At 43.6% G+C, this 115,343-nt stretch carries 103 protein-coding genes, 2 tRNA genes and 3 rRNA genes (2 of these 108 only partly in view); 48 read left to right on the top strand and 60 right to left on the bottom strand.

Features of this window, described 5'->3' with window-relative positions; translation table 11 throughout:
* The 4 genes in view from H1R16_RS06845 to H1R16_RS06830 are tightly spaced (at most 34 nt apart) and all read right to left on the bottom strand, a layout consistent with a single transcriptional unit that may run on beyond the window.
* Nucleotides 1–66: the beginning of an NUDIX hydrolase gene (locus H1R16_RS06845; protein ID WP_181887313.1), read on the bottom strand. The gene continues 444 nt to the left of window position 1, outside the view; 66 of the gene's 510 nt are visible here — the first part of the coding sequence; it begins with the start codon at nucleotides 64–66; the stop codon falls past the left edge of the window.
* A complete protein-coding gene (gene xerD / locus H1R16_RS06840; RefSeq protein ID WP_181887314.1) occupies nucleotides 63–968 on the bottom strand; it encodes a site-specific tyrosine recombinase XerD in 906 nt (301 codons plus the stop codon). The genes H1R16_RS06845 and xerD overlap by 4 nt, the downstream gene beginning before the upstream one ends.
* Before the next feature lie 19 nt (nucleotides 969–987).
* The gene (locus tag H1R16_RS06835) at nucleotides 988–1,419 is read right to left on the bottom strand and encodes a deoxycytidylate deaminase (RefSeq protein ID WP_181887315.1); all 432 of its coding nucleotides are present in this window, start codon (nucleotides 1,417–1,419) and stop codon (nucleotides 988–990) included.
* A 34-nt stretch (nucleotides 1,420–1,453) separates the two neighbouring features.
* Nucleotides 1,454–2,221, bottom strand: coding sequence for an enoyl-CoA hydratase-related protein (locus tag H1R16_RS06830; RefSeq protein WP_181887316.1), 768 nt, complete (start codon nucleotides 2,219–2,221; stop codon nucleotides 1,454–1,456).
* 722 nt (nucleotides 2,222–2,943) lie between these two features.
* On the opposite strand from H1R16_RS06830, the gene H1R16_RS06825 reads away from it, so the two are divergent.
* From H1R16_RS06825 to H1R16_RS06805, 5 genes are all read left to right on the top strand, one after another.
* Nucleotides 2,944–3,891 (top strand): hydrogen peroxide-inducible genes activator, encoded by a 948-nt coding sequence (locus tag H1R16_RS06825; protein WP_181887317.1) that lies wholly within the window; start codon nucleotides 2,944–2,946, stop codon nucleotides 3,889–3,891.
* A 190-nt stretch (nucleotides 3,892–4,081) separates the two neighbouring features.
* On the top strand, nucleotides 4,082–5,362 hold the full coding sequence (gene metK / locus H1R16_RS06820; RefSeq protein ID WP_181887318.1) for a methionine adenosyltransferase: 1,281 nt from the start codon (nucleotides 4,082–4,084) through the stop codon (nucleotides 5,360–5,362).
* 84 nt (nucleotides 5,363–5,446) lie between these two features.
* On the top strand, nucleotides 5,447–5,935 hold the full coding sequence (locus H1R16_RS06815) for a hypothetical protein (RefSeq protein WP_181887319.1): 489 nt from the start codon (nucleotides 5,447–5,449) through the stop codon (nucleotides 5,933–5,935).
* 171 nt (nucleotides 5,936–6,106) lie between these two features.
* On the top strand, nucleotides 6,107–6,697 hold the full coding sequence (locus H1R16_RS06810; protein WP_181887320.1) for an RNA polymerase sigma factor: 591 nt from the start codon (nucleotides 6,107–6,109) through the stop codon (nucleotides 6,695–6,697).
* A 211-nt stretch (nucleotides 6,698–6,908) separates the two neighbouring features.
* Nucleotides 6,909–7,604 (top strand): YjjG family noncanonical pyrimidine nucleotidase, encoded by a 696-nt coding sequence (locus H1R16_RS06805; RefSeq protein ID WP_181887321.1) that lies wholly within the window; start codon nucleotides 6,909–6,911, stop codon nucleotides 7,602–7,604.
* A gap of 63 nt (nucleotides 7,605–7,667) precedes the next feature.
* Here H1R16_RS06805 and H1R16_RS06800 read toward each other — a convergent pair whose 3' ends face one another.
* The 8 genes from H1R16_RS06800 to H1R16_RS06765 form a co-directional block, all read right to left on the bottom strand.
* The gene (locus tag H1R16_RS06800) at nucleotides 7,668–8,042 is read right to left on the bottom strand and encodes a hypothetical protein (protein ID WP_181887322.1); all 375 of its coding nucleotides are present in this window, start codon (nucleotides 8,040–8,042) and stop codon (nucleotides 7,668–7,670) included.
* Between the two features lie 55 nt (nucleotides 8,043–8,097).
* Entirely contained in the window at nucleotides 8,098–9,066 is a 969-nt protein-coding gene (gene trpS, locus H1R16_RS06795) for a tryptophan--tRNA ligase (protein ID WP_181887323.1), read from the bottom strand.
* A 39-nt stretch (nucleotides 9,067–9,105) separates the two neighbouring features.
* The gene (locus H1R16_RS06790; protein WP_181887324.1) at nucleotides 9,106–9,744 is read right to left on the bottom strand and encodes a lipoprotein signal peptidase; all 639 of its coding nucleotides are present in this window, start codon (nucleotides 9,742–9,744) and stop codon (nucleotides 9,106–9,108) included.
* Nucleotides 9,744–9,944 carry a DUF2683 family protein gene (locus tag H1R16_RS06785; RefSeq protein ID WP_181887325.1) on the bottom strand — a complete coding sequence of 67 codons (201 nt, stop codon included), beginning with the start codon at nucleotides 9,942–9,944 and terminating at the stop codon, nucleotides 9,744–9,746. The genes H1R16_RS06790 and H1R16_RS06785 overlap by 1 nt, the downstream gene beginning before the upstream one ends.
* A gap of 8 nt (nucleotides 9,945–9,952) precedes the next feature.
* Entirely contained in the window at nucleotides 9,953–10,195 is a 243-nt protein-coding gene (locus H1R16_RS06780; RefSeq protein ID WP_228451081.1) for a DUF6576 domain-containing protein, read from the bottom strand.
* A gap of 86 nt (nucleotides 10,196–10,281) precedes the next feature.
* On the bottom strand, nucleotides 10,282–10,662 hold the full coding sequence (locus H1R16_RS06775) for a TraR/DksA family transcriptional regulator (protein WP_181887326.1): 381 nt from the start codon (nucleotides 10,660–10,662) through the stop codon (nucleotides 10,282–10,284).
* A gap of 73 nt (nucleotides 10,663–10,735) precedes the next feature.
* On the bottom strand, nucleotides 10,736–14,221 hold the full coding sequence (gene ileS / locus H1R16_RS06770; RefSeq protein ID WP_181887327.1) for an isoleucine--tRNA ligase: 3,486 nt from the start codon (nucleotides 14,219–14,221) through the stop codon (nucleotides 10,736–10,738).
* On the bottom strand, nucleotides 14,208–14,369 hold the full coding sequence (locus H1R16_RS06765) for a hypothetical protein (protein WP_181887328.1): 162 nt from the start codon (nucleotides 14,367–14,369) through the stop codon (nucleotides 14,208–14,210). Before H1R16_RS06765 ends, ileS begins: the two co-directional genes overlap by 14 nt.
* A gap of 4 nt (nucleotides 14,370–14,373) precedes the next feature.
* Here H1R16_RS06765 and H1R16_RS06760 point away from each other — a divergent pair, with 4 nt between their 5' ends.
* Nucleotides 14,374–15,669, top strand: a complete 1,296-nt coding sequence (locus H1R16_RS06760; RefSeq protein WP_181887329.1) for a phenylacetate--CoA ligase family protein — start codon at nucleotides 14,374–14,376, stop codon at nucleotides 15,667–15,669.
* A 33-nt stretch (nucleotides 15,670–15,702) separates the two neighbouring features.
* On the opposite strand, the gene H1R16_RS06755 is transcribed toward H1R16_RS06760, so the two are convergent.
* Nucleotides 15,703–16,950, bottom strand: coding sequence for an NAD(P)/FAD-dependent oxidoreductase (locus H1R16_RS06755; protein ID WP_181887330.1), 1,248 nt, complete (start codon nucleotides 16,948–16,950; stop codon nucleotides 15,703–15,705).
* Between the two features lie 78 nt (nucleotides 16,951–17,028).
* On the opposite strand from H1R16_RS06755, the gene H1R16_RS06750 reads away from it, so the two are divergent.
* Genes H1R16_RS06750 through H1R16_RS06720 form a run of 7 tightly spaced genes read left to right on the top strand, consistent with a single transcriptional unit; the run spans nucleotide 17,029 to nucleotide 24,988 of the window.
* Nucleotides 17,029–18,546, top strand: coding sequence for an HAL/PAL/TAL family ammonia-lyase (locus H1R16_RS06750; protein ID WP_181887331.1), 1,518 nt, complete (start codon nucleotides 17,029–17,031; stop codon nucleotides 18,544–18,546).
* Between the two features lie 10 nt (nucleotides 18,547–18,556).
* On the top strand, nucleotides 18,557–19,288 hold the full coding sequence (gene fabG / locus H1R16_RS06745; RefSeq protein WP_181887332.1) for a 3-oxoacyl-ACP reductase FabG: 732 nt from the start codon (nucleotides 18,557–18,559) through the stop codon (nucleotides 19,286–19,288).
* A 50-nt stretch (nucleotides 19,289–19,338) separates the two neighbouring features.
* Nucleotides 19,339–20,562 carry a beta-ketoacyl-[acyl-carrier-protein] synthase family protein gene (locus tag H1R16_RS06740; RefSeq protein WP_181887333.1) on the top strand — a complete coding sequence of 408 codons (1,224 nt, stop codon included), beginning with the start codon at nucleotides 19,339–19,341 and terminating at the stop codon, nucleotides 20,560–20,562.
* A 12-nt stretch (nucleotides 20,563–20,574) separates the two neighbouring features.
* Nucleotides 20,575–20,835 (top strand): phosphopantetheine-binding protein, encoded by a 261-nt coding sequence (locus H1R16_RS06735; RefSeq protein ID WP_181887334.1) that lies wholly within the window; start codon nucleotides 20,575–20,577, stop codon nucleotides 20,833–20,835.
* A 42-nt stretch (nucleotides 20,836–20,877) separates the two neighbouring features.
* On the top strand, nucleotides 20,878–21,759 hold the full coding sequence (locus tag H1R16_RS06730) for an LpxL/LpxP family acyltransferase (protein WP_181887335.1): 882 nt from the start codon (nucleotides 20,878–20,880) through the stop codon (nucleotides 21,757–21,759).
* A 35-nt stretch (nucleotides 21,760–21,794) separates the two neighbouring features.
* Nucleotides 21,795–23,309 carry a phytoene desaturase family protein gene (locus H1R16_RS06725; protein WP_181887336.1) on the top strand — a complete coding sequence of 505 codons (1,515 nt, stop codon included), beginning with the start codon at nucleotides 21,795–21,797 and terminating at the stop codon, nucleotides 23,307–23,309.
* A complete protein-coding gene (locus tag H1R16_RS06720) occupies nucleotides 23,306–24,988 on the top strand; it encodes a C45 family autoproteolytic acyltransferase/hydolase (protein WP_181887337.1) in 1,683 nt (560 codons plus the stop codon). Before H1R16_RS06725 ends, H1R16_RS06720 begins: the two co-directional genes overlap by 4 nt.
* On the opposite strand, the gene H1R16_RS06715 is transcribed toward H1R16_RS06720, so the two are convergent.
* The 23 genes from H1R16_RS06715 to H1R16_RS06605 all read right to left on the bottom strand — a co-directional run bounded on the left by H1R16_RS06715 (nucleotide 24,978) and on the right by H1R16_RS06605 (nucleotide 46,871).
* A complete protein-coding gene (locus H1R16_RS06715) occupies nucleotides 24,978–26,165 on the bottom strand; it encodes a DUF2062 domain-containing protein (RefSeq protein WP_181887338.1) in 1,188 nt (395 codons plus the stop codon). The genes H1R16_RS06720 and H1R16_RS06715 overlap by 11 nt on opposite strands.
* Nucleotides 26,166–26,171: 6 nt before the next feature.
* On the bottom strand, nucleotides 26,172–26,648 hold the full coding sequence (locus tag H1R16_RS06710) for a hypothetical protein (RefSeq protein ID WP_181887339.1): 477 nt from the start codon (nucleotides 26,646–26,648) through the stop codon (nucleotides 26,172–26,174).
* Between the two features lie 3 nt (nucleotides 26,649–26,651).
* A complete protein-coding gene (locus H1R16_RS06705) occupies nucleotides 26,652–27,017 on the bottom strand; it encodes a 3-hydroxyacyl-ACP dehydratase (RefSeq protein ID WP_375139305.1) in 366 nt (121 codons plus the stop codon).
* Nucleotides 27,018–27,041: 24 nt separating this feature from the next.
* Nucleotides 27,042–27,680, bottom strand: coding sequence for a hypothetical protein (locus tag H1R16_RS06700; protein WP_181887341.1), 639 nt, complete (start codon nucleotides 27,678–27,680; stop codon nucleotides 27,042–27,044).
* Complete coding sequence (locus tag H1R16_RS06695; RefSeq protein WP_228451082.1) at nucleotides 27,646–28,269, bottom strand: LolA family protein; 624 nt, start codon at nucleotides 28,267–28,269, stop codon at nucleotides 27,646–27,648. Before H1R16_RS06695 ends, H1R16_RS06700 begins: the two co-directional genes overlap by 35 nt.
* A complete protein-coding gene (locus tag H1R16_RS06690; RefSeq protein ID WP_228451083.1) occupies nucleotides 28,266–29,018 on the bottom strand; it encodes a polysaccharide deacetylase family protein in 753 nt (250 codons plus the stop codon). Before H1R16_RS06690 ends, H1R16_RS06695 begins: the two co-directional genes overlap by 4 nt.
* A gap of 55 nt (nucleotides 29,019–29,073) precedes the next feature.
* A complete protein-coding gene (locus tag H1R16_RS06685) occupies nucleotides 29,074–30,138 on the bottom strand; it encodes a beta-ketoacyl synthase N-terminal-like domain-containing protein (protein WP_181887342.1) in 1,065 nt (354 codons plus the stop codon).
* Nucleotides 30,138–31,334, bottom strand: coding sequence for a beta-ketoacyl-[acyl-carrier-protein] synthase family protein (locus H1R16_RS06680; RefSeq protein WP_181887343.1), 1,197 nt, complete (start codon nucleotides 31,332–31,334; stop codon nucleotides 30,138–30,140). The genes H1R16_RS06685 and H1R16_RS06680 overlap by 1 nt, the downstream gene beginning before the upstream one ends.
* A 3-nt stretch (nucleotides 31,335–31,337) precedes the next feature.
* Nucleotides 31,338–31,595, bottom strand: a complete 258-nt coding sequence (locus H1R16_RS06675; RefSeq protein WP_181887388.1) for a phosphopantetheine-binding protein — start codon at nucleotides 31,593–31,595, stop codon at nucleotides 31,338–31,340.
* Nucleotides 31,596–31,600: 5 nt separating this feature from the next.
* Nucleotides 31,601–32,140: a 3-oxoacyl-ACP synthase gene (locus H1R16_RS06670; RefSeq protein WP_396652403.1), complete on the bottom strand. Its 540-nt coding sequence runs from the start codon at nucleotides 32,138–32,140 to the stop codon at nucleotides 31,601–31,603.
* A complete protein-coding gene (locus tag H1R16_RS06665) occupies nucleotides 32,137–33,276 on the bottom strand; it encodes a beta-ketoacyl synthase N-terminal-like domain-containing protein (RefSeq protein ID WP_181887344.1) in 1,140 nt (379 codons plus the stop codon). The genes H1R16_RS06670 and H1R16_RS06665 overlap by 4 nt, the downstream gene beginning before the upstream one ends.
* The gene (locus H1R16_RS06660; protein WP_181887345.1) at nucleotides 33,276–33,713 is read right to left on the bottom strand and encodes an acyl-CoA thioesterase; all 438 of its coding nucleotides are present in this window, start codon (nucleotides 33,711–33,713) and stop codon (nucleotides 33,276–33,278) included. Before H1R16_RS06660 ends, H1R16_RS06665 begins: the two co-directional genes overlap by 1 nt.
* The gene (locus H1R16_RS06655) at nucleotides 33,688–34,956 is read right to left on the bottom strand and encodes an ABC transporter permease (protein ID WP_181887346.1); all 1,269 of its coding nucleotides are present in this window, start codon (nucleotides 34,954–34,956) and stop codon (nucleotides 33,688–33,690) included. Before H1R16_RS06655 ends, H1R16_RS06660 begins: the two co-directional genes overlap by 26 nt.
* Entirely contained in the window at nucleotides 34,946–35,701 is a 756-nt protein-coding gene (locus H1R16_RS06650; protein WP_187350452.1) for an ABC transporter ATP-binding protein, read from the bottom strand. The genes H1R16_RS06655 and H1R16_RS06650 overlap by 11 nt, the downstream gene beginning before the upstream one ends.
* A gap of 176 nt (nucleotides 35,702–35,877) precedes the next feature.
* Entirely contained in the window at nucleotides 35,878–36,501 is a 624-nt protein-coding gene (locus H1R16_RS06645; RefSeq protein WP_181887347.1) for a hypothetical protein, read from the bottom strand.
* A 291-nt stretch (nucleotides 36,502–36,792) separates the two neighbouring features.
* Nucleotides 36,793–37,176 carry a hypothetical protein gene (locus H1R16_RS06640; protein WP_181887348.1) on the bottom strand — a complete coding sequence of 128 codons (384 nt, stop codon included), beginning with the start codon at nucleotides 37,174–37,176 and terminating at the stop codon, nucleotides 36,793–36,795.
* Between the two features lie 1,629 nt (nucleotides 37,177–38,805).
* Entirely contained in the window at nucleotides 38,806–39,816 is a 1,011-nt protein-coding gene (locus H1R16_RS06635) for a BtrH N-terminal domain-containing protein (RefSeq protein WP_181887349.1), read from the bottom strand.
* The gene (locus H1R16_RS06630; protein ID WP_181887350.1) at nucleotides 39,817–40,221 is read right to left on the bottom strand and encodes a hypothetical protein; all 405 of its coding nucleotides are present in this window, start codon (nucleotides 40,219–40,221) and stop codon (nucleotides 39,817–39,819) included.
* Between the two features lie 42 nt (nucleotides 40,222–40,263).
* Complete coding sequence (locus H1R16_RS06625; RefSeq protein ID WP_228451084.1) at nucleotides 40,264–40,707, bottom strand: ABC transporter permease; 444 nt, start codon at nucleotides 40,705–40,707, stop codon at nucleotides 40,264–40,266.
* Nucleotides 40,708–40,709: 2 nt separating this feature from the next.
* Nucleotides 40,710–41,141, bottom strand: a complete 432-nt coding sequence (locus H1R16_RS06620) for a hypothetical protein (protein WP_181887351.1) — start codon at nucleotides 41,139–41,141, stop codon at nucleotides 40,710–40,712.
* Nucleotides 41,141–42,280, bottom strand: a complete 1,140-nt coding sequence (locus H1R16_RS06615; RefSeq protein ID WP_181887352.1) for a beta-ketoacyl-ACP synthase III — start codon at nucleotides 42,278–42,280, stop codon at nucleotides 41,141–41,143. The genes H1R16_RS06620 and H1R16_RS06615 overlap by 1 nt, the downstream gene beginning before the upstream one ends.
* A gap of 21 nt (nucleotides 42,281–42,301) precedes the next feature.
* Nucleotides 42,302–43,204: a dialkylrecorsinol condensing enzyme DarA gene (locus tag H1R16_RS06610; RefSeq protein ID WP_181887353.1), complete on the bottom strand. Its 903-nt coding sequence runs from the start codon at nucleotides 43,202–43,204 to the stop codon at nucleotides 42,302–42,304.
* Nucleotides 43,205–43,238: 34 nt separating this feature from the next.
* Nucleotides 43,239–46,871 carry an MMPL family transporter gene (locus tag H1R16_RS06605; RefSeq protein WP_181887354.1) on the bottom strand — a complete coding sequence of 1,211 codons (3,633 nt, stop codon included), beginning with the start codon at nucleotides 46,869–46,871 and terminating at the stop codon, nucleotides 43,239–43,241.
* A gap of 244 nt (nucleotides 46,872–47,115) precedes the next feature.
* Between H1R16_RS06605 and topA the strand changes: the two genes are divergently transcribed.
* From topA to rrf, 15 genes are all read left to right on the top strand, one after another.
* The gene (gene topA / locus H1R16_RS06600) at nucleotides 47,116–49,689 is read left to right on the top strand and encodes a type I DNA topoisomerase (protein ID WP_181887355.1); all 2,574 of its coding nucleotides are present in this window, start codon (nucleotides 47,116–47,118) and stop codon (nucleotides 49,687–49,689) included.
* Nucleotides 49,690–49,792: 103 nt separating this feature from the next.
* Nucleotides 49,793–50,875, top strand: a complete 1,083-nt coding sequence (locus H1R16_RS06595) for an arginase family protein (protein WP_181887356.1) — start codon at nucleotides 49,793–49,795, stop codon at nucleotides 50,873–50,875.
* A gap of 205 nt (nucleotides 50,876–51,080) precedes the next feature.
* On the top strand, nucleotides 51,081–51,971 hold the full coding sequence (locus H1R16_RS06590; RefSeq protein ID WP_181887357.1) for a DUF6089 family protein: 891 nt from the start codon (nucleotides 51,081–51,083) through the stop codon (nucleotides 51,969–51,971).
* 1 nt (nucleotide 51,972) lies between these two features.
* Nucleotides 51,973–52,722, top strand: coding sequence for a polyprenyl diphosphate synthase (gene uppS / locus H1R16_RS06585; RefSeq protein ID WP_181887392.1), 750 nt, complete (start codon nucleotides 51,973–51,975; stop codon nucleotides 52,720–52,722).
* A gap of 24 nt (nucleotides 52,723–52,746) precedes the next feature.
* A complete protein-coding gene (gene bamA / locus H1R16_RS06580) occupies nucleotides 52,747–55,284 on the top strand; it encodes an outer membrane protein assembly factor BamA (RefSeq protein WP_181887358.1) in 2,538 nt (845 codons plus the stop codon).
* An 8-nt stretch (nucleotides 55,285–55,292) separates the two neighbouring features.
* Nucleotides 55,293–55,832 carry an OmpH family outer membrane protein gene (locus H1R16_RS06575; RefSeq protein ID WP_181887359.1) on the top strand — a complete coding sequence of 180 codons (540 nt, stop codon included), beginning with the start codon at nucleotides 55,293–55,295 and terminating at the stop codon, nucleotides 55,830–55,832.
* Between the two features lie 59 nt (nucleotides 55,833–55,891).
* Nucleotides 55,892–56,386 (top strand): OmpH family outer membrane protein, encoded by a 495-nt coding sequence (locus H1R16_RS06570; RefSeq protein WP_181887360.1) that lies wholly within the window; start codon nucleotides 55,892–55,894, stop codon nucleotides 56,384–56,386.
* 62 nt (nucleotides 56,387–56,448) lie between these two features.
* Nucleotides 56,449–56,931, top strand: coding sequence for an acyl-CoA thioesterase (locus H1R16_RS06565; RefSeq protein WP_181887361.1), 483 nt, complete (start codon nucleotides 56,449–56,451; stop codon nucleotides 56,929–56,931).
* A 10-nt stretch (nucleotides 56,932–56,941) separates the two neighbouring features.
* Nucleotides 56,942–57,808, top strand: coding sequence for a dTDP-4-dehydrorhamnose reductase (gene rfbD / locus H1R16_RS06560; protein ID WP_181887362.1), 867 nt, complete (start codon nucleotides 56,942–56,944; stop codon nucleotides 57,806–57,808).
* Nucleotides 57,805–58,482, top strand: coding sequence for a hypothetical protein (locus H1R16_RS06555; RefSeq protein ID WP_181887363.1), 678 nt, complete (start codon nucleotides 57,805–57,807; stop codon nucleotides 58,480–58,482). The genes rfbD and H1R16_RS06555 overlap by 4 nt, the downstream gene beginning before the upstream one ends.
* 628 nt (nucleotides 58,483–59,110) lie before the next feature.
* Nucleotides 59,111–60,627, top strand: a 16S ribosomal RNA gene (locus H1R16_RS06550).
* A 232-nt stretch (nucleotides 60,628–60,859) separates the two neighbouring features.
* Nucleotides 60,860–60,933 (top strand) — tRNA-Ile (locus H1R16_RS06545).
* An 89-nt stretch (nucleotides 60,934–61,022) separates the two neighbouring features.
* A tRNA-Ala gene (locus H1R16_RS06540) sits at nucleotides 61,023–61,096 on the top strand.
* A 208-nt stretch (nucleotides 61,097–61,304) separates the two neighbouring features.
* Nucleotides 61,305–64,072, top strand: a 23S ribosomal RNA gene (locus tag H1R16_RS06535).
* 183 nt (nucleotides 64,073–64,255) lie between these two features.
* Nucleotides 64,256–64,363 (top strand): 5S ribosomal RNA (gene rrf, locus H1R16_RS06530).
* Together the 16S, 23S and 5S rRNA genes with 2 tRNA genes alongside form the textbook arrangement of a ribosomal RNA operon.
* Nucleotides 64,364–64,797: 434 nt before the next feature.
* Here rrf and H1R16_RS06525 read toward each other — a convergent pair.
* From H1R16_RS06525 to H1R16_RS06490, 8 genes are all read right to left on the bottom strand, one after another.
* Nucleotides 64,798–68,670 (bottom strand): hypothetical protein, encoded by a 3,873-nt coding sequence (locus H1R16_RS06525; RefSeq protein ID WP_181887917.1) that lies wholly within the window; start codon nucleotides 68,668–68,670, stop codon nucleotides 64,798–64,800.
* Nucleotides 68,671–68,687: 17 nt separating this feature from the next.
* Nucleotides 68,688–73,562 carry a hypothetical protein gene (locus H1R16_RS06520; protein ID WP_181887916.1) on the bottom strand — a complete coding sequence of 1,625 codons (4,875 nt, stop codon included), beginning with the start codon at nucleotides 73,560–73,562 and terminating at the stop codon, nucleotides 68,688–68,690.
* Between the two features lie 470 nt (nucleotides 73,563–74,032).
* A complete protein-coding gene (locus H1R16_RS06515; RefSeq protein ID WP_228451376.1) occupies nucleotides 74,033–75,535 on the bottom strand; it encodes a BamA/TamA family outer membrane protein in 1,503 nt (500 codons plus the stop codon).
* Between the two features lie 159 nt (nucleotides 75,536–75,694).
* Nucleotides 75,695–76,495, bottom strand: a complete 801-nt coding sequence (locus H1R16_RS06510) for an SDR family NAD(P)-dependent oxidoreductase (RefSeq protein WP_181887914.1) — start codon at nucleotides 76,493–76,495, stop codon at nucleotides 75,695–75,697.
* Complete coding sequence (locus tag H1R16_RS06505) at nucleotides 76,482–77,732, bottom strand: 3-phosphoshikimate 1-carboxyvinyltransferase (RefSeq protein ID WP_181887913.1); 1,251 nt, start codon at nucleotides 77,730–77,732, stop codon at nucleotides 76,482–76,484. Before H1R16_RS06505 ends, H1R16_RS06510 begins: the two co-directional genes overlap by 14 nt.
* The gene (locus tag H1R16_RS06500; protein WP_181887912.1) at nucleotides 77,729–78,964 is read right to left on the bottom strand and encodes a hypothetical protein; all 1,236 of its coding nucleotides are present in this window, start codon (nucleotides 78,962–78,964) and stop codon (nucleotides 77,729–77,731) included. The genes H1R16_RS06505 and H1R16_RS06500 overlap by 4 nt, the downstream gene beginning before the upstream one ends.
* The gene (locus tag H1R16_RS06495) at nucleotides 78,965–79,300 is read right to left on the bottom strand and encodes a nucleotide pyrophosphohydrolase (RefSeq protein ID WP_181887911.1); all 336 of its coding nucleotides are present in this window, start codon (nucleotides 79,298–79,300) and stop codon (nucleotides 78,965–78,967) included.
* 19 nt (nucleotides 79,301–79,319) lie between these two features.
* A complete protein-coding gene (locus H1R16_RS06490) occupies nucleotides 79,320–80,720 on the bottom strand; it encodes a hypothetical protein (protein ID WP_181887910.1) in 1,401 nt (466 codons plus the stop codon).
* 180 nt (nucleotides 80,721–80,900) lie between these two features.
* Between H1R16_RS06490 and H1R16_RS06485 the strand changes: the two genes are divergently transcribed.
* The 4 genes from H1R16_RS06485 (at nucleotide 80,901) to H1R16_RS06470 (ending at nucleotide 84,410) form a co-directional block, all read left to right on the top strand.
* Nucleotides 80,901–81,152 carry a type B 50S ribosomal protein L31 gene (locus tag H1R16_RS06485; protein ID WP_181887909.1) on the top strand — a complete coding sequence of 84 codons (252 nt, stop codon included), beginning with the start codon at nucleotides 80,901–80,903 and terminating at the stop codon, nucleotides 81,150–81,152.
* Between the two features lie 93 nt (nucleotides 81,153–81,245).
* Nucleotides 81,246–82,406, top strand: a complete 1,161-nt coding sequence (locus H1R16_RS06480) for a GlmU family protein (RefSeq protein WP_181887908.1) — start codon at nucleotides 81,246–81,248, stop codon at nucleotides 82,404–82,406.
* A 128-nt stretch (nucleotides 82,407–82,534) separates the two neighbouring features.
* Nucleotides 82,535–83,995 carry an IMP dehydrogenase gene (guaB, locus tag H1R16_RS06475; RefSeq protein ID WP_181887907.1) on the top strand — a complete coding sequence of 487 codons (1,461 nt, stop codon included), beginning with the start codon at nucleotides 82,535–82,537 and terminating at the stop codon, nucleotides 83,993–83,995.
* Between the two features lies 1 nt (nucleotide 83,996).
* Complete coding sequence (locus H1R16_RS06470) at nucleotides 83,997–84,410, top strand: DUF6759 domain-containing protein (RefSeq protein WP_181887906.1); 414 nt, start codon at nucleotides 83,997–83,999, stop codon at nucleotides 84,408–84,410.
* A gap of 58 nt (nucleotides 84,411–84,468) precedes the next feature.
* Here the strand turns inward: H1R16_RS06470 and H1R16_RS06465 are convergent, their stop codons facing one another.
* Both H1R16_RS06465 and ruvC read right to left on the bottom strand, forming a co-directional pair.
* On the bottom strand, nucleotides 84,469–85,554 hold the full coding sequence (locus tag H1R16_RS06465) for a DUF4407 domain-containing protein (protein ID WP_181887905.1): 1,086 nt from the start codon (nucleotides 85,552–85,554) through the stop codon (nucleotides 84,469–84,471).
* A 284-nt stretch (nucleotides 85,555–85,838) separates the two neighbouring features.
* Nucleotides 85,839–86,393, bottom strand: coding sequence for a crossover junction endodeoxyribonuclease RuvC (gene ruvC / locus H1R16_RS06460; RefSeq protein WP_181887904.1), 555 nt, complete (start codon nucleotides 86,391–86,393; stop codon nucleotides 85,839–85,841).
* Between the two features lie 85 nt (nucleotides 86,394–86,478).
* On the opposite strand from ruvC, the gene H1R16_RS06455 reads away from it, so the two are divergent.
* From H1R16_RS06455 to H1R16_RS06420, 8 genes are all read left to right on the top strand, one after another.
* Nucleotides 86,479–86,802 carry a PadR family transcriptional regulator gene (locus tag H1R16_RS06455; protein ID WP_181887903.1) on the top strand — a complete coding sequence of 108 codons (324 nt, stop codon included), beginning with the start codon at nucleotides 86,479–86,481 and terminating at the stop codon, nucleotides 86,800–86,802.
* On the top strand, nucleotides 86,799–87,500 hold the full coding sequence (locus H1R16_RS06450) for a hypothetical protein (protein ID WP_181887902.1): 702 nt from the start codon (nucleotides 86,799–86,801) through the stop codon (nucleotides 87,498–87,500). The genes H1R16_RS06455 and H1R16_RS06450 overlap by 4 nt, the downstream gene beginning before the upstream one ends.
* A 4-nt stretch (nucleotides 87,501–87,504) precedes the next feature.
* Complete coding sequence (locus tag H1R16_RS06445) at nucleotides 87,505–88,206, top strand: hypothetical protein (RefSeq protein ID WP_181887901.1); 702 nt, start codon at nucleotides 87,505–87,507, stop codon at nucleotides 88,204–88,206.
* Between the two features lie 6 nt (nucleotides 88,207–88,212).
* A complete protein-coding gene (locus tag H1R16_RS06440) occupies nucleotides 88,213–88,938 on the top strand; it encodes a hypothetical protein (protein ID WP_181887900.1) in 726 nt (241 codons plus the stop codon).
* A 33-nt stretch (nucleotides 88,939–88,971) separates the two neighbouring features.
* The gene (locus H1R16_RS06435) at nucleotides 88,972–89,892 is read left to right on the top strand and encodes an MBL fold metallo-hydrolase (protein WP_181887899.1); all 921 of its coding nucleotides are present in this window, start codon (nucleotides 88,972–88,974) and stop codon (nucleotides 89,890–89,892) included.
* Nucleotides 89,893–90,085: 193 nt separating this feature from the next.
* Entirely contained in the window at nucleotides 90,086–90,766 is a 681-nt protein-coding gene (gntA, locus tag H1R16_RS06430; protein ID WP_181887898.1) for a guanitoxin biosynthesis heme-dependent pre-guanitoxin N-hydroxylase GntA, read from the top strand.
* Nucleotides 90,767–91,360 (top strand): DUF1989 domain-containing protein, encoded by a 594-nt coding sequence (locus H1R16_RS06425; protein ID WP_181887897.1) that lies wholly within the window; start codon nucleotides 90,767–90,769, stop codon nucleotides 91,358–91,360. It abuts the gene before it with no gap.
* A 108-nt stretch (nucleotides 91,361–91,468) separates the two neighbouring features.
* Nucleotides 91,469–92,452 carry a lipoate--protein ligase gene (locus tag H1R16_RS06420; protein ID WP_181887896.1) on the top strand — a complete coding sequence of 328 codons (984 nt, stop codon included), beginning with the start codon at nucleotides 91,469–91,471 and terminating at the stop codon, nucleotides 92,450–92,452.
* 6 nt (nucleotides 92,453–92,458) lie between these two features.
* Here H1R16_RS06420 and H1R16_RS06415 read toward each other — a convergent pair whose 3' ends face one another.
* On the bottom strand, nucleotides 92,459–93,592 hold the full coding sequence (locus H1R16_RS06415; RefSeq protein ID WP_181887895.1) for a serine hydrolase domain-containing protein: 1,134 nt from the start codon (nucleotides 93,590–93,592) through the stop codon (nucleotides 92,459–92,461).
* A 142-nt stretch (nucleotides 93,593–93,734) separates the two neighbouring features.
* Here H1R16_RS06415 and H1R16_RS06410 point away from each other — a divergent pair, with 142 nt between their 5' ends.
* Nucleotides 93,735–94,055, top strand: coding sequence for a four-helix bundle copper-binding protein (locus tag H1R16_RS06410; protein ID WP_181887894.1), 321 nt, complete (start codon nucleotides 93,735–93,737; stop codon nucleotides 94,053–94,055).
* Between the two features lie 183 nt (nucleotides 94,056–94,238).
* On the opposite strand, the gene H1R16_RS06405 is transcribed toward H1R16_RS06410, so the two are convergent.
* The 3 genes from H1R16_RS06405 to H1R16_RS06395 form a co-directional block, all read right to left on the bottom strand.
* Entirely contained in the window at nucleotides 94,239–97,601 is a 3,363-nt protein-coding gene (locus H1R16_RS06405) for a methylmalonyl-CoA mutase family protein (protein ID WP_181887893.1), read from the bottom strand.
* Between the two features lie 102 nt (nucleotides 97,602–97,703).
* Complete coding sequence (locus H1R16_RS06400; RefSeq protein ID WP_187350472.1) at nucleotides 97,704–98,180, bottom strand: hypothetical protein; 477 nt, start codon at nucleotides 98,178–98,180, stop codon at nucleotides 97,704–97,706.
* Nucleotides 98,181–98,262: 82 nt separating this feature from the next.
* Nucleotides 98,263–98,628: a hypothetical protein gene (locus H1R16_RS06395; protein ID WP_181887892.1), complete on the bottom strand. Its 366-nt coding sequence runs from the start codon at nucleotides 98,626–98,628 to the stop codon at nucleotides 98,263–98,265.
* Between the two features lie 75 nt (nucleotides 98,629–98,703).
* Between H1R16_RS06395 and H1R16_RS06390 the strand changes: the two genes are divergently transcribed.
* From H1R16_RS06390 to rpsB, 4 genes are all read left to right on the top strand, one after another.
* Nucleotides 98,704–99,036: a hypothetical protein gene (locus tag H1R16_RS06390; protein WP_181887891.1), complete on the top strand. Its 333-nt coding sequence runs from the start codon at nucleotides 98,704–98,706 to the stop codon at nucleotides 99,034–99,036.
* 171 nt (nucleotides 99,037–99,207) lie between these two features.
* Entirely contained in the window at nucleotides 99,208–99,663 is a 456-nt protein-coding gene (gene rplM, locus H1R16_RS06385) for a 50S ribosomal protein L13 (RefSeq protein ID WP_158065004.1), read from the top strand.
* Nucleotides 99,664–99,668: 5 nt separating this feature from the next.
* A complete protein-coding gene (gene rpsI, locus H1R16_RS06380; protein ID WP_181887890.1) occupies nucleotides 99,669–100,055 on the top strand; it encodes a 30S ribosomal protein S9 in 387 nt (128 codons plus the stop codon).
* A gap of 180 nt (nucleotides 100,056–100,235) precedes the next feature.
* Complete coding sequence (gene rpsB, locus H1R16_RS06375; RefSeq protein WP_181887889.1) at nucleotides 100,236–100,997, top strand: 30S ribosomal protein S2; 762 nt, start codon at nucleotides 100,236–100,238, stop codon at nucleotides 100,995–100,997.
* Nucleotides 100,998–101,071: 74 nt separating this feature from the next.
* On the opposite strand, the gene trmB is transcribed toward rpsB, so the two are convergent.
* The 4 genes from trmB to H1R16_RS06355 all read right to left on the bottom strand — a co-directional run bounded on the left by trmB (nucleotide 101,072) and on the right by H1R16_RS06355 (nucleotide 104,523).
* Nucleotides 101,072–101,755: a tRNA (guanosine(46)-N7)-methyltransferase TrmB gene (gene trmB, locus H1R16_RS06370; protein WP_181887888.1), complete on the bottom strand. Its 684-nt coding sequence runs from the start codon at nucleotides 101,753–101,755 to the stop codon at nucleotides 101,072–101,074.
* 59 nt (nucleotides 101,756–101,814) lie between these two features.
* Nucleotides 101,815–102,729, bottom strand: a complete 915-nt coding sequence (locus H1R16_RS06365) for a DUF6759 domain-containing protein (protein ID WP_181887887.1) — start codon at nucleotides 102,727–102,729, stop codon at nucleotides 101,815–101,817.
* A 63-nt stretch (nucleotides 102,730–102,792) separates the two neighbouring features.
* Nucleotides 102,793–103,560 carry a hypothetical protein gene (locus H1R16_RS06360; protein ID WP_181887886.1) on the bottom strand — a complete coding sequence of 256 codons (768 nt, stop codon included), beginning with the start codon at nucleotides 103,558–103,560 and terminating at the stop codon, nucleotides 102,793–102,795.
* A 153-nt stretch (nucleotides 103,561–103,713) separates the two neighbouring features.
* Complete coding sequence (locus H1R16_RS06355) at nucleotides 103,714–104,523, bottom strand: GIN domain-containing protein (protein WP_181887885.1); 810 nt, start codon at nucleotides 104,521–104,523, stop codon at nucleotides 103,714–103,716.
* Nucleotides 104,524–104,595: 72 nt separating this feature from the next.
* Between H1R16_RS06355 and H1R16_RS06350 the strand changes: the two genes are divergently transcribed.
* Nucleotides 104,596–106,737 (top strand): M3 family metallopeptidase, encoded by a 2,142-nt coding sequence (locus tag H1R16_RS06350; RefSeq protein ID WP_181887884.1) that lies wholly within the window; start codon nucleotides 104,596–104,598, stop codon nucleotides 106,735–106,737.
* A gap of 40 nt (nucleotides 106,738–106,777) precedes the next feature.
* Here the strand turns inward: H1R16_RS06350 and H1R16_RS06345 are convergent, their stop codons facing one another.
* From H1R16_RS06345 to H1R16_RS06335, 3 genes are read right to left on the bottom strand one after another with little or no spacing between them, the layout of a single operon-like run.
* Nucleotides 106,778–107,404 carry a DUF4919 domain-containing protein gene (locus H1R16_RS06345; RefSeq protein ID WP_181887883.1) on the bottom strand — a complete coding sequence of 209 codons (627 nt, stop codon included), beginning with the start codon at nucleotides 107,402–107,404 and terminating at the stop codon, nucleotides 106,778–106,780.
* Between the two features lie 56 nt (nucleotides 107,405–107,460).
* On the bottom strand, nucleotides 107,461–109,602 hold the full coding sequence (locus H1R16_RS06340) for a S9 family peptidase (protein ID WP_181887882.1): 2,142 nt from the start codon (nucleotides 109,600–109,602) through the stop codon (nucleotides 107,461–107,463).
* Nucleotides 109,603–109,648: 46 nt separating this feature from the next.
* The gene (locus H1R16_RS06335) at nucleotides 109,649–110,365 is read right to left on the bottom strand and encodes a phosphatase PAP2 family protein (protein ID WP_181887881.1); all 717 of its coding nucleotides are present in this window, start codon (nucleotides 110,363–110,365) and stop codon (nucleotides 109,649–109,651) included.
* A gap of 201 nt (nucleotides 110,366–110,566) precedes the next feature.
* Here H1R16_RS06335 and H1R16_RS06330 point away from each other — a divergent pair, with 201 nt between their 5' ends.
* Nucleotides 110,567–111,076 (top strand): YceI family protein, encoded by a 510-nt coding sequence (locus H1R16_RS06330; RefSeq protein WP_181887880.1) that lies wholly within the window; start codon nucleotides 110,567–110,569, stop codon nucleotides 111,074–111,076.
* Between the two features lie 82 nt (nucleotides 111,077–111,158).
* The gene (gene ygiD, locus H1R16_RS06325) at nucleotides 111,159–111,986 is read left to right on the top strand and encodes a 4,5-DOPA-extradiol-dioxygenase (protein ID WP_181887879.1); all 828 of its coding nucleotides are present in this window, start codon (nucleotides 111,159–111,161) and stop codon (nucleotides 111,984–111,986) included.
* Nucleotides 111,987–112,010: 24 nt separating this feature from the next.
* Here ygiD and H1R16_RS06320 read toward each other — a convergent pair whose 3' ends face one another.
* The 3 genes in view from H1R16_RS06320 to H1R16_RS06310 are tightly spaced (at most 45 nt apart) and all read right to left on the bottom strand, a layout consistent with a single transcriptional unit that may run on beyond the window.
* Nucleotides 112,011–113,090, bottom strand: a complete 1,080-nt coding sequence (locus H1R16_RS06320; RefSeq protein WP_181887878.1) for a putative type IX sorting system protein PorV2 — start codon at nucleotides 113,088–113,090, stop codon at nucleotides 112,011–112,013.
* A complete protein-coding gene (locus H1R16_RS06315; protein ID WP_181887877.1) occupies nucleotides 113,087–113,980 on the bottom strand; it encodes a DMT family transporter in 894 nt (297 codons plus the stop codon). Before H1R16_RS06315 ends, H1R16_RS06320 begins: the two co-directional genes overlap by 4 nt.
* Before the next feature lie 45 nt (nucleotides 113,981–114,025).
* Nucleotides 114,026–115,343, bottom strand: the 3' portion of a protein-coding gene (locus H1R16_RS06310; protein WP_181887876.1) for a monovalent cation:proton antiporter-2 (CPA2) family protein. Its footprint extends 584 nt past the window's final position; only the last 1,318 of its 1,902 coding nucleotides appear in the window; the start codon falls outside the window, past its right edge — the gene reads right to left on this strand; it ends in the stop codon at nucleotides 114,026–114,028.

The raw sequence follows: 115,343 nt of genomic DNA, 5'->3' as shown, positions 1-115,343 counted from the left end.
TTTTTCTTCCTCCCATTTCAGGCACTCTGTACCGCAACTTGGGCAGTATTTCAGACCGGAGTTCATGTAATATTCCTTGGATGGTAATTTAAGATGACGTCCCGAAGTTCTTCGGTCTTCAGGTGAGTGTATATTTCAGTAGTTGTGATACTGGAGTGGCCCAGCATTTCCTGGATATACCGCAGGTCTGCACCGTTCTGAAGCAGATGCGTTGCAAATGAGTGTCTGAAGGTGTGGGGCGAAATGCGTTTACTGATGCCTGCTTTTTCAGTAAGCTCCTTGATGATGATGAATACAATTACCCTGGACATTGCGGAACCGCGGCTGTTCAGGAAAAGGATATCTTCAAATTTCTTGTTTATCTTATATTGTGACCGCACATTCTTGATGTAATCGCGGATCAGCCTGGTAGTATAATCTGCAAGCGGCACAAACCGGGATTTATCACCTTTCCCGTCTACTTTAAGATAGTTTTCCTTATAGTTGATATTGGAGATCTTTATGTCAATAAGTTCAGATACACGCAGGCCGCAACCATACAGAACTTCTATCATACATTGGTTGCGCTTCCCAAGATCCGTGGATATATCTATTGCTGTAATAATCCGCTCAATATCATCAAACGAAAGTGTATCGGGCAGATAAAGACCCAGTTTGGGACCTTCCAGAAGAATAGCCGGATTATCTGTCCGGATTTCATCTTCCACCAGATATTTGAAGAATGCTTTTATAGATGACACCCATCTGGCTTGAGACCGCTCACTGAATTTCTGTTTGGACAGCTGGTAAAGATACTCCTGCAGTTGCGTGAAAGTTATTTCCTGGGGTCCTGTGCCCGTAAGTTCAGTTTCTGCGTAATTCTGCAGTTTTCTGATGTCGCGCAGGTACGCATCCAGCGTATTGTCTGAAAAATTCCGCTCAAATTTCAGGAAGATTTCAAAATCTTTAATTTTTTCAGTCCAGCTCATGGGTTGTAGGTGTGTCGTATTAATTTAGGTCCAGTTGTTCTTCGGCAATCTGCATAATCTCTATTCCGTGGTTCTGCAGGAAAGCAATTCCCTCACCGTCAGAATATTCACTTATGTACACCAGGCGTGAAATCCCGGCCTGCAGTACCAGTTTACTGCACTCTTTACAGGGCGAAAGCGTCAGGTATAACGTAGCACCCTTTGCCGAATTGGTGGATGCAGCCAGTTTAAGGATTGCATTTGCCTCCGCGTGCAATACATACCAATGGGTTTTACCTTCGCCATCTTCACATGTATTATCAAAACCGGACGGTGTGCCGTTATAACCATCGGATATAATCATCCTGTCCTTTACAATCAGTGCGCCTACCTGCTTCCGGTGGCAATAAGACAGCCTGGCCCATTCTCTGGCCATTCTGAGATATGCGATATCAAATTTATTTAGTGTCACAACTGTTCAGGTTAGATACTCCGGTTTCCAAATGTTAAAAGTTAGGCTTCCTTTTTTCCAGAAAAGCGGTGACACCTTCTTTTTTATCGTTCTTTTCAAACAGCAACCCAAAAGATTTAATTTCTGCTTCATAACCACGGTCTGTATCCGAAAGATTAACCGCATTAATTGCCTCAGCAATAGCCATTGGTGAATTGGACGCTATAGTTGCCGCCAGTTCTAACGATTTAGGAAGAAGATCTTCCAGCGTGAAAACTTCGTTAACCAGGCCTATCTCTTTAGCCCGAGTGGCATTGATCATTTTTGCAGAAAAGATTAATTCATTTGCCAGTCCTTTTCCTACCAGTTTTGGCAAACGCTGGGTTCCTCCATAGCCAGGTATTAATCCAAGTGTCACTTCCGGAAGTCCTAATCTGGCGTTTTCAGATGCGTAACGGATGTGGCACGCCATAGCCAGCTCCAGACCACCACCCAGGGCAAATCCGTTCACGGCCGCAATTACGGGCTTGGTCATGTTCTCTACCTTATTGAAAAGAGTACGCTGGCCGTTACGTGCCAACTCCTCTGCCTGTACAGCTCCGAAATCGCTGAATTCTTTAATGTCAGCACCGGCAACAAAAGATTTTTCACCGCTTCCTGTTATAATGATGGCCCTGCAGGATGCATCGCCGTCCAGCTTGTCCAGGATATTACCAAGTTCGGTAATTGTTGCAGCATTAAGTGCATTAAGCGCCTGAGGCCTGGTTATGGTGATTACAGTTGTATTTCCTTCTGTAGAAACTGCAATATTTTCGTAATTCATAATCATTTATCGTTAAATATCAACAATGGACTGCAAATTACGAATAATTTAAGCAAAGATAATATTCAGGCGAGCGCTTTATTGTGCAAATCATTCTTTTTCGATGGGGGTCAGCATGGCTGTGTCAATCTCTTCCGGAAAATTCGTTTCCGATCCCAATTCCCAATTCTGTATCTGCACGAATAAAATGGAATAGTTGCAGGCTAATGACCTCCATTTAACAGGGTTTCCCAATTCCGGCTCATGACAGTCACTATATTCTTAATAACTAAATATCGCGGTTTTATCAATAAAAGCCATTGTAAAAAGAAGTCCCTGTAATGAACCTATTGTTTTATAGCTGGAGAATCGGCCCCAAAGGTGGCAGGTATTACCCAATTTCGAAAAAATTTAATCCTTTGCTTTACCTGTAATATCCTGAATTACCGTAGAAGTGAGGGTCTTAGTTTTCAGCGGCATGATCTGCTGCTTAATAAACTATATCAGGATATCAGCCAGATTTTGATGAAGAGTAAACATTCTGTAAGTTCGGCGTATTTCACTTTGTGACCTTCTATGCTGTTAATTCCGAAGTGTTGCCTTAACTGCTGGAATTTGGTACTGAGAGAATATATTCGATATTTTGCTTCACAAATTAATTAAACAGCAGTGTTTGAACTATTTGCCGTTCACGGCGGTGTAAGGAAAAACAATGTATATTTGTCCAAGGTAAAAGTCTTATAATGAACATTCAGCAACTGGAATATCTAATCGCAGTAGATAAATATAAACATTTTGGAAAGGCCGCACAGGCATGCTTTATTACACAGCCTACACTTAGTGCGATGATCCAGAAATTCGAAGATGAGCTGGATGTGAAAATCTTTGACCGTACAAGCCATCCTATCCGAACTACAGACGTGGGTGTGCAGATGGTTGCGCACGCCAAAAGCATTATTGATTCGGTAAACGAACTGCGTAATAAAGCGGACTTACTGAACAATGTGCTGGGGGGCAAGATAAACCTTGGTATTATACCCACGGTCTCCACCTATATTCTGCCTGCGGAAATATTTTCATTTCTGAAAGAAAATCCAAAGGTTGAAATGGCCGTAAAGGAAATGACTACCGATAATATCATCAAAGGTTTGAAATCCGGTGAGCTGGACGCAGGTATCATTGCCACCCCTTATGACGGTGCCAACGAATTTTATCAGGAGTTTCTGTTCAATGAGGAACTTATGCTTTACGCTTCGGATGTTCCGGAAAAACTTGACAGCTTCGTAGTGCCGGACGAAATCGATGTGGAAAAGGTCTGGCTTCTGGAAGAGGGCAACTGTCTCCGGACCCAGTTTGAGAACATCTGCCATTTGAAAGAGAATGCATTGAAACCGAAAAATCTTGATTTCAAGGCGTCTAACATCAGTACTCTGATTCAGATGGTAGATAAAGTAGGCGGAATCTCTATATTACCCGAGCTCGCTGTCCTGCAACTCACAGAAGAGCAGACAGCTAAAGTATCACGTTTCCGCAAGCCCTTCCCATACAGGGAGATAAGTATCATTTACTATAAACCTACGTACAAGCAGAAGATCATAGACGAGCTTTTGACTACGATCCGAGATTCCGTGCAGGCCAAACTCAATTTCAGCAAAGCGCCGGAAGATTATGTGAATGTGAAGCCTCAGTAGAAGCGTCGGCCATTTTTGGGCAATTAACTTTTTGCTTTCAGAAATAGTCGTAAATTTGCAGCAGTTTACGGGAGGATAAATTTGACTGATTGCTACCTCAGAAAAAAAATGCTAAAACAGAATTATTCCTTTTTTCTGTGTGTTTTCTTTCAGATTACCTCTATTTTTAATTTCAATAAACACACATAATATGTCTTATTTATTCACATCAGAATCTGTTTCCGAAGGACATCCCGACAAGATTGCGGATCAGATTTCCGATGCACTGATTGATAATTTCCTGGCTTACGACAGACAGTCTAAAGTTGCCTGCGAAACCCTTGTAACCACCGGACAGGTAGTACTGGCAGGAGAGGTGAAATCTGAGGCCTACCTGGATGTTCAAACCATTGCCCGCGAGGTTATTAATGGCATTGGATATACCAAAGGCGAGTATATGTTCAATGGGGATTCTTGTGGGGTAATCTCAGCCATTCATGAACAGTCACCCGATATAAATCAAGGTGTAGACAGGAGCGGAGAAGATGCCGATTTTGAAACCCGTGCTAACTCACAGGGAGCCGGCGACCAGGGAATGATGTTTGGCTACGCCACCAATGAAACGGATAATTATATGCCGCTTGCGCTGGATTTGGCACATTCCATCCTGAAGGAACTTTCAGTTATGCGTCAGGAAGGATCTGAAGTTTCCTATCTTCGGCCAGATGCAAAATCGCAGGTTACAATTGAGTATTCAGATGACCATAAGCCTGTACGTATAGACAGTATCGTGATTTCAACCCAACACGACGAATTTGGAAGTGACGAAGCTATGCTTGCCAAAATCCGCAAGGATATGATAGAAGTTCTGATACCTAAGGTTAAATATAAGCAGAAGCGGGAAATTCAGGAACTGTTTAATGACCAGATCAAATATCACATCAATCCAACCGGAAAATTCGTTATTGGTGGTCCTCATGGAGATACCGGACTTACCGGCCGTAAAATTATTGTTGATACTTATGGTGGCAAAGGTGCACACGGCGGTGGTGCGTTTAGTGGTAAAGATCCCTCCAAAGTAGACCGGAGCGCGGCATATGCGACACGTCATATCGCGAAGAACCTGGTAGCTGCCGGTATCGCAGATGAGGTACTGGTTCAGGTTTCCTATGCCATCGGTGTAGCACAGCCATGTGGTCTGTACATCAACACCTTTGGCACATCAAAAGTAAATATGACTGATGGTGAGATTTCTGAACGCGTACAGCAGCTTTTTGATCTTCGTCCTTATGCTATTGAACATAATCTCAAACTGCGAAACCCTATCTATCAGGAAACTGCTTCATACGGACATATGGGTAGAGAACCTTTTACGGCTACCCGTATTTTTAACAAAGGTCGCAAAGACGAAAGGGTGGAAAAAGATCTGGAATTCTTCACCTGGGAAAAACTTGATCGGGTAGAAGATATTAGGAATGAGTTCGGCATTTAACAGTCACACAGTCTGCAACAAAACTGCTTCATGAAATGAGTGAAGCAGTTTTTTTAACTTTGTTATCTTCATACAATCTATATTATGAAATTAAAGATCTTTGGTTCCCTTATCCTGCTTCTGTTTTGCTCGGGTTTATATAGAGCGCAGTTAACAGTGCATAAACTGGTAAGCGCAGGGTATGTGTATCAGAATGGTAGTTTTGGAGAATTGGGAGGTAAACTTCTTTTCCTTAAAAATGATGATTTTATTTTCAGGCTGGGAGCCGGGGCAATGCTCGGTTCGGTAGATGGAAAATTTGCTGTGCTACCTAAGGTGCAGGGTGACATCCTTGTAAATTTTGAACGAAATGTGGATCTGTATCACTCGTATTATTTCCTGAGCGGGGCCGAGCTGACAAGTAAGTATATCGCTCCGAAGATTGGTTTCAGTTTATTTGGCCTGATAGATCTGACCGGTGGTTATGCATTTCCTTTTGGTGACAAAGGATTAAACGGCAAAGAAATGAAAGGTTTAAACGTTAATGTTACATTCAATGTTCCTACGGTGCTAATACACGATCTTCTGAATTGATTTATTAATGATTTAGATTCATTTCGTGTAAATTTGGAATCATAATGAAATAATAATTATATTTACCACATAATAACATCGCCTATAGATAAAATTTTACTTCATTAATTTAAATAGAGAAATCGCGGTCCTTCCTGGGTAAGGGTTGTCGTCTATAATATTGAAGTACATATGAAATCTATATCAGACAGTTCACTAATATCAAAGTATCAGGCGGGTGACGAAAAAGCGCTGGCCATACTTATTGAAAGGCACCAGAGCGAGCTATATTCCTATATATTCTATAAGGTAATGGACTCGGATCTGGCAAATGACATCTTCCAGGATGCATTTATGAAAATCATTGTTACCCTTAAAGGCGGCAAATACAATGAAGAAGGCAAGTTCATCCTTTGGGCCAAGCGTATCTCGCATAACCTAATCATCGACCATTACAGACTGAAAGCGAAACACAACAAAGTTTCAGAGACCTCTTATGACAATGAGGAGTTTTCCATCTTTGATCTGATCCGTGAGCAGGAGGAGAATATTGAGGAGCGCCTGGTAACCCAGCAGATCCACAGTGACCTCTTTAAGCTTCTGGAATATCTGCCGGAAAATCAACAGGAAGTCATCAGACTTCGGTTCTTTGACGGTCTTAGCTTTAAAGAAATTGCAGATCAGACAGACAGTAGCATTAATACAACGTTGGGACGCGTACGTTATGCGCTTATTAACCTGAGAAAAATCATGGAGGAAAACCGCATTATTCTTACCCGGTAGCAATATTTTCGGAGTTGCAGCGTTTTTCAGGTAAACCAAGTCCTTCAGCCTATGAAAAAAAATGACACTTTAAACGCTAAACTTCCAAAGCCAAAAAAAGAAACAGTTAGCTTTCTTCTTAGCTTCTCAAAAAGCATTGCTGTCCTTAAGACCGCAACTAAAATGGTAGCAGTTTCACGAAACTGATTTCAAAACCTTAATTTTGTGCTGTATGAAAATGCAGCACATTTTTTTTGACCTCGATAATACCCTGTGGGATCACCGCAGAAACGCATACCTTACCTTAAAGGAAATTTATTCCAGGGAAAGGGTACAGGAGCGCTACAGTATAGGCTTCGAAGAATTCCATAAAGAATATTTTACGATCAACGAAAGACTTTGGGCCCAGATCCGCGACGGCGAGATTGATAAGGAGCATCTCAGGAAGCACCGTTTCTACGATTCATTTCTATTTTTTGGTATAGACGATTTTGAATTGGCGCAGGTATTCGAGCATAATTTCCTGGATGAGATCCTGAATTATAATGACCTGGTGGACGGCACCTTTCAGCTCCTGGAATATCTGTCTGATAAAGGCTATACCCTGCACATCCTGTCCAATGGTTTTGAAGAAGTTACTCACAGGAAATGCGAACTGTCCGGCATCAGGAATTACTTTGCAACCATTACCAGTGCCGATGAGCTTAACATCCGTAAGCCAAATCCCGAAATCTATGCCCATGCATTAAATAAAGCGGGCGCCCGCGTAGATCAATCTATGATGATCGGTGATGACTGGGTGGCCGATGTGGAGGGAGGAAAAGCATTTGGCCTGAAGGTGATATTCTTTGATGTATTTGATGATAAATATACTGCAGACGGTGTAGTGGTGATACAGCATCTGTCCGAATTGAAACAGCTGCTTTAGAATGTTTTACCAAAAAAAAATATCCTTCCGAAAGAAAGGATATTTTTTTAAGCATAAAGGTTGTTAGTTAGCTTCCATCTTTACCTCATAGGTTTTCTTTTGGTATTTCGTAAGAGAGCCTGTTGCAGCATCTACAGCCACGCCAATAGCGCCCCCGATAAGGATGTTTACAAGGCTTACCGGATTGAAGGTTTTTTCAAGTTTAACACTCTGATCCTGATATCCGTCGAGTTTAATCTCAGCGGTAGACTTGGATAGTGTGCGCTGTACGCTGACAATACATGGGGTTTGGCATTTTTCAATATTTTTTACAAATACCGTAGCACCAGCCGGCTCAGACTTGAATGACACATCATCACTTGTACCTGTTAGTATAGTTGCACAGGATACGGAAGACATTCCGATTAAGATCAGAAAAGGTAGATTTTTTGTTTTCATTAAGGGTTTTAGTTATTTTTTATTTTTAAGATAGATATTAGTCGTTCCCGGACACTTATATGCCCAGGCTTTGCCTGGCTCTCTGCAGTGTATTTGCGGCAATTTTCCTTGTTTTTTCCGCGCCTTCCTTCAATTTCTGATCCAGCTCCGGCAGGTTGTTCATATAATAAGAGAAAAGTTCCCTTTCACGCGCAAATTTGGTCAGGATAAGTTCCAGGAGGGCATTTTTTGCATGTCCGTAACCGAAGTTACCTGCCAGGTACTTTTCTTCAAGTGCTGAAGTTTCTTCCGGAGTTGCTATCAGCTTATAGATGGCGAAAATTTTGTCCGTCGCAGGATCCTTTGGCTCCTCCAGCGATCTGGAATCCGTTTCAATGGCCATGATCTGTTTTTTAAGCTGTTTTTCCGGCAGGAATATATTGATTATATTCCCCCTGGATTTGGACATTTTCTGGCCATCGATGCCGGGAACATACTTGGTGTCCTCCTGCAACTCAGCCTGCGGCAGCACAAAAACCTCACCCATCTGATTATTAAATCGGGCGCCCATATCTCTTGCCATTTCCAGGTGTTGCAGCTGATCTTTGCCTACTGGTACTACTTCGGCATCGTAGAGCAAGATATCTGCGGCCATAAGCACAGGATAGGTAAATAAACCGGCGTTCACGTCGGCAAGACGGTCTGCTTTGTCTTTAAATGAATGTGCAAGTGTAAGGCGCTGATACGGGAAGAAGCAGGACAGGTACCAGGAAAGTTCGCAAACCTCCGGTATATCACTTTGGCGATAGAAATAAGTTTTGTCGGTATTCAGTCCGCAGGCCAACCAGGCAGCCGCAATTTCGTAAGTGTTTCTTCTCAGTTCTTCAGCATCTTTTATCTGCGTCAGCGAGTGCATGTTCGCAATAAACAGAAAAGACTCGTTCTCCGCTTTTTTGGAGAGTTCGACAGCTGGAATGATGGCTCCGAGTAAATTGCCCAAATGGGGCGTTCCGGTAGCCTGGATTCCGGTTAGGATTCTTGACATTGAAACAGTAATTAAGATTGAACTATAAAGTATGGCGGTTTAGAAGTCCAGTCCTTCAGGAAAGGCCTTCTTTCGGAAAATAAGAAGGAACACAGCTCCTACGGAGATGGCAGCGTCGGCAACATTGAATATATATTTAAAGAACTCAATGTGTTTGCCTCCTATTATGGGCCATTCGGCAGGAACATACCAGTCTACAAGCGGGAAATGGAACATATCCACCACACAACCTTTCATAAAGGTAGAGTACCCGTTGCCGAATTCCACCACTTTTGAAATACCGCCGTAATCGATCCAGCGCTGCACGCCTTCGTCATATACGGTACCGCTGTCAAAGATAAGTCCGTAGAACATACCGTCTATAAGGTTGCCAATGGCGCCTGCAAAGATCATTGACATTGGGATCAAAAGGTAATTGGATGCGCCCTGCTTCAGCCATTTACGGAACAGGTATATCATTCCTCCAATAAGAAAAATACGGATCAGCACCAGTAAATATTTTCCCAGCAGTCCACCAAAGTGAAATCCATAGGCCATCCCGGGATTTTCTACAAAAGTGAGTTTAAAACCCGGCACTACATCCACACTTTCGCCAAGGTGAAAGTTGGTTTTTATATAAAATTTGGAAATCTGGTCAATTAAAAGGATGATGATGGTGATGAATGCTATCTTCTTCATTATTCCCCGGTCTTTGGTTTGTCCCTGAAACTGCCGGTAGGTCTGCCTGCCTTTTTGTTTCCTGATCTTCCTTCGGAAGCAGAACCTGGCTTCAGAGTCCGGTTGTGAAATTTTTCGTATTTAATTCCCATTTCCTTCATCACGCTTTTCAGCGCGTTCAGTTCCATCTGGTTCTTGGGGTGAACGATTAGTGATTCCATTTTATTCTTTATTTCTTTGAAAGCTCCTCCAGCCTTCGTCTGTCCTTTTCAGAAAGATCCGCGACACCGTTGCTGCCCATTTTGTCCAATAATCGGTCAATTTCCAGTTCCCGTGCTCTTCTTTCTGCATTAAAGCGGTCGTCTATAGAGGTGAACTTTTCACTTTTTACGCCAGATTTTCCGGTGGAGTATTTCCTGAAGCAATAGATGATAAGTGCAAGTGCGGCAATAATCAGTATGGCTTCCAGCATTCAGTATTATTTTTAAATTGAAATAGGTTTATAATGCACCGTCTATTCACATTACAAACCTATTCGGTTAATTTTCGGATGGCATTTTACCTCTGCAGATTCTTTGCCTCAATGCTCAGTGTAGCGTGCGGCACAGCTCTCAGGCGGTCCTTACCAATAAGTTTACCCGTAACACGGCAGATGCCGTACGTCTTGTTCTCAATACGGATAAGCGCATTCTTCAGGTCGCGGACAAATTTTTCCTGTCTGCCTGCAAGAATAGCATTTTGCTCTTTACTAAGTGTTTCTGCTCCTTCTTCAAAAGCCTTGAAGGTGGGCGAAGTATCATCGGTACCGTTATTCTGGTCATTGATGAAACTCTCCCGGATGAGCATTAAGTCTTTTTCTGCTTTTTCTATTTTTTGCTGAATAAGTTCCTTGAACTCCTTCAGGTCTGTGTCGCTGTAGCGTTGTCTTTCTTCTGCCATTACTTTCTTGTTTAAGTTGGTGCTTTTCAGGCTCTTTAACGGATATTCTGAAAATCCGGAACCTCAAAAGCGATCAAATTCTGTTTACTGATACTTTAAATTTAATTTCATCTATTTCAATTTCGTTGAAAACCGAAAGTGAATTTACAATTTCTATTTTATCTGACAATACTTCCTCAGAAATATACAGATTATTGTTAATAAGTTCGGCTTCAAACGGTGAATTTTCCTCAATCTTAATAGTAATTCTGTCGGTTAATTCGAAATTCTGTTCTTTTCGCAGATTCTGAATCCTGTTGATGAATTCGCGCGCAACTCCTTCGGCCTTCAATTCATCCGTAAGCGTAAGGTCCAGCGCTACAGTAAGTTTGCCTTCGCTCGCCACGGTCCAGCCGGGAATGTCTTTTGTGAATATTTCTACATCGTCCAGCATGATTTCATGACCTTTAATCGTCATCTTTCCATCCTTCTCAAGTGTGGCTATCTGCTCAGAGGTCATGGCAGATATCTGTGACCCTACCACTTTCATGTCCTTGCCGAGTTTGGCGCCCAGCGTTTTGAAATTAGGCTTTATTTGCTTCACTATCAGATGTGAAGCTTCCTCAGCGTTGATGAGCACAAGTTCTTTTACGTTCACCTCCTGCTTTATAAGTTCTGAAACTGCCTGAATCTGCGCTTCTGTTTTGGAGTCCAGTACCGGAACCATCACCTTCTGCAGTGGCTGGCGAACTTTCAGATTTTCTTTTTTCCTCAGCGAGAATACCATCGATGTGATTTGCTGTGCCAGATGTGTTTTTTCAACAAGATCCTGGTCAATCAAAGCTTCGTCAGCCTTTGGGAAATCTGTAAGATGTACAGATTCTGCCTTGTTTTTTCCTGTGCTGCTGTTCAGATCCTGATAAAGCCTGTCCATAAAGAACGGCGCAATGGGAGCTGAAATTTTGGCTACCGTTTCCAGGCAGGAATAAAGAGTTTGGTAGGCTGAAATTTTATCTTCAGAATACTCTCCCTTCCAGAAACGTCTTCTGCAAAGCCTAACGTACCAGTTGCTCAGGTTGTCATTAACAAAATTATTAATGGCCCGGGCCACCTTCGTAGGTTCGTAATCATTATAGAACTCGGAAACCTCTTTTACCAGCAGATTCAGTTCTGAAAGTATCCATCGGTCAATTTCCGGCCGGTTCTCGATGTCCTTTTCTGAATAGGTAAAGTCGTCCACATTCGCATAGAGTGCGAAGAATGAATAGGTGTTGTAAAGCGTTCCGAAGAATTTTCTCCTTACCTCGTCTATTCCTTCTACATCGAACTTCAGGTTTTCCCATGGATTTGCGTTGGCAATCATGTACCAGCGCGTTGCGTCCGGACCGTATTTTTTCAATGTTTCAAAAGGATCTACTGCGTTGCCCAAACGCTTGGACATTTTCTGTCCGTTCTTGTCCAGGACCAGTCCGTTGGACATTACATTTTTATAAGCTACTGAATCGAAAACAGCAGTTCCGATGGCATGCAGCGTGTAAAACCAACCTCTTGTCTGGTCCACGCCCTCAGCAATAAAGTCAGCCGGGAAAGCTTTTCTTTCGTCTATAAGTTCTTTATTTTCAAACGGATAATGCAGTTGGGCATACGGCATGGAGCCGGAATCGAACCATACGTCAATCAAGTCAGATTCGCGTTTCATCGCCTTGCCTGAATCGGATACAAGGATGATTTCATCCACAATATTCTTATGCAGGTCGATCTTAGCATAGTTTTCTGCAGACATATTGCCGGTTTCGAAACCTTCAAACGGATTTTTGTCCATAAGTCCGGCATCGATCGATTTCTGAATCTCATTCATCAGTTCTTCCACAGAACCTATGATGATTTCCTCTTTCAGGTCTTCAGTTCTCCAGATCGGCAGTGGAATACCCCAATATCTTGACCTCGACAGGTTCCAGTCGTTTACATTCTCCAGCCAGTTGGCAAAGCGTCCCTCACCGGTTGATTTCGGTTTCCAGTTGATGGACTGGTTCAGTTCCACCAAACGGTCCTTAACAGCGGTCATCTTCACAAACCAGGAATCCAGCGGATAATAAAGCACCGGCTTGTCGGTTCTCCAGCAGTGTGGATAGCTGTGAACATATTTTTCAACCTTAAAAGCCTTGTTTTCAGTCTTTAAAAGGATCGCGAGTTCCACATCCCATGATTTCTCAGGAGCGGTTCCGGCGTCGTAATATTCGTTTTTGATGTATTTACCTGCAAAAAGTTCAGGTGTGCTCCCTCCCGCTATGAATTTCCCCTGAAGATCTACCAGAGGAACCAGATTGCCGTTTTCATCTTTTACAAGCATCGGCGAAATTCCGTTTTCCTTAGCAACACGCGCATCATCGGCACCAAAAGTGGGCGCGATGTGAACGATTCCGGTACCGTCTTCGGTGGTTACAAAATCACCAACGATTACTTTGAAGGCGTTCTCCGGACTTTCTGCGGGTAAAAACCAGGGAATAAGCTGCTCATATTCGGTGCCGGCCAGATCAGAACCTTTAAATTCGGACATGATCTGATACGGGATTACTTTGCTTGCTGATGTATAGTTTTGGAAATCTTCAACAGTTCCTTCGGCATATTTCTTACCGAAATTCTTTTGCAGAAGTACTTTGGCCAGAATAATATTAACCGGTTCAAAAGTATACTGGTTGTAGGTTTTAACTAAAACATATTCAATGTCTTTACCAACAGCAAGCGCTGTGTTGGACGGTAAAGTCCAAGGTGTAGTGGTCCAGGCCAGGACATGAATATCTTTTTGGTTTGTTTCTGAGTTTTCTTGGTCAAATTCTTCCCAATGCAAAGCTCCGCCACAGGTATTCCCTGCAACGTCTTCGGCTGATATCCTTTTGCCGGACAAAATCTCTTTTGCTTTTTCAGAGAGATTCTTAACCTTAAACTGAGCCACTACGGTTGTGTCCGAAACATCACGGTAGGTGCCTGGCTGGTTAAGTTCATGAGAGCTTAATCCTGTTCCGGCGGCTGGAGAATAGGGTTGGATTGTATAGCCTTTATACAGTAAATCTTTGGTATAAAGCTGCTTGAGAAGCCACCATACCGTTTCCATATATTTTGGTTCGTAGGTAATGTAGGGATCGTCAAGATCTACCCAATAACCAATCTTTTCGGTAAGGTCGTTCCAAACATCGGTGTAGCGCATTACCGCATCACGGCAGGCCTGGTTATAATCTTCAACAGAAATTTTCTTGCCGATGTCTTCTTTCGTAATACCCAATTCCTTTTCAACACCAAGTTCAATAGGTAAGCCGTGGGTGTCCCAACCTGCCTTGCGGAAAACCTGTTTACCGTTCTGGGTCTGGTAGCGGCAGAAGATATCCTTCAGTGCACGCGCCATCACGTGATGGATGCCGGGCATACCGTTCGCAGAAGGTGGTCCTTCATAAAAAACATATTCGGGCTGTCCTTCACGGATCTGCACTGACTTCTTGAACGTTTCGTGCTGATTCCAATACTCCGAAACACTGCTCGCAACAGCGGTAAGGTCCAGGTTTTTATATTCGTTAAACTTCTTCATTTTCAGTAAGTTCAATTAGAATGTTCCTAATTATTTTAAGTTTGCGAATATAGCGTTTTTTGGCATTAAATTCGCGGGTAGTGCGCAGGTTTTTAGCACTGTTCAGCTTAAAAAACTGTATTTTTGAAAACATTTTTCCTAAAGACATCAATTTGAACCTTAATCCATCAATTGAATACGCATCGCCCGCGGAAATCAGGATCCTGCAGGAGCAAAAGCTCGCAGAGCTCCTGAGGTATCTGCAGGACAATTCAGCTTTCTATCAACGACTGTTTTCGCAGAATGGAATTGATATTGAAAATATCAGAACCCTGGAGGATCTGCAGTACATACCGCTAACGTCCAAATCTGATCTTCAGCAGTTTAACCATGATTTTTTTTGTGTTCCCAATCATAAGATTGTGGATTACAGCACCACCTCCGGAACGCTGGGTGATCCTGTTACTTTCGGGCTGTCCGACAGTGACCTGGAGAGGCTGGCCTATAACGAGGCGATCTCGTTTGCATGTGCCGGGATTAAAGAAGGTGATCTCGTACAGATGATGACAACTGTGGACAAGCGTTTTATGGCAGGTCTTGCCTATTTCCTGGGACTGCGTAAGATGGGAGCCGGTGTGATCAGAATGGGTCCAGGGATTCCGGAGCTTCAGTGGGACAGCATCCTGCGCTATAAGCCAAAATGGTTGATTACGGTGCCGTCTTTTCTTCTCAAGATGATTGAATATGCGGAGAATCATGGCATCGACTATAAAAATTCTTCGGTGTACGGTGCGGTTTGCATTGGCGAAAGTTTGCGTGAGCAGGATTTTTCTGATTCAGCACTTTCACGTAAAATTGCTGAGAAATGGAACATTAAACTGTTTTCCACCTATGCATCTACTGAGATGAGCACTGCCTTCGCGGAATGTGAGTTGCAGCAGGGCGGGCACCAACATCCGGAACTCATCATCACCGAAATCCTTGACGAAAATGAAAAGCCTGTTTCGCAAGGCGGCACAGGCGAGTTGGTAATAACAACCCTGGGAGTAGAGGCTTTGCCGTTACTGAGATTTAAGACTGGTGATCTCGTGAAAGCTCATTCCGAACTGTGCGGATGTGGCAGAACCACAATGCGTTTGGGTCCTGTTGTAGGCAGGAAACAGCATATGATCAAATACCGCGGGACTACGCTGTATCCACCGGCGCTGAACGATATCCTGAATGGCTTTGACGGAATTACGGTTTATCAGATTGTAATACGCACCAATGATATCGGAACTGATGAAATCATTGTGAAAATCAGTACGGAACAGGATTGCGAAGAGTTGCTAAGTGAAGTGAAGGACCGGTTTCGGGCAAAACTGCGGGTAAGTCCCAGGATTGAAATCTTTCCGGCAGATGAACTGACGGCCCTGGTTTACAATCCAAAAAGCCGCAAACCCATTCATTTTCTGGACTTACGGCTGTAGAATTCTGTTATTCTGCTAAAAACCTGAAACTTTTTAAAGTTTTATCTCCTTTTCGTTTTCGATGAGGTAAGCCAGATTTCGGATTACGTGATCATGTTTTTTTACGAAGGGATTGTCTTTGTTCCACACGTATCCTGCCAATACAGCGCAAATTTTTCTCTTGATGTCCGGATTTTCGGGCTGATGGAAAAACAGGGTCTGCAGGTTGCCGGTGTACCATTCCTTTACATAAGTTGAAAATACCCTTACGCCGGAGAGGATGTAATCTGAATACTCGCGCTCCCAATCGATGGTTTCTCCTTCTATCTGCCGCTTAGCCAGTTTGGCGGCCAGAATTCCCGACTCGGTGGCAAAAGCCATTCCGGAGGAAAAAACCGGGTCCAGAAACTCGGCAGCATTTCCGGTGAGGGCGTAACCGTCGCCGTAAAGTTGCTTTACTGCGCACGAATAATTGGTAAGTCTTCTCGGTTCAAACAAAAATTCCAGTTTTCCGTAGCGGTCGCGGTAGTAATCGGATTTGTTTATAGCGCAGCGCAAAGCTTCTTCCGTGTTTCCACTTTGCGAGAGTTGGTCAATATAATCAGTAGGTCCTACGATTCCCACACTGGTATTTCCGTTGGAGAAAGGGATAACCCAAAGCCAAACCTCGGTCTCCAGGATGTCGAAGGAGATTAGTGTTCCTTCCTGCCCGGGCACGCGGGTGGTGTCTTTTACATGAGTAAAGATGGAAGAGTGCGGTTCCAGACTTGACGGCTTCTCCAGATCCAGCAGCCGCGGTAAAACACGTCCGTAACCGCTGCTGTCTATGACGAATTTTGCGTGTATTTCCTTGGTGTCGCCATTTTTATCTTTTACTGTGGTAATGGAATTGCTTCCGTCAAAACGGATATCAGTGACTTCCGATTCAAATTCAAGATCTACACCTTTTCTGATGATTTCCTGCGCCATTACATTGTCAAAATCGGCACGGGGCACCTGCCAGGTCCAGTCCCAGCCTTCGCCAAACTTATTGCTGAAATCAAAGACGCATACCTCCTCACCACGGATAAAGCGGGCGCCAGGTTTAATCTCGAATTTCTGACTTTTCAGTGCATCCAGCAGGCCGGCTTCCTCAAAATGATCCATTACCCTGGGAATCAGACTTTCACCAATCACGAAGCGTGGAAATTTAGTCTTCTCAACTACTTTTACTTTCAAACCATTATTATGTAACCAGGCGGATGATACACAGCCTGAAGGCCCGGCACCAATCACTAATACGTCCACAACTTCTTTATTCATGATTTGTATAGTTTTAATATCTTTGCGACAAATTTAGTCAAAATGGACTATTTTTTTATTTTTTTAAGCGCATGTTGAATGAGACTAGTTAATAATTTAAAAATTGAAGACTTTCAGAAGGTTATTTTTGATAACGAGAAGATTGAACTGGACGAATCACTCATCCAGAGGGTAGATGAAAGTTTTCAGTTTCTAAAGGAGTTTTCGGATAAAAAAGTAATCTACGGTGTGAATACCGGTTTCGGCCCAATGGCGCAGTACCGTATTGCCGAACAAGACAAATACCAGCTCCAGTACAACCTGATCAGAAGCCATGCTTCCGGAGTAGGTACACCGCTGAAACCGCGTGCTGCAAAGGCATCAATGCTGGCGCGTCTTAATACCCTTTCACAGGGAAAATCTGCTGTTCATCCGTCAGTTATATTGCTGCTTAAGGAACTTATTAACCAGGATGTTACGCCCCTGATTTTTGAACACGGTGGTGTAGGAGCCAGTGGCGACCTTGTACAGCTTGCCCATTTGGCACTTGTACTCATTGGCGAGGGCGAGGTCTTTTATAAAGGAGAACGAAGACCAACTGCGGAAGTTTATAAGGAGTTGGGACTTACACCTATCAATATTGAACTCCGTGAGGGAATAGGCCTGATGAACGGGACTTCGGTTATGTCCGGAATCGGGATCATCAATTCCTATAATACCAAAAAACTCATTGATTTCAGCATCCGGATGAGTTGCGCGATCAATGAAATTGTGCAGGCTTATGATGATCATTTTTCAGAATCGCTGAACAGTACCAAAAGACATTCGGGACAGCAGAAAGTTGCCGGCAAAATGCGTGAATACCTGCGGGACAGCCAGCTGATCCGTAAGCGCGAAGATCATCTTTATAATAAAGAAACACAGGAGGAAATATTCAAGGATAAAGTTCAGGAATATTACTCTCTAAGATGTGTACCGCAAATTCTGGGACCCGTTCTGGATACTCTGGAATTTTCGGAGAAGGTCCTGGAAGATGAGATTAACTCGGCTAACGATAACCCAATCATCATTCCGGAAGAGAAACATGTGTACCACGGCGGCAACTTCCACGGCGATTATGTTTCGCTGGAAATGGACAAACTGAAATTGGTGGTAACCCGCCTGACCATGCTGGCCGAAAGACAGCTAAACTACCTTCTCAACTCAAAAATCAATGAAATCCTGCCTCCGTTTGTAAACCTGGGCCGTCTCGGCTTTAACTTTGGGATGCAGGGTGTACAGTTTACAGCGGTTTCAACTACCGCTGAAAACCAGGCACTTTCAACTTCAATGTATATTCACAGTATTCCTAACAATAATGATAATCAGGATATAGTAAGTATGGGAACCAATGCAGCGGTAATGTGCGAAAAGGTGATTAACAATGCTTACGAAGTTCTGGCCATTGAAGTGATTACCATCGTTCAGGCTATTGAATATCTCGAATTTAAAGACCGTGTTTCTTCATCAACAAGAAAACTGTACGATGAGGTACGCGAAATTGTCCCCGCATTTAAAGAGGACCTGGTAATGTATCCTTTTGTAGAAAAAATTAAAAATTACCTCATCAACAACTAACAGGAAGAGTATGAAGTGTGCAATTGTAACGGGAGGTTCGCGCGGTATTGGCAGTGCTGTATGTATCAAACTGGCCAGTGCGAAAAAATATCATATACTTATAAATTATACTTCCAACGAAGCAGCGGCAAATGATACCTTACAAAAGGTAAGGGAGGCGGGAGCTACAGGTGAAATTCTGAAATTTGATGTTTCCAACTATGAAGAAACCCAGTCTGTTCTGAACGCATGGCAGGACAAAAATCCTGACGCCGTTGTAGAAGTGATCATAAACAATGCCGGCATCACCCGCGACGGACTTTTTATGTGGATGCAGCCGGAAGACTGGAGCAGCGTAATAAACACAAGCCTCAATGGTTTCTTTAATGTGACCAACTTCTTTATACAGAAAATGCTGCGCAACAAATACGGCAGGATTATTAATATGGTCTCTGTTTCCGGACTGAAAGGGACTGCCGGGCAGACCAACTATTCTGCTGCAAAAGGAGCGGTAATCGGTGCTACAAAGGCACTCGCCCAGGAAGTAGCCAAAAGAAAAATAACAGTAAATGCTGTAGCGCCGGGATTTATTAAAACAGATATGACGCAGGAATTTGATGAAAACGAACTTAAGCAGATTATACCTGTGAACCGTTTTGGTGAAGCGGAGGAAGTAGCCGACCTGGTCGCCTTTCTGGCCTCGGACAAGGCTGGATACATTACGGGTGAGGTGATAAATATCAATGGTGGTATTTATTCCTGAAAAAAAGTACTAATTTAAAGGTCCTGTATTAAGAAAAACTACTCTTTCAGATGGAAAACAGAGTCGTAATTACCGGAATGGGAATTTATTCCTGTCTTGGGATTACATTGGATGAAGTTAAAGATTCGCTGTATAACGGAAAATCCGGCATTATTTTCAGCCAGGAGCGGAAGGATTTTGGCTACAGGTCAGGACTTACGGGATTTGTTCCTAAGCCGGATCTTAAAGCGTTTCTGAACCGCCGCCAGCGTATCAGTATGGGCGAGGAAAGCGAATACGCTTATATGGCCACACTTGAGGCATTCAAAAATGCCGGTATCTCTCAGGATTTTATGGATTCCAATGAGATCGGAATCATGTACGGAAACGACAGTGTCTCTCAGGCTGTAGTGGAATCTACCGATATTGTCCGCGAGAAAAAGGACACCACACTTATGGGTTCCGGTGCGATATTTAAATCGATGAATTCTACCGTCACCATGAACCTCTCCACCATCTTCGCACTGAAAGGAATTAATCTTACTGTTAGCGCGGCCTGTGCCAGCGGTTCACATTCGCTCGGTCTGGCCTACCTTATGATCAAAGGCGGCCTGCAGGACATTATTGTGTGCGGTGGCGCACAGGAGACCAATAAATACGGTATGGCCAGTTTTGACGGTTTGGGCGTCTTTTCAACAAGAGAAGATGATCCAACCAGGGCTTCACGTCCATTCGATACAGCCCGCGACGGACTTATTCCCAGCGGCGGTGCAGCTACGCTTATTGTGGAAAGTCTGCAAAGTGCCCAAAGACGGGGCGCTCCGATTATTGCTGAAATCGCAGGTTATGGCTTCTCTTCCAATGGCGGACATATTTCTACTCCTAATGTGGAAGGTCCGGCTGCGGCCATGGAACGGTCATTAAAAAATGCCGGAATGACCGCTGACGAAATTGACTATATCAACGCACATGCAACCTCAACCCCTATTGGAGATGCTAACGAAGCCAAAGCCATTCACCGTATATTCGGAAGTTCAATACCCGTAAGTTCTACTAAATCGATGACGGGTCATGAGTGCTGGATGGCGGGAGCAAGCGAGATTGTGTATTCTGTACTCATGATGCAGCACAGTTTTATAGCCCCGAATATCAATCTGGAAAACCCGGATGATGATGCAAAAAATATTAATTTGGTGAGGGAGACCACACACAGTAATATTGACGTATTTTTGTCCAACTCATTTGGTTTTGGCGGAACCAATTCGTCCCTGATAGTAAAGAAATTTGATAGATAAATAAGATACACGATGGAAAGAGAGAAAATTGTTTCAATTGTCAACGGTTTTTTAATTGATGAATTTGAAGTGGATGGCTCAGAAATTTACAGCCAGGCACCACTTAAGCAAACTTTAGGTCTGGACAGTCTGGACTATATAGACCTTGTAGTGATCATTGAGAGTAATTTTGGTGTAAAACTTGGCGAGGCCGATTTTAAGAGAATGGTCACCTTTGATGATTTCTATACCGCAATTCAGGAGAAGATGGGCGAAAAGGAGTTAGTTTCATAAAACTATAAACTGAGATCCGTTTGGATCTGTATTCGTTTTATAATGGCAAAATGGACCGGAAAATCCCGTGGGACCTTAATGGGCTACAGGATTTTTGTTTTTTGTATCAAAAATTTAGGAGTAAGGACTGCATATGGAGTTCTTTATTTCGTTTCGGCCTGGTACTTCCTGTTTCTGAAGAAAAGCAACCGATATGTTTTTTATTATTTTAATAAAAGACTGGGCTGGCATTCACTGAAATCAAAAATTGGCGTTTTCCGGAACTATTTTGTTTTTGGCCAGACTATTATCGACAAAACAGCAATTGGCGCCGGACTTCGTGACAGTTTCACCTATGAATTCGACGGCATAGACCACCTCAGGAAAATGATGGATGACCGGAGGGGTGGCGTACTCATCAGCGCGCATATCGGTAATTTTGAGATTGCAGAGCGCTTCTTTGGTGAAATCGATTTCAATTATCAGATCAATTTGGTAACCACAGATCTGGAGCACAGCGTCATAAAAGAGTATCTCGAAAGTGTTTCCGACAGGAAAAGCAGTGTTAAATTCATCTTTATAAAGGAGGACATGTCGCACATCTTCGCCATTAACGAAGCGCTTTCAAACAACGAACTCATCTGTTTTACCGGCGACCGCTATTTCGAAGGTTCCAAATTCCTTGAGGCTGATCTGCTGGGCAGGAAAGCTAAATTTCCCGCCGGGCCATTCCTTATCGCCTCACGACTGAATGTTCCCGTGGCCTATGTTTATGTGATGAAGGAGCCTGATCTGCACTATCATCTGTACACCCGCATAGCACAGGTAAAACACCGTGACGCACAGGGATTGCTCAATTCGTATGTTCAGAATCTTGAAAGCATGCTGAAGAAGTATCCATTGCAGTGGTTCAATTACTTTGACTTCTGGGAGGACATAGACTGAAAATTCAGTAAGTTTGATGCACAGCATAATTCGTCTTGTCTAAAATATTCGACATAGTAGTAATTGGCAGCGGGCTTGGAGGGCTTGTTTCTGCTTTAGTTTTGGCCAAAGAAGGCTTAAGTGTCTGTGTGCTCGAAAAGAATAACCAGTTCGGTGGTAACCTTCAGACTTTTTCCCGCCGCAAACTTATCTTTGATACCGGAGTTCATTACCTTGGAGGGCTTTCGGAAGGTCAGAATTTGCACCGATACTTCAGCTATCTGGGTATAATGCAGGGTTTGAAGCTGCAGAAACTTGACGAAAACGGTTTCGACATGATTAGTTTTGATGATGATGAAACAGCATATCCACACGCACAGGGTTATGATAATTTTGTGGAACAACTCTCAAAACATTTCCCGGCTGAACGTGAAAATCTTCTACGCTATGTGAATGGAATTCAGGAAGTTTGTGCGCAGTTTCCGCGTTATAATCTGACTGGAGCTGAAAGATATTCTGAAGACTCGCTTTACCTCAATACCTCAGAATTCCTACAGTCCATAACAAAAAATAAAAAACTGCAGGCTGTGCTGGCCGGCACCGGGTTTTTATACGCCGGCCTGGACGAAAACACTCCTCTTTTTGTACACGCACTTACGGTGAATTCATATATTCAGAGTTCCTATAAATGTACGGACGGTGGCAGTCAGATCACAAAACTGCTTATCCGTGAACTCAGGAAGTATGGAGCCGAGGTTCATAAGCGTACTGAAGTGAATGGTTTTTCCTACGATGACGCCGGTAATTTGATTGGAGTACAAGCAAGAGGTGGGACAGAGTTTTCTGGCCGACGGTTTATTTCCAATATTGAAATACGCCGGACCATCGAACTGGCAGGTAAAGACAGATTCAGAAAATCCTTTACGAACCGGATAGAAGACCTTAAGCCCACTTCATCATGTTTCAGTGTCTATCTGGCCCTGAAACCTTCTACTGTTCCTTATTTTAACTGTAATTATTACCATTACAATACAGTCGGTGATGTATGGAATAACGCTGATTCCAAAGTCGCAAGTTGGCCGGCATCTTATATGCTTTCCTGCACACCGGACCGTAAAGATCCCGTTTTCGCCGAAAGCATTACCGCCATCACTTATATGGAATTTGATGAGGTGAAGCAATGGCAGGGAACAGACAACACAGTGGCCGGTCCGCAGGAACGTGGTGAGACCTACGAAAGGTTTAAAAAAGACAAAGCAGATATATTCCTAAAAAAGCTGGAAGAAAAACTTCCCGGGCTCACGAACAATATAGCCGGAGTTTATACGTCGTCCCCGCTGTCTTACCGCGATTATATCGGGAATTACAGAGGGAATATGTACGGTTATGCAAAAGATTCCGGTAATCCGCTTAAAACAATGCTTTCGCCCAAGACTAAGATCTCCAACCTTTATTTAACCGGACAGACAGTGAATATGCATGGTATATTGGGCGTAACAATTGGCGCTTTTGCCACCTGTGCAGAAATTTTAGGTTCGGAACTGATTGATGAACGTTTGTCCAAAGTATGATCAAGCCTGAAAAAAAAATCTGCGGTTCGCTTAGAGCTGTTTTACTTTCGGTGCTTTTTACATCTGCAATTTCCTGTGGAGTACAAAAGTCGGCGCGGCATATCCCCGACATCGGCTTCTTCCCGGTTGAAAGACCTGTGACCACGAAACTTAACGACAGCACGATCGTTTCCGGTCATAATTTCCTCACCAAAAACCCACAAAATATCTGGGAGCTTTATATTACAGGCAATGCATTACAGTTGGGCTATAACAACGGTGCTCTTACTCAGGGGCTTATGCAGAGGCAAGAACAGATATTTTTTTCGAAAGTGGAAGATATGGTGCCTTCCAAGAGGAAGCGGCGCCTGCTGAGCAAGGTCCTGAAATTCTACAACCGGAATCTGTACCGTCATGTACGAAATGATTTTCAGGCAGAGATTTATGGACTTTCTGAGTATTCTGGAGACCGGTATGATTTTATCGCACCGAAGTTTCAACGGAATCTTTACCTGCACGGTGCGCACGACATAGGGCACGCTCTTCAGGATCTTATGCTGGTGGGATGTTCTTCTCTGGCGGTCTGGGATGAAAAATCTGAAAACGGTAAGCTGCTCATCGGCCGGAATTTCGACTTTTATGCCGGTGATGATTTTGCCAAAGAAAAAATGGTCGCATTTGTACGCCCGGAATCCGGAATCCCGTATATGTCCGTCACCTGGCCCGGAATGACCGGTGTAGTTTCAGGCATGAATGCCGAAGGCCTCACCGTTACCATCAATGCCGGCAAGTCGAAGATACCCCTGACTGCCAAAACACCCATTTCCCTTGTTACGAAAGAAATTCTGCAGTTTGCCCGGAATATTAAGGAAGCCGTAAGCATTGCTAAAAAGCGTAAAGTTTTTGTTTCCGAAAGCATTATGGTGGGCAGCGCTGCCGACCGAAAAGCCATTCTCATAGAAATGTCCCCTACAAATTTCGGGGTCTATGAGGTTCAGAATTCCTCACAGCTGGTTTGCTCAAACCATTTTCAGTCAGAAGCCTACAAAAATGACCAACGCAATACCAAACATATCGCTGAAAGCCATTCACAATACCGTTTTGAGAGAATGGAGGAACTCATCGGTAATCAGCCACAGCTCAATCCCGGAAAAATTGCATCTATACTTCGCAACACGGACGGTTTAAAAGATATTCCGCTGGGTTATGGTAATGAAAAAGCTTTGAATCAACTTTTGGCGCATCATGCCGTAATTTTTTCGCCTGAGGAAAGATTGGTTTGGGTTTCCAGCAGTCCGTATCAGTTGGGCGAGATGGTGTGTTATGATTTAAATAAAATCTTCAACACTACAGCACCTGAACTGAGCCTAAGTACAGGCAGGCGTAATATCGCCCGTGATCCTTTTGCTGATAGCCGGGCTTTCCGGGATTACGAACTTTACCGGATAAAAGACCGCGATATGGATCTGGCGCTCCACAACAGACGAAGCCTGCCATTGGAGTTTATAAAGCAGTACCAGACTCTTAATCCTGAACTTTGGAGCGTGTACTACAAGGCCGGGAAATATTATTTTGAAAGGAAAGAGTACACGAAGGCGACCGTACAGTTTGAAAAGGCACTGACGAAGGAGATTACCACGGTTCCCGACCGCAAAAAAGTGGAGAGATATTTAGAGAAATTAAAGGTAATCACGAAGTAGTGCTGTCATTCTCTTCAGAATTGAACTTTTCAAGAAAATAGTAAAATCCAAAACCAAACAGTGCCGAAACAACGGTGGCCAGTATCAGGCTTCCCAAAACATACTGCAGTAGATGCTTTTTAACCAAATCCAAACTGAATTCCTGATCCATGAAATTGGTCTCTGCACCCAAAAGATAGCCTCCAATGGCCAGTGATCCGCCAACAATTAACGGGATGAACGGCGGAATGCTTACATTGGAAAAGGCAAATGCCAACACTTTATTAAGTTTCAGCAGTACCGCCAGGGAAATGGTAAGGAAAGTCTGTAAACCCCAAAAGGGTGACAAGCCGATAAAGGTACCCAAGGCTATGGACATGGCCTTCTTACGGTTGCTGCCGGCACTTTCCAGAACATCTTCCTTCAGGAAGCGTTTAAAACTTTTTTTTTTGAAGTTGCGGATGAACCTGCGTGGCGCAATATAAAAGATGGCTATGAATACCAACACTGTGTTCAGAATACTTATCCGCACAAAATCCGTGAAAGGGCGGAAATGGGAAACCCGTTCTTCCGGGTCGTAAAGCACTTTTACCGGTACATTTTTTACAGGCACGCCTTTCCAGGCGGTCCGCACCATGATCTCAATCTCGAACTCGAACTTGGGTGTATAGAACTTCTTCGGAATTTTGTTCAAAGGATAAAGCCGGTAGCCGGACTGCGTGTCCTTCAGTGTAATTCCGGTTTCAAACCAAAACCAGAAGGTAGAGATTCGGTTGCCTACACTGCTTTTCTGCGGAATGCCGGCCTGCTCCATATTCCGGTCGCCTACAAGCAGAACATCGATGCTTTCATTTTCAAGTGCTTGTACAAAAACAGGAATATCATCGGGATAATGCTGGCCGTCCGAGTCTATTGTAAGTGCATGGTTAAATCCTAATATTCTTGCTTCCGTAAAACCCGTGCTCAAGGCGTTTCCTTTGCCCCGGTTTTCAGGAAGGCTGATTATCTTAATATCCTGATATTGTGTAAGAATGGATGCTGTAGTATCCGTAGAACCGTCGTTAACAACAATAATATCAGCTGTATATTGCAGCACGCCATCAAGAACCCGTGCGAGGGTTTTATGGTTATTGTACGTCGCGATCAGTACACAGATCTTATGTTTTTTTAGAAGAATACGGGTCTCAGCAGGGGTCATGGTCCTTTATTTCAGCTTCTGTTTTTCCGCGGCCGTAAATGATTTTGAGGTGGCCGCAAATTTTTTGATATGGGACTTCATGGAACTTGTTTGCCCGCCATAGTTTTTAATAAGGAACGCTTTATCTGTGGTAATGTGACCGTTGTATTTAATGAATTTCGGCAGACTTTCCTGAATGCTCAAACGTATAAGGCGCAGTTCTGCATTGTCAGGGTCCGCTTTGACGACGTTTTCCAGCGATGTGGCGCCCGCCGTAATAATTTTCTTTCGCCCTTCACCTTTGGCAAATTTTGCCTGGATGATTTTTGCAGCAGCTTTGTATCCGGACATTGTGGAGCCGGTACCTTTTTCCACCAATTTTGCAAAATTGTCCGCATTTTGTTTTGTAGTGTGAGCTGAAGGATATTTTGCGCGAACAGCTTCAAGGTCCGCGGCCTGAAATAAAAATATAAAAGCGCTTAGGAATGCGATTATCAGTTTCATAAATCAAATGAATTTATAGTTAACGGACATCTTTAAAGCAATTGTCTCTCCAAAAGAGGTAACGTTTTTTACCTTCACCTGTTCGCCGTCCGTCTTTATGTCCAGATCAAGTTTCAGGCCCGGAGTTTCTTCGGGATTGATAATTGCCATAAATTTTACATTATTCGCAGAGGTCAGGAACAGTTTTCTTTCCAGAATCCGCTCCGTGACATCCTTTACGATCTGCATCATACAGACACCGGGCGCTACTGGGTTTCCGGGGAAATGCCCGCTGAAGATCTCATGTTCAGGATCCAGCGTTATCATCGCCGAATAATTTCCTTCAGCGGTATTATCACAAGAATTTAAAATATAAAATCCGTTCAGTATATCCATTTTTTCTTTAATTGGCTCCTAATCGATTTCAGTATCCATGCGCTTAAGCTGGATTTTCAGTCTGAAGTCTTTGTGTATCAGGGTTATTGAGTCGGCGAAGATAGCAGATTTCCCGTCAAATAGAAAATTTAGCCTTTCCTTTCCGTTTTCGGTGAACACTATTTTCTTAAGTAGCCCGTCGGTTTTACTGTAGTAAAGATAATTTCGCTGCTCAGAATTTTCGGATGAAAATATTAGGTGTTCTGAATCTTCAAAAGTATGGCTTACAGCATGTTTTTCCTTCAGCAAAACTCTGAAATCCCTTTCCAGAAACTTTTTGACCACGTTCCTGTCCAGATCCTGAACAAGGTAATTCACCTTAAAATCTGTATCGGATATTTCGAAATCGAGCATTTTATTGCCGAAATCAGTAGTCATCACCACACGGTGAGTTTCATCGGAAATCTTTTTAATGATGAGTATTCCGCTGAGGTCATTGTCATAGATCTCAATCTGAGCTTTGTACAGATAATCGTTTTCGGTGGAACTGAAATACAGGTTCTGAACCGGCCCTCCCGACTTCGATACGGCCACAGCACCCGCCGGTTCATAGGATTTGCAGGACTGTACAGAAAGAAAAAGACTAAAGGCTGAAAACAGAAGCAGGTACCGGCGCATTGACCTTTGTGTTTTTGAATACGATAGTTGTTGTATCACCGGAGGCTTCCAGCATATTCACCTGCGAAACCACAGACTGGTTTGAAGCAAAGTGAAGGTCAACCTGTCTAATATACTTCAGCAGTTGCGCAGATTTGGGGATAAACCTGGCGATGTTGCCGCTGCTATTTTTGAAATAGCTCACCGTGAAATCGGGGTCGTTCAGCAGGTTTCCGTTGGCACTGCCGATTATAAGTTTGTTCAGTTTTTGAAAATTCCTGGACTTTGCATCATGAGTAGATTTTTTCCCCTGATCATTGATATGCATTTTCCCGTTTTTGAAGATTACGCTGTATTTATACGGCTTTGTATACCTCCAGCTTAACATCGCGGGAGCCTGCAGCGCCATTTCGCCTGAGGTTACAAGGTCTTTGTTCAGGAAATCCATTTTTTTAGTTTGAACGAAACTGGCCTGCAGCGTCTTCATTTTCTTACTTTCAGCCGACATTTTAGCAGTGAACTGCCTGATTTCCGCCGGGTTCATTTTGGTCTGTGCCGATGTAAAAATCCCTAAAAAAAGCAGGAAGAATGCTATAATTTTAAATTTCATTTCTTAAAGTTGAAAAGTTCTGATACGGTTACACTTCGGTAGTTTTCGCGCTCCAAAAATAGCAATATTTCCTCCAGCACACTGCAGGATTTATCTGAAGTATCGTGCAGCAGGATTACGCTGCCGGGCTTTATTTTTGGCAGAATTCTATTCAGTATCTTTTTTTCGTCGCTGATGGAAGTGTCGAAACTCCGGATGTCCCAGCCAATGCACTTTTTACCCGTCTTGCTGATTGCCCGGGCAATATTGGGATTTGTAATGCCGAATGGCGGGCGGTAGAGGTCCGTTTGGATTCCGGCTTTCTTCAGCATGAGTCTGTCATTGCGGATGATTTCCCTTTTCATCTTAAAGGTCGTAAGAAAACCCGTTGCGTTGGAGTGCGAAAAGGTGTGGTTACCCACCTCATGGCCTTCAGCTGCAATGCTCTGAAAAATTTCCGGATACTTTATGATCTGTGTCCCGATGCAGAAGAAAGTTGCTTTTTGCTGATGTCTGGCCAGAAGGTCCAGCAACTTAGGGGTATATTCGCTAGGGCCGTCATCAAATGTAAGTGCAATGATGCGTTCCTCAACGTTTGGATTATTGGTATGGCTTTTCAGGAACCGGTTGAAATCCATATTCGTCACGCCTAAGAAAGTAACCAGGCCGAAAACCGCCAATGCAACAAAATACATCCATATTCCACCTTCCAGGAAATAGATGGTAATAAGCAGTAAGGTGAAAATTAAAATGGAAATCCGGTGTTTCAACAGTTAAGTTTTGCAGATGAATTAGGAGGGAGTATCCACCTTATAATAATTGAAATCAGGCCTTACGCAGTAAAATCAAACTGTGATCTTCACCATGAAGGTGGTTGTAAATGAGGATATGCCTGATGGAATCTTTTGATAACTCTTTGTTGATTTTCATCACCTCCGGAACTTCCTTACGTTTCAGGATTTGGTTAGCCATAAAGAAGGCAAATCCGCCCGAAGTATTGAATTCGCCGCTCAGGTGCTTATAATAAAGTTGATCAGCATCCTTAAATATTCCCTGGGCTGTATTATAATATCTATCAGATTTTAAATCTCCGCTAAAGCCAAGCAAAACCGCATCAAGATCGGATGGATTAAGATTGTTTCTGGACAGGAATCCACAAATGAAATCTGATACTTCAGATTCTTCAAGTGTGTTGATAAACGTTACTGCCCCCAATTGTGCATATGTGCTTTCAGATTTTTCTGAACTGACTACGAAAAAGGCCGAACCTTCACCCCACACCACGCCCTCAGAAGCTGAATTCAGTACATCCGCAGGCAAATCTTCTTCTTTTTTAATAGTGCCATTTAGTTGGTACAGTTCCATTGTTCTTACTGCCTTTTCATCTGTCGCTCCAACCAGAATGTTATTGGCTTCGTCGTGTTCGATCTGCAGTTTCGCGTCCAGCAGACTCATTTCCAGTGATGAACCCGGATTTACATAGGTGAAATTATAGGCATGGCATGAAGTGGCCAAAGCAATCTGTCCGGCCACTGTGTTGTGTGTTGACTGGATAAAGTGCGTCGGTGTGAGGAATTCCTCGTTGTTTTCTATGACGTTCTTCAGAAACTTCTCAGAATCTTCCTCGCAGCCCATTCCTGTACCGACGATAATGGCGTCCGGCATTTCCACACCGGCCTGTATCAGTGCTTTTTGAGCCGCCACGGCACTCATCTTCACCGTTTTGGACATCCGCCTGATTTGCGCCGGTGGAATAAACTCTTTATAATTCGGAGCAATAGCGTTTAGCATTACAGACGTCATCTCGGCTTCCATTGTGTGGAAAAATTCCGCATTCAGCGTGTCCTGGGCCGAAATACATACGGCACTGTTAATATAAACGGGCTTCATTATTTCGAAAATATTAAAGTGGAACAGTTGCCTCCAAATCCGAATGAATTGGAGAGTACGTTATTGATTTCCTTCCGCTTAATTTCTGTTACCGGTCTTAGGTCAAACTCCTGCATCGGAGTTTTAAAATTCAGGTTTGGAAAGATGATACCGTTGTTGATCGCAAGAATGGAATACACGGCTTCCACAGCTGCTGCGGCCGCCAGGGTGTGTCCTGTAAAGGCTTTGGTAGAACTGAAATCAGGTACCTGACCTTCGCCAAAAATTCTGAGCATAGCCGTACCTTCCGAAAGGTCATTATTCGGTGTAGCCGTTCCGTGCGCGTTGATATAGTCGATGTCTTTTGCTCCTAGTCCTGAGACTTTCAGTGCCTTTTCCATGGCCAGATAGGCTCCGGTTCCGTCTTCGGATGAAGCGGTCTGATGGTGCGCATCGTTCGCATTGGCATATCCGGAAAGCCAGGCGATTGGGGTTTTGTTTTCCTTCTCTATCACACTGTCACTTTCCAGTACCAGAAATGCGGCTGCTTCACCCAGATTCAGGCCTTTTCGGTCGTTATCGAAAGGTGTATTGTAAGTGTCGGTTACGATCATAAGGGTTTTAAACCCATTCAGTGTGAATTTGGACAGTCCGTCGGTTCCGCCCACAATAACGCGGTCCAGAACGCCGCTCTGTATAAGTTTCGCACCCATCATAATGGCATTGGCCGCGGATGAACAGGCTGTACTGATGGTGGAGACCATGCCTTTCAGACCTAAGACTTCAGCAATAGCCAAAGAGGACTGTCCGGCATCGTGCGTAGCGATATATTTCTGTTTGTCCGGCTGGTTTTCGTAGTCGTAAAAATATTTTTCAGTTACATCCATACCGCCCACACTTGTGGAGGAGATCAGTCCTGTACGGTATTTGTTAATATTGGTAATTCCGGCACTTTCTACCGCTTCTTTGGCTGCAGTAATGCCCAGCAGAGTACTGCGTGCGTAATTATTATCTTCGGGAATACCCAATTGTGAAACCAGGTCTTCGTTAGAGATTTTTATTTCGCCGAGTTTTACCTCACCGCGGTGACGGGTTTCAAGAATTTCGATTTCGGAAATCCCATGTCTGGACTCCAGAAGTGAGGCGTAATTTTCGTTTACATTCCGGCCAATGGAGGAAATGATTCCCATGCCGGTGATGGCAATCTTTCGGGCCATGGACTATTTTGTTCTGTGCTGTTCGATATAAGAAGCCATCGTGTCGATGCTTTCGAAGATTTCCTTGCCTTTTTTAGGGTCAGCCAGCTTAATGCCGTACTGCTTGTCCAGTAAAACGATAAGTTCCAGTGCATCTATGGAATCCAGTCCCATTCCGCCACCGAAAAGTGGAGCATCGTTTGCGATTTCCTCCGCAGAAACATCTTCCAGGTTCAGTACTTCTATTATCTTAGCCTTTAATTCTTCTCTTAAGTCCATAATTTCTTTTATAAGGTCAACAAATATACAAAACCTTTGTAATTTTCTCCGTACAATTCCACCCAGCCGCACAGCACCTGCTCTGCTTTTCCGGACTTCAGGAGCTGCCCTGCGTAAAGGTTCATGAAGTCTTCGTCAAACTCATCGGTAACGAAGAAAGCATTCTCGGTTTGAAGCTGATGCCTGATGCTGATCTCGCCCAGACAGATATTTGGTAAAGTATAAACAAATACCGCCGGGCTCGGAAAGTAGTTTTCAGCGGAACTGATGCTTTCCTGATATTTCATGTCGGTATCCAGACTGGAGGAACGGTTGGCGAAAACCAAAGCGGTGTTTTTATTCTCTTCATCCCTCAATACCATTTCCGAAGCCATAAATGCAAGTTTGCTTAAAGCATCCATCTTGTGGAATTTGGGATAGTCGAAACTGAATTTTTTATAAGCAGCCTTGGCAAAATCATTGAAATGGGGTAGGTCTTCCTGAAAAACCACCTCTTCATCCACAGTGATGCTGCCATTTTCTATAAAGCAGATTTTCAGTGTTTTCATTGGGCACATTTTTTCAGGATGATGGCTGCATTGGACCCGCCAAAGCCGGAAGCCGTTTTCAAAATATATTCAATTTCCTGAACTTTGTTTTCTGCTATAATGTTCAGTGGCTCAGAGATACCCTGCCTTTTCAGATTCAGAGACTTAATCAGCATGTTACTTCTGGCACTCTCCATGGCGATAATGAGTTCCAGTAAGCCCGATGCGCCCAAACAGTGGCCGTAGAAACCTTTAAGGCTGTTCACAGGTGTATGCTGTAATCCGGCGCGAGTAAAGGCGATACTTTCCATTTCATCATTATAAACGGTAGCCGTCCCGTGTGCAGAAAGGTAATCAATTAACTTGGCGGAGATCTGTGCTTCTTTTATTGCATTTTCAATGCTGCGGAAAAGACCTTCGCCCGTTCGGGATGGCCCGGAAATATGGTTGGCATCATTTACTGCAGATTCGCCCAGTATCTCAAAATATAAACTAACGGAAGGTGATGTGGAAGTTAAATAAACGGCTGCCGCAGCCTCACCGATGGTAATTCCGTCCCGGTTTTCATCGTAGGGTTTGCATGGGTTTGCGCTCATGGCCTGGAAGGAGTTGAAACCCGAGATCACAAACTCCGACACCTCATCGCCAGCTAAAACATAAGCATCTTCGTACAGCCCGGACTCGATCATGTTTTTAGCCACCGAAACTGCCATCACACCCGACACACACGCATTCGAAATGACTACAGGCCTTGTTTTAAAACCGAAAAAAGCGGCGATTTTCTTCGCCATTACTGAAAGGTAAGCGTCTTCAGGTGGCGCAATTTTATTTTTCAGCAGTGAAACGTTTCCTTTGGTAGTAGAAAGGATGAAGGCTGTTTTTTCTTTTACTCCATGCCTTTCCACCAAAGGCTTCAGGCTTAGAAGCAGCATTTTTTCAAGCCGCGTGAAATTCTCAGACTCAAATTCGGCAGAGAAAATTCTTTCGAGTTCATTATTGTCAATGATTCCTGCATGAAATGGTGGCTGGCTCTCAAAAAGATCATGCTTCCTGATTCCGGATTTACCGTCAAGAACATTCTGCCAGTTATCAGCCACATTAAACCCTAATGGGGTAATGCAGTTGTAATCTGTGATATAAGTGGTCGTCTTCTCCATTATGAAAGTCCCATTTTATCCTTCCACTCCTGATAAAAGGACGGATTGTAAAGCTGAAGGTTACCATTAATATCGATAAATACCTGAACGGTCTCGCCGGAGCAGACCAGTTTATTTTCTTCATTAAAAATCCGGTAGCGGAACATCATCTTGGCGGTCGGTAGGTTTACGAAAGTGGTTTCTACAGTGATGATCTCGCCGTATTTCAAAGGGAGAAAGTGTTCACAAACCGTTCTTACAATCGGTGTGGCAAATCCGTTATGCTGGACATCCAGATAGGAAATGCCGTGCTCGCGCCCGAAAGCTTCGCGTCCGTCCTCAAAATAAACAATATAGTGGCCGTGCCACACAATGCCCAGCGGATCGCACTCGTTGAAGCGTACCCTTACGGTTTGCCGGTTTACGATGGCATCAGATGGAGTGTTTCTTTCTTTCATAGATTAAAGCTATAAGCACGGTTACGAAATAGAACAGCAGCAAAAGCCCGATTTTAGGCAGTACCTGAACATAACCGGCGTCCCTGAGGATAATGTCGTAATAAGCGTTGAGCCCCCAATTCATTGGTGAAAAGCTTGATATCGTCTGCATAAAGTCAGGCATCATAAATACCGGCACCCAAATCCCGCCAATGGCAGCAAGGATAACGACGGAGGTGGCACCCAGCGGCGCCGACTGTTCCTGGGTGTCGGTTAAAGTTCCGAGCAGGATTCCAAATCCAATGGCTGCCAAACCTGCGAAGAAGGTTACGAAAAGCAACTCAGGAAGTTTTCCGGCCACCTCAAACTTCGGCAGGTCCAGGTAAGGGAAGAGGTAAACGCCCACGGCCAGCATCAGCAAAAACTGTATCATGCAGATCATCAGATAAGTGAAAGTCTTGCCGAGGACGTGTACATAATAAGGCGTATGGTTCGCCAGGATCCGGATGATTGTTCCCTGATTTTTTTCTTTTACGAGATTGATGGACAGCGGCACCACGATGAAGAAGATCGCAAACAGGGCCCAGGCCGGCACATTGTGCTGAACAGAGTTGGGCAGGGCTTCGTCATCGCCTTTCGGGGTTATTTCCTTGAAAGCGATAAATTTCTGGTCGAAGGAGATATCATCTTCGGTTCCGAGTTGGTCCTGAAAGGCTGCATAGATTTTCTGGTTTTCAATGGTCGCTACCATTTCATTTACAGAACTCTTCACGCCGCTCTTGAAGCCTGCGCTGGTCACCGGATCGAAATAAAGGTGGATTTCCTTTGCTTTGGGCAGTTCACGCTGCACCGCTGCCGTGTCGGTTTCGCCCACACCCAGGGAACTTACGATGGACTGAACCTTAATGTCGATGCTTTGGTTCATGTTCTCCGTAAGTTTTTCCGGAATCACGATGGCCATCTGGTAATCGCCGTTGAAGACCGCCTGTCGTGCTTTAGCTTCGTCTAAATCTTTCGTGATGAGATCGAATGTGTCGCCCTTTTTCAGTCCGTCCTTTATGATTTTCGAAACCTCGGATTTGTCATTATCAACAAGTAGAAGTGGGATTTTGGTGCCCTCCAGATTTTTGAACGTGGAATCCTGGATGAGCGTGATGGTGACAATGAGCACCAGAGGCATGATGAAGATGATCAGGATGCCGCCCATGTCGCGTTTCAGCAAAAGTATCTCCTTCCAAAGGGCACGCCAGAGTTTATATAACATCGCGAAGTTCTTTTCCGGTTAATGAAATGAAAACGTCTTCCAGGTTTTCGGCTTTTGGGGTGTTGGCAATAAGTTGCTCCGGACTGCCTATCGCGTAAATCTGACCATTGTCAATGATGGCAATTTTGGTGCAGAATTCCTCCGCCTCCTGTAGGTGATGAGACGTGTACACGATGCTGGTTCCGTTTTGGTTCAGCTCTTTCAGGAATTCAATGATGACATTTCGGGACTGTACGTCTACACCCACGGTAGGTTCATCCAGGAAGAGGACTTTTGGTTGGTGCATAATGCCGGCAATCAGGTTGCAGCGGCGTTTCATTCCTCCCGAGAAATGTTCCACTTTCTTATCGGCGAAGTTCGTAAGCCCCACACGCTCCAGCATGACATCTATCTTCTGGTGCAGATCGGCATGTTTCAAACCGTAGAGCGAACCGAAGAACATCAGGTTTTCTCTGGCGGTCAATGTAGGATAAAGCGCGTATTCCTGAGGTACGATGCCGGTAATTTTTTTAATGGAGTTCAGCCGGTTGCGGGGCGAAAGTCCGTTAATGGTATAGCTGCCGGAAGTGGGTTTTATAAGTCCGCAGAGCATGGAAATCAAGGTGGTCTTGCCGGCGCCGTTCGGACCCAGGATGCCGTAGATTTCGTTTTCTGCAATCTCCAGTGAAATATTGTTCACAGAGAACTCGTCTGCGTTTTTATATTTCTTGTAGAGGTTTTTTATTTCAATGATGTTCGTAGCCAAAAGCAATGGTTTTCAGGCTGCAAAATAGTGAATTTAGAGGGAAGGGGAAAGAGCAGGAAAGCGGTCGTCTTGCGCAGGGAATTGTCACGAATATAAATCTGCGAATTGGAGTACAACTGGTTTTAGCTATATGATTTAAAAATGCAGTAAGCGATATTAAATAATTGCGTTTGATTTTACTTTAAAGTTTTTATATCGTCAATAACTTCGTATTTGCCAAATTCGCCCAAATTGGATATATAATTGCCTTCCCTGTCAATAGTAGTTGAACTGAAGCAGGGATAGTGCATGTCAAAAAAAAGATTTTCAAAAAAGTTTTTTTTATCCTTAACCCAATTAATTTTCTCAGGATAGTAATATTTCAGTTCCTCATCATTTTTGTATATCCACAAAACATTATTGATAGTTAACCGGTTTGCTTTTTTAACAAAATCACGATCGAAAATATTCCATCTTGAGGGGGTGTTTATCTGATTGCACCCGTCTTTACCGGGATAATAAATTATAATTATTATACCATTCTTATAGGGTTCAATTTCTTTCAGATGTTTTATCACAAGATTATGTTCCTGAGGACTAAGTTTTCCCTTGGTTTTGCGTTGGTACAGAATATTTGCGATTTGTTCTTTTAGATCATATTTATTGAACCTATAGTTATCTTGCTTTAATAAATTTTGAAATTCTGTTTTGGCAATTTTCTCAAAGCTACTATTGTAATAATTTTCCGGTTTCGCCTGGGCATTTAAGATACTAATCGGCATTAATATAATACCCAGAAAGCAGATAAAAGTATTCCTCATAGATGATGATAATTTTCAGTTCCCAATCGGCAAAATCAATCTGGCTAAAGTAAGAAATTAGTTTGGGCTATTACAAATTAGGCACTTTGTTTATCATTATAATTATAAAGTATAGCGGGACACCATCATTAGGGGTTGAAAAGACTCTGATGCAATCCCGAATATAATTAGTGGATTCGTAGGGGTCAGCTGGTCAGCTAGTAAAAAGTTTTTGACGCTTGCGAATATACATTTATTTGATATAAGCGATATCGCACACAGTGTTCTTTAAGCGTCTAAGTGTTCCGGTATCTACGGTTTGTGATTTTTGATGTGGACGGCAGCACCTGTGGTCGGACTGATCTCCATATGACAGCCGAAAACGCAGTCTGCTGATCCCTGCACGCCGTCGTTTTTCCAGACCCAACCTACGGGGAGACTGTTTACTCTGGCGGCCTCTTCTTTGGTCATAAAAGAAACCTGGAGGTCGTTTTCCATCTGCATTTTACCCTCTTCCAAAACTTCGAAGGCACCACTTTCCGTATTATGCTGATGGGGCATAAAAACGCCGAGATTATACTTGGCCAGTCTTGCCATCATTTCCTTTACTTCGGGCAGGTCAATAGCCTTTTGAGCCACCTGAAAAGGTTCCGGTAAGAAATCCAGTACTGCCGGTGTCAATACATTATTTTCCATGATTTTGAGTTTTATTGGTTAATAAATTTAATTAAAGTTAAAATTTATCAACCTGTAAACCAAGTGAATGGAGTAAATTACGGTGTTTTACGTAGTAGAATGAAATAACAAAAAATGGACTTCGAAAGGTTTTCTAAGCGTATGTGGGTTTTTTAATGGCGAAACGGTCACGGATTACAAATGCGCGACATCGGGGGCAACAGTAATGGTTTTCTTGCCGTAGAATAGTGATTTGGGCGTGAAATGGAAAGGGGAGAAAAGTCTCGGCTTCTGAGGAACTGGTCACGGATTACAAATCCGCGACATCGGGGGGTTATGAAATAAAGACCTTCAGGATTGTGAAATTTGTAGTTCCGGCTCGCTTCAGCTAATTTTATTTAAAGATAAGAGTTTCTGCCCACGCGAAAGGATTGACTTCGTCGAATCTTCGATTTCGCGCGGCAGCGGGGGACTCCGGAATGTAAGTGAACTCCGTCTAATTGGTCGTTTTTCTCTTAATTTTTTCCCTATAAAATCATCGTGGCATTTCTGAATTAAAATAAAGGGCAAATTGGGAATATTTCCACATCATTATTATTACCAAAACAAAGGCGATTATATTATTTCTTTTTTTGGATACTTTGATGAAGATTACTATAAATAAAAGATCAATTAGAATAGCTGTAAAAAAATTGAAAAGAAAAAATTGTAAAAACGGAGGGATCACTTGTAAAATAGCATCTTGGAACGAGTTCAAGATAAAAATTAAATTATAAATAATTATTGCCGCTGAAGAAACAATAAACTTATTTTTCTTAAAATTTTCCATTTCAAAAAGCTGTTCTTTTTTAAATCCTAAAATAAATGGTTTTGCCTTTCTATATCTCTGTACTAGATAACAAACTCTTAAAAGTATCACCCGCACTACATAACGTCCTCTGACTGTGTGCAACGAGGCGCAGTTTGTTTTTTTCTTACAAGCGGAATAGTCCACATTAAAATTGATATTATGACCGAATAAATTAAGGGAGGAGTAGGTACATAGATTTTAGGGTCTTTTAAACCCATAGATCCGGTAAAAAAGAATGTTAAAGTAACTAAAAATACAGAAACACAAACTAATAAGAACTTATTTCTTGTCCATGATTTAATTATTAAACCCAAAATTATCATTGCGGGTATTGAATAAATCAAACCAATTAAAAAAACGAAAAAAACAGACTTCCAAAATACTTTTTCAGATATAATTGAAAAAGAAGTTACAGATTCACTAATACCATAATCATTAATTGCAATAAAAAGGAACGATGATATCATGTTAGTTAATATCCATAATTTCAATATGAAAAAAAATATTGTCTTAATAGAGATATTGCTTAGTTTAGAACTATTCATTGTAAAAATATTTACCCTCACTGCTAAAGGTCTCTTGACTCCTCTTAGGCGACAATATTAATTTACCTTCTTTATAATTTTCATATACTTTTGATATATGGTCGTAACCATCATTAATTTTCCATTTTCCGTTATCAGATATGAATGAAATGTATTCCCCCGCTGCCGCACGATTGCATCGTGTGGCCACATTAAATAAGGTATTGCGGATTTTTCATCTATCCCTTTATTTTCTTACTGATTTCAGGTAAATATTTATCTCACCACCTCCCTCAACTTCCTGAAAAAAGCCTCCTCCAAATCCGCTATATGCAGCATGGCCTGGGACAGGTTGTTATAGATGTCGGATTTGCTGTTGCGGTTTTTGTACACGCGGGCAATATCTACCGCGAAATCACGCCACAGGTCACCAATGTCGGTTATTTCCTTCGACAGTTCTTTCAGTTCAGGTTTCTTTAAAACATCGGCCGCTTCCGCCAGAAAGGCGCCGTAAATGTAACGGAACCCGCCGCCGCCGGTACCGATCTCCTCCTGCATACGGATTAGCTGACCTAAATAGTGATTCGTGGTTTTCGCACCTTTTTTGTCGGCCCATTTCGGGATACTGCGCGCCACCCAACGAATGGCCTTTACGCCGATGATGGGAACCGGTGCGAGCATTTTGTCGCAGGTATCCTTAATCCCTTTTACAATGGCTTTTTCCAGCTCCAGCGTGGCCGGAATGTCCGTGGGAAAGTACATGTGGCCTTTCGGCGCCATAACGCCTTTCGCATAGCGTACGCGTTCCAGTTCTTTCTCGGTAAGTGTGGTGGTTTCGTTCATCACCGGATCGCTGATGAGGAACCTGTCGCCCTCCTTGCCGAACACCACCAGGTTATGGGCATTGAAGTGAAATTTATACTCTTCAGGGAAGTAAGTTAGATGGAAAACGCCCACCTGTAATCCGGTCGGAATTTCGTTTTGGAGGTTTCTTTCGAGGGCTGCCTGGGCTTCCTTTGGATTGGAAAAACGCTGTCTTTTTATCTTGATGCCAAGCCTTTTGGCGGCTTTGGAAAAGATGGCTCCGGGCATGGGTCGGTAACTGAATCCGGGGGCAAAATTCACCTTCAGAAAGGGCAGGTACACAAAATACAGACCCGAGCCAATCCCGAAAATCATGGGTTCGCTAAGGTTCAGGCCTTTGTCCTTCAGCAGGTTGGAGGCTACACCGTTTTCGCAGTGTGCCGTCTGGTGGTGGGTGAAGTTCAGTTTGGTGGTATCGTTCATCTATTTTCCGTCAAAATTCTTTAGTTCCTCTACAGTGATCCCGAAGGCGTCGGCATATTTCTGTAAGGTTTTTTCGCTTAGTTTCTTAAATTTTCCCGGTTTGGCGTGCTGCTTTACAAATAAAGTCCAGATTCCCACATAACTTGCCAGGATGCTATAATCCATTTTACTATGCTCCATAAAGTAGACAATCGGGCTGGCAGTTCCGTTTGCTACCGCGGTTTTGGCCGCATTCACCCTTTCGTTAATGAGTTCCATGCTTTCCTCCAGCGCTTTTGCTTTAGCGTCCCAGCCGGTGCTGCGTGCGGTGGTATAGTTTCCGTTTTCATCGGTCACATAGTAAAGATCCGTCATGTTGGCGGATTCCAGTGCACTTTTTTCCTGCGGAACTTCTTCTTTTTTCATGATCAGAATTTTGAGGTCAAAAATAAATGAACAGGTTTCGGTTCACAGCGCCTTAATGAAAAGGCTGATCTCAGCCTCCACAAGCAACCGGTCTTCCAGATAGGTCATGCACGAAATGGTGCAGATGTCGCCAAACTGTGAGTTAAGGTGCGCTTTGGAGATAATCTCGCTTCCAATCGGCGGTAATTCATGGATCTTCACTTTTTTAATATTGGTGATGAAGCCGATTACTCTGGAGCCCGGATCTTCGTGGTTGCGGATCTCATCGCCAAAATCCTGGCCGGTAATTGCGGAGCAGGTTTGAGCTACATTTTCAATGAGACCTGATTCAACAAAAAAGCCTTTATCAACAAAAATATTATCAGGCTGTATCCGGAAAGACGTAATTACTTCTTCCTTCCGGATGTCCAAAATACGGTCTACCATCAGCATCGGTTCGCGGTGCGGCAGGAAGTCCTGAATGTTGATGTTAGCGGGTTTTTCCAAAATTATTTTACGACCGTCTTCATTTCGGAAGTGGCGATTTCTTTTCCTTTTACCGAACTACTGATCCTCACCAAAGTTACCCCCATCATTTCGTTCAGGATCTGTACTTCAGTCTCAATCTTATCGCCTACGGCAGGCAAGACCGAGATTTCAAAAGTCTTGATAGCACCGATATAACCCACAGGAGGTTCTTCGTCCTTCAGATAAAACTGATAGCCGGTATGCAAAGCCACACTTTGCGCCTGATGCTCCAGCACCCCCGATGCCTGAAAGAAACCATTGGCCACCAGAACATGTTCCTCCGGCACGGTGAAGCCCGATTTCAATTCCGTTTCCTGCCAGGAGAACAGGGCGTCCACCATTACAAATGGTTTTTTTTGCGGAATAAGCTTTCCGACAGTATTTTTATCCGTAACCGGCAGTAAAATTTCCATTACATTACGGTTAACAGTGCGCAGGAATAAGCAAATCGGCCACTTTCCGGGATGCAGAGCAGTACTTTTTCGTCTTTTTTAAGTTTTCCGGAAGCCATCAGTTCTTCCAGCGCGATATATATTGATGCTGCACCGATGTTACCTACTTCAGAAAGGTTGTAGAACCATTTTTCCTTTGGGAAATCCAGGCCAACGGCCGCGAACTCTTCTCTTAAGCCGTCTTTGAAGTAGTTTGAAGAGATATGTGCCAGCACATAATCCATATCGTCCGGATTCAGATTGTTTTTGTCGAATGAAGCCCTGAGCGCCTGAGCACCTTTCTTCAGGATGAAATCTCCCAGAAGTTTGGTGTCCTGCTTCAGCGAGAATATGGATTGCTTCAGCCATTCATCCGCCGAATATTCAGCCCAGGATTTCAGGCTGCCGTCTTCCTGCTTTTCGCAACCGGCATACATGCAGGCTTCAAGCTCATGGGCGTAGGAGAAGAAATCGATGAATTCAATTCTAAGGTTCACTTCTCCTTCACGCGGCTGTTTTTCCAGCAGGAAAGTGCCAGCGCCGTCGGAAAGCATCCATCTTAAGAATTCCCTTTTGAAGGCGATAATTGGTTTTTCTTCCAGCTGCTTCAGGTTTTCGGCCTCGTGGTTGAACTTGTCTGCTGTCATCCACGCCGAGAATCTTTCGGAGCCAACACAAACCGCGTTGTTTGAATTACCTGACTTTACGGACATAAATCCATACTGCAGAGCGTTCATACCCGCGTTGCAAAGTCCCATAGATGTGTTAACCTCGATGGAGTGACTTGGCTTCAGAACGCCGTGAACCATTGAAGCATGTGAAGGCTGGATCTGATCTGCCGATGTGGTCCCACAGGTAAGAAGTTCCATATCTTCCTTGGTAAAGTTTTCGTCAAAGAGTTTCTCTATCGCCTTGGCCGTTATTTCAGCATTGGTTTCGGTAGGTTTATTGTTTTTGTCCAGTGCGTAATATCTGGTCTTGATGCCGTTGTTTCTTAAGATCAGTGCCCTTGCTTTGGAAGGGGTGTCATTTACATATCCCAGGTAATCTTCCATTTCATCATTGGAAATTGCATTTCCCGGAAGGTACTTGGCTGCCCTTGTGATATAAACTTGATTCATATTAAAGTATAGTTGTTTTTTTTAAAGTCCCTGAAAGTGTTCAATTTGTCTCTTCCTTTTCCTGTAAAAGAAAGGAGTCAGCAATGTATAAAAAAATAAAACAATTGGCGATACCACCCAAATGGCAAACATGAGGTAGAATTTGTAAACCCCAACCCAAAATTTGCGGCTCTGGGGCTTTCTGGAGATGATTCCGGAAAATACAGTGAAGAGTTTGTTGCCTACAGTTTCAACCTTAATGAGGAAAGGGCGGATCTCTACCGCTCCGTTCTGTACCAATTCTTTCTGCATTCCACCATAGCTGCCACTCTCAGCGTATTTCATAATGATTTGGCCGTGTTTTCCGGCTTCGTCAATTTCCTTTTGCGCTACTCCCGCCGGCGGAAGCGGTTTTTTCTGTTCTTTATTGCCGGTCTGCATCCAGTTCAGGATGGTAATCACACTTGTGTAGTTATCATGCCTGTCAACCAATGCAATGTTTCCTACAAGTTGGGCTTGGAGCCTGTTTAAGTGTACCTTAAGTTTGTCCTGAGACAGCATCCACATGTTTCGCGTCGCCGAAACGGTAACCACCGGAGTGTTGGCCATCAGTCTTTCGGCAAATTCACTTTTCAGGAAAGAGATCACCGGGATTGAAGGAGTAAGGAACCATACCTGATAACCAAACAGGATGAGGTCATATTTCTTGTTCAGTATTTCCTCAGACGGCGGAATGATTTCACGCGGCACCTGCAGATAGCTTTCCGGAAAGGTGTCATAGAAAACCTCCGGCTTCCAGGGAAATTCAAAATCCTCCTTCAGCTTGATCTCGTAGTAGGTAATCTCAAAATCACTGCGGTTCTGGAATGCCCCGGCAATATTCTTCATGATCTCTTCCAGCTGTCCGGTTTGTGAATAATAGGTAACCAGTATCTTCTTAGGCATTACAGTTTTATGAATTTTTACAAAAATATTAAAATTAATCCATTATGTTAAAGACGGTAAGCCCATCTTTTCCCTCTGCAGTTGCATAGCCGGCCGGAGCCTGCACCTCCGGTCTGTTCAGGAATATGATTCGCGGTGGAAGTACAGCGAGTTGATCGAGGTTAAAGCTTACATCACTGATCAGCAAAACATCCGGAACGGTTTCAAGATGGTCCAAAGAGTCCCGATACTGGATTTTCCGCCTTTGCAGCAGATAGCTTTGTCTTGCGGTATCCCTTTTTTCCACATCAAGATTGTAGGAATTAATCTGGCGGCCCGCCTCCTGAAGTGTCAGAAGCATGTCCAGCTGCCCATAGTCCGCGGAAATATGAAGTATACGGTCTTTTGGGCCGATCCACTTGTTCAGCTCGTGGTACAGCTTTTTATTCTGCTTCCAGTCGCCACGGACTTCTTTCACGATTTCCTTCTCCATATAGTGATAGTTCATCAGGATCTTTGGTGTGAAATAATCCTCATCTTCGAGTTCCTTACTAAGTTCGGAAAACTTCTCACGGAACAGAGCATTTATTTTTTTGGCTCTATGCTGATAGGTAACCCCAAGCGAAACATCGTCCCATGCAATTCGTCTGCCGGTAATCACGGTTATACTTCCGTCATGAATAAACAGGTCGCCTTTGGGCATTACTTCGGACGTGCCATGTACATAAACCGGCAAAATGTCCAGTTTAAGATTTTCGGCCAGATAAAATGCACCTTTATGGAATCTCTGAATGGAATTTGTTGTTGAACGCTCACCTTCAGGAAAAATCATCAGCGAATATCCCTGCGCAACTTTTTCTTTTAAGCGGTCAATATTGCCCTCCAGACCTTCCGAGACGGGAAAGAAGCCCAGGCAGCGCACCAGTCGGCCGAAAACAGGTGAATTATACACCCAGTCATTAACGAAAAACAGTAACTTATGTGTCGTCATGGCCATGGATAGGGTGTCCAGCGACGAAGTGTGATTGGCGATAACCACGGCAGGCTTTTCAAACATTTCGCCAGTTTGGTTAACTACTCTTTTCCGGACAAAGGGATTGGTGTGAAGTACCATTGTGAGGTAGGAAGCTACCAATTTCTTTAGCTTTCCCTGATTTCTGCCGCTGAAGAACGGTGCAATAATTCCAAAAATAATTCCGCCAAAAGCGTAAATAAGAAGAGAGAATACGGAATTAAGCAGCACCCTAACTGTTACAGGCATCAGACCTTTTTGCGAGCGTTGGCGGATGTATCCGAACATTAGCGGATACATGGCAAAGGATATCACCACCACAGCCACCATTCCCACAAGTGCCACCGTGGATACGGAATGCAGCGCCGGATGCTTTGCAAAAATCAGTGCTCCCACTGCTAAAACCGTAGTGATTAGTGCCAGAATGATGGAAACCCTGTAAAGCGGCAGCTGGTCTTTTCCGGTGCTGATCTCTTTTTGAAGTGCCTGTGTAAGGAATATATTAAAGTCTACCCCGGCACCGAAGATGAGGGTACAAACAATTGTGCTGAATATATTGAGTTCCAGACCCAGAAAATAAAGAATTCCCGCCGTAACGATACCTGAAAGTATAATCGGAATCACAGCCATCACAGTAAGGTCTATATTCCGGAAAAATATCAGAAATATGAGAATTACGGCAATCAGCGAATAATTGATGAGGCTGTTGAAGTCATCCTTCAGCAAACCAAGAAAATTTTCGTTTATCTGCTGCCGGTCTATGGCGAGCACCTCATTGCGTTTCTCTACGCTGCGGATAAATTGGTCCCGCTGTCCTTCATCTACCTTCACAACAGTGGAAAGGGTATGCATTCCCTTTTTGAAATTATAGAATTCCGATAGCTGCAGCGCAGGTAAATTGGAATAATCGTCTAGTGAAAGTGGCTGATAGTTTCTGTTCAGCATTTCCTCAAATTCAGTGAAGGCTGAGCTGTTAAATCCTTGGGTAGCTCCGCTGATTTTCATCTGCGAAATGACGTCTGATTTTCTTTCAGGGGTCCAGAACTGGTTCCAACGGTCTGTCCTCGCCTTTTGTTCCTGTTCGGAAAGTAAAACTTCACCTACCGACTGAAAACTCAGGATCTTTCCGCTTTTCTGCTGATTTTTGAGGAATGACAAAAGCTTTGTATTTTTATCAACAGCTTCAGCTGAGGTGGATCCGTAAGAAACTACGTGTATCGATTTCTCGGTAATGTCGGACAGTTTCTCCAGCTTTTTTTCGTTTTCCTTGATTTCCTCAGGCACAAAATTCAGGTCAGAGATGTTCTGGTTGAATTTAATATGGCTGAAGCCGAAAAATGTAGCCACGATCAGCAATGAGCAGATGATGACCAACGGCCGGTTCTTTTCATAAGGATACGCACCGATTTTATCAATGAAGGTTTTCTTTTCAGGTACGTTGCTCTTTCGCGGCCTGTAAAGATGTGGGATAAGCACCAAAGTGAAAAGCGCAGAGAACATCACCGTTACACTGGCAAATATTCCGAGATCGCGCAACGCTTCAGAACGCACAAATGTCAGACACAGAAATGACACTGCTGTTGTAGATGCACTCATTATGATGGGATGAGTGATCTCTTTCAGGACATCTTCAATATTATTTTTGTGCTTGTAATGGGTTAAAATATGGATGGCATAATCTATCGTGATTCCAATCAGTATCGCACTGACACTTAGTGAAATTGCGGATATGCTGTCCTTTATTATATAAATGAAAATCAATCCGGCGGCGGCTCCGAAAACCGTAGGAATAAATATGATTACGGGTGCAAGTATGTTCCGGAAATAAAAGATAAGCAATAACAGGAGTACTGCCGTGGAGATTATTACGGTGGTCTGAATGTCTTTTTTAATCTGTTTGGCGTTTGCTGCGGCAATCAATGGAGCACCAAAATAGGAGATCTCTGTTTTTCCATTAAATTCTTTGTTGAGCCGGTCCTTGAGTAGGTTGAGCTTCTCTGCAAGGACCTCATTGTTTTTGGTTTCAGCTCCGCCAAAGGCAGGTTCCAGAAACAGGAGGATATTTTTACCGTCTTGCGAAACAATATAGCCGTCCTGCAGGCGGAAGTCCTTGTTTCCACCCAACAGATGAAGCTTCTGCAGTCCCAGACCTGTGATTCCCAACGGATCTTTTTTAATGAATTCCTTGGTGACTAAACTTGTGGGAGCGGTTAATGCACGGTAGTTTGCCGCAAGTCTGTGGTTTATACTGTCGCCCGAAATCCTTTCTTCAATAATCCGGTAATCATCATCAGCCAGCAGCAGCGGAATATTCTTCTGTGCAAAATCAAAGGTCTCTGAAATCTGATCTTCATCCACTTTGCCCTGTACCGATTTAAGATATGGGCTCAGGGGTTCCAGGCTTTCAATGAAGGCATCTGCCGTTTCAGTGAGCTGGTCACCGTTGGTTCTGCTGTTTATGAGAACAATAATTTTATCGCTGAACTCCAGTTGCGACAGCACCTGAGCAGTAATGTCTGATTTGCCATTCTTAGGCAACATCTGGCTGATGTCTTCCTCAAATTTAATTTTTGAGGCGTAAAATATACCGAGGATGAGGAAAGACAGGGCCAGCAGTGCTGCGACCAGTCGGTTCCTTTCAATCAGATAATATAAAGCAATAAAAATCCTGTGCATAAATAGGTGCCGCAAAATTAGTCCTTTATAATATACAGGAAAAAGATTTATTGCTGGAAGTGCAGCCGGTTTCAGAAAGGTGTGTTCATTGCCGAAGAACACTGAATATGCGTAGCCTGCTTAATAAAATATTGTCTGTCCTGCATGCTGACCTGAAGTCTTTTAGGTTGTATTTGGCACGCAGCAAAGGAGAGACAGATTTTCACATTTAAAAAAAACTCTACTTTTGCAAAAAATTTAGTTGATGCCAAAAAATTTAGTGATTGTGGAATCACCTGCAAAAGCAAAGACCATTCAGAAGTACCTTGGGAAGGATTTTGAGGTGAAATCCAGCTTCGGTCATATCCGCGACCTGCCTAAAAAGGGGATGGGGATAGACCTTAGTACTTTTACTCCCGATTACGAAGTTTCGGCAGATAAAAAAAAGATAGTCGCTGAACTTAAAGACGCGGTGAAGAAGGCGGAAACGGTATGGCTAGCCTCCGATGAGGACCGCGAGGGTGAGGCTATTGCCTGGCACCTTGCGCAGGAGCTGAAACTGAAAGAAGATAACACGAAACGTATTGTTTTTCACGAAATTACAAAGAATGCTATCCTAAAGGCTATTGAGAATCCGCGGTCTATTGACCAGAATCTGGTAAATGCCCAACAGGCTCGGCGAGTCCTGGATCGGATCGTAGGTTTTGAGATGTCACCGGTACTTTGGAAAAAAGTGAAGACCGGACTTTCGGCCGGCCGTGTGCAGTCTGTAGCCGTTCGGTTGGTAGTAGAAAGAGAACTTGAGATCAGGAATTTTGTCCCAAAATCCAGTTTCCGGGTAGAAGGTGCTTTCGTAAACAGTGAGAAGCAGGTCATTGCAGCTAAGGTGAAAAAAGATTTTGCAGAAGAAAAGGAAGCCGAAAAGTTTCTGAACCTTGCAAAAGATACTGACTTTACTGTGCTTAATGTTGAAAAGAAACCGGGAACACGTACTGCATCGGCACCTTTTACAACATCCACATTACAGCAGGAAGCAAGTAACCGTCTGGGTTATGGCGTGACCTCTACAATGAGAGTTGCACAGCGCCTTTACGAAGAAGGTTTTATCACTTATATGCGTACCGACTCCGTAAGTCTTTCGCAGGAAGCCATTAACGGGGCCAAAGCGCAGATCCTTTCAGAATACGGTGAAGAATATTCCAATCCGCGTAATTATACTACAAAGTCAGCATCAGCACAGGAAGCTCACGAAGCTATACGTCCGACAGACTTTTCCGTAAAGTCGGTTGGCGACGCGCAGCTTAACAAATTATACCAGTTAATCTATAAAAGAACTCTCGCCAGCCAAATGGCAAATGCCAAAATAGAGAAAACAGTTATTGAAATTGGGAGCCCTAAAATTACTCCGCATTTTGAAGCACAGGGCGAGGTGATTGTATTTGACGGTTTCCTGAAGGTATACGGAATTACCAAAACCGATGAGGATGAGGAGGAAAACAACGAAAAAATTCTCCCGAAAGTGACTGTTGGCGAAGCTTTAACGTATAAAAAGATTGAAGCCACCGAAAAGTTTACGAAACCTGCCGCACGTTACACCGAAGCTGGGTTGGTGAAAAAGCTGGAAGAGCTTGGCATAGGCAGGCCATCCACTTATGCACCAACGATCCAGACCATTCAGAACCGTGCGTATGTGGACAAACGGGAAATTGAGCCTCAAGAAAGAGAGATTGTGAAAATGACTCTTGCCAAATCCGGTGTTACGAAGGAAGTTCTTACAGAGAAATTTGGCGGCGACAAAAACAAATTCGTCCCTACAGATATTGGTGAAGTGGTTAATGATTTCCTGACGCAGAACTTTGCCGAGATCCTTGACTATGGTTTTACCGCAAAGGTGGAGCAGGATTTTGATGATATTGCCAACGGTTCCGAAAGGTGGAAAGAAGTGCTTCAGGGTTTTTACAGTGATTTCCACCCACGGATTGAGGATGTTGAGGAAAATGCAGACCGTGCGAATGGCGAACGTATACTTGGGGTGGATCCTAAAAGCGGAAAGAATGTAATGGCCAGAATCGGCAGGTTTGGACCAATGGTGCAGATCGGAGAGCAGGATGATGAGGAAAAACCGATTTTCGCCAGTCTCATGGCCTCTCAAAATATTGCAACAATTACACTTGAAGATGCTTTGGAACTCTTCAGACTGCCTTTTGACCTGCAGGAATTTGAGGGAAACCCTGTTTCAGTCGGAGTAGGCCGTTTTGGTCCATACGTAAAATGGGGTGAGACATTCATAAGTATACCGCGTGGCGAAGACCCACTTTCCGTATCACAGGAACGCGCCGAGGAAATCATCCGCGAAAAACAAATTGCTGATGCACCTGTGGCAACTTATAAAGGCGAGGGCGTCACTAAAGGAACCGGAAGATTCGGACCTTTTATCAAATATAAATCAATTTTCATCAATGTTCCGAAGCGATATGATTTCGATAATCTGACTCAGGAGGAAATGCATGAACTCATAGAAGCAAAACTGGAGAAAGAAGCCAACAGATATATACGCCAGTGGGAAGACGAGAAAATTTCGATTGAAAACGGTAGATGGGGACCTTTCATCAAATTCGGAAAAACAATGTTTAAGATTCCGAAGACGAAAAAAGATGAAAAATATACCGCTGAGGAACTTGCTGACGTTTCTTTGGATGAGGTGAAAAAGTGGATCACCGCTCAGGATAAGGATGCCTTCAAGGAAAAACCTAAAAAGGCCGCGGCGAAGAAAACTGCGGCGAAGAAACCGGCCGCAAAGAAGGCGCCAGCTAAAAAGCCGGCTGCAAAAAAGAAATAAAGATCAATCTTTTGTAATAGAAACGCTTTCCGCCACAATGCGGGAAGCGTTTTTTGTGCCTGGGTTTTACTACTTTTGCAGTGCTTACTGAATAATCACATCCATGAATATTGAAGACATTATCATTCCGGCAGGTAAAATTGAAACTGAAAAATGGCAGTTGGGGAATCTTATTTCGGGTGACATTTCTGAAGGTGGTATTGTCCTTATTTTCTGTTCCGACTATCGTGGTTTAGCTGGTGGTGAAGCGGAAATACACAGTTTCAGAAAAGTTCGCAGGGCGCTGTATACCTTGTCGCGGCTGGACTTCGAGGTTCCCGTGTGCGATCTGGGAGACTTGATCTCCGGAAGATCCCATGAGGATACCCATTTTATTTTACAGGAATTGCTTTCATTATGTCATGAAAAAAAGGCGGTTCCCATAGTCATTGGCGGAAGCTGCGATTTGTCCTTTGCCCTTTTTACCGCGCTTAACCACTATCACAAGCAAATAAGTTATACTAATATATCAGGTGTAATTTCACTTGCTGACCAGGGCGAGGGAATAAATGAAAAAAACTACCTGGCGAAAATTCTGGGTTCCAGGGATTTTCCTTTGAGGGATTATCATCATATGGCCTATCAGAAGCATCTGAACGAACTGGATTCAGTTAAGCTGATGAAGGATGTTGAATTTGATGTAATCCGTCTGGCCGAGATGATGGGTTCTACCGAAAATACAGAGCCCTTTTTCAGGCGTGCAGACCTGGTTACCGTAAATTGTGATTCAATTGAAGGTCCTTCCGGTGATTTCTCGGTCAATCCGCAGGTAAACGGACTGAACCGCCGCGAGATTTGTGCTTATATGAAGGAAGTTGGCCTTAGCGAAAATCTTAAGTCTGTCGGCCTGTTCAACTTTAATCCAAATTCAGATTCTTTGGTAGATCATCAGTTGATGGCGCAAATGGTGTGGCATATTATAGAAGGCATCAATATTCAGAAGTCACATCCACGGGAGAGACGCATGGAGACTTTTTATGTTCCGGTTGATGATGTTCATTTTGCATTTAAGAGAGATTCCTTTACTGGATTATGGTATTTTGGTGACGATGACGAGCTTAAAAATCTTATTCCCTGCTCACCAGCGGAGTATGCACAGGCGAAAAAAGGATCATTGCCTGCAAGGCTTATGCGTGACCGGGACTAATCACTTACCTAAATGCGGTTACCTTTTATAAAATTGTCGGGCAACTTTAATAATTATAAAAAAAATCACAAAAACTGCGCTGGTAGGGATTAAATTAATATTTAATTGTTTATATTTAACTAAATATTATGAATTTCGGTAATGCAAAAATGTTTTATATTTGCAAAAATTAAATACTAAAAATAACCATAATCTATATTCTCCTATGAATAAAAAATTATTACTTAGCTTGTTTGCAGTTATTCTTACAGTAGCAAGTGTAAAGGCGCAGCGGCACGAACTGGGTGTCCGTTTGGGAACGAGCAATTTGGTAGGAGATATAGGAAGAACCGGTTACGTTTTACAGGCACCTTTTGGAGAAACTTCCAAATATGGTTTTCCTGCATATGGCGGAATTATTTACCGTATGAATTTCAATCCGTACCAGACACTTCGTTTTGATTTAGGCTACAGTCATATACAGTTCGGTGATGCCTGGGCTAAAGAAGAATACCGCAGAAACCGTAAACTGTATGGGACCAATACCTTACTGGAAGCTGATGCGATTTTTGAATACAATCTGTTCCCTGTTAATAACGAGCAGGAGCGCGGAATGCTGAGTCCATATATATTTGCGGGTATCGGCGCGATGATGCACGATGTTACGCAGGCTACTTTAATACATGACTACCGGCGCGATGTAGACGGTGTGGCACAGGCACCGGTTAATGAAATTGATTTTAATACAACGGCAGAGTATTATAGTGGCAGAAAAGTTACCGGTTATCTTCCTTTTGGTATCGGTTTAAAGTATAAATTCAACTATAACTGGGCTATATCCGGAGAACTCATGTTCAGACCTACGCTTACCGATCAGCTGGATTACAGTACGATAAATGCAAAGGATCTGAAATCTACCTATAATGCGGATATTCTGGCGCCTAACACCAACACATCCCTGTTGCAGACGGATATTTATTACGCGGTATCCAAGGAAAGAGAGAGAGAATTCCTGAAAAACAGAGAAGTTGGAGATCCTAACGGTAATGACTGGATAAACAGCGTGACCCTGGGACTAACCTACTCCTTTGGAAGACCTCCTTGTTATTGCGATTAAAATGCTGTCAGTAAAATATCAAATCAATCCTGAATATCTTCCCCGTCATGTAGCCATTATTATGGATGGAAACGGCAGATGGGCGAAATCCAGGGGCAAAGAGCGTACGTACGGACATAAAAACGCTTTAACGGCCGTACGGGATGCCATTAATGCCTGTAACGAGATAAATATTCCATATCTCACTCTTTATACATTTTCTTCTGAGAACTGGAGCCGGCCTAATGACGAAGTAAACAGCCTGATGAATCTCCTTGCCGAAACGCTTTTGCTGGAGGCTGAGGAAATTTTTACCAAAGGTTTACGTTTACACATCATTGGCGATATTGAAAAGTTGCCGGATTTGGTACGTGACCAGTTGCAGAACGTCATGGATCTTACTAAAGACAACAAGCGCGGAAACCTGATCCTGGCTCTGAGTTACGGTTCGCAAAAGGAAATCCTGAGCGCTGTAAAGCAGATAAGCCGCAAGGTAAAAGCGGGTGAGATTGAGGAAGAGGATATAAACGAGAGTCTTTTTGAAGATCATCTCTATACAAAAGATTTCCCACCTGTTGATCTTATGATACGAACCAGCGGCGAGGTAAGGATAAGCAATTTTCTACTGTGGCAGATGGCCTATGCCGAGATGCAGTTTTTGGATATGCTGTGGCCGGATTTTAACAGGGAAACCTTTTTCCAGTGTATTCTGGATTATCAGCTGAAGGAAAGGAGATATGGCAAAACCAGTGAGCAGCTGGAACAAGAGTAATTAATTAAAGTTATTAAATATATAATGAAGTTTAGATTCATCCCTATTATTATGTTTGTTGCCTCGGCACATTTTTATGGTCAGGTAACTCCGCAAGGGAATCCGCAGGATACTAACCCGGTTTACGCAGAAAGCCAGACGGGGTCCTACAAATTGCAGGATATTGTGGTAGATGGGGTAAAAAGATATTCTCCGGCACAAATTTTACGGTTTACAGGTCTGACCAAAGGTGAAATAGTTGATATCCCTGGTCAAAAAGTAAGTAATGCAATCCGGAAACTTTGGGAGACCAACTCTTTTTCTGAGGTAGAGGTCTACATCGAAAGCCAGCAGGGCGAAAGTGTTGTTCTTCGTTTCTACCTTCAGGACCTGAAGGAACTAGGCGAAGTGACCTTCACAGGCAAAGGAATCGGAAAATCCAAGAATGAGAAACTTGCTAAAGACAATAATCTTAAGCCGGGTACCAAAATAACCCAGAATCTTGTTTCAACTGTTAAGACAAACGTTCCTAACGAATATGTGAAGAAAGGTTTTTCTGATGCAAAAGTAACGATCAAAGATAAGGTGAATGCAAATGATCCTAATCTGGTAGACTGGACCATTGAGGTAGAGAAGGGAAAACGCATAAAAATAGACCGCATCGATTTTGAAGGAAACGAGAATGTTTCTGATTCAAAACTCAGAAAGAAAGGTTTCAAGGATACCAAACAGAAGAGATTTGGGATTGGCGCGATCCTGAAGCCATCCAAATTTATTGAAGAAAAATACGAGGCGGATAAGCAGAACCTGGTGAATTATTACAATTCACTTGGATACCGTGATGCACGTGTGCTTTCTGATTCTGTGACAAGGAATGACAAGAATAACTTCGAGATCAACGTAAAACTGAACGAAGGTAAAAAGTATTATATCGGCGATATTTCCTTTGTTGGAAATACAGCTTTTTCAACGGAATTTCTTCAGCGCCTTCTGGGCTATAAAACCGGAGATATTTATGATGCGGTAGGATTCAACAAAAAAGTTGGTGAAGACGGCGGTAAGGAAGATGATTCCGATATCAAGTCCCTTTACATGAACAGCGGTTACCTGTTTTCCAATGTTACACCTGTAGAGAAGGCAGTAAACGGTGATTCAATAAACCTTGAAGTCCGCATCAGTGAAGGCGAAAAAGCTACCTGGAACCGTGTGACGTGGAGTGGAAATACCACAACGCATGACCATGTGGTTCTTCGTTCCCTGAGAACGAGACCCGGTAACCTGTTCGCCAAAAGTGATATAAAGAGAACCTATTTCGATCTGGCCTCTATGTCATTCTTCGATCCTCAGCAAATCGGTCAGGATATCAAACCAAATCCTCAGGATAACACGGTAGATGTTCACTGGTCGCTTGTAGAAAAAGGTTCTTCACAGGTTCAGCTTCAGGCTGGTTACGGTGGCGACAGCTTCATCGGAACTCTGGGACTTACCTTCAACAATTTCTCACTTCGGAATTTCCTGAAGTTTAAAGATTTTAAACCTGTACCACAGGGTGACGGTCAAACACTGTCCATTCAGGCACAGGCAGGATATTATTTCCAGAACTACGGTATTTCATTTACCGAGCCATGGTTGTTCGGAACAAGGCCTACGGGATTGTCTGTTGGTGTGAATCAGTCGCTCGTGAATTATGAAGATCAGTTCGGAATGGACCAGAAACTGAATATTTTTTCTGCCAATGCAGGTCTTAACCGCCTGTTGCGTTGGCCGGATGATTATTTCTCCCTGTACACAGGCATTCAGTTCCAGCGCTATAACTTTGACAATTATCCGTTCCTGTTTGGCACAACTAGAGAGTATTACGGAAACGCTAACAACTTCAGTATTAACGTAGGTCTTAGCAGGAATTCGGCAGGTATTGATCCAATATTCCCTACTTCCGGTTCCAATGTAGAAACTAGTGTAAAGTTTACGCCGCCATACTCACTTTTCAGCAATAAAGATTATTCGGTGATGTCGCCGGCTGAAAAGTATAACCTGATGGAATTCTATAAAGTAAAGGTCAAGAGTGATTTCTACAATGAGATCGTTGGTAAACTTGTACTTCGCAGTACAGCCGAGATGGGCTTCATGGATGGTTACAACAGTGAACTGGGTGCACCACCATTCGAAAGATTCTACGTAGGTGGAACCGGTCTTTTCGGAGGAAGATATGACGGCCGTGAGTTGGTGCCGCTTCGTGGTTATGAAAATGCAACGACTGACGGTGGAACCCGTGATGATGTAACTCAACTTGGAGGAGGTACTATTTACAACCGTTTCTCGTTAGAGTTAAGATACCCGATCTCAATGAACCAAACAGCCAAGATATATGCTCTTACTTTCCTTGAAGGGGGCAACGTTTGGAACGACTGGGGAAACTTTAATCCATTCCAGCTGAAACGTTCGGCAGGTGTAGGGGTTAGAGTATACATGGGCGCATTCGGTCTGATAGGTTTTGATTTTGCCTACGGATTTGATAAGCCGCTTTATAACAGTGAACCTTCAGGATGGAAAACACACTTCCTGATGAACCAATCATTATAAATGTAAAGATGAAAAACAGAATCCTCCTCGTAGTTGCTTTCCTTCTTATAACCGTTTCTGCGCATGCGCAGAAAATGGGAGTAGTGGATACCGATTATATTTTGCAGCGTCTTCCGCAATATAAAGAGGCAGAAGGCAGGCTGAACTCCCAGGTGGATACGTGGCAGAAGGAAATACAGAATCTGCAGGCTGAGTATGAACGTAAAAAATCGGCCTTTGACAGCGAGAAAGTTCTGCTTATCGGCGAGCAGCTAAAACAGCGCGAAAGAGAAGTTGCAGATCTGGACCGCAATATAAAGACAACCCTTAGTCTACGATTTGGAACTAACGGTGAAATTGCAAAACTGCGCGCCAACCTTACACAGCCTTTTCAGGACCAGATCTGGGAAGCAATAAGAACGGTATCGGAAAAGAACGGGTTGGGTATTGTACTGGACAAGAGTAATAACATTAGTGTGATTTTTCTTCAGAAAAGATACGACTACACAGATAAGGTCCTGGACCTATTAACAAAAAACACAGGCAGTAAAGCCGCGGGCTCAAAATAGATTTAACTTATCCCGCATAAAACAATCAAAAAAAGGAACCTAAATTATTAATGGAAATTATGAGAAAATTAAGTGTATTATTTGCTGCAGTAACAATGTTGATGACTGTTGGAATGGCAAAGGCGCAGAAGTTAGCAGCTTTGGACTATGAGCAGGTATTGTCTTTGATGCCGGAAACTAAGAAAGTTTCTACGGATCTGGAGACCTTCAGTAAATCAAAAGAAGCTGAACTTAAGAAAATGGGTGATACCTGGCAGGCTGATGTTCAGAAATACCAGGCTGAAGGTGCTAAACTTACAGAAGCACAGAGAACAGCTAAGGAAACTGAATTGCAGAAAACACAGCAAAACCTGCAGCAGATGGCAGTAACCGCTCAGCAGGATCTAAATAAAAGAAGAGAAGCGTCTCTGAAGCCTATCATCGACAAACTGAATGCAGCAATCGCTAAGGCTGCCAAAGCAAACGGATGGGATTTTGTAATTGATGCAAGCGCTTTAATTTATAAGGGAGGTCCGGATGCAACTGCGGCAGTTAAGAAGGAGCTTGGACTTTAATTTAACAAACATTTATACAGCTTAACCACCTTGCATAGAGGTGGTTTTTTTATTTTTGCCCCATGAACAAAGAAATTTCGACACTGGTAAAAGTTCGCTTCAGTGACTGCGACCCTATCGGACACCTCAATAATGTGAAGTATCTGGAATATATGATGAATGCCCGTGAGGACCATGTGGAAACTTACTATGGTTTTACATATGAAGAGTATTCACGCAGGACGGGTTGCACATGGATCACAGTTCAGAACGAGATCGCTTATCTACGTGAAGTCCGCTTTAACTCCAAAGTGCAGATCAGCAGTAAAACAATTGAAGTGCGCGACCGTATTTCCAAAGTGGAAATACTGATGAAAAGTGAGGACGGTAAAACAGTGAACGCAGTTTTGTGGATCACGGTAATCTATTTCAATATGAAAACCAGGAAATCAGAAGTTCACCCGCCCGAAACACGCGGTTTGTTCGAAGAGTTTCTAACTGAAGTGCCGGAGAAAACGTTCGCCGAAAGGGTGGCATACTTCAGAAAGCAGAATAAACTATCTTAATAGCACAAATATGAAAAAAATACTTGTTGTTGGTGCCAATGGTCAGTTGGGAAAATGTTTGCGGACAATTGCTGCAGATTATGAGTGGTCCTTCAATTTTACTTTTTTGGCCTCTGAAGATCTTGATATTACCAATTCCAGCGCAGTTCTTACTGTTTTGGAAGATGAAAATCCTGACTTTTGCATAAATGCCGCTGCATATACTGCGGTAGACCTGGCTGAAAAGGAATCAGAAAGAGCATTTGCCGTGAATGCCCAGGGTCCAGGCAATCTTGCGGAAGCCTGCAGGGAGGTTGGAGCCACCTTAATTCACATATCAACCGATTATGTGTTCGATGGGGATACAGAGATTTCCTACAGTGAAGATAACTTCACTAATCCAAAAGGGGTTTATGGTGCTTCAAAACTTAAGGGTGAGGAACTGGTGATGGATGCCAATCCAAAATCCGTTATTATCAGGACGTCGTGGCTGTACTCAGAGCACAACAGGAATTTTGTGAAAACTATGCTGAATCTTTTTGCCGAAAAAGAAGAGATCGGAGTGGTTAATGACCAGTTTGGTCAGCCTACTAATGCGAATGATCTTGCGGAAGCAATTATGCAGATCATCAGCTCAGACAGCCCAGGCCATGGCGTTTTTCATTTTTCAAATTACCCGGAAACCACGTGGTACAGTTTCGCGGAAAAAATCGCTGAGTTTTCAGGTTCGCAAATTAAGATTAATCCGCTCACGACCTTAGAGTTTCCGACACCGGCCGCCAGACCGCGCCGCAGTACAATGGCACTTGACAAAATTGAGACTGCGTACGGAATAGAACTTAAGCATTGGGAAAACAGTCTTCAGGATTGTCTGCATACTTTATTGGAAACGAAATGAGAAAAATAATCTTTTTAACAGCAGTAGTTGCTTTCAGTTTTGCTTTCGGTCAGAATGTGATCTGGAATGAAGTGGCCAAAAGCCGTGAAGGATCAGAAAAGGAACTGTACAGGATTAACCCTGCTGTTTCAAAAGCCGAATATTTAGGTGAAGTAGAAGTCCAAGGTTTCTCTGGCGATGATGCTAAGGTTTTCGGTCTTATATATAAGAAGGCGAAAGAAATTGGTGCGAATACGTTTTCGTACCGTCCGTTTGAATCTGTTGATGGCAAAACGCAGAACTTGGATCCGTGGAATTACAGGATCAGTTTGTATTATATGGCCACCGATGAAATACCTGTTGAAAAAGGACTCCTTTACATATATGCGCCTCCCGCTCAGGACCAGAACATTTCTTTTAATAAAGAAAGTATAAAGTTTAAGCTACGCACTTTCACCAAACGCAGCCTTACCGATGGTGAAACCTATACAATATCTACCCGCAAACTGCTGGGTTCGTCAGTAAAGTTCAAAGCAGATGTGCAGCAACCTGCTCAATATATGCAGTTGCAGGCTATCCAGGTACAGTCCGCACCATATGGCGAAGCGGGCATTAACCTTAAGTCGGGTGATATTATAAGGTTGGAACGCTCATTCGCAGATTTCCTGAGCATGATTTACATGGAATTCAAATAAATCCAAAGGGTGGATGGCCCATTTAATCACTCCATGTGATGGCAGACGCATTCCGGATCCTTAAATATAATCTTTGTTGAGTATTTTCCCCCTTCACCCTCAGTAGTTTATATAATTTTAGTAAATATTTACATCAATATATTTGGAGGGAGTGGATAAATGGGTATCTTTGCAATCCAAAATCGAGAGACCAGGGAGCGAAGTAGAAGACAAGTCAGGGTTTAGGAAGTAAGAGAGTAGAGCGGTTTTTAACCGGTTTAAAATTTTATCAAAAAACATTTGGCAGTTTAAAAATAAGTTGTACTTTTGCAGTCCCAATTCGAGGTAACGAGAGATGGGGAAGCGCAGGAGAGACTTAGGGGTCAGATTTGAAAGGAGAGGTAAGTTAAGGAAGGGGTTTGCTGAATAACACAGTGAATATCTGGACGTAAAATTTTCTTCAAAAATATTTGGTCATTTAAAAAATAGTTTATACTTTTGCACTCGCAATTCAGACGCCCAACGACAGAAGAGGTGACTGGAAATAAAGCGAAAAGAAGAGAGATCATTGACATACAAATAACAACCAAAAAAAAAGTAAGGAAAAACCAAAGCGTCAATAACTTTGAGTGAGCGAGTGAACAAACATACAATGGAGAGTTTGATCCTGGCTCAGGATGAACGCTAGCGGGAGGCCTAACACATGCAAGCCGAGCGGTAGAAGTCCTTCGGGACTTTGAGAGCGGCGTACGGGTGCGTAACACGTGTGCAACCTGCCTTTATCTGGGGGATAGCCTTTCGAAAGGAAGATTAATACCCCATAATATAGTGACTGGCATCAGTTACTATTGAAAACTCCGGTGGATAGAGATGGGCACGCGCAAGATTAGATAGTTGGTGAGGTAACGGCTCACCAAGTCTGTGATCTTTAGGGGGCCTGAGAGGGTGATCCCCCACACTGGTACTGAGACACGGACCAGACTCCTACGGGAGGCAGCAGTGAGGAATATTGGACAATGGGTGAGAGCCTGATCCAGCCATCCCGCGTGAAGGACGACGGCCCTATGGGTTGTAAACTTCTTTTGTACAGGGATAAACCCAGATACGTGTATCTGGCTGAAGGTACTGTACGAATAAGCACCGGCTAACTCCGTGCCAGCAGCCGCGGTAATACGGAGGGTGCAAGCGTTATCCGGATTTATTGGGTTTAAAGGGTCCGTAGGCGGGCCCGTAAGTCAGTGGTGAAATCTCGCAGCTTAACTGTGAAACTGCCATTGATACTGCGGGTCTTGAGTAAATTTGAAGTGGCTGGAATAAGTAGTGTAGCGGTGAAATGCATAGATATTACTTAGAACACCAATTGCGAAGGCAGGTCACTAAGATTTAACTGACGCTGATGGACGAAAGCGTGGGGAGCGAACAGGATTAGATACCCTGGTAGTCCACGCCGTAAACGATGCTAACTCGTTTTTGGATTTTCGGATTCAGAGACCAAGCGAAAGTGATAAGTTAGCCACCTGGGGAGTACGATCGCAAGATTGAAACTCAAAGGAATTGACGGGGGCCCGCACAAGCGGTGGATTATGTGGTTTAATTCGATGATACGCGAGGAACCTTACCAAGACTTAAATGGGAATTGACAGATCTGGAAACAGATTCTCCTTCGGGCAATTTTCAAGGTGCTGCATGGTTGTCGTCAGCTCGTGCCGTGAGGTGTTAGGTTAAGTCCTGCAACGAGCGCAACCCCTGTCACTAGTTGCTAACATTCAGTTGAGGACTCTAGTGAGACTGCCTACGCAAGTAGAGAGGAAGGTGGGGATGACGTCAAATCATCACGGCCCTTACGTCTTGGGCCACACACGTAATACAATGGCCGGTACAGAGGGCAGCTACACAGCGATGTGATGCAAATCTCGAAAGCCGGTCTCAGTTCGGATTGGAGTCTGCAACTCGACTCTATGAAGCTGGAATCGCTAGTAATCGCGCATCAGCCATGGCGCGGTGAATACGTTCCCGGGCCTTGTACACACCGCCCGTCAAGCCATGGAAGTTTGGGGTACCTGAAGTCGGTGACCGTAATAGGAGCTGCCTAGGGTAAAACAAGTAACTAGGGCTAAGTCGTAACAAGGTAGCCGTACCGGAAGGTGCGGCTGGAACATCTCATTTTTGAGTCTCGTCCCGTTAGGGAAGAGAATAAACAAACAACACGGTACGCTTTGTCGTACCACACGCACTCACTTTAAGTGATGCTTTGGTTTTTTACTTTTTGGTTGCTTATTTAAAATATACCCACTAGGAATTAGTAATAGGGAAGAGATTAAGAAAGAAGTTGGAAGTTAGAAGAAAGAAGTTAGAATAAAATCTGATATCTGAAGTCTAACATCTAATGTCTAAACAGAGTCTCGTAGCTCAGCTGGTTAGAGCGCTACACTGATAATGTAGAGGTCGGCAGTTCGAGCCTGCCCGAGACTACTAATTACAAGACGGGAGATTAAAAGACACAAGATAGGAGACAAAAAAGTCTCAGGTCTGAAAACTAGAAATCTCAAGTCTGAACTAGAGGGGAATTAGCTCAGTTGGCTAGAGCGCCTGCCTTGCACGCAGGAGGTCAAGGGTTCGACTCCCTTATTCTCCACAGTATTACCACTTTAATTTAAAAGTGACGGAAAGAGCCAAAAACAATTTCTGTTCATTAAAGAAGTAATAAGAAAATTGATCATTGACATTAACGGTAAGAACATCACAAAGAGAAAACCGAGCACCTGCGGGTGTGAAAGTTTACAAAATAAAAGGCAGCACGGTTGTGCTGTTATTAAAAATACTGAACTAATAAAAATATTAGGAAAGAAATCGTTAAGGGCGTATGGCGGATGCCTAGGCTTTCAGAGGCGAAGAAGGACGTGGTAAGCTGCGAAAAGCTCGGGGGATTGGCACACACGAATTGATCCCGAGATGTCCGAATGGGGCAACCCGGCTGGTAGAAGACCAGTCATCTCGTTGTTTACAACGAGAAGCAAACCCGGAGAACTGAAACATCTAAGTACCCGGAGGAAAAGAAATCGAAGAGATTCCGTAAGTAGTGGCGAGCGAAAGCGGATTAGCCCAAAAGTCTTTATATGTTTAATAGAACGTTTTGGAAAGAACGGCCATAGACGGTGACAGCCCGGTATATGAAAGGCATATTTTGATGATAAATGAGTAGGGCGGGACACGTGAAATCCTGTCTGAATATGGGGGGACCATCCTCCAAGGCTAAATACTCCTGAAAGACCGATAGTGAACAAGTACTGTGAAGGAAAGGTGAAAAGCACTTCGAATAGAAGGGTGAAAGAGAACCTGAAACCGTACGCCTACAAGCGGTCGGAGCCCACAAGTTGGGTGACGGCGTGCCTTTTGCATAATGAGCCTACGAGTTAATTTTACTAGCGAGGTTAAGGACTTCAGGTCCGGAGCCGGAGCGAAAGCGAGTCTGAATAGGGCGCATAGTTAGTAGGATTAGACGCGAAACCTTGTGATCTACCCATGGGCAGGTTGAAGCTTTGGTAACACAAAGTGGAGGACCGAACCGGTTGACGTTGAAAAGTCTTCGGATGACTTGTGGGTAGGGGTGAAAGGCCAATCAAACTGGGAGATAGCTCGTACTCTCCGAAATGCATTTAGGTGCAGCGTCGATGTTAAGTTTATTAGAGGTAGAGCTACTGATTGGATGCGGGGGAGTCAAATCCTACCAATTCCTGACAAACTCCGAATGCTAATAAATGTTCGTCGGCAGTGAGGGCATGGGTGCTAAGGTCCATGTCCGAGAGGGAAAGAACCCAGACCAACAGCTAAGGTCCCAAAATATATGCTAAGTTGAAATAACGCGGTTGGACTGCATTGACAGCTAGGATGTTGGCTTGGAAGCAGCCATTCATTTAAAGAGTGCGTAACAGCTCACTAGTCGAGCGGTCCGGCATGGATAATAATCGGGCATAAGCATATTACCGAAGCTATGGATTTGTATCCTAGGGATACATCTGGTAGGAGAGCATTCTATTTGCGCTGAAGCAGTACTGTGAGGTATTGTGGAGCGGATAGAAAAGAAAATGTAGGCATAAGTAACGATAAAGCGGGCGAGAAACCCGCTCACCGAAAGACTAAGGTTTCCTCAGCCATGCTAATCAGCTGAGGGTTAGTCGGGACCTAACGCGAACCCGAAAGGGGTAGTGGATGGACATAGGGTTAATATTCCCTAACTTGCTCACATTAAAAAGGGGACGGATTTACGTACTTGCTGGAGACTGACGGAATAGTCAAGGCCTAGCCTTCGGGCGAAGCTGCTGCAGGGAAATAGATTCCAAGAAAAGCCGAAGTGAAGCAACCCGTACCAAAACCGACACAGGTAGTCGAGGAGAGAATCCTAAGGTGCTAGAGTGAATCATGGTTAAGGAACTAGGCAAAATAGTCTCGTAACTTCGGAAGAAGAGACGCCAGCAGCAATGCTGGCCGCAGTGAAGAGGCCCAGGCGACTGTTTATCAAAAACACAGGACTCTGCTAAATCGAAAGATGCTGTATAGGGTCTGACACCTGCCCGGTGCTGGAAGGTTAAGGAAGGTGCTTAGGGTTAAACCGAAGGCATTGACTGAAGCCCCAGTAAACGGCGGCCGTAACTATAACGGTCCTAAGGTAGCGAAATTCCTTGTCGGGTAAGTTCCGACCTGCACGAATGGTGTAACGATCTGGGCACTGTCTCAACCATGAGCTCTGTGAAATTGTAGTATCGGTGAAGATGCCGATTACCCGCAATGGGACGAAAAGACCCTGTGAACCTTTACTATAACTTCGTATTGACTTTGAATAAACAATGTGTAGGATAGGTGGGAGACTTTGAAGCCGGCACGCCAGTGTTGGTGGAGTCAACGTTGAAATACCACCCTTTGTTTATTTGGAGCCTAACTCGAGCAATCGAGGACACTGCGTGGTGGGTAGTTTGACTGGGTGGTCGCCTCCAAAAGAGTAACGGAGGCTTTCAAAGGTACCCTCAGCACGCTTGGTAACCGTGCGTAGAGTGTAATGGCATAAGGGTGCTTGACTGTGAGACCTACAAGTCGATCAGGTGCGAAAGCAGGACATAGTGATCCGGTGGTTCCGTATGGAAGGGCCATCGCTCATAGGATAAAAGGTACTCCGGGGATAACAGGCTAGTCTCCCCCAAGAGCTCACATCGACGGGGAGGTTCGGCACCTCGATGTCGGCTCGTCACATCCTGGGGCTGGAGAAGGTCCCAAGGGTTGGGCTGTTCGCCCATTAAAGTGGCACGCGAGCTGGGTTCAGAACGTCGTGAGACAGTTCGGTCTCTATCTATTGCGGGCGTTAGATGTTTGAGAGGGCTTGAGTTTAGTACGAGAGGACCGACTTGAACAAACCTCTGGTGTATCTGTTGTGCCGCCAGGCGCACCGCAGAGTAGCTACGTTTGGAAAGGATAAGCACTGAAAGCATATAAGTGCGAAACCTGCCTCAAGATGAGACATCTTTTAAGGGTCGTGGGAGATGACCACGTTGATAGGCTATAGGTGTAAAGTCAGTAATGGCATAGCCGAGTAGTACTAATTACCCGTAGATTTATAGCCTAATTAGGCGCAACCGTAGGTGCAGCACGGTTATCTCTTTGTGAACGTTTTTATCGATTTTTTAAATCAGACAGAAGATTTAAAGACAAGAGATAAGAGACTAATGTCTCGTGTCTCAAATCTATCCATCTCCAATCTATTTAAAATACATATACTGTACAACCTTTTGTACAAAACAACCTTTAGGGTGGTTTTAGCAGAGGGGCTCACCTGTTCCCATTCCGAACACAGAAGTTAAGCCCTCTAGCGCCGATGGTACTGCTAACGCGGGAGAGTAGGTCGCCGCCAGTTTTTTTTTAAATCCTTCATTCGTAAGAGTGAAGGATTTTTTTTGTTTTGGAGAGAAGAAAGAGCCAAGAACCAAGAGCCAAGAGCCAGGACTTCAGATATGAGAGGTTAGATGTTAGAAGTTAGAAGTTAGAAGTTAGAAATTAGAAACTGCAGCTATAGGTCAAACTAACCAGTCACCAATCACGGATCACCAATCACCCCATCACCATTCACCAGCAGCAAAGGCTGCAGACATCAGCTATTTGATGCGAGAACTTAGAAACTGCAGCTATTGCTCACAAGTTTACCAACAGCCTGTCAGGTGTGCACACAGCGTATAGCTTGAAGCCAAAAGCAAAAGCTAAGCCCTGACCGCTGAGCGCTGAATGCGCAAACTACTAACCAGTCACCAGTCACCAAATCACCAGTCACCAGCCACTAATCAGCAGGAACCATTAACAGTCCTCACAGCACACTTCAGTTATTGGAACAAGTTTGGAACTGCGGTAAATCCGGTATTGCCCCAGCATATCGGTAAGAGGATTTGCTACGTTGCGGTTTTTGATATAATTGTCATAGGAAATACCTGTATCATTTCGTTTACTTCGGATGTCGTACTGCCATTTATTGTTCATCGGAAACATTTCCACAGCCACTACGCTCAGATCATTGTTCCGTGGAAGTCCCAGTTCTTCAAGTTTATTACCAATCTCTTTCACTGAAAGACGCACAACTCCTTTCTTATTTCCTTTCGGTCTCACCATACCACCATTTTGCGATTTTTGCGGTTCATAGAAGAGAGGTCCGGAATCTATCAGAATATTCCTGAACGATTCTCCGTCGGCCTGCATTACCTGCGTGTACAGCAGATACCATAATGAAGTATTAGGCGGAAAAGCTGTGATATCCTCACCATTTAATACCGCATTTGCGAAGGTAGCCGTAATCTCAATTTCCTTTGGAGTAAGATTATTTGCCGTCTCCACCCGGTAAGCGCTGCAAACCAGATCCGGGGCCGGATGCTGCACCCCATTTACCTTTAACGGACGGCCGTAGCGTCCCTGTGCTGTGCTCCAGAATTCTTTCTTATGTCCAAGCCTTATTTCGTAAGTGAAGAATCCGAATAACTCATCACTGTTGTTATGCAGGCCATGCGGCAGCGGAAGTAAATAGGTCCGCGGATTATCTGTGGATGCTGGAATCATTTCCTGTAGAACACCCATTCCTGCAAAATCATTGCTCATACCAGGGATAATTTCGCGGATTTGTTCAGGGTTAAGTCGCAATGGCAGATCCTCGCTGATATTAGTAATCAGTTCATTATCTACACGGCACAGATAAGGATCAGGCGAGTAAGCAAGAACCCTTGCAAAGTAAGTGTCGTTGGGATCTTTTGGTGGTTCATCAAATTCAAACCAGATGTACTTCTGTCTTTCGTCCGAAGAACGGTAGAACTCTTCATCGTAGGCATAACTGCTCATCGCAATACCAACTGAGACCATCTTTGGAATCTGATGTGGAATTGTTGTTATTGGCAAGTCAATCTGAAGTGTTTGAGGATCGTCGCTGGTCACGTTCTCATAGCCCTTCTTCAATTTGGTCACCAGTCTGTATTGGGCCGAAATTTCCCGTGGAAAGTTTTTGAGATATTTATCAGGATCAATACTGTCCAGGAAGAGAATTCTGCTTTGTTGTCTGTCGGCCTCAGTCAGCATGGACATATTCACAACATCTTTTACATTGATACTTCCTACTTCTTCCTCTATTTCACCGGGTCGGTTTATTTTTCTGAATACAGTAAAACTGTCCTCATGCAATCCTTTCCATGACCAATCGCGCAGTAAACTGAAATCTAGAGTGACCAGCCAGCGGTTATAAATTTCTTTTGTACTGGACAGGGTTACTGATCCGGAGTCAGGAGAAAGTGAATGCCGCAACTCATTGCTTACACCAAACTGCACACGTGTACCTCTTTCACCCTGTAGGGTAAGGTTATGTACTGTTAAATTCAGGGCGTCTCCCAATCTCTGCATTTCAGGAGAAGTATTGTTTGGTGTAATCTTTACGAGATCAAGTTTAGACTTGGATACTGCAGCTAGCTCAGGCTCATGTTCAGGCTGAAGAAAGAACGCCCTTAAACCACCATTTATTGGCGAAAGTAAATCGCTTTCGTCTTCCGCAATTTTAAATGAAGTCAGCATCGTGCTGCTGCCTTCTTTCACAAAAGGAGCAGCATAGTCGCCATCCAGGTCAGCGCCGTCTACGATGGCTGTGAGGGTTAGTCTAACTTCTCTGGATGTTGGCAGGATTAAATCATTCGGTTCTTCGTCATCCGATGGGGCCAGTACATTAATGTCCTGGTAAATGATGTTTATTTCCGCTTCCAGATCATAGTTCTCCGTTGCTTCGACATAAGGAATTTCGAATATTTTTTCTTTCCATGGGAAGAAACATTCCTTGCCGTTTACCGACTGCACATTATCCATTTCCAGGGATTTTACCTCAACCAGGATTTTAAATGTTTTTATATCGGGGTCCGGCAATCCTACGGTATGCTGGCTGCGGCTGTCTGAATTTTGCGGTAGTGGAAGGTTGTCTATCTTTTGTTTCAGCAAAGCTGCCGCATTGGTATATTTACCTGTGAATGCCACCGCTGGATAGCTAAGCAGCGGTCTTTTTACACGTAAGATATTTGAATTGTCCAGGATGTTCTCCAAAATACTTGTATCCTTAACAATTAACGCATTCTGAAGTTCATGAAAAGCATCCACATTAACAATATTCAGTTTTCCTGCCTTCACATTTCTTCTGAAATGTACATCTGAAACGGGTCTTTGGCCACCGTTCAGAGGTTCATCTTCCACTTGGGGACCGCCGCCCGAAATATCCATCAGACGGATCCGGAACTGATAATCATTTCCATAAATAAGATCAACTTTGTGATTTTCATCCTGTTGGTAGGGATGTAAAGTTGATTTTGGTTTCAGATTGATTGCATTGTTGGTGCCGGCTTTCTGTACCGGCACTCTTGCTTTTGCTAAATGATAAATTTCCTCCGCCTCTTTATCAGGCACCACCATACATTTGCCGTTCCATGAGGCAAAATACATCGGCAACCAAAACCCTTCTTCCATCGTGCTGCCATGTGAGGTAGGATAAACTTCAGTTGGCAGCTCCAAAGATTGATCTTCTGTAAGAAGAGCTTCCCCGGCGATTAGCATATTCTGTCGCGGAACAATCATATTTTGTGAGTACCATTGCGAATCGCCCGACTTCCTGACATCAACTTTATACCCGAAAACACCCAGCGGTGCATCTATTTTCTGTTCTGTGATTTCGTCCTTCTGTCTGAGTTGCCGGTTGCCCCATATAATCAGTTGCTCATCGTCCCAGCCCAATCTCAGGCCAACATCAACCACGGGAGGGTTGCTTTCATCTTTTTCCTGAAGTAAATCCTGATTTATTGGCTGGTTGGCATGTATAATTTTGGCAAAACCATCGTTATAAATCAGAGATTCCTGCATAACCTCATCGTAGGTGGCATTATTGACGGCAACTTCTTTAACCGGAAAAAGAACCGGTGCAAACAATCTGCGGTCAGCCTCAAGTGCCGGAATTCTTGCCGCGTAAACCGACGTGTTAACACTTCCAAACGAGCTTCCGGGAGCGAAGCGGTGAAACAGCCATGCTCCTTTTTTCAGTACCGACAGATCTACATCAAGGCTGCCCTTGATAAGAAAGCCTGCTTTTTCGGCAAGCAATGGGTTACGCAGGATGAAGGACATCAGTTTCCCCCAGGAAATATAATTTCTGTTGGTAACAGGATCTGTGTTTTTCTTGTCTTTATTTTTGATGATACATTCATATTCGTCATCTGTAACAGCAAAGCGTGTTCTGGGGCTGGTAAAGTTGAATGCTTTCCGATACGTCTCGGGCAAATACTTCCTGATCGCTACATTTTTGGCCGCATACTCCTGTATCTGTTGTGACGCGCCCGAATCTTTATTAAGACTTTTATCAGAGGTTACCTTTAAACCGTCGTTCAGTTGCAGCTGCTGTATAACGGCATTGATTACATTTCTTTTATTGGTTGCTTCAGAGATAATAGTCGGCGCGCTGGAGAATGTTGTAGCCGAAAAGAGCGGAAGTCCATCCAGCCCGCTAATAATATTTGTTTCAAGTTCAAACTGGGTATCCGCAAATGCCGGAATATTTCCGTTGATGATCTCCAACAGGTTTATATTTCTGGGCAAAACCATAATATTAAAGTAAAGCCTGCCGGATTCATATTTCTGCGGAAATGTAAGTAAGCTGTATAAGGGTTCCATGGGTTAGTCTTGTTTGGTTAGCTGATTTGTCTGGTTTCCTCCCAGGTCTCTGTAAAGTTGATGTTGATGACAAACGCAATTGAAATATCAAGCGCAAATGTGCATTTGGCAATACAGTTAGTGGGTTGGCTGGAGTCCACTTTTTTATGAATCTGCCCGGCTGCTTCGATGGAAATAGTTATGGTAACAATACCTCCCAGAATTTCAACCCGGCCTCTGAAGTAAATGAATGCACCTACGATAACGTCTACACTGTTTATCTTTATATCTACGCCCACCATAAACATTACTGCTACAGAACCTATTACGGGTAATCCAACCGCCAGTTCCACACCGAATCCAAATTTGAAATAAAGCGTTGGCGGCGTATTAAGGTCGGCGGCCAAGCCTACTTCAGCCCGTCCTACGGCATAAATTGTAGCCGCAGCTACGCTCACGCACATTACTCGCAGATCCGCACCTAACTCAAGATAGGCGCCCACCGAAGGCTTCAGCTGATCTATTGTATTTGGGATCTTTATTGGCTGATTGAAATATACTCCCAACCGGAAGAAGGCGTCCAGTTTGAGCGGTGTGGTGGGAGAGTTATAGTTCACAGGATCAAAGGGGAACTTTACCAACGGAATTTCCTTATCCGCTTTAAATTTATATTCCCAACTGTCTGCCGAATTGCTCATGACAATTTTGAGTGCTTTTTTTACCGCTTCGGAAGGTTGTGAAGGATCCAGATTGTTCAGGAATTCCAGAATATCGTAAATGGTCTGCAGTTCTTTGCAGAGTTTTAACTGCGGACTGCTGCCGGAATTAAGTCCGGCACTTATCTTTTTACCGTTACCAAAGTCACCCGAAATGTACATGATGGGTTTAAAAACAAGGTCAACCCCTACAGTTAGATTCTGCATTTGATTACTCCACCGGTCTTCCGATACCGAATCCGTCACATATTTGATAACCGATTTTTTAGGCGGGTTACCATTTTTGTCTACAGCGTTATAATTAATGTAAATCCTGAAAGCATCACCTTGCTTCCCTATAATATCATAGTTGAAATCAGGGGGAACTTCGTAGTTGAATATCTTTTTAACTCCGCCACTTACGGCTCCGTCAGGTAAAAGGTCTATAACCGTCTGCGCGGCATTATCCACTTTTATTGCCTCGCTCAGATTGGGGAAAGGGCCTTTTGAATTAAGCAGTCTGAAGCTGTCGGCCAAAAGTGCAGGATCGGTACTATATTTATCCGCCTGTCCCTTTATGTACTGTACCGAATTCAACAAAAGTTTTTGAGTTTCGGTATTCTGTAGGAAACCATAGGTTTTGCTGAAGCTGTTCAGCGAATTCTTTAATCCGTCCGGGAATGCAACCAGGGTTTTGGTCGTATTAAGCTGAAAAGCATTTCCGTGATTTTTGGGCCTTAACCCATCCTTCACTAAACCGACTGTGCTTCCGGTTTTCAGGTTCTGAACTACACCCGAAGATTTATCCACTTGCACCACGCTCCAACTTCCGTCTGGAGGCAATATCACCGATCCCTTTACGGAAGCGACGAAGGTTATAGCTCCGGCATTATCATTCTGATAGGAAGGATTTACCTCTACCGCATTACTTTTAAACTTCTGCAGTGTCCTCTCGATCGGCAACAATGTATCGATCCCGCCGCTGACCGGATTCTGACTTTTATTAAGGATCTGCCGGAGTATTCGCGCGGGCACCGGTACACCCTGAGGTTTGAGCTGCAGATAACCCTTGAACCTTTTACCGGTAACCTGCGTATCCAGAGGATCAAGTTTCACGTCAGCATCAAAATAGACAGCCACAAATTCTGCCTCTTTTGTTCCTGATGCGTTGGTCTGAAGAACACTGTTATTTACGGAAAAATCTCCGTTCTGTAAGTCATAGCTAAATTTAATTATATCATTATAGTCTTCTTTGATGTTTGAAACGTTAAACAGACCCTGCACCAAGCCAGGGTAAATGTCATATATATTGGGATAAAATACAGTAGCATTATTGGTAGGCCAGTGAAAACTGAAGTCAAACAGACCGTCGCCCTTAGCCACCCAGCCACTGTCCTCCCGAAAGATGACGGCATTATTGTTCCGGAGGAAGGTTACTGTTCTGGATGTACAGATTCCCCAGGGATATATTACGCTTACAGCCTGTACAAGTTCATAGGCTGTCCGGCCTTTCAGGACGTCAAATTTAGCCTGGGCGATGGATGCAAACTTTGCAGTAGGATTTTGCCAGTTGCTGAAGGTGCTGGCACCATAGCCGGAAAAGTCAATATGAGTAATCGGAATGCCGATATCCACTTCCTGATTCTTGTTGAAAGATTCATTAAATATCGTGGTCACAGATTGACCTAAAATGCTGATGTCGGGGAAATCTGTTAAATTATAAAGCTGTTCCGTTTTTCCTCTCATGCGGGGTGGCTGGTCGGGATTTGGGTCCTTGAATGCGGAAATCCTAAACTGTAGGCCGCCGGTCAGGCTTTGGCTCTGATGTTCAAATTTGGGCATAATGAAATCCAGATGTCCTTTCTGCCACATTTTTTCCTGACTGTAGGGATTAAGTGATACAACGGACAGTTTGCCGTTAGGTAATGTGAAAAGAATTTTAGACTGCAGATTTTTTGATTCATCGGTAGGCGACTTCAAAGTCTGCCGGAAAGCCTCCATATAATTCCGGGGATGTATTTTTACCGGCTTATTATACAGTTGAGTAAATACAGTGGGTACACTGTTATTTTTTTGATCCAGTACTCCGGCCGGCGGATCCAGGTTGTGATCCTTCGGAGTGATATTGGCTACCGGTTCCCAGCTGATGTGAGGAAGTGTTAGTCCGTGCATAAAACCCATTGGCGTCTGCAAATAATTTTTGTGAATGGTAACCACATTCTCATCAGTAACATTTACATCATGTGAATACAGTTTACGCATGATCTCGCGGTTTTCAAGAGAAAAGGCTACGCCCCAATGATCAGATTCCGTACTGACATCAAACAGCATGAAATTATTACTCATGCGCAACTCCTGATGCTTGTATCTGGGACTGTTTACAATAGCTGAAGTATTCAGCGTCGAGCTCTGTTCGCTGAATTGGCGGTTCATTTTAAAAGTGACCTTGGCCTCCTTCATCCCGCTTTCAGGACTCCACTCAATAATGGACTGAAATACACCGGACACACCACTGACCCGGGTTTTTTGGTGAAGGTGACGATTGGCCGTATAAGGGTGTGGCAATGTAGGTAAAACATGATAGATTCCGTACTGAAGCAGCAAACTGCCTTCGTATACAATGTTTTCACTTTCGTATTTGGCATTCAGGAATAAGCCCAGCTCTTCAGTAGTTGTAAAATAAGCGTTTTGGAGCGCGAACTGATATTTACGTAATGGAGCATTTGTTCCCGGCACCTGGTCTTCTGTTAACATATCGCTGTCCAGAATCAGTATGACTTTACCCGATTTGCTGTGTCCCTTTGCATACATGCTTTTCCTGGACTTTGGATGTACCGGCCGGTTATCTGCCAGAAGAGGTTTATTGATGTAGAAGTCGGTATCTGCAAATGTACTCACCATATCCATTTCGTTACCTTGAGATATGATCTGGAGTGATCTGTAGTCAGCAAACCGTACATGCAACTCCATTTTTTCGGCATATTCCGTGGAATGCTGCCAGAGCTTCATCCGGTCCTGGAGGGAAGCGAAATCTGCATTTTCTGAGCCGATGTGCAGGAGGCCACTCATGAAAAGAAGCTGGCATTCATTGAGAGTTACCATCCTGTCTGCCTCACGGATACCATCCCACTTACAATGTAGTCCCGGGCTGAGCATGGCAGTAAGAGCACCGTTAAATTTTACTTCTATACTTTGGTTGTTCTGAAGTACTCTGCTGGCGAGCATCCACCTGTAATTCCCAACCTTACATCTTCCCTGCAGCTGATATAGCTTGGATTCCGATTTATATACCGAAAACTGAGTTTCACGGGAGGTTAGGCTCAGCATCATATTGTTTTTGGCGCCGTCCCACTCAAAGGTATTGTCCAACGATGTAAGCTGGATTTCCTGTCCGAGAGTTTTCCCAGCATAGTTGCCATTTCCGGTAACACGAAAACGGGAATTTGTGGACTTCAGTTTGAGTAATGCTGAAGGCGTGAAGACTGAATTCTTACCATCATTTCCATAAGGATCAGTGTTTTTGGGTTGGTAAGAATTATTCAGATTGAATTCACACTCAACGGGTGAATTTTTAGGAATCTGGACCGAGTTGCTGCCTAAGGAGAAATTTCCGCCGAGCTTTACAGAACCTGAGGTTATGCATAGTCCAATATATTTTTCTTTCGGTGCATTGGGATCCAGCAGGTCTGCCCTGATCCATACACTGCCTTTGCCCAGTGTGAGAGTGCTTACACGGGTACCCGCCAGGACAATACGCTGCAAACGTGCCGGCATTATGACTGCAGCCTGCGTTTCACCCGGGAAGAGGATTTTAAAGTCGTCAATATACCTATAGAAGTTGATCACCATTTCCAGGCCGTCTATTGTTTTAAACGGACCCAAAATTTTCTCCGGAACCGTAAAGCTGGAGCTCAGATCCAGGCTGTTTTTCAGTGCTGAGAAAGCAGGGAAAGTTTCTTTGGATTCCATCTCATATTCCGGACGGACCGCGGGAGGCACGGTAGTTTGGCCGAGATTCCTCAGTTTTAGGATTTCCTGATTTTTTGCTTTACTCAATGCCAGTTTTGAAGTGCGGAAGGATTGTTCAGTTTTTTCAGGGACGTGAGATTTCTGAAGCGTAGCGATTAACGATTCCAATTGCTGCGGCTGGATTTGCTGTACAGATTCCAAATCCAAATTCTGCAATAAGGTTATTGCTGATTTAGAAAGATCGGGCATTTTACGGAGTTTTGTGGTTGGTAGTTTTTGGTTTGTTGTGAAGGAATCCTTTAGGCCAAATTCCTTTCACACAGGTTGGCGCCTGTAACTTTCGAAGCCCTGCAGTTGCCGAATTGATATGCAATGCCTTACGAAATTAGGAAGATTTTAAATAGGTTGTATGGAAAATGTGAATAAAATAAATTAATATACCAGTAATCAGGGATGTATTTTTAGGTGAAATCCCTGGTGAAATCCCAACCAGGCATATTTATACATGTGTATAGTATGAAGAAGGACCTAACAGGTAGTTTGATATAGAAATCTGATTCTTATCCCGAAATTGGAGAGCAGGTACGTCTAAGAAGGTGTTGCCAAGTTATAGCCCCGATGGAAGTGGTTACCTGGCGCCCGCCGCAGGCGGGCGCCAGGTAGTAGCGGACAGCGGGCTGAATATTAAGCGCCGAAGGGCCGAACAGTATGCTCCCGATTTAAAACCTCGTTAGAATTCCCCAGTGGATCTTCGTATCCCCGAATTTGATCTCGTTGCCAAATTCATTACCGTTGGAGATCTGGAAACTCATAAGACCGATAGGCAGGAAGAAATTGAAACCAAGACCGAAACTGTAGAGTTGGGGCCTGAGGTCAGCAACCTTGTTATAAAGCTGCCCGTACTGAAGGAACACATCGAAGAAGGCCTGATTGTTTACGAGGTAGCGGTATTCGGCAGCACCGTAATAATAGAAATCGGCGTACAGTGCCTCTTCATTGAAGCCACGGAGCGAGTTCCAGCCGCCGAAGCGCAGGAGTTCGTTGGTGGTGAGTTCATTCTGCGAACTCAACATGGCAGATTCACCTTTTAAATTGAGGTAATTGTTGCCGCGCAGGCGCAGGTTGTGCTCGGCAGCCAGGAAATAGCGCATTTGTGTAGCATCTAAATTTGCCGCGGAATAATTGGTAAAGAGCGCATCGGCTTCAGCACGTACCCTGGTTTTGTGCAGGAAAAGTTCAATTTCCGTAGGTGCAGTGTAGTCGTACCACAGACCGGCTCCTTTACGGGTATATTCCGTTCCCTGCGTATAGAGCGAGTCAAGAACGGTAGAGGTTTCGAATGTGCCTCGAAGTCCCAGCCTTTGTCGGCTGGAGAGGTTATAGTAGACCGCCGGCAACACTTTCACATTGGCAAATGTGGAATCCTGCCGAAAGATATTCATGTTCACACTGGCGCCTACATTGGACTGGAACAGATAGGGGATATCTGCTTTAAGGTCGAAGGATTGCCCCCGGTCCGGATTTCGTTGCCAAAAAAGTGATATGCTTTCAAAGCCATTGAAAACATTCCTGAAATTCAGATTCAGTGTGCCGTTGAAAGTGAATTTCTCCTCCTTGTCATTTCCAAATCCCAGCATCCCGTCAAAAGAATTTACTTTTTTCTTCTGCAGAAACAGATAAATATTGGTAGAGTCCTGGGTGAAAAGTGTTTGCGGAGGCCTTTCCAGAGATACAAACGGATGGTTTTGAAGGCTACGGTTAATGGCCAGCAGATTTTCATCGCCGTATTTCCTTAATTTGAATTCTTTTTCTAGATTCTTTACAAATCTTTTGGGTGCCTTTTCGTAACCCTTCAGTACAAAACCGTCTATTTTTCTTTGCCTGTTTCGGTTTACGGACAATTCCACCTTCGGAATTCCCTTTTCCATTCCCAGGTACTTCGTTTTTACCCGACTGAAGGAATAGCCCAGATCAACATATTTTTGGTTGATGTTCTTCCGTACTGAATCAAGGTTTTTCGTATAGAAAGTCCCGGATGTTTTAAGGTCAGCGGCCACGCTGTCCGAAAGTCTTACATTAGCAGTGTTATAATTTGGGCCTTTGTCATAGTAAATTTTGGTTCGGACAACTTCGTCGTCAATATTTCTGATTTCTGTGAAAAAGTGATTGTTTTCGGCAAGTGAGTCCAGGAATTTTGTGGCAGCCAGTGAATCTTTGACCACCTTTTTGCTGTTAGTTTGTACATCGATAAGCCAGAATTCCTTTTGCTGCGCATTGAGGAACACACATAAGAGAAGAAATGATATTTGAATTAGTCGGCTCACTTTGGCTGCTCAAGCAAAGAACGTTTATTTTATATTTTCATTGCGCTCATCTTTTTCTCAGTCCAGCTTATTGTACTTTTTCATCAGCTTTTCGTAAAGCCTCTGCGGTAAGATCCATTTTAAAGGCACACCGATTTTCTGGCCGAATTTTCCGAAATAATAATGTGCTTTCCAATGGTCTTTCAAGATTAGCTTTTCAATATAAACCGCTACATCCAGAGGTTCAGTGCCGTCATCAACGTGCGAATTCATCAGGTCATGAACTTTGGAAAAGGTAATTTTGTAAGGATCAGATACCGATGTTTTTACGCGGTTTTCTGCAATCTTTGTTTTAATATCACCTAAATGAAGTGAACAGACATGGATGTTCCACGGTGAAACCTCATATCTGATGGCTTCCGTTACTTTATCCAATGCAGATTTTGAAGCTGAATAAAATCCACGGAATGGCAGTCCCATTTCGCTCCCGATGCTGGAAATATTAATAATCTGACCGTTTTTCTGAGCGCGCATGGCAGGCAGTACAGCTGACATTAACTGTACTGCACCTACCAAATTCAGGTTAAAAAGTTTCCATATATCGTCTTTTGTTGAATCTTCTACAGCGCCCACCATGCCCATACCGGCGTTATTAATCAGCAAATCGATATTTTGTCCGTCATTTAAAACCTTGGTTATAGCTGCCTGAACCTGGTTATTATCTGTAATATCCGTAGGAATTGTTATGAAATAAGGCGATTCCGCCGTTTTGCGGCTTAGGCCGTATACTTTATGGCCTTTTTTGCCAAAATATTCTGCCAAAACGAAACCTATTCCACCGGAGGTTCCGGTAATAATTATTGTTTTATTGCTTTTCATCTAAGTCTGTTTGTGGGGTCAGGCATTGTGCCAGGTCTGCCCAAAAGTTGGGATAGGATTTTTGTACTACCTCTTCATTTTCAATGCTTAATTCCTGCAGGAGGCAGAAGGGTGCGAAGCTCATGGCCATGCGGTGGTCAGTGTACGTCTCAATGCTGATATTTGCAGCGGGCTCTATAAAGTTAGTGCTCCAGATAGACTCGTCTGTGGTTTCAGTAAGGCAGCCAATCTTGAAGAGTTCATTTTGAAGTGCCGACAGCCGGTCCGTTTCCTTTATTTTTAGTGTTTCCAGACCGGTAATGTGAAATGAAATCTTTAATGCGGCAGCCGTTACACAAATGGTTTGTGCAAGGTCCGGGCACGCATTCATATTCAGTTCAATACGCTCCGGATATTTAAAGTTGCTTTCCGGTAAAAGCGATATTTTAGCTTCCGCACCTTCGGAAATTGTATTAACGCCGAAGTATTCCCAATAAAGTTCCCGGATGGCAGAGTCGCCCTGAAGGGAAAATGGTTTAAAGCATTTTAAGCTGATGCTGTTGCGTCCGATAGCCGCCAGCGAATAGAAGTAGGAAGCCGAACTCCAGTCGCTTTCTATTGTAAACGGTATGATTTGGGAATTTTTTTCGGTTTGGATATTGGGCTCCACCTTTATGGTGTCGCTTTCCCAACTGTTGCTGATCCCGATGGTTCGCAGGATCTTCAGCGTCATTTCAAGATAAGGAATAGAGGTGATCTTTCCTTCCAGGATTATCGTGATACCATTCTCCAGCTTTGCCCCTATGAGCATAAGTGACGTGATAAACTGGCTGGACACATTTGCCTGAATTTTCACCTCGCCTCCGCGTAGTTTGTGCCCCCTAATCTTTAAAGGGGGATAGCCGTTATTTTCCAGGTAATCTATCTCTGCGCCCAATTGCTTCAAAGCATCAACCAGAGGTTTAATTGGTCGCTGTTTCATTCTGTCCGAACCGGTTAGTATTGTGGTTTTACCTTCCCGAATAGCAAAGTAAGAGGTCAGAAAGCGCATAGCCGTTCCAGCATGATGAACATCGATCGTATCTGAATTGTTTTCAAGCGCGGCCTGGAGTAGTTTTGTATCCTGAGAATCAGAAAGATTCGTAATCCTTATATTACTGAACAGCGCATGCAGAATCAGCAAACGGTTCGATATGCTTTTCGAACCGCTGACAGTAATGGTTTTATTACTTAAAAGTGTAGATTTTGTGAGAATCATTTGCTGTGATATACTTTACCGTCCTGATTGGCATATGCGAAGAATTTACCATCCTGATCAAAAAGCTGTATCAGCTGAAACCCTTTTCTTCCGAAATCTTTCTTTGAAAAATGAGGGAACTTTTCAAATTTTCCAGTGAAAATTTTTTGCTTGTTGTTTTCGATTTCAATGATGCGGTATACTTCTCCTTCCCGCACGATGTAGGTACTGCAAAAGACACACTTTCCTTCATCCAGGATTATTTCATCATAAGCCGGCGGTAGAATCCAGTTCTTGGTCTGGTTACCAAAAAAGCCCCATTTGTTGTCAACTTTCACCAGATTTGCATATTCCGGAGTTAGTTTATGATTAACCAAAGTCATGGTCTGGTTTGTATAAGGTTCAGTATATCTTTTATTCAGATCTACCATTCTGATTTCCAGAACGACTTTATCATTTTTCTGCTCCGGTTTTTTTGGTGCAGATTTTATGCTTTCCAGCGCGTAAGCGTGCGGAGGAGGCGGTGGAGAAAAGGAGCTGTAGCTTTCGGACACAGACCTGCCCATGCCTGATGAAGACGAAACAGTTTCTGTATTCTGAGTTTTTATCCTGCCGTTTTCGAAGGTTATCGTGAGCTGATTCAGGGTTGTTTCTCTGGCCAAAACATATTTTACGTTGAAACTGGAAGGCAGCCAGTCGTAATCTGTATCCACATCTACGGCATTCTCAAAAAAGGTCTTAATTACCTTCGTAGTGTTTTTATTCAGCAAAAGCAAACTGTACTTACCATTCAGATCATTGGTAAGAATCAGAATTTCATCTTTCAATGGGGGCTTTTTTTCATCTTCAATGAAATTAACAAACCGAAAAGACTGTTCGAAGAGTTTTTTACCGTTTAAAGTATAAATATCCGTAACGCTGTTCCGGGAATCATCTGCACCGAAATCCCTCGTATTTTTTAGCTTGACGGCAGTTATGAAGGAAGAATCCAGGTTGAAGTAGTTGTAATCTGTATCGCTGAGCCTGATTTTATTATCGGTAATGTAAGTAGTTTTAAAACCGTTCGCGCTTCTTTTTGTAGCAGTAAATTCCCCGGGAGCATGTACATCAATCACATCATAAGTTGCCGGAATAAGCATCTTCCCGTTTTCATCTGAGAGGCCAAATTTATCGCCTACCCTGTAGGGAACGGTGATCTGTGCCCAGCATAAACCGAATAGAAGTATAAATAGGGCTGTTAATAATTTATGCATTTAAGGTTTTAGTTTTTCGTTTTTATGATGTCGGCTGGCGTCACGCTCTGTTTTCAGCGTCATTTTTTTGTTAAAAGCTGCCTGTAAATCAGTCCCTGTTTGATTGGCTAAGCACAAGGTGACAAATAACACGTCCGCCAGTTCTTCACCTAAATCTTTTCCTTTATCGGACTCCTTTTCGCTTTGTTCTCCATATCTTCTGGCTATGATCCGCGCCACTTCGCCTACTTCTTCAGTAAGCATAGCCATATTGGTAAGCTCATTGAAATAGCGCACGCCTACGGTGTTGATCCAATGGTCCACCTGCTTTTGGAGAACTGTTATTTCCGTTTCCATTTATTTTTTACTGAATATGTTATTGGTACGCGCCCAGGGTGGCAATGCCTGTACGTGAAATCTTAACAATATCCAGCGGCACGGTTGCGGCAATACCTGCGGCACCTTTCCCTTTGGCGTAAGAATCCGCAGTTACCCTTAAATTCATTTTTTCTGTGAAATAGTTTACAAATCCCGGGTTTGTATTTTTAAAAGAAGTAATTATTCCGGGACTGGTGTCAAAATTAAATCCGGCACCTGTATCATACTTCAGCAGGGAGTTTCGGATTTCGTAGTTAAAGGTCTGTCCGGTTATTGGTTTAAACTGCACCGCATTCGCATTTTTAGTATAAAGTATAGAGTTACCGATATTCAGGCTCAGTGGCGCGGTTTCCGTCTGCCCATTACTGTTGATCCATTCGTTGGTAGCATACATTGCCAAACCGCTTCCTGTGGCGGTCAGCTGCCAGTAATTTGCCAGTGTGGAATGAATGATATTATAGTTTCCGCCTTTAAAGATTCCAAAATCGGCGTTCTGACAGTTATTCATTACCAGATTTTCTGCGTTTACAGTAGAGTTTACCGCATAGATGCCATATTCATCAAAGGTGTGTATGATGGAGTTCTTTATTGTAGCAGAAGCTTCGCGCAAATCCAGCCCGCGGATTCCTCCAAAAACTCTCGCATAGTTCATATTGACTGTGGATCCAGGTTCGAAACGCATGGAATTCCAGTTCTTGGGTATTGTATCGTATTTCGGGTCATTACGGTCTCCACGGATGTTTACCTCATCGTTCAGGTCTCCATTGATGTTCACTGTGGCGCCGCCGGCTACCTTCATGCCGCTGTTTTTAAAGAAATAAACTTTGGTGCCCTGTTCAATGTTCAGAGTGCTTCCTGAGGCAACGGTAAGGTCACCGTAGATAATCTTCGCCCGGTCATCATTCCAGGTGATGTTTCCGGATAGGATATTCGGATTGCCGGGTGTTTCTACAAAAAATTCCGCATCCTGCACTACTGAAAAAAGCGTTACGTGCTGCTTGCCGGCAGGGGAGGTGAAGAATATGCGGTCTTCGGCAATGGCCTCCGGCGATGATGCTGTTGGTGCTATTTCCACAAAAATATAAAGGCTGTCCTTTTTCCGGAGGGGTACATTAGTGAAAGAGTGACCCGATTTACCGTCCACATTAATCCTGTAAAGCGACGATATTCCGCGGCCAAGTTCAATACTCGGAATCAGGATATCCCTGTCTTCCGAATTGTACACTTTCACAGCATAAGATTCCGAGCGTACCTGATTGTAAACGGTATCACAGAAAACGGTGTCCCGCGAAAACCGAAGTTCCTGAGTGGGAGCATCAAAACTTATTTCGTCCCTGGTGCAGGAGATCATAAGCAGGGCTGTCCAGAAAAGCACTGCCGCTATTATTTTTAATTTCATATCCTCACTTATAGATTTCAAATTTAACTAAAAAAGCGGAACTTTATATTGTAAAAAAAGAGACAGGTATGTTGCAGGTTTAAAAATAATTAGTATTTTTGCACTCTAAAATTCAGCAGAGAAAGATCCATTACTTATTTCAACGCTAATTTTTTGTAATTAATTTAAATTTAATAAGTTATGAAAAACGGTATCCACCCTGAAAATTATAGACTTGTTGTTTTCAAAGATATGAGTAACGACGAGATGTTTCTAAGTAAGTCTACTGCTGACACTAAAGACGTTATTGAGTATGAAGGTGAGACTTATCCATTAATCAAAATGGAAATCTCTTCAACTTCACACCCTTTCTACACCGGTAAAACCAAACTGGTTGATACAGCAGGACGTGTAGACAAGTTCATGAACAAGTATAAGAAATTCGCAAAGTAATTTACGGATCTTAACGATATTAAGAGTCTTCCAAATTTTTGGAGGACTTTTTTTATTAAATTTGAACACCTTTCTCATTAAAAATTCCACTGAATGCAACTTGTTTTTTCTGATGCCCAATACTGGGAAAATTTCCTTCCTTTAACCTTCACAAGACCTGTAGCCGAAATGCGCTGCGGCATACTTACTTTTGCCGAAAGATGGCAGAAACTGCTTGGCAGCACTCAGGTGTCGTTTTTTACTGAAGAATTCCTGCAGCAGAAGTTTCAGGCGCCTGAATTGGAGGAAAGTCTGTTTCTGGTGCCCAATTTCCTGCCCACCAAAGATGTTTTGGAGCAAATCCGCAATTTGAAAATGGGTGAAGCGTTGGTGTATGAAGATGAGTTGCTGGCTGCAAGAGTAAATATTAAGGATTTCTCACTATCCCAAATTGAAAAGATGACGGATGTTACGGAGGAGATTGTCTTCTTCCGGAAATCTACTGACCTTTTTTCCTACAATGCGGCAGCCATTGATTTCGATTTTGAACTTCTTACTGAGGGACGGACTTCTCAGCCGCTATCGCCAACGAACGGTTTTCTTGGAAATGAGGAAGATTTATTTATCGAAGAAGGCGCGACGCTGGAGTTTTCAACTGTTAACTGCCGTACCGGAAAAATCTATATCGGGAAAGATGCTGAAGTGATGGAAGGCTGTAACCTTAGAGGCCCAATTGCATTATGTGAGGGTTCCAAATTTAATCTGGGGGCAAAGATTTATGGTGAAACTACGGTTGGGCCCCATTCCAAAGTGGGAGGCGAAGTAAACAATGTGGTTATTTTCGGCTTTTCCAACAAAGGGCACGACGGATTTATCGGAAACTCTGTTATTGGCGAATGGTGTAATCTGGGTGCCGATACCAACTCGTCTAACCTGAAGAATAATTATGCTTCTGTTAAACTCTGGTCATACAGCAGCAATTCCATGGAAGATACGGGTCTGCAGTTCTGCGGACTCATCATGGGCGATCATTCCAAAGCCGCCATAAATACTCAGTTCAATACGGGAACGGTGGTCGGTGTAGCTGCCAATATCTTCAAAGCAGGCTTCCCACCCAATCATATACCCTCCTTCAGTTGGGGCGGTATGGCCGGTGATGAAAAATTCAGACTGGACAAAGCTGTCGAGGTTGCCGGAAAAGTAATGGCCAGACGAAAAGTGGAACTGACTGGCGTGGATGAGGCTATTTTCAGCTATCTTCATCAAAATTACTAGGTGCCTTTATCCTGCGGCTTTATTTCACAGGGGTTGAAGAACAGCAGTTAAATCAACTGCAAAAGAGTTAATTATCAGAACACTTTCATTTTAAGTAAAAAAACCTTAATTTTGCAAAGAAAGTAAAGATGTCTATACACAACAAAATCGTGGAGACAGCCATCACTTTCGATGACGTTCTTCTTATCCCTTCTTATTCCGAAGTACTGCCTAATCAGGTATCTCTAAAATCACGACTTTCCGATAAAATCACCCTTAATGTTCCTATTGTGTCCGCAGCAATGGATACAGTTACCGAAGGCGAAATGGCCATTGCACTCGCAAGGGTTGGCGGCATAGGTTTCATCCACAAAAATATGCCGATTGAGGAGCAGGCAGCTCAGGTATACAGGGTTAAACGTTCTGAAAACGGAATGATTACCGATCCAGTGACCCTTTCTAAAGACCATACACTGGCTGAAGCTAAGGAAATGATGGCCAATTTCAAAATTTCCGGACTTCCGGTTGTTGATGCAGAGAATACTCTGATCGGTATCATTACAAACCGCGATGTAAAATACCAGGAAAACCTGGATGCGAAAGTGGAGGAACTGATGACTAAGGATAAACTCATCACCAGCGACAAACAAACCAACCTGGAGCAGGCCAAAGAGATCCTTCTGAAGAACAGAGTCGAAAAACTACCGATCGTTGATGATAAATTCAAACTCGTAGGTCTGATCACTATTAAAGACATCGATAATCAAATGGAATATCCTAACGCCAATAAGGATGCGGATGGACGACTGATCGTTGGTGCCGGTGTTGGTGTAGGCGAAGATACAATAGAGCGTGTTTCTGCGCTGGTTAAGGCTGGTGTTGATATTATCGCAGTAGATTCGGCTCACGGACATTCCAAAGGAGTACTTGACAAGATTACTGAAATCCGCAGCAACTTTCCCGATCTGGATATCGTAGGTGGTAACATCGTAACTGCCGAGGGTGCTAAAGACCTGATAGACGCAGGTGCAAACATCCTTAAAGTGGGTGTAGGTCCCGGTTCTATCTGTACAACCCGCGTAGTTGCAGGTGTAGGGGTACCACAGCTTTCAGCCATTTACAATGTATTTGAATATGCTAAAAGCCGCAATGTCGCAGTTATTGCCGATGGAGGTGTGAAGCTTTCCGGTGATATCGTAAAAGCGTTGGCCTCCGGTGCAAACGCGGTGATGTTAGGTTCACTGTTGGCAGGAACCGACGAAGCTCCCGGCGAGGAGATTATTTTCCAGGGAAGGAAGTTCAAGGCTTACCAGGGAATGGGCTCACTTTCAGCTATGAGACGTGGCGGAAAGGAAAGGTATTTCCAGACAGAGGCCAAAAAATTCGTACCCGAAGGTATTGAAGGCCGTGTGCCGCATAAAGGGAAACTGGAAGAGGTGGTTTTCCAACTTACCGGTGGTATAAGAGCGGGTATGGGTTACTGCGGAACTCCAGACATTGATACCCTTCAGCGCGACGGAAAAATGGTGATGATTACCGGCAGCGGTCTTAAAGAGTCGCATCCGCATGATGTAATCATAACACAGGAAGCACCTAACTATTCGCTGTAAGATGAATAAGCTGTATTCCATAGCTGCTCTGGCACTCGTATTGGCTTCCTGTGCAGTTCAGGAAGACAAAACACCTATTGCTGAACGTGATGAAGCGTACGAGTTTGGTCAGCTTATGGTGCAGGACTCCATTAACAAAATGGATACGGCTGCCGAATCGCTGGATTTGCTCCTGAACGGCAGTCCGCTGGATAACCACGTGTCCTTGCTGATTAATAATAACAGCAACTGCAATATTATCGTGAGGTTTGCAGGCGACAGTACCTACAATGTGCCTGTACGCAAGAATTTCAGGAATTTTGTTGTACTGGAGAAAGGGAATTACCTGGTTAGTGCGAATCTGTGCAAAACGCGATATGAGGTCCGTAAAACCGTAACCGAAAGCGCCACGCTTACCCTTTCGGACGGAAAATAGTCTACAAAAAGTTTAAAATATAAAAGGAGCCTTCTGCAATTGCGCAAGGCTCTTTATGTTACAGCGGTTCTTTTTCATCATTCAGCGCACGTTTAAAACTACTGATCCGATGATCGGTTGAGGCATTTCCCTTCTGTATCTTTTCGTGGGCATAAAGCCTGAAGTCATTCTCGGTCTTGTCCAGAAGGTAGTCATAAGGTCCGGCAGAAGAAATCAATTTTACCAGTACGGGAGCGATTTCCAGGCAGATAAAGAGTCCCATGATAAATGATGCGGCCAAAGCCATAATTGCGGAATCTTTACCCAGTTCATCCAGTGCCTGCAGCCGCGCGGCAAGACCATTGAACCTGTCCTCTATGGTTTCCGTTTTATCACGTTCTGTTTCTATATTGGTATATACCTTAGAGATCTCCCGGTCCAGATATTCCAGTCGCTGTGCGCTGCTGGCACGGTGATTCTCCAAATCCTGACGGCGCTGTTCCTTCAGTTCCGCCTTTCGTTTGGCATTGGTTCCGTAACCTACTTTGCCGCTTGTTAGTCCGGACTGTTTCCCCAGAATCTCTTTTTCGAGTTCTACAGCGGCTGAGTCATAAGATGCCTGATATATGGCCGTCTTCTCCTGAATCTGCTTCTTTTCATTCTCAAAAGGACTGCTTTGCTGCAAAATCCTGCTATTCATCTCTGCCTGCAGTTTGGTTTTGTTTCGCTGGATAATGGTGTTCAGCTGTTTGTTTACCTCCTTCTCAAAAATTTTCAGTTCCAGTGGTTTGGAAATGATGATACCCAGAAATCCAGCCAGAATAAGCCGCGGGACCGCCATAAGGATTTGGTTTCCCCACGAACCTGTTTTTTTAATTGACGAAACAATATAACGGTCCAGGTTAAAAATCATTAAACCCCACACAATACCGAAAGCCACAGAAACCCAGAGATCATCAAAGACGGTATACATGGCATAACCGGCGGAAAGGGTTGCAAATACTGCAGTAAACAGCACTATGCCGCCAATTCCGGCGAATTTGTTCCATTCGCTGGGAGTCTTCCTCAAGATATGGATATTGCCACCGGAGCATAGGAGCAAAAAATGCTGAAACCAATTCATAGTATGATTTTCCGGCCGCTGTAAATTTGGTTGCGTCTTCATACAGAATAAGTCCTACGACCGATAACATTGTTACAGATGGTATTAGGTTTTGCAAAGTAACAGGAAGCTATGCTAGGAATAATAAAATACGTAAATTGACGTATTTATTTACCTTCAACAATCTAAATAAATTTAGTTAGAGAATATATCTTTGTTATAACAAAAACACAAATGATAAAGCAATAATTCAGTGGCCTATACCTTTAAGTTCTATTAGAAATAAATGATTAACACTGGATTATTCAGAATGTGGTAACCGATGCAAGTCACGGTTACCATATTTTTTATCGGGCACGGTCCGGGTTCTGCCGCAGGAAACTTTCCCAGCCCGAATAACTCTTTTCTGATACGGCATTGCCGGAATTGAAGTGGTGACACACCGCCACAGCCAACCCGTCTGAGGCATCCAGATATTTTGTAGGAAACTCTTTCAGATTAAGTAAATTCTGCAGCATAGCCGCAACCTGTTCCTTACTTGCGTTGCCGTTGCCAGTGATTGCCATTTTTATTTTCTTGGGCGAATATTCTGTAATAGGAACATCGCGGTAAAGGCTCGCTGCCATAGCCACGCCCTGTGCACGCCCCAGTTTCAGCATGCTTTGCACATTCTTACCAAAGAAAGGAGCCTCCAGCGCCACTTCATCCGGATGGAATTCATCTATAAGAGACAGGGTTCTCTCAAAGATATATTTCAGTTTGGTTTCGTGGTTGGGATATTTTTTCAGGATGAGTTCATGGATGGATACCATTTCCATTTTACCCTTTGTCACAGAGATAATTCCGAAACCCATAATTGTGGTACCGGGATCGATACCCAGGATAATCTTTTCGTTTTTCACTGATGCAAATGTAAAAAATTAAACACCGAAAATTTGATACATAAGAAAATGATGTATATATTTGTGATGCATAGTTAAATTAGGTATGAAGAAAAATTCGCTTTATAAAGGTACGCTTCAGAACATTATTCTGAAACTTCTGGTAAAAGAGGTGAAGATGTATGGTTATCAGCTCACCCAGCGTGCAAAGGAACTTACAAAAGGTGAACTGGAAATGACTGAAGGTGCGCTCTATCCGCTGCTGCATAAGCTGGAAAATGACGGAATCATTTATTCGGAAATCATGAACGTTAACGGTCGCGACAGAAAATACTACCTACTCACCGAAAAAGGGCGGAAGCAGCAGCAGGCTCAGGAAGCCGACATGCGATCCTATCTTTTTAATTTAAATGCCATTTTTAATCAATGATAACGGAAGCACAGCAGCACGAAATTGTAGGATATCTTCTGGCAAAGAAGATGTCTTTGGATGTGGTAATGGAACTTCATGACCATTTCTGCACGCATATTACTGAGCTTATGCAGAAGGACAATATCACTTTTGATGAAGCTTTTGCATCTACTCTAGTTGCATGGAAAGATGATTTGAAATTACACCAGTTGGGAAACAGCAGATTCATTCCGAAGATTAATAAAGAAATTGCCGCTGAGAAGGAAAGGAAGGTTGCAGTACATGCCTTCATAGCTGTGGCAGTAGTACTTGGTTTACTGTTTTCTGCAACTAACATTCTTTCATCTGCCCAATATTTGGTTTTTATAACAGTTTTTTGGGGCTTAGCCATTTTTTTTCCCCTTGTCTTCCTGATTATTCATATCAAAGACTTTTTGATTGCGTGGCAGAATAAAAATTTAAAACTAAATGCACACCAGAAATCAATCATAATGCTTGCGCCCGGGTATATATTGATGCAGAATACCATCTTAAGCTTTGAAAGTCAATCAAGAATTCAGCAACTTTTTTACGGTTCCTTTACAAAAATAGACTTAGCTACGCTGGTCACAGCACCATTAGGTTTACTCGTTTATATGGTAGGATTGCTTTCCATGTTTAGATTCATTAAAGATTTCCAGCCTATAAAGCCATTTCTTCACTATACTAAAGCATAAAGCAATGGATGAAACTAAGCTCGCTACAATCCGAACTTATCTTTTAGATAAAAAACTTCCGATCGACATTCTGGTGGAGGTTTACGATCATTTCGTTACCCAGATATTGGAGTTGGAGAAAGAGGAAGGTGTATGTTTTGAGGACGCATTGGAACAAGTAAAGCAAAGTTGGCAGGGAGAATTGCAGCCTTCCTGGAAGGGCGAGTGGGACTTGGTCGACCGAAGTGATCTTTTAAGGAAAATTAACACCGCAAACTTTCGTGCCTTCCTGAAAAAAGCTCTTTACATGGCTTCTGTAATGGTGCTGGCTTTGATGTTACTTTCTTTTTTATTTAGTTTCCATGTTTATAAATATATTTTTGTCATTGGTACAGGTCTCGTATTGCTGCTTCCATTTTATGTGTACTTAAAAAACTTTAAAGATTTTTCTTTAAATAAGAAATACAGAAAATATATGCTTGTTTCTTTTCAGGAGTATACACTGTTAAGCCTATCTTGCCTGTATTTTTATTTTACATTCTTTACAGAAGCCGGTACCATTGCAAAAATGTTTGCAGGAACAGCAGTACATGGTAATCCAAAGCATATTATCTCTGGAATTGTAATCACTTATGCTGTTTTAGTGATAAGTTTAATTTCTTACTATTCACAGAGAAAATTTCTTCAAACCATTGAGAAAGTAAAGCCATTTTTAAAGCATCTTTAATGTTTTATGAACAGTACGCAACTTACCCAAATCCGTAATTATCTTTTAGATAAAAAACTTCCGATCGACATTCTGGTGGAGGTTTATGACCATTTCATAAGCCAGATATCGGAGTTGCAGAGAGAGGAAGATTTGGGTTTTGATGAGGCCTTTGCACACGTTAAGAACAGTTGGCAAGATGATCTTAAACTTTACTGGAATGGCAGTTGGGATTTGCAGGATAACAGTAGATTTCTCCGGAAAATATACCTGAGCATTAATCTGGCTGTCCTGAAGCAAACACTTAAATGCGGAGGTTTGGTGCTTATTGCTTTATTTCTAATGGCGCAGCTTTTCAGTTCAGAACTTTTCAGCTATTTATTGACCGCGGCAATGGTCCTGTTGACAATAATTCCCCCAATACATTTTCTGCATCATCGCCCTGATTTTGATCTGGCTAAAAAATACAATAAATATGTGTTGACGTACTATCAACATTCTCCGGCCATATTTTTCAGCTCATTTGCAGTGTTAATTCCAAATCTTGAGAGAATTTTTAATCATTCTCAGGACATTTTTACAGTTTCCCGTTTTGTACAGCCAAACCTTTCAACAGGTAGCTCATTGTTTCCCTGGATTGTTTTTCTTTTCCTGATTTTTGGAAATGCTTTGATATTCATTACCCAGAAAAAATATCTCAGTCAAATCCACAAAGTGAAACCATTTCTGAAATTTCTGAAACCACAGGCATAAAGTTTTGGCTAATTTTAGCTAAAAATTTACTCCATGGACCGTAAACAGTTTCTTGCCACCACCTTTTCTGCCGGGTTGGGTTTGGCCATCATGCCCGGATTTCTTAGCTGTGCCGCCTCGCGAACACTTTATGAACCCTTTGTACCGGCTGCGGGCGACCTCAAAAAAGTGCGCGGAAATGTAAGCCGGTTCACCAACCGTGGCGGTACTGTGGGCCTGCTGGAAACTGAAGAGGGATTTGTTGTAATAGATTCCCAGTTCCCGGATGTCATACAGCCCCTGCTGGACGGAATTTCAAGCAAAGGCAAGCCGGTTCTGTACCTCTGCAATACGCATCACCATGGCGATCATACATCGGGAAACATCGCGTTCCAAGATCCAAATACTAAGATAGTTGCCCACCAGCGGGTTCCCGAACTGCAGCGATTGGCAGCTGAAAAAAGCAACAAACTCAGCGAGCAGCGTTACCCCACAGTTCTTTTTGATAAGGAGCACCTGATAAAAGCCGGAAACGAGAGAATTACCGCCTATCACTTCGGCAACGGACACACTTATGGCGATGTAATGTACCATTTCGAAAATGATAATGTAGTGCATATGGGCGACCTAATGTTCATCAATTTGATTCCGGTCTACCGCACAGCCGACGGCTCAGATTCCCGCAGCTGGATCCGCGTGCTGGAAAAGGCTCAGACAGTGTTTGATAATGATACAATGTTTGTTTTTGGACATGCCAATACACCGGAATTAACCACTGGCCGTAAGGCTGATCTTGCGGAAATGGCCAGATTTTTGGAGGCCTCCAACCAATATGTTCAGAAAGCCATCAGCGAAAACAAATCTACTGACGAACTCCTGAAACAAAGCACGCATATTCCGGGTTTTGCCAATAGAATTACCCCAGACCGTTATAGAGCCTTTTTGGATGGAATCAGGCAAACTTTGGCGGGATAATTATTTTCAGTTTAGAATAAACTCCATAGGCCGGTTATTTTATTTCCGGCTGATTTTGTGTGGTTTATTGGCGAGTTCCAGTTTTGTTATCTCTCCAAGTGATTGAGTCGCAATGGTATTATACTTGTATAGTACAGTGCCGCCGGCTTCCTGTTCTGCCAGGTCCGGTAACTCTCAACATTAAAAATACAATATGGAAGTCTTAACATCCTCAGGTTTAGACCTGAAACAGATAGACAGCGATTTTCAGGAGTTTATTTTAAAAAGTGATCATCCCTGTATTATGGCGAAGTCACTTTTCAAAATGAACAATTACGATCTTCAGGCATATGACGAAATGGTAAGCACTGAAACTGCTGATCAAATTATTTCTGATCTTAAAAAATATGTGCAGTCCACAAAAATTGGTACTACTGATTTCCGCTCTTTTGTGGCTGTTTTCCCAAACAACAAATTTACCGATGAGGTTTCGTATGAAACCGCACTTTGGCAAACGCTACAAATGTTACATGAGGCTGATCCTGAAAACTGGGACAGCAATGTGAGCAGCGATCCCAATGATTCCAACTTCAGTTTCAGTATTTTAGGTCATGCCTTTTATGTAATTGGTCTGCATCCGGCGAGTTCAAGGATGGCGCGCCAGGCACCTTACACGACTCTTGTATTTAATCTGCACTCCCAGTTTGAAAAACTGCGCGAAATGGGTACTTATGAAAATGTGAGAGATATGGTTCGGCGCAACGATGAGAAACTTCAGGGCAACATTAATCCTGTACTGAAAGATTTCGGTGAAGAGGCTGAAACCCGACAGTACAGCGGCCGTCATGTAGAAGACAGCTGGAAATGTCCGTTTCACCATAAACACAGCAAGTAGATGTCGCATATACATACTATCGAAAAACAAACAGGGAAAGCTTTTATCCTTAACAAGGGTGATATTCTCACAGTTACAGATCCAGTGGGAATGCAGGTGAGTGATATGGTTTTATTCAACAGGCATGACCACGGCGAAAAACTTTCTTCCGGAAAGTCGCTGGATTTTGAGGAAAGCATTCTGCTAACCACAGGGAACTTCCTCTGGAGCAACCGGTCCCGAAAGATGGCGAAGATAATTGAAGACACTAACGGTCGTAACGACTTCCTGCTGGCACCATGCAGTAAGGAAACATTCGAAATTATGTACAGCCACGAGGGTTATCACCCGAGTTGTCTGGAAAATCTCACTAAAAATCTTGAACCTATGGGACTTTCACAAGATGAGATTCCCACGGCGTTTAATATTTTTATGAATGTTCAGTTTGATGCCAGCGGAAAGATATCCGTGTTGCCACCCACATCCAAAGCCGGCGATTACGTTAAGTTTGAAGCCATGATGGACCTGCTTGTGTGTCTGACAGCCTGTTCAGCTGAAGACAGCAATGGCGGAACTTTCAAACCAATTCAGTATTCAATCACCCCGTCGTCCTGATTTCTTTAATTCAAAACAGAGGCTGCTTGCATTGAAGCGGCCTTTTTTGGTTCTATGCTTTAGTCATGGACTTCCAAAAATCAGTAATTTTGTTTAAAACCAAAATGCATGTACATTATTGATTCCCCGTCCAACAATGCTTATTTTAACATCGCCACAGAAGAATTCTTGCTTAGCAGATTCCCAACGGAAGATCTTTTCCTGCTTTATGTAAACGCGCCGTCTATTATCGTAGGAAAGTTTCAGAATACGCTGGCCGAGATTAACCTTGATTTTGTGAAGGAAAAAGGAATTAAGGTGGTTCGCAGGATGTCCGGTGGCGGAACTGTCTATCATGATCTTGGCAATCTGAATTTCAGTTTCCACACGGTATTGGGACAACATGATTTCATGGACTTCTCCATTTTTACTGAACCCGTTCTCACGCTGTTGAACGGGTTAGGAGTTCCCGCCGTACTGCAGGGCAGGAATGACTTGCTTGTAGAGGGAAGGAAGTTCAGTGGAAACGCGAAATTGGCCCGCCAGGGTAAGATGATTCAGCATGGCACCATCCTTATCGATTCGGAAATGGAAATCCTGGCTGATGCTTTAAAGGTAAATCCTCTGAAATTTATCGATAAGGCAACCAAATCCAACCGCTCACGCGTAGTTAATCTGAGAGAATATTTACCTGCGGGCACCGGCACTGAAGAAATGAAAGATCTGCTGAAAGAAGAGATCATCAAAAATAATCCCGGTGCGCAACGTTATACGCTTACTGAGGATGATGTGGCGCAGATTGAAAAACTGGTTGCCGAAAAATATGAAACGTGGGACTGGAACTTCGGCTTTTCACCTAACTACAATTACCGCAAAGCCATCAAGGTGCCCGCGGGATTTATTGAAGTGCATTTGGATGTGGTAAAGGGAAACATCGACAAAGCCAAGATTTTTGGTGATTTTTTTGCCGCCAAACCTATTGAAGAACTGGAAGAAAAGCTTTTGGGACAGAAACACGAAGACGCTGAAATTAAAAAAATCCTTGTTTCCGAAGACCTCACGGAGTATTTCGGCAAGGTTACTTTGGAAGAAATTATTCAGTTGTTCTTCTAGCCACAGCTAATTATTTACTGTAACTTTCTTTGGGGGAGTTGAGTTCATTTCTGTCAATGCGTTTTCAATCATATCCGTAATCCGCTTCACTTCCTTATGCGGATTGAAAACAGCATTTTTCCCTCTTCCCATATCGGCGATATTCGACAGGATTACCACCGATGTATTACTGTCGGGATAAAATATACTTAGCGACGGAGAGCCGTTCACATAGCCGGTGTGCAGGTAGCTTGCAGGACTCGCAGCCAGCATGATGCCGTAGCCATAGTTTACCGGTCCGATTACAGGATGTTTCATTTCGGAGGTTTTGGCTAAGAATTTTTTAAGTGAATTTGGCTGCAGCAGTTTCCCATTGTACAGCGCCAAATTCCAGCGGTGAAGATCTGAAGCGGTGGAGAGAATTCCGCCCGCCGCCGTGGAGATGGATGAATGCGCGAGCCTTCTCGGCATATTTTGAACCGCCGTTGCATTCCTGGCTGTACCTGTATGTGCACCCGCCAGATTTTTCCCTGTAAAATGTTCGGCAGTATACGTGTTGGAAATCCCTGCCTTAGCAAAAAGTTCACGTGCGTTTTCGTCATACGATTTACCCGACGCGGACTCCACAATTTCGCCCAGAACTCTGTAACCTTTATTCGAATAATTGAATTCTGCTCCCGGTTTTGACTGCAGGCCCGGACCAAGATCACTTATTCCCGAAGTATGCGTAAGCAAGTGATGAATTGTAATTTCCTCAAAGGTTTTGCTTCGGTATTCAGGCAGATATTTGGAAATTTTGTCGGCAGTGCTCAGTTTACCGTTTTCCTCCAACCTCATAATCATAGCTGCTGCAAACTGCTTGCTTACCGAACCGATGGCAAAGACAGAGTTGCTGTCCAATGGTTTTTTGGTCTTGAAATTCTCAAAACCTTGTGCCCGCTCATAGTATTTTTGTGAGTTGCGATATACCGAGACGATGCCATTTAAGTTTGTTTCAGCAAAAACAGAATCCAGTTGTATCCTGAGCATTTTCTTCTGCTCCCATTCCTTAACAGTATCCTTTACTGAAATAGTGTTTTCCCCAGAAGATAAAGGTTTGGGGCTTTCAGATTTGCAGGCAACGAAAATGTACAGTAACAGCGGGAGGAAATATCTTGTCAAAACCTTCTTTTTTTATATTGCCGCCATACAGCAAAAACCGTGGCATTATTCAGAAAGTATAAAATCTTGTGATTAGTACATTAGTTCTGCAGTGGCAAGAACCTTGTTGCATAATGGTTGTAAAAATGAAAAACGGAAAGTTATGAACAACGAAATGCTATTAGAGAAACTGGCGGCCTGCATCGCGGCGTGTAATCACTGCGCAGACGCGTGTCTGGAAGAAGAAAATGTGCACCATATGATTAGCTGCATCCGTACGGACCGCGTTTGTGCGGCAGTGTGTACGGCGGTACATCAGGTTGCCGCTACCCAGTACACCAATATGGTAGATTTGCTGGAAGTCTGCGTGCGGATCTGTGAGGAATGTGCAGCAGAATGTGAGAAACACGAACATCTTCATTGCCAGGAATGTGCCCGTGCCTGCCGTGAATGTGCGGAAGCTTGCAGATCATTTATGAATTGATTTTAAGGAGCCGGGAACCTGCTTTCGCTACTCGCTTTTTTCTGTGGCGGCGGCGAAGCCGCCGCCACAGAAAAAGAGCTCAAACAGACCGCTCAATCAGGGCTAAAAGAAAAACCGTGCCCAGGTTTCCCAGGCACGGTTCTTATTTCTAACGTCTGACGTCTCATATCTAACATCTGAAATCTACATATTCCTCCTGTACATTCCACCTACCTCAAACAGCGCATTGGTAATTTGACCCAACGAGCAGTATTTCACGGCATCCATCATCAGGGCAAAAAGATTTTCCTGGTTGATGGCTCCATGCTGAAGTCTCTTCAGTGCATCTTCAGTTTTGTTGGCATTCGCTTTTTGGGAGTTTTTTAGGTTTTTAATCTGAAGCTGCTTCTCCTCTTCAGTAGATCGGATTACCTCACCCGGCAGAACTGTTGGCGAACCGTCTTTTCCAAGGAAGGTGTTCACGCCGATAATCGGGTATTCGCCAGTGTGTTTCAGCCATTCGTAATGCATGGACTCCTCCTGGATTTTGGAACGCTGATACATCGTTTCCATGGCGCCAAGCACGCCACCTCTTTCCGTGATCCTGTCGAATTCCGCATAAACAGCCTCTTCCACCAAATCAGTAAGTTCTTCAATGATGAATGAACCCTGAAGTGGATTTTCGTTCTTGGCAAGTCCAAGTTCTTTGTTGATGATAAGCTGGATAGCCATGGCTCTTCTTACCGATTCCTCAGTCGGGGTAGTAATTGCCTCGTCATAAGCGTTGGTATGCAGTGAGTTACAGTTGTCGTAAATTGCATAAAGCGCCTGCAGGGAAGTCCTGATATCATTAAAATCAATTTCCTGGGCGTGCAGCGAACGTCCGGATGTCTGGATATGGTACTTCAGCATCTGGCTTCTTTCGTTGGCGTTGTATTTTTCACGCATTGCTTTCGCCCAGATTCTTCTGGCTACCCGTCCGATTACCGCATATTCCGGGTCGATACCGTTTGAGAAGAAGAAGGAAAGGTTAGGAGCAAACTCGTTGATGTCCATTCCTCGGCTCAGGTAGTATTCCACATAAGTGAAACCGTTGGCCAGTGTAAAGGCAAGCTGTGAAATTGGGTTGGCACCTGCTTCAGCAATATGGTATCCTGAAATGGATACGGAATAGAAATTCCTTACTTTTTCGTCGATGAAGTATTGCTGAACGTCACCCATGAGCCTTAACGCAAATTCGGTGGAGAAAATACAGGTGTTCTGCGCCTGGTCTTCTTTCAGGATATCGGCCTGAACGGTACCGCGAACTGTCGCGATGGTTTCAGCTTTAATTTTAGCATAAACATCAGCCTCAATAATTTCGTCACCGGTAAGGCCCAGTAATTTAAGACCCAAACCATTGTTGCTTGGTGGCAGTTCACCGCTGTAAGTAGGTCTTGTTAAACCTTTATCATCAAACTTTTCCTTTAGCTTAGCCTCTACCTTATCCCAAAGGTTATTTTCTTCAATATATTTCTCACAGTTCTGGTCAATGGCGGCGTTCATGAAGAAGGCGAGCAGCATTGGCGCCGGACCGTTTATCGTCATGGAAACGGATGTCATGGCATTTACAAGATCGAAACCTGAATACAGTTTTTTAGCGTCATCAAGCGTTGCAATAGAAACTCCGGCATTACCGATTTTACCGAAAATATCGGGTGGGAATGCCGGGTCCTGGCCGTAAAGTGTCACCGAATCGAATGCAGTAGAAAGCCTTTTGGCATCCATTTCCGCCGACACATAATGGAATCTTCTGTTTGTTCTTTCCGGTCCGCCTTCTCCCGCGAACATCCTTGTCGGATCTTCACCGGTTCTTTTGAAAGGATAGATTCCCGCAGTAAAAGGGAAGGCTCCGGGAACATTTTCCTGGCCTTTCCAGCGGATGAGGTCGCCCCAGTCCTGGAATTTAGGCAATGCGATCTTTGGAATCTTAAGGTGTGAGAGTGTTTCAGATTTGGTCTGAACTTTAATTTCTTTTCCGCGGACAAAGTAGGAATAGGTATCCGCTTCCAGTTCTTCTTTATAATGATGCCAACCGTGCAAAAACGCAGCGTTTTCTTCAGAAAGTTCCTTTTTTGTTTTCAGGAATACCTTTTCAAGTTTGTCATGCGTATGCTGGTCGTCCTGGATAAGTGCTTTCGCGCCCTCCACGAGGTACATTTTCTTGGCGATGAGTGCCTGGTTTTCCACCTCTTTATCGTAATTCCTGTTGGTTTCTACTATTTCAGACAGATAACGGACTCTTTTCGGCGGGATGATTGTGGTTTCTTCCGAAACATTTTGCTCCTCGTATTCACTAAGGTTCAAACCTTCAAACCTGGCATTTACTTTTTTGATGAGTTCATTATAAAGCTCAGTTGTTCCCCAATCGTTGAACTGACTGGCTTTTGTGGAATATACGGGCATTTCTTCCAGCGGCTGCTCGAAGAGTACATGATTTCTCTGGTATTGCTTCTTCACGGCCTGCAGCGCGTCCAGCGCACCGCGTTTGTCCGATTTGTTCAGTGCGATAAGGTCGGCATAATCCAGCATATCGATTTTCTCCAGCTGGGTAGAAGCTCCGTATTCCGGGGTCATTACATACATTGAAACATCTGCGATATCCGTAATTTCGGAACCCGACTGACCAATACCGGAAGTTTCCAGTACGATGACATCAGGTTTTGCAATTTTTAAAATGTTAAGAGCCGAATGTATATGTGGTGAGACTGATACATTGTTCTCACGTGTAGCCATGGAACGCATATAAACCCGCGCATCGTCTATGGAATTCATGCGGATTCTGTCGCCAAGTAAGGCACCACCGGTTTTCTTTTTAGATGGATCTATGGAAATAATAGCGATTTTCTTTTCCGGGTTGGATCGGAGGAAACGTCTTACCAGTTCGTCGGTCAGCGATGATTTTCCCGCACCGCCGGTACCGGTAATTCCGATGATCGGAATAGTCGAATCTTTGGCTCTTTCCTCAATTTCCTTCACCAGCTCGGGTTTCTCATCGGAAAAATTCTCCACTGCTGAGATCACTTCTGCAAGAGATTTGGATTCTTCAAACTTAATATTGTCCAGATCAGAAACCTCCACATGTTCACCCGTAGCAAAGTCGGATTTCTGAACCAAATCGTCAATCATGCCCTGCAGACCAAGTTCACGGCCGTCATCCGGAGAATAAATCCTTGTAATTCCGTAATCCATCAGATCTTTAATCTCTTCCGGAAGGATTACGCCGCCACCGCCACCAAAGATCTTTATGTGGGATGCGTTTTTCTCCTTTAAAAGGTCGTAGATATATTTAAAATATTCGTTGTGGCCGCCCTGATAAGAAGTTAGCGCGATCGCATTGGCATCTTCCTGTACGGCACAGTTCACCACTTCTTCAGCAGATTTGTCGTGACCCAGGTGAATCACTTCCACGCCGGTGGCCTGTATTACGCGGCGCATGATATTAATTGCAGCATCGTGCCCGTCGAAAAGCGCAGCAGCAGTTACAATCCGTATTTTGTTTTTAGGAGAATATTTTTGGGTTTCCATAGATGAATTTTCAATGTGCCCAAAGATAGGACATTTTGAAATTTTAAGAAAGAAGCCCTTTCAATCACAGAAAGGGCTCCTCGAATCTATTAGGGATAAAATCTAAAAGTCGTAACCGATTTTAAAACTAAGTTCCGGTTGCGCAATCATCCCGTGTCTTTGGGAAACTTTTGCAATTCCTAAACCTGCACGAAATTCATAATTGAAATTGTCTGCAAAATTTCTTCGAAGTCCCCAGTGTGGGATCACTGCAAATGTTGGTTGCACTTCAATCCCGTCAACATTGGAAATAACAAACAAGTCTGGCATGTACTCCATTTTTAATGACACATAATTGCCAGAATTATTTTTAATATTCTTACCCATCTCCAATCGTTTATCCAAATTATAATAAAACTTTGGTGAAAGGGATATTGCGGGAGCTAAAGCAAAACCTGTTTTGTTGTACATTTCACCACCCCAGATTGAAGGATAGAGAGCAATTTGGCTACGTAGTGAAAATCGGTCTGAAAGTCGCACCTCATTGTACAACTCCGCTCCGAAAAGCCCAACCTGTATTCCTGTTAATGATTTTTCCACACTTGCTTTTTCCTGCGCGAAGATTCCGGCTCCGAATGCGAGGAGTGAAACTATAATAGTCTTTTCATGAATGTTATTTAGCTTATTGTTTTACAATCGTCCAGGTTCCCGATAAAGATCCCATTTTCCAAGTACCGGAATTGGTTTCTAAGTTTCCATCAATATGAAAATTAGAAGTGGGTGAATGTAAGTTCATTAGTACCCCACCTTCATAAACCTTTCCGCCAAGGTTGTCTGCATTGTTTCTTAAACCGAAAACATTCCCACTTTTATTGATATCTAATACAAATGTACCAGTCTCCTGGCCAGTATAACTGCCAATCCAATTACCTTTATAAGGCGAGTCATAGTTCGCCAATTCCTGTCTTTCCCAATGATTATCCATGATCTGCTGGCAGGAAGTTAGAGCGAAATACAGAATCACAAATGCAAATAGTTTAAATTTCATGAAAGCGAATTTTATCAAATTTAAACAAATATCCTGTTCGCAATTAAATATTTATTTTTGCTGAAACAAAATTTCATGCAGCGCGCTATACTTTATTTCTTCGCCGGAACCGCAATAAGCTTCTTACTGAACCACTTTCTCCTGGGTAGCCAGGGCTGGGAACTGGACCTTTATTACGGTGCTGCCTTTGGTGCCGCGTGGGGAATGGCTTATTTTCTGGATGACCTGAAATTTACCCTTGCGCAAAAGTTAGGAATCTCCTTTGTGGGAATTGCGGTACTTGTAGGGATAGGCTTGATTTTCTTCAATGTGGAAAAGGCGGTTCCGTCTGTTATAAAGTTCTCAATGGTATTTGTTGCGTATTATCTTGTTGCAAGTTTCAGGAGCAGCAAATCGCTGAGGAATTAGGTGTCCAGATTTTTGGAAATTTGAAAAGAAAATCGGTTAGTTGTTGATAATAAACCCAACATTTTCAAAACCTTAGCATAATCTTTCTGAAAAGATTTCCAGTTTGGAATTTATTCTTTACCTTTGCACACCCTTTTGGGGAAAATTATGTTTAATCGTAAACGAAAAAGTGTGAATACATTAAGTTACAAAACCGTCTCAGCTAACAAAGCTACCGCTAATAAAGAATGGGTTGTGGTAGACGCTGAAGGACAACCTTTAGGAAGGCTAGCCTCCAAGGTTGCAAAGATTTTGAGAGGTAAGCACAAAACGAATTTTACACCTCACGCAGATTGCGGAGACAATGTAATCGTTTTGAATGCTGGAAAGATTACCCTTTCCGGAAACAAGTGGGCTGACAAGACTTACATCTGGCATACAGGTTATCCTGGTGGTCAGAAGTCGCAGACAGCTGAAGAGCTATTGAAAAAAGATCCGATGAAGGTTCTGGAAAAATCCCTTAAAGGTATGCTTCCAAAGAACAAACTGGGATCTCAGCTGTTCAAGAACCTTTATCTGTATGAAGGAACTGAACACAAACATGAAGCTCAGCAGCCAAAAACTATTAATATTAACGAATTTAAATAATTAATATGTCTACAGTTCATAAAATTGGAAGAAGAAAAACTTCAGTAGCCAGAGTTTACGTGAAGCCGGGTACCGGAAACATCACTGTAAACCGTAAGGATGCTAAAGAATACTTCTCCACAGATGTGATGGTTTATAAATTGAACCAGCCTTTCCTTTTGACAGAAACTGCAGGACAGTATGATGTTACCGTAAATGTTTTCGGTGGCGGAAATACAGGTCAGGCCGAAGCTATCAGACTGGCAGTTTCCAGAGCTCTTTGCGAAATTAACGCAGAGCACAGGTTAGCACTTAAGCCTCACGGCCTGCTTACCAGAGACGCAAGAATGGTGGAAAGAAAGAAACCAGGTCAGAAGAAAGCGAGAAAGAGATTCCAGTTCTCAAAACGTTAATTCAAGACGCGAGATTTGGAGACAGGAGATTGGAGATTTTTTTATCCTGTGTCTCATGTCTGTTAATCTATTATCTAATTCAAAAAATGCCCCGTTTAGTTTAGCACCCAAACTGTTCTCCCATCTAAAGATCAGTTGATTGCACAAAAGCGGAACGTAAACTAAAAACAAAAAAGCGACATGGCAAAAGCAAATGTTAAAGACCTTTTAGAGGCAGGTGTACACTTCGGTCACATGACCCGCAAGTGGAATCCAAATATGGCTCCATACATTTTCATGGAGAAAAACGGTATTCACATCGTAGACCTACATAAAACAGCAGTGAAGTTGGACGAAGCGTGCTCCGCTTTGGAAAAAATCACCTCTGCAGGCAAAAAAGTTCTTTTCGTAGCTACTAAAAAGCAGGCGAAAGAAGTAGTGGCTAAACACGCTGCTGAACTTAATATGCCTTTCATCACTGAAAGATGGCCAGGCGGTATGCTTACGAACTTCGTAACTATCCGTAAAGCTGTTAAGAAGATGAACCACATCGATAAAATGAAGAAAGACGGTACTTTCGAAACTTTATCCAAGAAAGAAAGACTTCAGGTAGACCGCCAGCGTGCGAACCTGGAAAAGAACTTAGGTTCTATTTCAGACATGGTGCGTCTTCCGTCAGCAATCTTTGTTGTTGATATCATGAGAGAGCACATCGCAGTTACTGAAGCTAAGAAATTGGGTATCCCTGTATTTGCTATCGTAGATACAAACTCTGACCCAAGAAAAGTAGACTTCGTGATTCCTGGAAATGATGATGCTTCCAAATCTATCGACATGATTCTGAGCGTAGTTTCTGAATCTATCAAGGACGGTCTTTCCCAGAGAAAAGCTGATAAGGAAAAATCTAAAGAAGAAGGCGAAAAAGTATCAGCTGAAGCTGATGCGGATTTCGACGCTGAATAAGATTTTATCTTAAATATAAAACCCGGTTCACTTTTGTGGACCGGGTTTTTTGTATTTGATCATTAAAGTAAATTTTAGTCTTGTCTGAACCGGAATTTGATATAAGTGATGGTTTTCCCTTTGGACGAGAACAGCTCCTCATAATAAGTCTTGATTTCGCGCAGATGCTCGGTATTAGGCTCATATTCCGGTGCGCCGTAAATGTCGTGATGTGCAGTCAGTATTTCATGTCCCGATCCCTGTAAAATGCCCAGTGTGTAACCGTGCAGAAATTCCGAGTCTGTTTTCAGGTGTACAATTCCTTCTGGCTTCAGGACTTTTCTGTAACGTTCCAGAAAGTCGGGGTGAGTCATCCTGTGCTTTGTCCTTCTGTATTTGATTTGCGGGTCCGGGAAGGTAATCCAGATCTCATCAACCTCATTTTCCTCAAAGAAACAGTCCAGAAGTTCAATTTGCGTACGCAGGAAAGCTACATTGTTCATGTTGCTCTCCATAGCCTCTTTGGCCCCAAACCAGAAACGGGCACCTTTAATATCGATTCCGATGAAGTTCTTCTCCGGAAATGCCCTGGCTAAGCCAACAGAATATTCACCTTTACCACAGCCGAGTTCTACAACGATTGGGTTTTCATTCTTAAAAATCTCTGAACGCCATTTCCCTTTCAGGTGAAAATTGTCCAGAGCTTCAGCGCGTGTTGGCTGTATAACGTTTGGGAGTCTAAGGTTCTCCTCAAATCGTGCGAGTTTATTTTTGCCCATATTTTAAAATCGCGCAAATTTAGTCAATTCCGAATCAATATCATGGAGGTCTGACCTTCTTACCTGCTTGTGATTTGCGAAGAACTCCCCAAGGTTACCATTATTGCCTTTTGTACGGTTTTTTGCGATGCATATTGGGCTCCACAGACCAAACTGGAGAACAGGTACTGTCCTTTCAGGATTACAATTGTATTTTCACTTCGTGCAGGGATAGCCAGTCTGTACTTTGTATTTCCTGTGCCTTCCATTCTCATGATGATATCGCAGTCAGAATTGTTCTTTATCATTACACTGGTTTCTTTACTCGTAGGGTCGTTGTCGAAAAGCGCATTAAGAATCTTAACCGTTTGGTTTTTATGTTCCTGTACGGTGGGATTCATTAATAAATCGAACTCCTCTTTTTCCAAATTGACGGCAGCTATCGCCTCGGCGGTAACACTTTTGGAGGTAATGCTTGGAGTGGTTGCTACATCTCCGGCTGTGTTTTTGTTAGCCGCACGTATGGCAGATGCTTCTGCAGAGCTGCGCGACCTGGCCACGGAGAAGCTTCGGTCAACCTCAGGAGTTTCTACCTTTATCCTGGCCTGTGCACCCAGCTCCGGATTTGCAGCAGCCCGCTGTGCCCGTGCAAGTGCTTCCTGGTAGAATTTAATCTGCTTTTGCTTGATATTCGCATTCATCTCGGCAAAACTTATTTTCGTGGACGGTCTTCTTTTAAGTAAGGCCAGTTTTTCCTGCATGTCTTTTACACGGGTATCATCCGGATGAGCATTCTTGATATAATCCCTGATCATATCCATAAGCCGTGGTTTCAGTACAGAACGGCGGGGATCGTCCTCGTGCGCGTCTCTAAGGAAAGCATCAATTTCGTAAATGTTGGTGCTTTTCAAAATATTGCTGTAATCCTTCATTCTTTTCTGCGCCGGCAGGGCACAGAACAGCAGCAAGGTAAATAAGAGTAAAAACTTCTTCATGATGAATTTTAGGGGTTCAATTTTTTAGAAGGTATAATAACGCATAACGCGCAATTATAGTATTCAGTTGAGTGCAGTCTGCATCAGACTGGAATTTTTCAGCCGTCGCTGGTAAATGGGCAGGTATCTTTCAATATGAATCTTGGTGGCCTCATAATTTCCGGCTAGCAAATAGGGATGCAGGTCGTCTGAACTGTAAACAAACTGGAGGAAATTATCTATAAGATGCACGGGGATTTTAAGGTCGGTGAAATACTGCGTTCCAAAATAGTTTTTAATATTACTGATGCCGGCGGTCATGCGTTCGTAAGCCTGCAGACGTTCTTTCTTTTGTCTTTCGCCGGATATGAGATCATAAAAACTGTCTACGCTAATGGTCAGTCCACCACCCGCGAGTCCCGCCAAAGGTAATTGCGGAGAGGTGCCGTCGCCTTTAGGCTCAGGCAAACCAATCATATTTTTCAGTTTCATTTCGCGTTCACCGGTCTTCAGCGACAGGACATCTTTTTTCAGGTTGCCAGACGGTTTGAAACGGTTCAGGACTACTTCCTCAATTTCGTAGTAGGCGATCCTAAGCTCTACCAGCACGGGCCTGCCCTGCAACATATTTTCAGTTATCTTTATGTCTTTGCGTTCTGTTACTATGGAGGTAAAACGGATAATGTCGCCTGGCTTCGCAGCAATGGTGAAATTTCCGTTCACATCGGACAGGATGCTCCGCTGTTCATTCACGTTGGTAACATAGATCTGGTTCAGGTAGAGTGACGAGGTGTCGCGCATCATAATCTCACCGCTAAGGGACTGGGCCATTACGTGTACTGCAGTAACCATCAGCCACAGTAAACAAGCTTTCTTTAACATATTCCGCAAAAGTAGAGAGAAAATACCCATCATCACGGACCTTGGATGGGTTCGCGCGGTTAAAGTTAGGTTAAAGTTTCCGGGCTGAATGTTAAAACAGTCCTCTTTGAATGTAATTTTGTGTTAATCAGCACTAACGGAGATGCTGCCACCACTGCTCTCCTTCAGGTTTACCTCGGTATCCGGCGCCTCTTTGCTGATTTGAATACTGCCGCCTGAGCTTGCACTGGCGGTTGCTTTTGTAACAACCCTGCCAACAATACTTCCGCCGCTTGAGGCATTCAGGTCAGCCACCTGCATTGATGTTTTCGTGGCTTCGAAACTGCTGCCCGAGCTTACGGAAACTTCTGCATTTGTAACTTTGCCTTTAGTGCTTACCGTGGCTCCGGAACTAAGTTCTGCATCCAGGTTTACAGCCCAGATTTGCCCTGTAAATTCTCCACCGGAACTCGCATTAATATTAAAATCGTTGGCTTCCAGATTGCCGTTTACCGATCCTGAACTGGAAACCGCTACTGACATTTTCTCCTGAAGAAATTTATCCTTAACCGTGATCTCGGCGCCGGAATCTGCACTTAAAGCCGAGAAATCTTTTGCGTAGATGGTGGCGCGTACATTCCCATTAGCCGTTATACTTTTGAATATCCCGCTGGATTCTATGTAAATGCGTACTTCGCCATCGTTTTGAGTCACTTTTACTTTCTCCATCATTTTATCCGGAGCCTCAATAACAATTTTTTCATTTTCCGCTTTTATAATTTCTGCAGTGATACCGCTGGATACTTTTACTTTGTCAAAAGAATATCCGTACGTTTTCTGGTTCCTGTTTCCGGAGACTGTATTTTCATTAATTCCCGGTACTTCTACTGTAACTTTGGCGCACGAAGTGAGAATGAGTAACATACATACTGTAGGAAGGATAATTGTTTTCATGGTGCTGGTTTTTAGCTTTTCAAATTTAAAAAAAAGAATATATCTTTATATCTTGTTGTAAAATAAATGAAAATGAATAAAATATCGAGTTTGTTGCTGGTTTCAGCATTAACCATGACCTCGGCATGTACTACCATGAAAGAAAAGAATACCAATGTGGAAGCGCCCGCAGTAGATGCGGCGCTGGCGTCCAATCCGTTTATGACAGAAAGTAAGCTTCAGTATCAGGCTCCTGAGTTTGATAAAATTAAGGATGAGCACTTTCAGCCGGCTTTTGAATATGGACTGAAGCAGCAGCTTTTTGAAATTCAGCAAATAGCGAACAATACCGATGCACCTACATTCGAAAATACGATCCTGGCGCTGGAGAACAGTGGTGAGGTACTGAAACGGGCCGCGATAGTCTTCTTTAACTTCACAAGTGCCAATACCAATCCCACACTGCAAAAACTGGAAGAGGAGTTTGCGCCAAAGTTTGCTGCTCAGGAAGATCAGATTTATCTGAACGATCAGCTTTATAAAAAACTGAAGGCAATAAATATTTCTCAACTTACCGGTGAGGATAAGCGCTTAGCGGAGTATTATATCCAGAAATTTGAAATTGCCGGAGCAGATCTTTCGCCTGAAAATAAAGCGCAACTGAAGAAGGTTAATGAAGAATTAGCTACACTGAGCACGCAGTTCAGCAGTAAATTGCTGGAAGCCAGAAAACAGGGTGCTTTGATTGTTTCAGATGCAAAAGAGCTGGACGGACTTTCAGCAGATGAAATCGCAGCTGCAGCAGCAGATGCCAAGGCTGCCGGCCATGAAGGAAAATATCTTCTCGCGCTTCAGAACACTACGCAGCAACCTCTTCTGCAAAACCTGAAGAACAGGGCCACACGCGAAAAGCTATTTAAAGCCTCGTGGACAAGGGCTGAAAAAGGTGATGCGAATGATACGCGGTCCATACTCGAAAAGCAGGCAAGGCTGAGACTTCAGAAGGCACAACTGTTAGGTAAAAAATCATTTGCCGAGTGGAAACTTCAGGACCAGATGGCACCCGACCCCGCAGCAGCTATGAACCTTCTGGCTCAATTGGCAGCGCCTGCTGTGGAAACTGCTAAACGTGAAAGTGCGGAAATTCAGGCGCTGATAGATAAGCAGAAAGGTGGATTTACGGTGGCTCCATGGGACTGGAATTTTTATGCAGAGCAGGTACGGAAGGCCAAATATGACCTGGATGAAAATGAAATTAAACCTTATTTTGAGGTGAATACCGTTCTGGAGAAAGGTGTTTTCTATGCTGCGGAACAATTCTATGGAATTACTTTTAAGAAAAGAACCGATCTGCCGGTTTATCATCCTGATGTAATAACGTATGAGGTTTTCGACCGTGACGGTAAGTCGCTGGCTATTTATTATCTGGATTTCTACACCCGAAGCAATAAAAGCGGTGGTGCCTGGATGGGCAATTTTGTAGATCAGTCGCATGCGCTGAACCAGAAGCCGGTTATAACCAACGTCTTCAATTACCAGAAACCTGCACCGGGTAAGCCGTCGCTTATTTCTTATGATGACGTATCCACGATGTTTCATGAGTTCGGACATACGCTGCACGGACTTTTTGCCAACCAGAAGTACGTTTCAGTTTCAGGAACCAATACACCCCGCGATTTTGTAGAGTTCCCTTCACAGATCAATGAGTTTTTTGCATTGGAGCCAAGCGTGCTGAAAAATTACGCACTGCATTATCAAACCAAAAAGCCAATGCCTCAATCATTAGTGGATAAAATTAAAAATGCATCTTCTTTCAATCAGGGATATTCAACCACTGAACTGGTATCGGCAGCTACGCTTGATATGAACTGGCACTCGGTAACCGATGAAAACCAACTGCAGCCAACTTTGGAATTCGAAAAGAATGTGTTGAACAAGTACGGCTTTAACCTTCCGCAAGTACCGCCAAGATACCATTCACCCTACTTTGCGCATATCTGGGGAGGAGGTTACTCCGCCGGCTATTATGCATATATGTGGAGTGATGTTCTGAATGCAGCCGCATGGGATTATATTGTAAAGAATGGCGGAATGACACGGGAAAACGGAGACCGTTTCCGCGAATACATTTTGTCTGTTGGAAATTCGGTGGACCTTAATAAAGCATTTAAAGATTATACAGGTAAGGACCCGGAACTTAATCCTTTACTCAGAAACAAAGGTTTCATCAAATAAAAATCAAGACCGTTCAGATTGCTGAGCGGTCTTTTCTTTATCATTCTTTGGAATAGATTACCAGAAATGAGATCTTTTTGCGGCCTTTCTTCCAGTTGTCCAGCATTCCTTCCGGTACGGACCGTGAGCGGCGCCGGAACTGCATCAGATCTGTACCCAGAGTGGCTGCTAAAATATATCCGTCCACCACATTCATCACGGTATAGGTTTTATGGTCCGCTGGTCCTGTGGCACTGTTCAAAGCCGCATCCAGAAGGATACGGAACTGCGCCAGCCTGTGTGGTGCCTGCGGATTTCCTTTGTCCGCCTTGCTGTAGCACTGCAGAAGCCTGCCCAAGATTTCTAAATTCACAGCGTCCGTTTTCAGCAGTTGCTCACCTGCGGTAATGGCTTCAACGCATTTATTGGCTGAAACCAGTTCAAAGAAGGCTCTTTCTGCTTCGGCAGGGTTTCTTTTCCTTCCTTTGTACTGACCATAGTAAAGATGACGGCCTTCCTCAGTACTTAAAAGTGACGGCAGTGATACGAAGCGAAAAAGCAACCGTTCATAGAAGAATGCGGAGGTAGAATCCTGAACATTACGCTCAATTTCCGCTATTGAGGGTTTTCCCTGGCTTTGCACAGCAATTCCGGTAAGCAGTAAAAACAAAAGCAAAATTCTGATCATAGGTAGATTTAATGTGAAAAATAATCCCGACACGGGGTCGGGATTTATGTTGAATGTTAGTTTTTCAGATGCTGGTCAAAGTAGTCTGTAACCTTCTGCATAAGATGCACACGGTCCTTACCGAGCACATTATGCTCATGACCGGGATATACAAAATAGTCCAGTTGAATGCCGTGGTCTACAGCAGCCTTCAGGAAGTTAACCGAATGCTGCCAAACAACTACATCGTCCTGAGCACCGTGAATCATCAGAAGTTTTCCCTTAAGATTCTGCACCTTGTCCAGTAAGTTGGCCTGTTTGTAACCTTCAGGATTGGTCTGTGGTGTGTCCATATATCTCTCTGTGTACATAATCTCGTACATGTTCCAGTCTATAACCGGACCTCCGGCAACACCTGCCCTGAAGATCTCCGGGTGCTTCAGCATAAAACTTGTTGTCATAAATCCGCCAAAACTCCAGCCGTGAATTCCCAAACGCTCTGCATCAACATAAGAAAGCGACTTCAGATATTCTACACCCTTAATCTGGTCATTCATTTCAGTTTCTCCCAGGTTACGGAAAACAGCCTGTTCAAATTTAAGTCCCCGGTTAGATGAGCCGCGGCCATCCATTGTAAATACCACATAACCGTTCTGAGCCATATACTCATACCAAAGGTTGCCTGAAGCGGGGAAACTGTTGGTCACCAGCTGCAGGTGCGGACCGTTGTACAGATAAACGATTGTCGGATACTTTTTGGCCGGGTCGAAATCGGTAGGCAAAATGATTTTTCCATAAAGGGGTGTGCCGTCATCTGCTGTTAGGGTTACATTCTTGATTTCGGGTCTCAGATAGTTTTTCAGCGGGTTTTCAGCCGTAAAAATGTTTCTGGACTTCAGGTTTGCGGTATTAATGATGTTCACACTTCTGGGCGTGGCAGCATTGCTGTAGATATCGTAAAGTTGGGTTCCGTCCTTGCTCAGGACACCGGTGTGCATTCCCTCCGCAGTATCCAGTCGCTGTATCTTGAAATTATTCCAGTTTACCCGGTAAAGATGTCTTTCCAGTGGCGTTTCTTTCGTAGAGGTGAAATAGATTTCCTTTTTCTTTTCGTTGAAGCCCAGTATGTCTGTTACCAGCCAGTCTCCCTTTGTTAACTGCGCTACAAGACCTTTGTCCAGGTTGTAATGAAACAGATGGTTGTACCCTGTTCTTTGACTCTGCCAGATGAAATCGGTATTGGAATTTGGGAAAAAGAGAAGCTCATGTTGAGGTTCTACATATTTATCCGACTTTTCTTCAAACAGCATCTTTACCAGTTTACCTGTGGCAGCATCATACTGGTTCATCTTCATATGATTTTGGTCACGGTTCAGTACGCCAACGAAAATATATTTTGAATCGGGGCTCCAGGTTACCGCAGTAAGATACTGTTCCTTGTCGCCATCAACATCCAGGAAAATCTTCCGGTCAGTCTTAACATCGTATACGCCCAGTGAAACCTGATGTGATGTTCCACCCGCCATCGGGTATTTAATATTCTTATTCTGAGCCGGGGTTACGGACCAGTCAATTACCGGGTAATCAGTTACCATGCTCTGATCCATTCTGTAATAGGCAATTTTTTCATTGGAAGGAGCTGCAAAGATTCCTTTGCTGATGCCGAATTCCTGACGGTGCACAGACTGTCCGTTTACGATATTTTCATCGGCATCATTTGTAATGGCGACTGTTTTGCCGTTTCGGTTCAGGAACAGGTTGTTTTTCACCGTGTACACAAGACCTTTGTTGTCTGAAAGTACCGTTACATTTTCAGCACTTTTTTCCAGGGCAGTCCACTCGGTTATCTTCCAGTTACCCGCCGACTGCTCAAGCCAGTAATATTTTCCTTCTTTTGTAAAATAACCTTTATTCCTGCTGATGAACTTCACCATCGGAAAACTTTTCAGTTGCTCCGCAGCACTTAGGTTTTTGTTGATGCGGCTAAGCGAAACCAGGGTGTCCGATTTCATGCTCTGTACTTCGGTGATTAAGTAAGCATTTTTGCTCCCCTGAATATAGGATTTGGCATCATCTGTCCATGAGAATTGGGATATACCTTTTACGGCCAGGTTGCTCCGAAGCCCGTTTACGGCTTCAGACATGGTGAATTTTTGGTTTTGAGCAAAAGCAAAACTGCTCAGAGCTATTAATAAAAGGGATAATTTTGAAAATTTCATTATTTAAACATTAAGGCCTTAAAAATAAGAAATTAAATTGAAGGTGTTAAGGCTTTGTTAATGCGGCGGTTGTATAGATCATTTGCATGGGGTCTGAAGAGGCTTGCACCTTGTTCCACCTGTACTGATGTGTCCAGTAAGCAACTTTCATCGAGAGGATACCGAGTCCGGCGGCAAAAATAACATCTGAGATATAATGTTTATTGTTAGCCATCCGCATGGCCCCTATGCCCGTTGCAAGGCTATATGAAGCGTATGGAACCCATTGGTACCGCTCGCCATATTCAATGCTGAGGATAGTGGCGCCGGCAAAGGCATTGGCGGTATGTCCCGAGGGAAAGGAGTAGGCGGTGCCGTCCGGCCGGATTTTTTTTAGTGAAGTTTTAAGGATATACACCATGCCCAGGTTCAGCAACTGACCTTTCAGCAGGATGGCAGTACGGTTTTTCCAGTCGGTGCGTGCATCCATTCCTGCCAGTTCAAAACCATAGACTGCTGCCAAAGGCGCAAATTGCGCATAATCGTCTATATGATTTTGAAAAGAGAAAAGATGTTCATTTCTTTCTTCAACCACTTCATTTTTTATCGATTCCTTTCTGCTGGTATCCAGTACAATACCGGCAGTCATCAATCCTGCGGGAAGGTAAAGTCTTTTATATTTGAATTCTACCTGATGCCTTTGCGTCTGAAGGCTGTCTGTATACTGGGCCTGAACCGTATTTAAGGTAAAAAGGAGTAGGCCTAAATAAACACTTTCGCTCATGCGGTTGTTTTTATAAAGCTAATAAAAAGATGACTCCGAAATGTAAATTACCTTACAATTTACTGCTTGCATGCACTAAAATGGATAAATTTACTCCAGGCCTGCAGAGGATTTCTTTCTTAACTTACATCAATGCACCGGAACAGACCAACTGATACCTTTGTACTATAAATTTTAACAAACCAATAAATACAGAATATTATGGCAACAAAATGGAACTTAGACCCAACGCACAGTGAAATTACTTTTCGTGTAAAGCACTTAATGATCTCCAATGTGAAAGGATCATTTAAATCCTTCACGGCAGAAATGGAAGCGGAAGATGATACTTTCCGCAATGCAAAAGTTACTGCAACGATCCAGACCGATTCTATCGATACTAATAATGCAGACCGCGACACCCATCTGAAAAGCGAGGAGTTCTTCAACGCTGAGGTAAACCCAACAATTACCTTTGAAAGCGATGCACTCAACGATGAGATCACCGGCAACCTGACAGTGAACGGCGTTACAAAACCTGTAAAACTGGATGTGGACTTCGGTGGGATTAACGCAGACCCATGGGGCAATACAAAAGCTGGTTTTTCATTCGAAGGAAAAATAAAAAGAAGTGATTTCGGACTGAACTGGAACGCTGCGCTGGAAGCAGGCGGAGTAATGGTGTCTGACGAAGTGAAGATTGCAGGCGAACTGCAGTTTGTAAAAGCATAACAGAGTTTAAACTCTTAACCCGAAGACCTGGAAATTATGCTTATAGTTTTCAGGTCTTTTTTTATAAATAAATTTTATTGCAATGAATTTGAATGATTTAACAAATATTTCAGCCCATTTCCCAAACAGCCCAAAAATGCCGGTGCTTTTTCTGGGGCATGGCTCACCTATGAACGCGATCGAGGAGAATCAGTTTGTGCAGGGTTTCAGGAATATTTCCCACGAGATTCCGACGCCAAATGCCATACTGTGTATTTCGGCGCATTGGTTTACAAACGGAACAAAGGTTACAGCCATGGACATGCCGCCAACCATCCATGATTTCGGCGGCTTCCCCGATGAGCTTTTTGCAGTTCAGTATCCGGCAGCGGGAAGTCCGGAACTGGCTAAGCAAACAACCTCACTGCTTTTGCCGGCTGAGGTTCAGGAAGATCACAGTTGGGGACTGGACCATGGTGCGTGGTCGGTAATACGCCATCTTTATCCTGCGGCAGATATTCCCGTGGTGCAAATGAGTATAGACTATACCAAACCTCCTGAATATCATTTTGACCTTGCCTCCAGGCTTCAGAAATTGAGGGAGAAAGGTATTCTGATTATAGGCAGCGGTAATATCGTTCATAACCTGCGGCTTATTGACTGGCAGAACATCAATACGGTAGGTGCCGGTTGGGATTGGGCCATTGAAGCACGTGAAATGACCAATAACTGGATTCTGGACGGAAATTTCCGTAACCTGATTGAATATCAAAGACATGGAACGGCCCTCCAGGCTGCCATACCTTCACCGGATCACTATTTACCACTTATTTATTCCTTAGGTTTGAAGAATAAATCGGATGATATTTCCCTGTTCAACGATGAACTGATTGGCGGGAGCCTGAGTATGACCAGCGTAAGAATTGGTTGAGGACATTAGAACGCTTCCGACGGATTAGTTCCGGAATTCTCCCATGTCGAATTTCAGCGAGAAGAAGTTGGAGAAGAAGTTGCTGCCGCCGATTCCGGAATTGGTGATGGCATAATCTAAGGTCAGCCCGCGGTATTTTATTCCTATACCGGCGCTGGGCTGAAATGAAACTTTACGTTTCAGGTCCTCAATATCGGTAATGGACTGGAATCTGTTTACTCCCAGTCTTACGAAAACCAGGTCATTGTAATTCATCTCGGCACCGGCATACGGTGTGATGCTGGCAAAATCTGTAGAGACCAGTGCAGCTGTTTTGGCGAAATCAATATTCAAACCTGCTTCCGGAAGGATGGAGATATTTTGGCTCACTTCAAAGTTCTTACTGGCGCCAACGTTCAGTTTGGGCATTGTAATCTCCATTTTGTCGGTAGGTGCAGGGTTAAATTCCTCGCCGTTTACGATGGTGGATAGTTCTGCCTGATCCACATTCCAGAAGTTTACTGTGGTGGTAGCATCACGAAGCATCCCACCGAACTTCCATCCGCTGTCTGCATGATAAAGGGCGCCCACATCAAACCCGAAACCAAATCCGCTCGCAAATTTACCTACATTTCTGTATACAAGTTTCGCATTTACCCCAGCCGAAAGTTTATGGTTACCTCCCGGATGAAAGGCATAAGAAACTAACGCGGCATAATCGGCCTGCGAAAATTTGGTGATTTTGTCATAGTCAATATTGCCTTCACTGTCTATCAGTTGTGTGGTGTTCAGTATATTGTCAATACCTAAGCGCACTACCGAAACGGCAAAAACGCCGCCTTTGCTGTCCAGAGGTTTTGCATAAGCGATATAATCATACTTGGCAATGCTTTCAAAATACTCAGCGTGCATGGCTGCGCCCTGCCAGTCACGTTCCACACCCATCAGTCCTGCGGGATTCCACATCGGCGCATACACATCATCCTGGCTGCTTAATACAGCACCACCCATAGCCAGACCCCTTGCGCCCGCGCCAATGTTCAGGAATTCGTTAGAGTACTTCCTGATAATCTGCGCCTGAGTGCAAACAGATGCAAAAATGAGTATATAGAGTAATTTCCTCATGTGTTTTCGTAGTTTAAATTCTTTTTGGCCTTTCGGGACTTCAATATTCCATTGATCACGATGGCCGTAATCATCACAAATGAAGCGACATAAAACACCGGACTCATCTGTTCAGATTCACCAAAGATAAAAAAAGCAAGTATAATTCCGTACACTGGTTCTAAATTAACAGTTAATACAAGGGTGAATGGTGAAATGTACTTCATCAGGTTTACCGATTCCAGCATTGGATAGGCCGTAAACACTCCCGCCAGAAGGGTGATGAGTGCCAGATCACGGATGCTGATGGATGTAATCTCCGTCATGCCCCCGCTAAAAAGGTAGAAAAGTGAGATCAGCATAAATCCGCCCAGTATTTCGTAGAAAATAATGTTGCCAGAACTGGTCTTGCCATATAGCTTTCCGTTGAATACAGAAAACACGGTACCGAAAAGCGCAGTGAATATGCCGAAGAATATACCTTCCTTGTACCGAAGTTCAATATTAAAGATTACGGCCATGCAGGCAACTATCACAATTCCCATCATCACTTCCGAAATATCTATTTTCCTTTTAAAAACAATAGGTTCCAGGATAGAGGTGAATAGGGTGGAAAGCGACAGGCAGCATAACGCGATGGACACGTTTGAGACCTTTATTGAGTGGAAAAAGCACAGCCAGTGGAGCGCCATGAAGCCACCCACGCCCACGAGACCAAAAAGCAGTTTACGGGAAACGTTCAGATTGTCCTTCCGTATAAAGCGGATGTAAATAAACAGAAACAGGGCCGCGATTCCCATCCTGAAAAAAGTGAGGACCTGAGCTTCGGCTGTTATAAGTTTACCCAGAATGGCCGTAAACCCCCATAGAAATACGATAATGTGGAGGCGGAAAAGCGCAGAGTTTTTCATTTTTTTTGCGGATAAAAACCGGTCGCAAAATTAGGTTAATTCGCTTTAAGACTGGCTATTATTTTCGGTGTTACTTTCCATACCACCAGTTTCGTCATTTCCCTCGCCTTCATGGTCCAGCCATTCCGAGTTTTCAATGGATACACTGTCCAGGCTAAGCAGTTCTGCCTCGCGCTGAAGTGCCTCCTGGGTGGTGAAGGTCATTACTTCCTTCATCTGCTCTTTGGCCAGTTGCCTGACCGATGCTTTATCTATCATTTCGAAGCGCTTTCCAAGCCTTCTGGCCGTATACTTGCGCATGCCGCTGGCATGCAGTACATCCACTGCCATATCTACTGCAGTACCCAGGGTTTCCCTGTAGATGTTGTCTATACCATTATTCAGGAATGAGTAGGCATCAAGCCTGTTTTTTGCTCTCACAAAAATCCTTAGCTGCGGGAAATGTTTTTTTGCCATCTCGGCAACGCTTTTATTGGCCTCCGGATCATCCAGACAAAGTACCAGAATTTCTGCCTGTTCAGCGCCAGCTGTACGCAGGATTGGCAGCCGGGTAGCATCGCCGTAATAGACTTTAAATCCGTGGCTGCGCAAAAGTTTTACACGGTCCGAATCATGGTCCAGTACGGTTGCTTTAACCTTATTTGCACGCAGCAGGCGGCCGACAGTACTTCCGAAATGCCCAAAACCTACAATGATGATTTTGCGGGGTTCCAGATTTTCCGGTATGCCCAGTTCGGTATGATCCCCGGAGTCCGGGTTGAACCTGGGATTAATAAACCTGTCGTTTACAATGAGCAGTATGGGAGTGATACACATCGTTATTGCCGTGACAGCCATAAGCTGGTCATTCAGCTCTGGGCTTACAAGATAAAGTTTAGAAGAATAATTGAGGAGCACAAAAGCAAATTCGCCTACCTGCGAAAGCGCAAATGCATAGATAAAGTTCTGGTCAATGGAAAATTTGTGATACTTACCGATTCCGAAAAGGACAGCGAATTTGACCAGCAATACCGTAATAACGGTAGTAAAAATAAACATCGGATCTTTCTCTATCACAAAGAAGTTGATGCTGGCGCCCACGCTTACAAAGAATACGGCCAGAAAAAGACCTTTGAAGGGATCTACCTGTGCCTCAAGTTCGTGGCGGAATTCACTGTTAGCCAGCATCAGACCTGCAATAAACGCCCCGAGGGCGGCGCTAAGTCCCACGGCTATCATGAGTTCTGAAACACCAATCACCAGAAACAGGGAAGCCGCTGTCAGAAGTTCGGCGAGATTGGATTTGGATACGAACCGTAAGAACGGCACAAATACATAGCGACCCAAAACAATCAGAAGACCTACACCAAAGAGTATTGAGAAT

The sequence above is a fragment of the Marnyiella aurantia genome, assembly GCF_014041915.1.
Taxonomy (GTDB): Bacteria; Bacteroidota; Bacteroidia; order Flavobacteriales; family Weeksellaceae; genus Marnyiella; species Marnyiella aurantia.
The sequence above is the reverse complement of the archived record's forward strand: the minus strand, read 5'-3'. Positions and strand labels throughout refer to the sequence as shown.

Coding starts and splice junctions, on each gene's coding strand:
- xerD (WP_181887314.1), bottom strand. CDS start 968: ATGAGCTGGACTGAAAAAATTAAAGATTTTGAAATCTTCCTGAAATTT.
- H1R16_RS06830 (WP_181887316.1), bottom strand. CDS start 2,221: ATGAATTACGAAAATATTGCAGTTTCTACAGAAGGAAATACAACTGTA.
- H1R16_RS06825 (WP_181887317.1), top strand. CDS start 2,944: ATGAACATTCAGCAACTGGAATATCTAATCGCAGTAGATAAATATAAA.
- metK (WP_181887318.1), top strand. CDS start 4,082: ATGTCTTATTTATTCACATCAGAATCTGTTTCCGAAGGACATCCCGAC.
- H1R16_RS06815 (WP_181887319.1), top strand. CDS start 5,447: ATGAAATTAAAGATCTTTGGTTCCCTTATCCTGCTTCTGTTTTGCTCG.
- H1R16_RS06810 (WP_181887320.1), top strand. CDS start 6,107: ATGAAATCTATATCAGACAGTTCACTAATATCAAAGTATCAGGCGGGT.
- H1R16_RS06805 (WP_181887321.1), top strand. CDS start 6,909: ATGAAAATGCAGCACATTTTTTTTGACCTCGATAATACCCTGTGGGAT.
- H1R16_RS06800 (WP_181887322.1), bottom strand. CDS start 8,042: ATGAAAACAAAAAATCTACCTTTTCTGATCTTAATCGGAATGTCTTCC.
- trpS (WP_181887323.1), bottom strand. CDS start 9,066: ATGTCAAGAATCCTAACCGGAATCCAGGCTACCGGAACGCCCCATTTG.
- H1R16_RS06790 (WP_181887324.1), bottom strand. CDS start 9,744: ATGAAGAAGATAGCATTCATCACCATCATCATCCTTTTAATTGACCAG.
- H1R16_RS06785 (WP_181887325.1), bottom strand. CDS start 9,944: ATGGAATCACTAATCGTTCACCCCAAGAACCAGATGGAACTGAACGCG.
- H1R16_RS06780 (WP_228451081.1), bottom strand. CDS start 10,195: ATGCTGGAAGCCATACTGATTATTGCCGCACTTGCACTTATCATCTAT.
- H1R16_RS06775 (WP_181887326.1), bottom strand. CDS start 10,662: ATGGCAGAAGAAAGACAACGCTACAGCGACACAGACCTGAAGGAGTTC.
- ileS (WP_181887327.1), bottom strand. CDS start 14,221: ATGAAGAAGTTTAACGAATATAAAAACCTGGACCTTACCGCTGTTGCG.
- H1R16_RS06765 (WP_181887328.1), bottom strand. CDS start 14,369: ATGTCTTTAGGAAAAATGTTTTCAAAAATACAGTTTTTTAAGCTGAAC.
- H1R16_RS06755 (WP_181887330.1), bottom strand. CDS start 16,950: ATGAATAAAGAAGTTGTGGACGTATTAGTGATTGGTGCCGGGCCTTCA.
- H1R16_RS06750 (WP_181887331.1), top strand. CDS start 17,029: ATGAGACTAGTTAATAATTTAAAAATTGAAGACTTTCAGAAGGTTATT.
- fabG (WP_181887332.1), top strand. CDS start 18,557: ATGAAGTGTGCAATTGTAACGGGAGGTTCGCGCGGTATTGGCAGTGCT.
- H1R16_RS06740 (WP_181887333.1), top strand. CDS start 19,339: ATGGAAAACAGAGTCGTAATTACCGGAATGGGAATTTATTCCTGTCTT.
- H1R16_RS06735 (WP_181887334.1), top strand. CDS start 20,575: ATGGAAAGAGAGAAAATTGTTTCAATTGTCAACGGTTTTTTAATTGAT.
- H1R16_RS06730 (WP_181887335.1), top strand. CDS start 20,878: ATGGCAAAATGGACCGGAAAATCCCGTGGGACCTTAATGGGCTACAGG.
- H1R16_RS06720 (WP_181887337.1), top strand. CDS start 23,306: ATGATCAAGCCTGAAAAAAAAATCTGCGGTTCGCTTAGAGCTGTTTTA.
- H1R16_RS06715 (WP_181887338.1), bottom strand. CDS start 26,165: ATGACCCCTGCTGAGACCCGTATTCTTCTAAAAAAACATAAGATCTGT.
- H1R16_RS06710 (WP_181887339.1), bottom strand. CDS start 26,648: ATGAAACTGATAATCGCATTCCTAAGCGCTTTTATATTTTTATTTCAG.
- H1R16_RS06700 (WP_181887341.1), bottom strand. CDS start 27,680: ATGCGCCGGTACCTGCTTCTGTTTTCAGCCTTTAGTCTTTTTCTTTCT.
- H1R16_RS06695 (WP_228451082.1), bottom strand. CDS start 28,269: ATGAAATTTAAAATTATAGCATTCTTCCTGCTTTTTTTAGGGATTTTT.
- H1R16_RS06685 (WP_181887342.1), bottom strand. CDS start 30,138: ATGAAGCCCGTTTATATTAACAGTGCCGTATGTATTTCGGCCCAGGAC.
- H1R16_RS06680 (WP_181887343.1), bottom strand. CDS start 31,334: ATGGCCCGAAAGATTGCCATCACCGGCATGGGAATCATTTCCTCCATT.
- H1R16_RS06670 (WP_396652403.1), bottom strand. CDS start 32,140: ATGAAAACACTGAAAATCTGCTTTATAGAAAATGGCAGCATCACTGTG.
- H1R16_RS06665 (WP_181887344.1), bottom strand. CDS start 33,276: ATGGAGAAGACGACCACTTATATCACAGATTACAACTGCATTACCCCA.
- H1R16_RS06660 (WP_181887345.1), bottom strand. CDS start 33,713: ATGAAAGAAAGAAACACTCCATCTGATGCCATCGTAAACCGGCAAACC.
- H1R16_RS06655 (WP_181887346.1), bottom strand. CDS start 34,956: ATGTTATATAAACTCTGGCGTGCCCTTTGGAAGGAGATACTTTTGCTG.
- H1R16_RS06645 (WP_181887347.1), bottom strand. CDS start 36,501: ATGAGGAATACTTTTATCTGCTTTCTGGGTATTATATTAATGCCGATT.
- H1R16_RS06640 (WP_181887348.1), bottom strand. CDS start 37,176: ATGGAAAATAATGTATTGACACCGGCAGTACTGGATTTCTTACCGGAA.
- H1R16_RS06635 (WP_181887349.1), bottom strand. CDS start 39,816: ATGAACGATACCACCAAACTGAACTTCACCCACCACCAGACGGCACAC.
- H1R16_RS06630 (WP_181887350.1), bottom strand. CDS start 40,221: ATGAAAAAAGAAGAAGTTCCGCAGGAAAAAAGTGCACTGGAATCCGCC.
- H1R16_RS06620 (WP_181887351.1), bottom strand. CDS start 41,141: ATGGAAATTTTACTGCCGGTTACGGATAAAAATACTGTCGGAAAGCTT.
- H1R16_RS06615 (WP_181887352.1), bottom strand. CDS start 42,280: ATGAATCAAGTTTATATCACAAGGGCAGCCAAGTACCTTCCGGGAAAT.
- H1R16_RS06610 (WP_181887353.1), bottom strand. CDS start 43,204: ATGCCTAAGAAGATACTGGTTACCTATTATTCACAAACCGGACAGCTG.
- H1R16_RS06605 (WP_181887354.1), bottom strand. CDS start 46,871: ATGCACAGGATTTTTATTGCTTTATATTATCTGATTGAAAGGAACCGA.
- topA (WP_181887355.1), top strand. CDS start 47,116: ATGCCAAAAAATTTAGTGATTGTGGAATCACCTGCAAAAGCAAAGACC.
- H1R16_RS06595 (WP_181887356.1), top strand. CDS start 49,793: ATGAATATTGAAGACATTATCATTCCGGCAGGTAAAATTGAAACTGAA.
- H1R16_RS06590 (WP_181887357.1), top strand. CDS start 51,081: ATGAATAAAAAATTATTACTTAGCTTGTTTGCAGTTATTCTTACAGTA.
- uppS (WP_181887392.1), top strand. CDS start 51,973: ATGCTGTCAGTAAAATATCAAATCAATCCTGAATATCTTCCCCGTCAT.
- bamA (WP_181887358.1), top strand. CDS start 52,747: ATGAAGTTTAGATTCATCCCTATTATTATGTTTGTTGCCTCGGCACAT.
- H1R16_RS06575 (WP_181887359.1), top strand. CDS start 55,293: ATGAAAAACAGAATCCTCCTCGTAGTTGCTTTCCTTCTTATAACCGTT.
- H1R16_RS06570 (WP_181887360.1), top strand. CDS start 55,892: ATGAGAAAATTAAGTGTATTATTTGCTGCAGTAACAATGTTGATGACT.
- H1R16_RS06565 (WP_181887361.1), top strand. CDS start 56,449: ATGAACAAAGAAATTTCGACACTGGTAAAAGTTCGCTTCAGTGACTGC.
- rfbD (WP_181887362.1), top strand. CDS start 56,942: ATGAAAAAAATACTTGTTGTTGGTGCCAATGGTCAGTTGGGAAAATGT.
- H1R16_RS06555 (WP_181887363.1), top strand. CDS start 57,805: ATGAGAAAAATAATCTTTTTAACAGCAGTAGTTGCTTTCAGTTTTGCT.
- H1R16_RS06525 (WP_181887917.1), bottom strand. CDS start 68,670: ATGGAACCCTTATACAGCTTACTTACATTTCCGCAGAAATATGAATCC.
- H1R16_RS06520 (WP_181887916.1), bottom strand. CDS start 73,562: ATGCCCGATCTTTCTAAATCAGCAATAACCTTATTGCAGAATTTGGAT.
- H1R16_RS06510 (WP_181887914.1), bottom strand. CDS start 76,495: ATGAAAAGCAATAAAACAATAATTATTACCGGAACCTCCGGTGGAATA.
- H1R16_RS06505 (WP_181887913.1), bottom strand. CDS start 77,732: ATGATTCTCACAAAATCTACACTTTTAAGTAATAAAACCATTACTGTC.
- H1R16_RS06500 (WP_181887912.1), bottom strand. CDS start 78,964: ATGCATAAATTATTAACAGCCCTATTTATACTTCTATTCGGTTTATGC.
- H1R16_RS06495 (WP_181887911.1), bottom strand. CDS start 79,300: ATGGAAACGGAAATAACAGTTCTCCAAAAGCAGGTGGACCATTGGATC.
- H1R16_RS06490 (WP_181887910.1), bottom strand. CDS start 80,720: ATGAAATTAAAAATAATAGCGGCAGTGCTTTTCTGGACAGCCCTGCTT.
- H1R16_RS06485 (WP_181887909.1), top strand. CDS start 80,901: ATGAAAAACGGTATCCACCCTGAAAATTATAGACTTGTTGTTTTCAAA.
- H1R16_RS06480 (WP_181887908.1), top strand. CDS start 81,246: ATGCAACTTGTTTTTTCTGATGCCCAATACTGGGAAAATTTCCTTCCT.
- guaB (WP_181887907.1), top strand. CDS start 82,535: ATGTCTATACACAACAAAATCGTGGAGACAGCCATCACTTTCGATGAC.
- H1R16_RS06470 (WP_181887906.1), top strand. CDS start 83,997: ATGAATAAGCTGTATTCCATAGCTGCTCTGGCACTCGTATTGGCTTCC.
- H1R16_RS06465 (WP_181887905.1), bottom strand. CDS start 85,554: ATGAAGACGCAACCAAATTTACAGCGGCCGGAAAATCATACTATGAAT.
- H1R16_RS06455 (WP_181887903.1), top strand. CDS start 86,479: ATGAAGAAAAATTCGCTTTATAAAGGTACGCTTCAGAACATTATTCTG.
- H1R16_RS06450 (WP_181887902.1), top strand. CDS start 86,799: ATGATAACGGAAGCACAGCAGCACGAAATTGTAGGATATCTTCTGGCA.
- H1R16_RS06445 (WP_181887901.1), top strand. CDS start 87,505: ATGGATGAAACTAAGCTCGCTACAATCCGAACTTATCTTTTAGATAAA.
- H1R16_RS06440 (WP_181887900.1), top strand. CDS start 88,213: ATGAACAGTACGCAACTTACCCAAATCCGTAATTATCTTTTAGATAAA.
- H1R16_RS06435 (WP_181887899.1), top strand. CDS start 88,972: ATGGACCGTAAACAGTTTCTTGCCACCACCTTTTCTGCCGGGTTGGGT.
- gntA (WP_181887898.1), top strand. CDS start 90,086: ATGGAAGTCTTAACATCCTCAGGTTTAGACCTGAAACAGATAGACAGC.
- H1R16_RS06425 (WP_181887897.1), top strand. CDS start 90,767: ATGTCGCATATACATACTATCGAAAAACAAACAGGGAAAGCTTTTATC.
- H1R16_RS06420 (WP_181887896.1), top strand. CDS start 91,469: ATGTACATTATTGATTCCCCGTCCAACAATGCTTATTTTAACATCGCC.
- H1R16_RS06410 (WP_181887894.1), top strand. CDS start 93,735: ATGAACAACGAAATGCTATTAGAGAAACTGGCGGCCTGCATCGCGGCG.
- H1R16_RS06405 (WP_181887893.1), bottom strand. CDS start 97,601: ATGGAAACCCAAAAATATTCTCCTAAAAACAAAATACGGATTGTAACT.
- H1R16_RS06395 (WP_181887892.1), bottom strand. CDS start 98,628: ATGAAATTTAAACTATTTGCATTTGTGATTCTGTATTTCGCTCTAACT.
- H1R16_RS06390 (WP_181887891.1), top strand. CDS start 98,704: ATGCAGCGCGCTATACTTTATTTCTTCGCCGGAACCGCAATAAGCTTC.
- rpsI (WP_181887890.1), top strand. CDS start 99,669: ATGTCTACAGTTCATAAAATTGGAAGAAGAAAAACTTCAGTAGCCAGA.
- rpsB (WP_181887889.1), top strand. CDS start 100,236: ATGGCAAAAGCAAATGTTAAAGACCTTTTAGAGGCAGGTGTACACTTC.
- trmB (WP_181887888.1), bottom strand. CDS start 101,755: ATGGGCAAAAATAAACTCGCACGATTTGAGGAGAACCTTAGACTCCCA.
- H1R16_RS06365 (WP_181887887.1), bottom strand. CDS start 102,729: ATGAAGAAGTTTTTACTCTTATTTACCTTGCTGCTGTTCTGTGCCCTG.
- H1R16_RS06360 (WP_181887886.1), bottom strand. CDS start 103,560: ATGGTTACTGCAGTACACGTAATGGCCCAGTCCCTTAGCGGTGAGATT.
- H1R16_RS06355 (WP_181887885.1), bottom strand. CDS start 104,523: ATGAAAACAATTATCCTTCCTACAGTATGTATGTTACTCATTCTCACT.
- H1R16_RS06350 (WP_181887884.1), top strand. CDS start 104,596: ATGAATAAAATATCGAGTTTGTTGCTGGTTTCAGCATTAACCATGACC.
- H1R16_RS06345 (WP_181887883.1), bottom strand. CDS start 107,404: ATGATCAGAATTTTGCTTTTGTTTTTACTGCTTACCGGAATTGCTGTG.
- H1R16_RS06340 (WP_181887882.1), bottom strand. CDS start 109,602: ATGAAATTTTCAAAATTATCCCTTTTATTAATAGCTCTGAGCAGTTTT.
- H1R16_RS06335 (WP_181887881.1), bottom strand. CDS start 110,365: ATGAGCGAAAGTGTTTATTTAGGCCTACTCCTTTTTACCTTAAATACG.
- H1R16_RS06330 (WP_181887880.1), top strand. CDS start 110,567: ATGGCAACAAAATGGAACTTAGACCCAACGCACAGTGAAATTACTTTT.
- ygiD (WP_181887879.1), top strand. CDS start 111,159: ATGAATTTGAATGATTTAACAAATATTTCAGCCCATTTCCCAAACAGC.
- H1R16_RS06320 (WP_181887878.1), bottom strand. CDS start 113,090: ATGAGGAAATTACTCTATATACTCATTTTTGCATCTGTTTGCACTCAG.
- H1R16_RS06315 (WP_181887877.1), bottom strand. CDS start 113,980: ATGAAAAACTCTGCGCTTTTCCGCCTCCACATTATCGTATTTCTATGG.